Origin of the sequence: Geminicoccus harenae (assembly GCF_019800005.1) — a bacterium.
GTDB lineage: Bacteria > Pseudomonadota > Alphaproteobacteria > Geminicoccales > Geminicoccaceae > Geminicoccus > Geminicoccus harenae.
This window is the reverse complement of record NZ_JABGCL010000007.1, coordinates 108421-218978: the sequence shown is the minus strand read 5'-3', so window position 1 is coordinate 218978 and position 110558 is coordinate 108421. Positions and strand designations below refer to the sequence as shown.

Here is a 110558-nt window from a genome sequence, read left to right as displayed (position 1 = left end):
TCGGCTCCGGTCTTGCCGGCCTGAATGCTGCGATCACCCTGGCGCAGGCCGGGGTCCAGGTGACGGTGATCGAGCGGGGGCTGATCGGGGAGGGGGCCAGCACGCGCAACGCAGGCCAGCTCAGCGGCGGCTCCAAGGTCTCCGGTCCGGCCCTGGTGCGCCAGTTCGGCGAGGCGTGCGCCGCCGAGATCACCGCGGACTTCCAGGCCGTCTATCCGTTCATCGTCGAGCGCATCCAAAGCCTCGGCATCGACTGCAGCCTGGAACAGCGCGGCATGTTCATCGGCGCGCATACCAGCGCCGACTACTGGGCGTTTGCCGCCGAGCATGCCGCCCTTCCGCCCGAGCAGCAGGCCCGCAACCGGCTGGTGCCTCCCGACCAGGTACATACCGAGCTCGCCACCTCGATCTATGCCGGCGGCTATGTCTATGGCGATGCCGGCCAGCTCCATCCCGGCCTCTACCATGCCGGGCTGCGCGCCGTGGCGGAAAAGCTGGGGGTGAAGCTGGTCTCGGGCGTCGAGCTTGCCGGCATCGAGCGCAAGGGCGACCGCTTCACCGCGATCCTGACGGACGGCGCGATCGACTGCCGGCGGATCATGGTGATGACCAACGGCTATACCGGGGCGGCCACGCCCTGGTTCCAGCGCCGGCTGATCCCCGTCCGCAGCTACATGATCGCGACCGAGGAACTGCCGAACGTCGCCGAGCTGATCCCGGGCGGCCGGCCGCTCGCCGACACCAAGCGCATCCTCTATTATTACCGCAGCTCGCCCGACCGCAGGCGCATCCTGTTCGGCGGCCGGGCCAGCTTCCGTGATGTCGACGCGCGCACCAGTGCGGTGAAGCTCCACGGATTCCTGACCGACGTGTTCGCCCAGCTCGAGGGCGTGAAGCTGAGCCATGCCTGGTTCGGCAACGTCGCCTTCGCCTTCGACTGGCTGCCCCATTTCGGCCGGCACGAGGGCGTCTATTACGCCTGCGGCTGCAACGGCAGCGGCGTGCCGATGCTGAGCTATCTGGGCGACCGGGCCGCCCGCTCGATGCTCGCCGACGGCAAGGAGATGGGCGGGCTCGGCGCCATACCGTTCAACACCATGCCGGGCTATGGCGGCCGGCCCTGGTTCCTGCCGATCGTCGGCACGGCCTATCGCTGGACCGACCGGATCCGCCGCCGGCTCGACCAGAAGGTGGCCGCATGACCACGCACGACCGGCTGCGCCTGGAGCGCCTGAGCAAGCATTATGGTCGCCACCAGGTGCTGCACGACGTCTCGCTCGACATCGAGCGCGGCAGCTTCCTGACCCTGCTCGGCCCGTCCGGCTCGGGCAAGACCACGCTGCTCAAGGTCCTGGCCGGCTTCGAGCGCTGCTCGGCAGGTCGCCTCCTGCTGGGCGATGCCGACATCACCAGCCTGCCGGCCGAGCGGCGCAATTTCGGCTTGGTCTTCCAGGGCTATGCGCTGTTCCCGCACATGACCGTCGCGAACAACGTGGCCTTCCCGCTCAAGGTCCGCCGCTGGGACAGGAGCCGCATCGAGGCCAGGGTGCGGGAGATGCTGGAGCTGGTGCAGCTCGGCCACCTGGCCCACCGCAAGCCCGCCGAGCTGTCGGGCGGGCAGCAGCAGCGCGTGGCGCTGGCCCGGGCCCTGGCGTTCGAGCCCGACCTCCTGCTGCTGGACGAGCCGATGAGCGCGCTCGACCGCAAGCTGCGCGCCGACCTGCAGATCGAGCTGCGCCGCATCCATCGCCGGCTGGGCACCACCTTCGTCTATGTCACCCACGACCAGGACGAGGCCATGACCATGTCCGACCAGGTGGCCGTGCTCGACCATGGCCGGCTGATGCAGGTGGGCCCGCCCGAAACGCTCTACGAGCGGCCGGAGAACCGGTTCGTGGCCGAGTTCCTGGGGCGCAGCAACTTCCTGCCGGCACGTCTGCTGGCGGCCGAGGGGCCGGGCAGCCGGATCGAGGTGGCGGGCCGGACCTGTCGCCATGCCGGCCCGGTGCCCGAGGCAGGGCACGGCGTGAGCCTGCTGCTGCGGCCCGAGGACATCGAGGTGCGCCCGGCATCGCCGGGTGACGGCTGGAACTGCCTGTCCGGGCGCCTGCAGATCCGCACCTATTTCGGCGATCGCGCCCTTTATCAGGTGGAGGTGCCGGGGGCCGGTACCGTGTCGGCCTATGCGCCGGCCAGGCCGGAGTTCCGGCCGGCCGAGGGCGACGAGGTCCATCTGGTCTGGCGGGCCGAGGACGGGGTGCTGCTGCCTGCGGAGGCCGAGCGCTCCTGAGGGGGCCGCCCCGGCGGACCCTGGAGGATGACCGAGTCAGGGGAGGATGCGGTGTCATGGCGGAGCAGGGTAGCGCGTTCGCGGCCTTTGGCCGGCCGATCCGGCTGGGCCTGGTGGGTGGCAGCCACGGCTTCATCGGCCCGGTCCACCGCACCGCGGCACTGCTGGACCGGCGCTTCGTCCTGACCGCCGGCACGCTGTCCTCCGATCCGGCGCGCGGGCGGGCCGCCGGTATCGCCATCGGTCTCGATCCGGAGCGCTGCTATCCGGATGTCGCGGCCATGCTCGCGGGCGAGGCCGGCCGGGCGGACGGCATCGAGGCGGTCGCGATCATGAGCCCGAACGGCCACCACCACGCCGCCGCCAGTGCAGCGCTGGCGGCCGGGCTGGACGTGATCTGCGATAAGCCGCTGACCACCACGCTGGACGACGCGCTGGCGCTGGTGCGGGCGGCGGAAGCCAGCGGCCGGGTGTTCTGCACCACCTACAACTACAGCGCCTATCCAATGGTCCGCCAGGCGCGGGCCATGGTGCGCAACGGCGTGCTGGGGCCGATCCGCCAGGTCCACACCACCTATGTGCAGGGGCACAACGCCACGCTGGTCGAGGCCGACCCGGCCGGGCGTGGCTGGCGGTTCGACCCGGCGCTGTGCGGCGAATCGCTGATCCTGGGCGACATCGGCACCCATGCCCATCATCTGGCCGCGTTCGTGTCCGGGCTGGAGCTGGAGACGGTGCTGGCCGACCTGCATGCGGTGGTGCCCGGGCGCCAGGCGCAGGACTATGGCGCGGTGCTGCTGCGCTGGAACGGCGGGGTGCCGGGCACGCTGTGGGTGACCAATGCCGCGGCCGGGGCCGAGCACGGCCTGTCCTTTCGGATCTTCGGCGAGCTGGGCGGCCTAGAATGGCACCAGGAGCGGCCGAACGAGCTGCGCCACCGCCGCCTGGACGGCTTCGAGCAGATCCTGACCCGGCGGCTGCACGGCGCGCTGCTGCCCGAGGCCGAGCGGCTGGTCCGGGTCGAGATCGGCCATCCCGAAGGCTATCAGGAGGCGTTCGCCAATCTCTATCGCGACGTGGCCGAGGCCATCGCCGCCCGCCGCACCGGCCGGCCCGCCGATCCGCTGGCGCTGGAGTTCCCGACGGTCCGCGACGGCGCTGCCGGCATGGCGTTCATCGCGGGCGCCCTGGAGAGCCAGCGCACTCGCACCTGGGCGGACTGCCGGCTGAGGGTGTGAGCCGGAGGGGCCTCAGGCCAGCTCGCGCATGACCCGGTAGAGCTCGGCCTTGGCCTCGAAGCCGATGCCGGGAATGTCCGGCAGGCCCACCCGGCCATCCTCCACCTTGATGCTGTCGGCAAAGCCGCCAAAGGGCTGGAACACGTCGGGATAGCTCTCGTTGCCGCCGAGATGGAGGCCGGCTGCGAGGTTGAGCGACATCTGGTGGCCGCCATGCGGCACGACCCGGCGCGGCGACCAGCCGAGCTCCTCCATGACCCCGAGCGTGCGCAGATACTCGACCAGGCCATAGGACAGGGCGCAGTCGAACTGGAGCCAGTCGCGCTCTGGCCGCATCCCGCCATAGCGCAGGAGGTTGCGGGCGTCCTGGTGCGAGAACAGGTTCTCGCCCGTCGCGATCGGCCGGTCGTAGGCCTCGGCCAGGCGTGCCTGGATCTCGTAGTCGAGCGGGTCGCCCGCTTCCTCGAACCAGAACAGGTCGTAGGGCTGCAGCGCCTCGGCATAGGCGAGCGTCGTCTCGAGGTCGAAGCGGCCGTTTGCGTCGACCGCGAGGTTGCGGCCGTCGCCCACGACCTCCAGGACCGCCTCGATCCGCGCGATGTCCTCCTCCAGCGGCACGGCACCGATCTTCATCTTCACGACGCGGTAGCCGCGCTGGAGATAGCCGCGCATCTCCTCCTGGAGCCGGGCGTGGTCCTTGCCGGGGTAGTAGTAGCCGCCGGCGGCATAGACCCAGACGCTCTCGTCATGCACGCCGCCGCGGTAGCGGTCGGCCAGGAGCTTATAGAGCGGCACCCCCGCGATCTTGGCCACCGCGTCCCAGACCGCCATGTCGATCGTGCCGACCGCGACCGAGCGCTCGCCATGTCCGCCGGGCTTCTCGTTCTTCATGAGGGTCGCCCAGATCGCGAACGGATCCAGGTTGTCGTTGGCCTCGTCGACCAGGCCGGCAGGGTCCGCCTCCAGCACACGGCCGATGAAGCGGTCGCGCATCAGGGCGCCCTGGCCGTAGCGGCCGTTCGAGTTGAAGCCGTAGCCAATGACCGGCCGGCCGTCGCGCACCACGTCGGTGACTACGGCCACGACCGAGCAGGTCATCTTCGAGAAGTCGATATAGGCGTTGGCGATGGGCGAGGCGATCGAGACCGTCTTCTCGCGGATGTCGGTGATCCTCATGGTGGGCCTTCCTCAGGCCAGCGCATCGGCAATGGCTTGGCCGCAGGTGCGGGTGTCGGCCTTGCCGCCTAGGTCGCGGGTGCGCAGCGCCGGCTCGGCCAGCACAAGCTCGATCGCGGCGACGATGGAGGCCGCCGCCTCGGAATGGCCCAGATGCTCCAGCATCATCGCCCCCGCCCAGATCTGGCCCACCGGATTGGCCACGCCTTGCCCAGCAATATCCGGGGCCGAGCCGTGCACCGGCTCGAACAAGGAGGGGAAGCGCCGCTCGGGGTTGATGTTGCCGGACGGTGCGATGCCGATCGTCCCGGTGCAGGCGGGGCCCAGGTCCGACAGGATGTCGCCAAACAGGTTGGAGGCCACCACCACATCGAACCAGTCCGGGTGCAGCACGAACTGTGCGGTCAGTATGTCGATATGGTACTTGTCGACCTTCACCTCGGGATAGGACTTGGCCATCTCGGCCACCCGCTCGTCCCAATAGGGCATGGTGATCGAGATGCCGTTCGACTTGGTGGCCGAGGTCAGGTGCCGGCCGCGCTTCATCGCCAGGTCGAAGGCGTAGCGCAGGATGCGGTCGACCCCGTGGCGGGTCATCACCGTCTCCTGCATCACGATCTCGCGCTCGGTGCCGGGGAACATCCGGCCGCCGATCGAGGAATACTCGCCCTCTGTGTTCTCGCGCACGATCATCATGTCGATGTCACCAGGGGCACGACCGGCCAGCGGCGATGGCACGCCCGGCATGGCGCGGGCCGGGCGCAGGCTCACATACTGGTCGTATTCGCGGCGGAACTGGATCAGCGAGCCCCAGAGCGAGACATGGTCGGGCACGGTGGCGGGCCAGCCTACCGCGCCGAAGAAGATCGCGTCCGAGCCATCGAGCCGCTCCTTCCAGTCCTCGGGCATCATCGTGCCGTGCTGGTGGTAGTAGTCGGCCGAGGCGAAATCGTGCTGGGTGAACTCGAAGCCCAGCCCGTGCCGCCGGGCCAGGGCCTCCAGCACGCGCAGGCCCTCGGGCACGACCTCCTTGCCGATCCCGTCGCCGGGGATCACCGCGATCTTCATCCGGTTGCTGCTCATGGGGGCTCTCTTCAATCGTTGCGGCCGCGGATCGCTTCGATCGCGGCTCTGGTGACGTCCTCGGTCCGGGCCGTGCCGCCGAGATCGGGGGTGTGGAGGGCAGGGTCGGCGGTGACCCGCTCGATCGCCTGCATCAGCAGCCCGGCCGCGCCCGGCTCGCCCAGATGGTCGAGCATCATCGCGGCGCTCCAGAACGTGCCCACCGGGTTGGCGATGCCCTTGCCGGTGATGTCGAAGGCCGAGCCGTGGATCGGCTCGAACATCGAGGGTGCGCGGCCGGTGGGGTTGATGTTGGCCGTGGGTGCTATGCCGATCGAGCCGGCCAGGGCCGCCGCCAGGTCCGACAGGATGTCGGCGTGGAGGTTGGTCGCGACGATCGTGTCGAGCGAGCCGGGCTTGAGCGTCATCCGCACGGTCATGGCGTCGACCAGCATCTTGTCCCAGGTCACGTCCGGGAAGTCGGCCGCGACCTCCTGCGCGATCTCGTCCCAAAGCACCAGGCCGTAGCGCTGCGCGTTGGACTTGGTGACCACGGTGAGCAGCTTGCGCGGCCGCGACTGGGCGAGCCGGAAGGCATAGCGCATGATCCGCTCCACGCCCGCCCGGGTGAAGATCGCCACCTCGGTCGCCACTTCCTCCGGCAGGCCGCGATGCGACCGGCCGCCCTGGCCGGCATATTCGCCCTCGGAGTTCTCGCGCACGATCACCCAGTCGAGGTCGCCTTCGCCAACCCCGCGCAGCGGGCTGGTGATGCCGGGCAGGATCCGGGTCGGGCGCACGTTGGCGAACTGGTCGAGCGGCTGGCAGATGGCCAGGCGCAGGCCCCAGAGCGTCAGGTGGTCGGGCAGGTCGGGGGCACCCACGGCACCGAACAGGATCGCGTCGAACCCGCGCAGCCGGTCCACCCCGTCCGCCGGCATCAGCGCGCCGGTGCGCCGGTAGCGCTCGCTGCCCCAGTCGAACCGCTCTACATCGAGGGTGAAGCCGCCGTCGCGCTCCGCCAGCGCGTCCAGCACGCGGAGCCCCGCCTCCACCACCTCGATGCCGATCCCGTCGCCCGGAATGGCGGCGATCCGGTAGGTCTTCATCCTCGATCCTCGTCCCCTGCTACAAGCCGGCGGCCCGCCAGCATCCGGCCGCTTCCGGGATCATGCCGGCAGAACCGGCCACGGCCAATGCACCGTGCCGGACGAGGAGGCAGGGAAGCCGCGCCGGGAAGGCGGCTGGACCCTGGCCCAAGGCCATTGCGTGACTTGGCGCGGGGCTGCATCGACAGTCCGGTGCGGATGATCGCAAGGCCACGGGATCCGGTGCGCGGCTCCGGGCGTTCCTGCGGGTGGCTGCCGGACAGTGACGGGCAGGGTGATCGCCGGATCAGGTCGGGAGGAAGCGAGCGTGTCGAAGGTCGGGAAGGTCGCGCTGTTCACCAACGAGTACCCGCCCAACGTCTATGGCGGTGCCGGCGTGCATGTGGAGTACCTGGCCCGGGCGATGGCGAAGCGCCTGGCCGTGGAGGTGCGCTGCTTCGGCAGCCAGCGCAGCGAGGGCGGCAACCTGGTGGTGCGCGGCTACCCCGCCTGGGCGGAAGCCAAGCTGGGCACGGACCCGCGTTTCGGCAGCGCCATCGACGCCTATGCCCGCTCGCTCGCCATGGCCAAGGACACGCTGGATGCCGACGTGGCGCACTGCCACACCTGGTACACCGACATGGCCGGCCTGATCGCGAGCCGGCTCTGGGACGTGCCCTTCGTGCTGACGGTCCATTCGCTGGAGCCCCTGCGGCCCTGGAAGGTCGAGCAGCTCGGCAATGCCTACCATCTGAGCAGCTGGATGGAGCGCACCGCGATGGAGCATGCGGATGCGATCATCGCGGTCTCCAAGGAGACCCGCGAGGACATTCTCCGCCTGTTCGACGTCCAGCCGGCACGGGTGCATGTCATTCATAACGGCATCGACCCGGACGAGTACCGCCGGACCGAGGCGAAGGACGCGCTGGCCCGCCACGGCGTCGACCCGGACCGGCCCTATCTCCTGTTCGTCGGCCGGATCACCCGGCAGAAGGGGATCATCCACCTCGTCAACGCCATCCCGCAGATCGACCCGGACTTGCAGATCGTGCTGTGCGCCGGTGCCCCGGACACGCCCGAGATCGGCCAGGAGATGGAGGCGCGCGTGGCCGAGGTCAGTGCGAGGCGCCAGGGCGTCGTCTGGGTGCGGGAGATGCTGCCCAGGGCCGACGTGATCCAGTTCTACAACCACGCCGCCATCTTCTGCTGTCCGTCGGTCTACGAGCCGTTCGGCATCATCAACCTGGAGGCCATGGCCTGCGAGACCCCGGTGGTCGCCTCGGCCGTGGGCGGCATTCCGGAGGTGGTCGTGCCGGAGGAAACCGGGCTGCTGGTCGACCCGCGGATCCGCGCCGGCAGCTTCGACCCGGCCGATCCGGCCGAGTTCTCCGCAGGCCTGGCGGCGGCGATCAACCGGCTGGCCCGTGACCCGGAACTGCGGGCGCGCCTTGCCGCGAACGGCCGGCGCCGCGCGGTCGACCAGTTCAGCTGGGACGCCATCGCGGAGCGCACCATCGAGCTGTACCAGACCCTGCGCTAGGCCAGCGGCGCCGGTGCTGCGGCTGCCTGGACGGAACCGTGCCGGCTCAGGACGGCTCCATGACAGGCAAGGGACTTGGTGGCGGAGACGAAGGGTGGCGACCTGCCGGCGCGCCCATGACTACAACCTCGACGTGCATGGCGCCGCGCCGACGGACGGGCCGGCACCGGCCGCGGGACGGCTGGAGGTGGCGGCCGGCGGAGGCATGGCGGCACCGGCAGCCGCGCGCCCCTGGCGGGTACGGCTGCGGGAGCACCGGTTCTGGCGGGGCCTGCGCCGCGAGGGCCCGCCGCCGCTCGAATCCCTGAGCGACGTCCTGGCGCGCATCGACGAGACGGCGGCCCGCCAGGCGAGCGTCTCGGTGGGCGACATTCGCGACGCGCTGGGCGATCGCTCGTTCGGCCCGCTCCTCATGGTGCCGGGCCTGGTCGTGCTCTCGCCCTTGTCCGGCATCCCGACCGTGCCCAGCATGATGGCGGCGGTCGTCCTGCTGATCGGCTGGCAGATGCTGGCCGGCAGGAGCCGGATCTGGCTGCCGCGCCCGATCGAGGCGCGCTGCGTGCCGGGCAGCAGGCTGCGCCGGGTAACGGGCTTCCTGTCGCCCTGGGCCGGCCGGGTCGACCGGCTGGTGCGCCCGCGGCTGCACTGGCTGACCGGCCCGCTCGGGCAGAAGGCGGCGGCGCTGCACTGCATGGTCGTGGCGCTCACCATGCCGGCCATGGAGATCCTCCCGCTCCTGAGCTCCGTGGCCGGGCTGGTGATCGCCGCCGCGGCGCTGGGGATGACGGCACGCGACGGGCTCCTGATGCTCTCGAGCGGCCTGATCACCGCGGCGGTCACGGTGGCGGCCCTGCTCGCCCTGACCTGAGCCAGCGGCCGGCTGGATGCTTGAGCGAAGCTCCAGGCCGGCCAATCATAAGGCCTGAGCTTGCGGGAGGAGGGGATGCAGCCGGCTGGCCAGGCGCTCCGTGCGGTGATCTTCGATGCCTACGGTACCCTGTTCGACGTCCACGCGATCGCCCGGGTCGCCGACGAACTGTTCCCGAACGAGGGCGTGGTGCTGGCGGCGGCGTGGCGGGAGAAGCAACTCGAATATGCGCGCGTGCGCAGCATGTCGGGCCGCTACGCCGATTTCTGGTCGGTGACCGCCGATGCGCTCGACTATGTGCTGGACCGGCTGGGCCTGCCGGCCGGGCAGGACGCGGTGAACCGGCTGCTGGATGCCTATCGGCGGCTGCCGGCCCATCCCGGCGACCGGGAGGCGCTGGTCCGGCTGAAGGAGCTGGGGCTGCCGCTCGCGATCCTGTCCAACGGCGCGCCGCGCATGCTGGAGCCGGCCATCGAAGCGGCCGGCTTCGACGGCCTGTTCGACCAGGTGCTGACCGCGGACCGGGTGCGCCGGTTCAAGACCGCGCCGGAGATCTACCAGCTGGGCCCGGATGCGCTGGGCCTGCCCGCCAGGCGGATCCTGTTCGTGTCCTCCAATGGCTGGGACGTGTGCGCGGCCGCCTGGTTCGGCTACCGGACCTTCTGGATGAACCGTGCCGGCCTGCCGCCCGAGCGGCTGGGCGTGTCGGCCGAGGCGGCCGGCCGGTCGATGGACGAGCTGGTGCGCTTCGTGGCCGCCGAGCGGGCGGCGGAGGAAGGCCGGCCTAGCGCCACTGATCCAGGATGAGCTGGACCGACACCGCCTCGATCTGCACGCCGAAGCGGCGGTGGTAGAGGCTGAGCGAGGCGTCGTGGGTCTCGTCGGAGGAACTGCACAAGGCGTCGTGGCCGACCACCACCCGGTAGCCCCGGTCGATGGCGCCCATGATGGTGGCGAGCACGCAGACATCGGTCTCGCCGCCGCTGATCACCAGCGTGTCGATGCCGCGGCGCTGGAGCCGGGCGTGGAGGTCGGTCTCGTCCCAGGGGCCATAGACATGCTTGTCCACCACCTCGGCCGGCGGGACGAACCGGGCCAGGTCCGGGATCAGCTCGACCATCTCCGGGCCCAGCCGCTCGACCGTCATCGACTCCCAGCGCTCGTAATAGCGCCGCCAGGTGCCGCGCCCCTCGCCGGGGCGTCCGGCCGGGATGAAGCGGGTGAAGACCGTCCGCTCCGGATGGGCCTCGACCAGCCGCACCACGTTGGGCAGGACCCGCTCCATCCAGGGCGTGTGCCAGTCGGTGTCCTCGTGGAAAAGTCGCTGCATGTCGACGCAGACATGCGCGCAGCTCGCGGTGAGCGGGCCGTATTTGAGCTGATCATCGTCCTGCATGGCGTCCTTGCCTGGCCGGTCCGGGAGCCCAACGCTCAGGCGGCAGGCACGTTCCGCTCCAGTTCCTCCAGCCAGGCCTTGGCGTTGCCGTCCGAGGGGGCGCGCCAGTCGCCGCGCGGCGAGAGCGAGCCGCCGGCCGCGACCTTGGGGCCGTTCGGCATGGCCGAGCGCTTGAACTGGCTGAAGCCGAAGAAGCGGCGGATGAACACTTCCAGCCATTTGCGGATGTGCGGGAGGTCATAGGCGCGCCGCCGGTCTTCGGGGAAGCCGGGCGGCCAGGCGCCGCGGTCGGCCTGCTCCCAGGCCATCAGCGCCAGGAACGCGATCTTGGACGGCCTGAAGCCGTAGCGCAGCGTGTAGAACAGGTTGAAGTCCTGCAGCTCGTAGGGGCCGACCTTGGCCTCGGTGCTCTGCGGCTTCTCGCCGGCCTCGACCGGCACCAGCTCCGGCGAGATCTCGGTGGCGAGGATCGATTCCAGTGTGGCCGGCACGTCGCCGCCGAACTGCCCGGACGAGATCACCCAGCGGATCAGGTGCTGGATCAGCGTCTTCGGCACCCCGGCATTGACGTTGTAGTGGGACATCTGGTCGCCCACGCCATAGGTGCACCAGCCCAGGCCCAGCTCGGACAGGTCGCCGGTGCCGATCACCAGGCCGCCATGGTGGTTGGCCAGGCGGAACAGATAGTCGGTGCGCAGGCCCGCCTGCACGTTCTCGAAGGTGACGTCGTAGACCGGCTCGCCCCGGCCGAACGGGTGGCCCAAATCCTTCAGCATCTGCGTGGCGGTCGGGCGGATGTCGAGCTCCTGCCAGGAGACCTCCAAAGCACTCATCAGGCGGATGGCGTTGGTCTTGGTCTCGTCCGAGGTGGCGAAGCCCGGCATGGTGTAGGCCAGGATGTTGGTGCGCGGCAGGCCCAGGTGATCCATCGCCTTGGCGGCCACGATCAGCGCGTGGGTCGAATCCAGCCCGCCCGAGACGCCGATCACCACCTTGTCGATCCTGGTGGCGCGCAGGCGCTGGGTCAGGCCGGCGACCTGGATGTTGTAGCCCTCGTAGCAGTCCTGGGCGAGGCGCGCCGGGTCGGCCGGCACGAACGGGAAGCGCTCGACGACCCGCCGGAGACCGACATCGGCCAGCGGTGCCGCCAGCTCGAACGGCACCACCCGATAGCGGTCGGTCATTGCCTGGAAGCGGCGGCGGTTGTCGTCGAACGTGCCCTGGCGGGCGCGCTCCTGGCGAAGCAGGTCGAGGTCGACATCGGCCGTCACCAGCTGGTCGCCCGGTGGGAAGCGGTCGCTCTCGGCCAGCACCCGGCCGTTCTCGAAGATCGAGGTCTGGCCATCCCAGGCGAGGTCGGTGGTGGATTCGCCGGCCCCCGAGGCCGAGTAGACATAGGCGGCAAGGCAGCGCGCCGACTGCGACTGGGCCAGCAGCTTGCGGGTCTCGGCCTTGGCGATGGTGATGTTGGAGGCGGACAGGTTGGCCAGCACGGTGGCACCGGCCAGGGCCGCGTCGCTGCTGGGCGGGATCGGCACCCAGACGTCCTCGCAGACCTCGACATGGACGATGAGCCCCTCGATGTCGTCGGCGGCGAACAGGAGGTCGGTGCCGAAGGCCGCGGTCTGGCCGCCCACGATGATGGTCTCGCCGTCCATGTCCTGGCCGGACGCGAAGTGGCGGTGCTCGTAGAACTCGCGATAGTTCGGCAGGTGGACCTTGGGCACCACCCCCAGGAGGCGGCCGCGATGGATCGCTATTGCCGCGTTGTAGATGCGGTTGCGGTGGCGGACGGGGGCCCCCACCAGCAGGAGGGGCAGGAGGTGGCGGCTGCCGTCCAGGAGGTCCGCCAGCGCGTCGTCGACCGCATCGAGCAGCGGGTCCTGGAGCAGGAGGTCGTCGATCGCATAGCCGGACAGCGAGAGCTCCGGGAACACCGCCACCGCCACCGCCTGCTCATGGCAGCGCCTGGCCATCGCCAGGATGGTCCGGGCATTGCTCGCGGGATCGGCGATGCTGCAGGTCGTGGTGCAGGCCGCGATCCGGGCAAAGCCGTGGCGGTAGATGGAGCGGAAGGTCATGCGATCCCCGGGCCGGTTGCTGTGGGAAGAATAGGGGAGGCGGCCGGAGGTTTCACCTGGCCAGGGCCGCAGGCTCGGGTTCGTTCGTGTAAAAGGCGCGGTGCCGGTGCCCGTCGGGTTCGCTGCACCGGCCTGCCGTCCGGAACGCTGGCGGCTGCCGCGCGGCCTGCTCTCGGGTTCGTTCGTGCAAATTCCATGTTCGGGTCCGGCAAGGCGGCATCCTGGCGATGAAGCGGATCGGTCAAGGCAGCATAACGTAGAACAGGTGGGCGGTCCCGTCGGGGCTCCGCAGCCTGCTTTTGGCCATCATGGCAAAATGCCGGCAAGATGGCTGCATTCATTGTTTCGACATGAGCACGATCAATTCCGGCAGAATCGCGAAACCTGTCCCGGTTCTCCACTGAGGGCGGCGCACCGAACTTCATGGTGCACCATCATGCTCTTCTGAGCCTGTACCGCTTGCGCCGGTGGGCCGTTTTCCGATTACATGGCATTCGGCCGGTGTGCCGGCTCGAGGCAGGCCCAGGGAAGGGTGAAGAGCGGATGGCACGGGTTCCTGCGGTTCAGGTGGAAGAGCCGGTCCGGCTGGCGCCGGAGCGGGCGGCGGAGATGGTGCCGGAGATGCGGGCGCCGCCGGTCCGGAACATGGTCGATGCGGTGCGACTGGTCGCGGCGGCCTGGCCGCTGATCGTGGAGGAATGCCGCAGCGCGCTCGGCGGCGAGCTACACTACCAAGCCATGGCCTATCACTGCCTGCGCCGGGCGGGCCTGCCCGCCACCCAGCTCGGCATGAACGTCAAGCAGTGGATCGACGCGCCGGTGACGCCGCTGTTCCGGGCGCTGGATTCGCGCAAGGAGGCGGGGTTCCAGGGCGGCTTCGAGCCCATCCCGGACATCGTGATCTTCCGGCCGGCGATCGGCGGCGACTGGCGGCGGCGGAACCGGCAGGCGACGCTCCGGCACATGCTGGTCGCCATCGAGGTGAAGGCGTCCGAGCGGGCCAGTGGGCGGCTGCGGGCCGGCGAGATCATCCGCGACATCCGCAAGCTCACGGCCCATCGTGACGAGCTGCGCCATCGCGGGGGCGACATGCATCCGATGATGATGGTGATCGACACGGCACCGCTGGCGGACGAACGCATGCCGGCGGCCAAGCTGAAGCTGGCGCGTGCCGCCGCGCAGGCCCAGGGCGTGGGCTTCCTCTATGTCTCGCCCGCGGCCACCTGCATGGAGCTGGCGATGGCATTGCCGGAGGAGAAGCCGGTCCAGTTCGCCTTCGACTTCATGATGGGCTGATGCGGTGCCGGGGCCGGTTGCCCGGGTTCAGGTGGCACGTTCGCCCGGAGGCTTTCCGCCGCCTGCACCTCCGGCCTGCACCGCGGCGTCCCAGTAGCGCCGGTTGCCGGGCGCGATCCGGGCCCCGCTGGCCTCCACCCGGGCGATGATCGCCGTGTAGAACCGGCGGGCGGCCTCCGGCCCGCTCAGGATGGCCAGGCTCTGCAGGATCCGGCTGATCCGCAGATGGTTGTGGTCGCTCGGCACGAGCCAGTCGTCGGTCTGCCGGTAGAAGGCCAGCATCCGCTCGGCCGCCCGGGCGAGATTGGCCAAGGCTGCCGGATCCGCCCGGATCGCCTCGATCTCCCCGTCAGTCAGCACCGGGGAATGGGGCTGGGCCATGCTGCGGGTCGGCAGCGGGAACAGCCACTGGATGTAGTCGTGGATATGTTCGAGCTGGCGGTCCGACAAGGCCAGCACGCTGTCCAGGCTGCGACCGGCGCCATCCTGGCCGTGGCCGGACAAATAGGCGTGGATCGGACCGGCGGCCTCAGGCGGCATCGCATTCTTCCCCTGCATCCTGCCGGAGGAAAAGACCGGTCGCCTGTGCAGGGTTCCTTTAGAACCTCACCTCGCATGACACTCGGCAGAGCAATTACTTCGAATACAATTGGCGCTTGTGGTCATAAATGTCAAATGGCTATAATGGTTTCTGCCGGCAACGCAGAAAGTATCCGGTAAAACCGCCATAAGTCAGCCCGCGAGCGTCAGGAGATCTGCCCAGACGGAAAGCTGTCTATGCTCGCCGCCGGCGCTGGCGGCGAGCAAGCCGAATGCTGTTTTCATGAACGATTGCACGATCCACGAGTCTTCCGACGGCACCTTTTACTCGAGGCAGCGTTGATCGTCTGTGGTGCTGGATGAAGTTCCGACAGGCGATTGTGCCCGCGGCGCGGGCAGGTTCCGGGCCACGCACATGAACGGGAACTGCTTACTGGCGAACGTCGCGCCGAGCAGCAGCTGCCGCGGTGCCACTGAAGAAAGCACGCCATGACCGATGCCGACGGCGCTCTGATCGATGACGTTCAACCCGTTATTCCTCGCGCATTCACCGTAGGTATCGCGAGCGGCATGCGGTCATGGCCGCCGCTGGCAGCCCTCGCGCTGAACTATGACTCGGCTCCGGCGCAGGCGGCCTGGCGCCGATGGCCGGTGTTCCGGAGCCCGCTCGGGCGGACCTTGCTGATCGCGATGGGGGCAACCGAGTTCGTCACCGACAAGCTGCCCGGTACGCAGCCCCGGATCGCGCTGACCGTGCAGCCTTCCCGGATCGACAGCGGCCTGGTGGGCCGGCTCGCCTTCGCCGGCATTGCGGGCGCGGCGATCGGCAGCGAACACGGCGGAAGGAACTCGATCGTGGCGGGGGCTGCCCTCGCGGTCGCCGGGGCCATTCTCACCAACTATGCCGGCTACTTCGCGCGTACCGCGGGCGTCGAGGCGACTGGTGTGCCCAACATGGCCGTCTCGCTCGCCGAGGATGCCGCCACGGTCGCGCTACTCGCCGCTGCAGTGCCGGTCGAGACGATGGCGGACCGCGGCTGAACCAACGTCCGCCACGCAGCAAAGCCCATCCGCGACCTCCTGGCGCCTGCCATCGGCGCCCAACTGCGCCGGATTGCCCTCGGCACCATTGGTGAAGTCAGGCCGGTCAGGCCACCAGCGGCACCACGATCGCGTCCAGCGCCGCCTGGGCATCGCCCGGGGCCATGCGGAGCTGGAGGCCGCGCTGGCCGCCGTTGAGGAAGACGTGTTCCTCGTCCATGGCACTGGCCTCGATCGCGACCGGCACGCGCTTCTTCTGGCCGAACGGGCTGATGCCGCCGACATGGTAGCCGGTCAGGCGCTCGGCATCGGCCGGGCGCATCATCTGGGCGGACTTGCCGGTGAACGCGGCGGCGAGCTTCTTCATGTTCACCTCGCGGTCGGAGGGCACGATCACGCAGACCGGCCGGCCGTCGACCTCGGCCATCAGCGTCTTCAGGACTCGATGCGGGGGAGCGCCGATCGCTTCGGCGGCCTGCAGGCCGACCCGGTCGGCGTCCGGGTCGTAGTCGTAGGTCACGGTGTCGAAGGCGACCTTGGCCCGCTGGAGGAACTGGGTCGCACGGGTGCTCTTGGACATGCCGGGTGATCTGGGCGGGGCTTGGCTGCGTATACTCATCCAGGCGGCGGCTGGTCCGCTGGCCAGGGCCGCCACGCTTGCTCGCGGGCGGCTCGGACGGGAACATAGCGGCAACCTCGATGGCTGCCGGCGAAGGTCGAGCGGATGGACGTCCAAAGCAAGCTGGAAATCCTGGCCGATGCCGCGAAATACGACGCGTCCTGCGCGTCGAGCGGCACGGAGAAGCGGCATTCGGCCGGCGGCAAGGGCATCGGCTCCACCGAGGGTATGGGCATCTGCCATTCCTATGCGCCGGACGGGCGCTGCATCTCGCTGCTCAAGATCCTGCTCACCAATGCCTGCATGTTCGACTGCCGCTACTGCATCAACCGGTCGTCCTCGAACGTGCGCCGGGCACGCTTCACCGTGCGCGAGGTCGTGGACCTGACCCTCGACTTCTACCGGCGCAACTATATCGAGGGCCTGTTCCTGTCCTCGGGCATCATCCGCAGCCCCGACTACACGATGGAGCAGCTGGTCCTGGTGGCGCGCACCCTGCGGGTCGGGCACGGGTTTCGCGGCTATATCCATCTCAAGACCATTCCGGATGCGGCGCCCGAGCTGGTGGCGGAGGCCGGGCTTCATGCCGACCGGCTCTCGATCAATATCGAGCTGCCGACCGAGACGGGCCTGAAGACGCTGGCACCCGAGAAGGACGTGCGCGCGATCCGGCGCACCATGGGCGATCTCAGGGTGCGGCTGGAGGAAGCCACGGAGGAGAAGCGGCGCAGTGTGCGGGCGCCGCGCTTCGCGCCGGCCGGGCAGAGCACCCAGATGATCGTCGGCGCGGATGGGGCCTCCGACCGGACTATCCTGGATACGTCGGCCAACCTGTACGGCTCGTACCGGCTCAAGCGCGTCTATTATTCCGCCTTCAGCCCGATCCCCGAGGCCAGCGCCAGCCTGCCGCTGGCAGCACCGCCGCTGCTCCGCGAGCACCGGCTCTACCAGGCCGACTGGCTCCTGCGCTTCTACGGCTTCACCGTCGACGAGATCGCACCAGCCTCGGGCATGCTGCCGCTCGACATCGACCCGAAGCTCGCCTGGGCGCTCCAGCACCGGGACCGCTTCCCGCTCGATTTGAACCGGGCCAGCCGCGAGGAACTGCTGCGCGTGCCGGGGCTGGGCACCAGGTCGGTCGAGCGGATCCTCTCCGCCCGCCGCTACCGGCAGGTGCGCAGCGACGATCTCGCTCGGCTCCGGGTGCCGGTCGGCAAGGTGCTGCCCTTCGTGGTGCTGCCGGACCACCGGCCGGCCACCCGGCTGCTGGACGGCGAGCGGCTGGTGGAGCGGCTGCGGCCGCCGGCCCGGCAGCTCGAGCTGGGCCTGTGACCTATCTGGCGGAGCTGGCCTCGCCGGTCGACCTGGAGGGCTGGCGGCGCTGGGCCAGGGCGTTTGCGCTGGCGGGCACGCCGGGCGAGGCGATCGAGTGGCGGGTGGCCGGGGAGGAGGCAGGGCTGTTCCAGCCCGAGCCGGCGCCGCTGCCGGGTGCGGAAGCGGGCTTCTCCGTGCCGCGCCGCTTCCTGCAATTGGCCGAAACGGCGATCTGCCACCGGGACCCGGAGCGGTTCGCCCTGCTCTATGCGCTGCTCCAGGCGGTGCTGCGCCAGCGCGACATACTGGCGGTGGCGATCGACCCGCTGGTGGCGCGAGTGGGCGGGATGGCCAAGGCCGTGCGGCGCGACATCCACAAGATGCACGCCTTCGTCCGCTTCCGGGCCATCGAGGACGAGGGCGGGGGGCAGCAGTTCATCGCCTGGTTCGAGCCGGAGCATCATATCGTCGAGGCGGCGGCGCCCTTCTTCCAGCGGCGCTTCGCTGCAATGCGCTGGTCGATCCTGACCCCGGAGCGCTCGGTGCACTGGGACGGGGTGGAGCTCCGTTTCGCTGATGGCGTGCCGCGCTCGGCGGCACCGTCCGAGGATGCGCTGGAGGAGCTCTGGCGCAGCTATTACGCGGCGATCTTCAACCCGGCCCGGCTGAAGGTGCAGGCGATGCGCTCGGAGATGCCGGAGAAATACTGGAAGAACCTGCCCGAGGCCCGGCTTATCCGGCCGCTGGTGGAAAATGCGGAACGGCGCGCCCGCGAGATGGTTGCTGCGATGCCAGCGCTGCCCAATCCGCAGCCGCAGCGACCCGCCATGCCATCCTTGGGAGCGAGCGCCATGGCCGAAGCTCAGGCCGTCACCCGACTGGAGGAACTGCGCACGCAAGCCGCCGGCTGCCGCAACTGCCCGCTCTGGGCGCCGGCCACCCAGACCGTGTTCGGCGAGGGGCCGGAGCACGCCAGCGTGGTGTTCGTCGGCGAGCAGCCGGGCGACAGCGAGGACCTGAAGGGCCGGCCGTTCGTGGGCCCCGCCGGTCAGCTGTTCGACCGGGCACTCGGCGAGGCCGGGCTGGACCGGCAGAAGGTCTATGTCACCAATGCGGTGAAGCACTTCAAGTTCGAGCCGCGCGGCAAGCGGCGCATCCACCAGAAGCCCAATACCGGCGAGATCCGCGCCTGCCGGCCCTGGCTGACCGGCGAGCTCGCCACGATCCGGCCGAAGCTGGTGGTGGCGCTGGGGGCGACCGCGGTGCAGAGCCTGATCGGCAAGGCGACCTCCCTGCGCTCGGTGCGCGGCCAGGTGCTGAAGACCGACAATGACGCCGAGATGATGGCGACCGTCCATCCCTCCTATCTGCTGCGCGTGCCGGACGAGGCGCTCCGGGCCAGCGAGTATGCGAAGTTCGTGGAGGACCTGCGCCTGGTGGGCGAGCACGACCCGAGCGTGCGGATGGGCTGAGGCTCAGCCGGTGGCTTGCGCCGGCTGGAGCCGGTCGACCAGGGCCAGGGCGTCGACCGGGGCCGCCTGCTGCATGGTGTTGTCGAAGTAGAGATAAACGTCGCGGGGCATTGGTGCCGGATCGCCCCCGGGCGCGATGAAGCCGCCGTCAGTCATGGGCAGGCCCTGGCTCCAGGCCTGGAGGCGAGCTGCCCAGCGGTCCAGCGAGGCCCCGTCGTAGCTGCTGCGGTAGAGCAGCTTGCCGCCATGGAGCCGGCAATAGGCGAAGTCGGTGGTGAGGTCGAACAAGGCTGGCCAGCGAGGAGCGTCGGCGGCGACCAGGGCCACGCGGTGGCGGCGGAGCAGGGCGACGAAATCGGGCGTGCAGAAGCTCTCGTGGCGGATCTCGACGGCGTGGCGGATGCGGCCGATCCCGTCCGCCGCGAGCCAGGTGTGTTCCCCGACATGGGCGTCGTGGCGCTCCGCCAATGCCAGGGCAGCCGCCCCGTCCTGGGGCAGGAGCGCCAGGAAGGCAGCGAATAGTTCCGGCTCGAAGCGGAAGCCCGGCGGGAACTGCCAGAGGATCGGGCCCAGCCGGTCGCCCAGGCGCAGGACGCCCGAGGCCAGGAAGTTGGCGATCGGCGTCTCGGGCTCCACCAGTCCGCTGTCATGGGTGATGAAGCGCGGTGCCTTGACCGCGAACACGAAGCCGTCCGGCGTGGCCTCGGCCCAGCGGGCGAAGGTCGCCGGCCTCTGCAGGCCGTAGAACGTGCCGTTGATCTCGATCGTGCGGAAGACCCGGGCGGCATGGGCCAGCTCGGCGCGCTGCGGCAGGCCCTTGGGATAGAAGCCGCCGCGCCAGGGCGGATAGGTCCAGCCCGAGATGCCGATGCGGATGTCGCCTGCCGGTACCAATCGCCGCCTCCTCTGTGTCGAGGCTAAGAACCCGCCGGGGGGCGGCAGGTTCTCCGGTGCCGGGCGGTCGAAAGGGGAACTCGGTGGCGGCAGGGCGGTTCTTGAGGCAGCCAGGACTGGAGGCATCGATGCCACAGGGCGACAAGTCCAAGTACACCGACAAGCAGAAGCGCAAGGCCGAGCATATCGCGGAAGGCTACGAGGCGCGCGGCGTGTCGGAGGACGAGGCCGAGCGGCGTGCCTGGGCCACCGTCAACAAGGACGATGGCGGCGGCAAGAAGAGCGGCGGCTCCGGCAGGAGTGCCCATACCGGCCATCCGGCTGCCCACAAGGGCGGGGAGAAGGGCGGCAAGGCGTCGGCGTCCCGTTCGGCGGCGGAGCGTTCCGCATCCGCGAAGAAGGCGGCTGCGACCCGCAAGCGCAACGCGGAACAGCACGCGCATCACTGACACACGATATGGGCCAGGGATCCGGCAGGATCCGGGCCGGGAGGAAAAACCATGGGTCTGTTCACGAGCGATATCAAGACGATGGATGATCTGTTCGTCCATCAGCTCCAGGACATCTATTACGCGGAGCAGCAGATCACCAAGGCCTTGCCGAAGATGATCAGCAAGGCGACCAACCCGCAGCTCAAGTCCGGTTTCGAGCAGCATCTGCGCGAGACCGAGAACCAGATTCAGCGACTTGAGCAGGTCTTCAAGATGCACGGCGTCCAGGCCAAGGGCGTCACCTGCCCGGCCATCGACGGGATCATCAAGGAGGCCAACGAGGTGGCCGGCGAGGTCGCCGACAAGGAGGTGCTGGACGCAGCGTTGGTGGCCTCCGCCCAGGCCGTCGAGCACTATGAGATCACCCGCTACGGCACGCTGATCGCCTGGGCCAAGCAGCTCGGCCGCAACGACTGCGCCAGCGTGCTCCAGCAGAACCTGGACGAGGAAAAGGCGACCGACGCGAAGCTGACCCAGATGGCGGAAGCGAAGATCAACCGCGCCGCCGCCTGACCAGCACCTCGATCCTTCGCGTGGATGGCCCCGCCGGCGAGCCTGGCGGGGCCATCTGTCGTTCTAGCGCAGGTCCAGCTCGGCCAGACGGAAGGCGATGCGCCGCTGCAGGGGCGGGAGGCGGGTCACGGTCTGCAGCGCCAGGTTGCGCAGGAGCCGGGCCGGCGTCGAGCGCGCGGTGGCGATCCGGGTGAGCCGGTCGGTCATCGCCACCAGGCGCTGGGCGTTGTGCCGGCGTGCTGTCGCCCAGGCGTCCAGCCCTTCCGTGTCGCCCTGGCGCAAGGTGGCGATCAGCGGACCGGCCAGGCTCACTGCGTCCTGGATGCCGGTGTTCATCCCCTGGCCGCCCGCCGGGCTGTGGACATGGGCGGCGTCACCGCACAGGAGCACGCGGTCCTTGCGGAAGCTGGCAGCGACCCGGTGGTGGATGCGAAAGCGCGAGCTCCAGATCAGGTCGTGCGCCACCGCCCGCTGTTGCTGCGGCCCGCGCCGGTCCAGCAGTGCCTGCGCGGTGGCGAGGTCGGGCTCGGCCGGGGCATCGGCCATGGTCGCGACGATCCGGTAGCGCCCGCCCGGGAACGGCACCACCACCATCAGCCCGTCCGGCGACAGCATCAGGCTCGCCTCGTCCGGGCCGAGCGGCCAGTCCATGTGCAGGTCGGCCAGGACGAAGCTCTCCTCGTAGGTGCCGCCGGCAAACGCGATGCCGGCCGCCTCGCGCACGAAGCTGTGGCCGCCATCGCAGCCGACCACGTAGCGGGCGGCCACCTGCTGCGTGCCCAGATCGGTCTCCAGGTCGGCCAGGACATGGTCCGGCCCCGGCTCCAGCCGGACTAGCTTGCAGGGCCGCGCCACCGTGCCGCCGAGCGCGGTCAGGCGGTGGTGCAGGATCTGCTCGGTCCGGTCCTGCGGGCACATCAAGACAAAGCGATAGGGGCTGGGCAGCCGGTCGAAGGGAATGGTGGCGAGCAGCCGGTCATGCTCGCGCATGCGAAAGACCTTGACCGCATGGCCGGCGCGCAGCAGCTCGGCCGTGGCGCCCAGGGGCTCCAGCACTTCCAGCGTGCGCGCATGGATCACCGCGGCACGCGACAGATTGCTGCCCTCCGCCTGCCGGTCGACCAGCAGGACGCGGCCGGCCCCCTGGCGCTCCAGCTCGGCGGCGAGGCTGAGCCCGGCCGGCCCGGCGCCCACCACCAGCACCTCGCAGTCACGCGGCAGCACCATCGCCAGCCATCCCTCCAGCCCTGACCAGGACCGGTGGTGGCGCAGAGCGGATTGCGGCGCAAGCGGCGGAGTGCGCCGACCGCCGGCAAGCATCAGGATGCGTCATGCAGCGGGCGTGTCGCCTCGAGGCTCACGTTGCCGCCAGGAGATCGCTACATGACGATGACGCAGATCGACATAACCGACATCCGGCCGACCAGAATGGACCAGGGCGAGTTCCAGACCGACGAGGCGCGCTGGGCGGCGGTGCAGGCGCGCGACCAGGCGGCGGACGGTGCCTTCTGGTTCGCGGTGCGCACCACCGGCGTGTACTGCCGGCCGTCCTGCAAGGCGCGGCCGGCCAGGCGCGAGAATGTCAGCTTCCACGACAGCCCGGCCGCGGCGGAGCAGGCAGGGTTTCGGCCCTGCAAGCGCTGCCGGCCGGAGCTGGAGCCGCAGGACCGGCACCAGGCCCAGGCGGTCGCCAGGGCCTGCCGGCTGATCGAGACGGCCGAGGAGCTGCCGGACCTGGCCCATCTGGCCGACGCCGTGGGTCTCAGCCGGTTCCATTTCCACCGGCTGTTCAAGGAGCGGACTGGGCTCACCCCCAGGGCCTATGCCGCGGCCTGGCGGGCGCGGCGGGTGCGGGCGGAGCTCGGCCGCAGCGAGACGGTCACCGCCGCCATCTACGATGCCGGGTTCAACTCCAACGGGCGCTTCTATGCGGAGGCCGGCAAGGTGCTGGGGATGCGGCCGACCGAGCTGCGCCAGGGCGGGCAGGGGCGGCGGATCCAGTTCGCCGTGACCCGGTGCAGCCTGGGCCAGCTGCTGGTGGCGGCCAGCGAGACGGGGATCTGCGCGATCCTGCTGGGCGACGATCCGGCCGAACTGGAAAGCGACTTGGCCCTGCGCTTCCCCAAGGCGGAGCTGGCGGCCGGCGACGCGCGGTTCGGGGACTGGGTGGCGGCGGTGGTGTGCTTCGTCGAGGCGCCGAAACTGGGGCTGGACCTGCCGCTCGACGTCCAGGGCACCGCCTTCCAGGAGCGGGTCTGGCGGGCACTGCGGGAGATCCCGCCCGGCGCCACGGCGAGCTATGCCGAGATCGCCGAGCGGATCGGCGCACCCAAGGCAGTGCGCGCGGTGGCCCTGGCCTGTGCCGCCAACCGGCTGGCGGTGGCGGTGCCCTGCCACCGGGTGGTGCGCAGCGACGGCGATCTCTCCGGCTATCGCTGGGGGGTGGCGCGCAAGCGGCGGCTGCTCGAGCGGGAGGCGAAGGGTTGAGCATGGTGCCCGATGCCGCGGCGGTCCTGGCGGAGCTGGATGCGCGCGGGGCCGCCATCCTGCCGGGGCTGCTCGACGCCGCGACCTGCCAGGAGTTGGCGGATGGCTATGACGATGCTGCCGCCTTTCGCAGCCGGATCGTGATGAGCCGCCACGGGTTCGGCCAGGGCGAGTACCAGTATTTTGCCTATCCCCTGCCGCCGGTGGTCCAGGAACTGCGCAGCCGGCTTTATCCGGTGCTGGCCACGGTCGCCAATCGCTGGGCGGAGCTCATGGGGCGGCCGGAGCGCTATCCTGCGGAGCTGCCGGCCTTCCTCGCCCGGTGCCATGCGGCGGGCCAGACCCGGCCGACCCCGCTGCTGCTCCGTTATGGGCCGGGCGACTACAACTGCCTGCACCAGGACGTGTACGGCCCGCATGTTTTCCCGCTGCAGGTCGTCTGCCTCCTGTCCGAGCCCGGGCGGGACTTTGCCGGCGGCGAGTTCGTGCTCACCGAGGCGCGCCCACGCATGCAGTCGCGGGTGCTGGTGGCGCCGCTGGCCCAAGGCGACGCGGTGGTCTTCCCGGTGCGCGACCGCCCGGTCCGGGGCACGCGCAGCCTGTATCGCGCCACCATGCGCCACGGGGTCAGCCCGCTGCGCAGCGGGCGGCGGCACACGCTGGGGATCATCTTCCACGACGCGGCGTGAACCCATGTCACATCCGCCGGGGCCGGCTCGTCTCTGGAGCGTCAACGATTCCAGAAGAGGTCGACATGGAAGCCAGACTGAACCCCTACCAGGTCGCGCCGAAGACGATGCAGCCGATGATGGAGATGGCCGAGCGGCTGGCGGCGGACGGGCTGGAGCACAGTTTGCATGAGCTGGTGAAGATCCGCGCCTCGCAGATCAACGGTTGTGCCTTCTGCCTGCACATGCATGCCAGCGACGCGCGGGAGCATGGCGAGCGGGAGGAGCGGATCTACCTCCTGAGCGCTTGGCGTGAATCGCGCATGTTCACGCCGCGCGAGCGGGCGGCGCTGGCGTGGACGGAGGCGCTGACCCTGATCACGCAGGGCCATGCGCCGGACGAGGTCTATGCCGAGGTGGCGCGGGAGTTCTCGCCGGAGGAGATCGTCAAGCTGACGCTGGCGATCACCACGATCAACGCCTGGAACCGGGTGGCGATCGGCTTCCGCACGGTCCACCCGCACGACCGCGCCGGCGAGCGCTGAGCCGCGGCGGAAGACACGCTCCTTGGGCGAGTGCGGGGTTCACCCGCACTGGCCCATTTGGCTGCGGGCTTCGCCCGCACTGGCGAAGCCCCGGCCCAGCCGATATGGCTTCGGGCCGGGGCCGTTGGCCGAAGAGGAGCGATACCATGTCTGATCTGTCCCTGGCCGCGCCGGCAGGCGTCGATCCGGCCATGCTCGACCGGCTGGGCGAGGTGGCGGTCAAGGTCGGGTTGCGGCTGGCCGAGGGCCAGGATCTGGTGATGACCGCACCGATTGCCGCCCTGCCGCTGGTGCGGCGGATCACCGAGCATGCCTACAAGGCCGGGGCCGGGCTGGTGACCACCTTCTTCGCCGACGAGGAAACGGCGCTGGCACGCTACCGCTACGGCGCCGATGCCAGCTTCGACCGGGCGAGCGGCTGGCTCTACGAGGGCATGGCCAAGGCGTTCGCCGGCAATGCCGCCCGGCTCGCGATCGCCGGCGACAACCCGATGCTGCTGGCCGACCAGGACCCGGCCAAGGTGGCGCGCGCCAACCGGGCGAACTCCACGGCCTACAAGCCGGCACTGGAGCGGATCGTCGGCTTCGACATCAACTGGACGATCGTGTCCTACCCGAACCCGTCCTGGGCGAAGGTGGTGTTCCCGGGCGAGCCGGAGGAGGTCGCGGTGCGCAAGCTCGCGGAGGCGATCTTCGCCGCGTCGCGGGTCGACCAGGCGGACCCGGTGGCGGCCTGGCGCGAGCATAATGCCCGGCTCCATGCACGCCGCGACTGGCTGAACGAGCACCACTTCGCAGCATTGCATTTCTCCGGCCCCGGCACCGACCTCACGGTGGGCCTGGGCGATGGCCATTTCTGGCAGGGTGGTGCCTCCACCGCCAAGAACGGCATCGAATGCAACCCGAACATCCCGAGCGAGGAGGTGTTCACCACGCCGCACGCGGCGAAGGTGGATGGGGTCGTGCGCAGCACCAAGCCGCTCTCGCACCAGGGCACGCTGATCCAGGACATCGAGGTCCGCTTCGAGGGCGGACGGGCGGTGTCGGTGCGCGCGGCCAAGGGCGAGGAGGTGCTGACCAAGGTGATGGACACGGACGAGGGGGCGCGGCGGCTGGGCGAGGTCGCCCTGGTGCCGAACTCGTCGCCGATCTCGCAGAGCGGGCTCTTGTTCTACAACACCCTGTTCGACGAGAACGCCGCCTCGCACATTGCGCTGGGCCAATGCTACGCCAAGTGCTTCATCGACGGCGGCAAGCTCACGCCCGAGGAAGTGGCGGCGCGCGGCGGCAACCAGAGCCTGATCCATATCGACTGGATGATCGGGTCTGGCGAGATCGACATCGACGGCATCCGGGCCGATGGCGGGCGGGTGCCGGTGATGCGCCGGGGCGAGTGGGCCTGAAGAGGCACGGCTTCATCTGGGCAGCGAAAGGCAGGGCATGGACATCTTCGTCACCGGTGCTTCGGGCTATATCGGCGGCTCGGTCGCCGAGCGGCTGAAGGCGGCGGGCCATCGCATCATCGGCCTGGTCCGCAGCGAGGCCAAGGCCGAGCAGTTGCGCGCGCGCGGCATCGAGCCAGTGATCGGTACGCTGGACGACGTCCGGCTCCTGACAGAGCAGGCCAAGCGCGCGGATGCGGTGGTGAATGCCGCCAATTCCGACCATCGCACCGCCGTCGAGATGCTGATCCGGGCACTCGCCGGGTCGAACAAGCCGTTCCTGCACACCAGCGGCTCCAGCATCGCCGCCAACGATGCGCGGGGCGAGCCGGACGAGCGGATCTACCGGACGCTGGAGGAGGTCACGCCGGAACCGGAGAAGGCGGCGCGGGTGCGGGTCGACCAGCGGGTGCGCGAGGCGGCCGCCGTCGGCGTGCGCTCCGTGGTCCTGTGCAACACGCTGATCTACGGTCATGGGCTGGGCCTCCAGCGCGACAGCGTGCAGATCCCGGCGCTGGTGCGCCAGGCGGAGCGGAGCGGGATCGCGCGCCATGTCGGCCGCGGCCTGAACCGCTGGGCCAATGTCCATGTCGAGGACATGGCCGACCTCTACCTCCTTGCACTGGAGCGGGCGAAGCCCGGCTCGTTCTATTTCGTCGAGAACGGCGAGGAGTCATTCAAGGAACTGGTCCAGGCGATCGCCGATGCGCTGGGGCTGGGCGAGGCGCAGAGCTGGCCGGCCGACGAGGCGATCGCCGAGTGGGGGTTCGAGAAGGCGATGTTCGCGCTCGCCTCCAACAGCCGGGTGCGCGCGGACCTGGCGCGGGCCGAGCTCGGTTGGCAGCCACGACACGGCTCGGTGGTCGACTGGGTGCGCCAGGAGCTGCGGCAAGGCTGACAGCGCGGATCTTCCCGGGGGCGGTTGCGACGGTCGTGCCATGCTAGTATGGCAGAGTAGTACGCGACGAAGATCGCCAATCTGGGAGGTTCGGTCATGGGTGGTTCGACCCGACGCTCGGTAATGCGCGCAGGCCTGGGACTGATGGCGGGTGCCGCCTTTTCCCGGGATGCATTCGCCCAGATCCAGGCCGCGGACGTGCCGGTGCCGGACTGGCCGGTGGAGGAGGGTGCCTCCCTGCGCGTGCTGCGGCCGGCCAAGTTCGTGCCGGGCGACGAGACCCAGTGGCTGGAGAACAGCAGGAAGTTCTCCGAGCAGTTCGGCGTCGAGGTCCGGGTCGACAGCGAGAGCTGGGAGGACCTGCGGCCCAAGACCGCGGTCGCGGCCAATGTCGGCACCGGGCCCGACATTGCGCTGGCTTGGCAGGAGGACCCGCAGCTCTTCGCCGACAAGCTCGTCCCGCTGAACGATCTCGCCGACTATCTCGGCAAGAAATATGGCGGCTGGTTCCCGGTCTGCTCCTTCTACGGCAAGCGCGGCGAGGACTGGATCGCGATCCCGGTCGGCGGCAACGGCGCTGCCATGGTCTATCGCAAGTCCTGGGTGAAGGAGGCCGGGTTCGACGAGTTCCCGAAGGACTTCCCGGGCTTCCTCAAGCTCTGCCAGGAATTGCAGAAGATCGGCCATCCGGCCGGCTTCGCCTTCGGCGCCGTGGGTGACGGCGGTTGGACCGACACGATGCTGTGGGGCTACGACAGCTCGCTGGTCGACGAGAACGACCAGGTGGTGATCGACAATCCCAAGACCATCGAATCGCTGAACTACGTCAACGAGCTGGCCAAGACCTTCATCCCGGGCACGATCTCCTGGCTCGACCCGTCGAACAACAAGGCGTTCCTGGCCGGCGAGATCGGGCTCACCTCGAACGGCATCTCGGTCTATTACGCCGCCAAGAACGCGGACGATCCGGCGATGCGGGCGATCGCCGACGATATCGGCCATGCCGACTATCCGGTGGGCCCGGTGGGCAAGCCCACCCAGGGGGCGCTGGTCATCAACGGCGTGATCTTCAAGTACAGCAAGTATCCGAACGCGGCCAAGCAGTACCTGCGCTTCATGATGGAGCAGGAGCAGTACCTGCCCTGGCAGGAGGCGAGCGTCGGCTACTGGACCCATCCGCTGATGGCCTACGACGCCGCGCCGATCTGGAACGCCGACCCGCTCTATACGCCGTTCCGCGACATCATGCGCAACGCGCTGCCGCAGAGCTACAAGGGCAGCCCGGGCGAGGCGGCCTCGGCGGCGCGGGCGGACGGGATCGTCTTGCAGATGTACTCGACCGTGGTGGCCGGCCAGGCCACGCCCGAGGAGGCGGCGGCCGAGGCGCAGCGCCGGGCCGAGCGGATCTACCGCCGGGTCTGACGCCCGGCTTTTCCTGAGCAAGTGGAACGGAAGCGCAGATGAGCGACGGGCAGGCAGGCAGGGTCGAGATCGCGGCGGTGGGCGCACAGCGGCCGGAAGTCATGGAGGCGCTGGAGCGGCACTTCACCGTGCATCGGGTCTACGAGGCTGCCGACCCGCTCGCCATGCTGCGCGAGGTGGGGCCGCGGGTCCGGGGCGTGGCCAGCCACGGCATGGCCGGCCTGTCCCGGGCGCAGATCGAGCTGATGCCCAATCTCGAGATCTGCGCCATCAACGGCGTGGGTCTCGAGACCACCGACCTGCCGGCCTGCCGGGAGCGCAACATCACGGTCTGTACCGCACCGGTGCTGTTCGACGACGTGGCCGACCTCGCCGTGGCGCTGGCGCTGGCGGCCTGCCGCAAGGTCGCCCTGGGCGACCGGTTCATCCGGCAGGGCTCCTGGCAAGGCAGCACGCGGCTCTCGCTCGGCCGCAAGCTCACCGGGATGCGCGTGGGCATACTGGGCCTCGGCCGGATCGGCCGCGAGGTCGCCCATCGGCTGGCCGCGTTCAAGACCCGGATCGGCTACTATGACCCGGTTCGGCAGGACGTGCCCTACCAGTATTACGACAGTGCCGTGGCGCTCGCGGGAGATTCCGACCTGCTGGTGCTGTGCGCGGCCGGCGGGCCCAAGGGCAGCCCGCCGCTGGTGCCGAAAGAGGTGATCGAGGCGCTGGGGCCGCGCGGCATCTTCGTCAACATCGCGCGCGGCTGGCTGGTGGACGAGCCGGCCCTGGTCGACGCGCTGGTGAATGGCCGGCTGGGTGCGGCCGGGCTGGACGTGTTCCACGACGAGCCGAGCGTGCCCGAAGCCCTGCTGCGCCTGGACAACGTGGTGCTGACCCCGCACGTGGCCAGCAGCACCGAGGAGACCATGGGGGCGATGGGCGAGTGTGTGGTCGGCAACCTGGTCGACTGGTTCGCCGGCAAGGGTGCCCGCACCCCGATCGGCTGAGCGGCCATGCGCCTGCCCCGGACCCAGCCGCTGGATGCCCGGACGATGCGGATCGTCCGGCCGCGCTCGCTGGCGACCCTGGTGACCGACCAGATCCGCGACCTGATCGTGATGGGCCAGCTGGGTCCTGGCGAGCAGCTCTCGGAAAGCATGCTGGCCGAGAAGCTCGGTACCAGCCGCACGCCGGTGCGCGAGGCCTTCGTCAAGCTGGAGGCGGAGGGGCTGGTCGAGGTCCGGCCGCAGCGCGGCACGTTCGTGACGGTGTTCGACCAGAAGGACGTGCAGCAGACCTGCGAGCTGCGTGCCATCCTGGAGCTGGGTGCCTTGCAGATCGGCTCGGCCAAGGACCGGACCGGCCTGTGCCGGGCACTGCGGGACAATGTCGACGAGGCGGGCGCGGCGCTGGGCGGGCCGGCCGACGACTATCATCCGTTCGACACGGCATTCCACGAGCTGATCATCGGCTCGGGCGGCAACGACCAGCTGATCGAGGCCTATGCCCGGATCTCCGGCCGGGTCCGGCGGCTGCGCTTTCATTTCATCCGCACGGCCGAGCAGATCCAGGGCTCGCAGCGCGATCACCTGGCGGTGGTCGAGCATCTGGAGGCCGGCCGGGACGCCGAGGCGCTGGCGGAGCTGCGCCACCACGTCCACCTGGCGCATCGCGGCTTTCTGGAGGCGCTGGGCCGCCAGGGGCTGGACGCCGGGTGATGATCAGGAAGAGGCAGGCATGAAGATCACGCGGCTCAAGGTCCGCAAGGTCACCGGCACGATGCAGGTGGACGGCACCTTCTGGGAGGAGCGGCTGGTCCGGCCGATCGACGTGTACGAGGAGCACCGCGCCTCGCCCTGGAACGAGGGCGGCGAGCAGGTGGCGCCTGACAAGTTCCGCATGACCCAGCATTTCCTGGAGGTGCATGCCGATGACGGCACGGTCGGCACGGCCGGGCCGATCTGGCCGGACGCTGCCTGGCTGGCGATCACCCAGCTCCAGCCGATGATCGTCGGCCGCGACCCGCTGGCGATCGAGCTGCTGTTCGACCAGATGCACCGGCGCCTGGTCCATGGCCGCCAGGGTGCGGCGATGATCGCGGTCTCGGCGGTCGAGTGCGCGCTCTGGGACCTGAAGGGCAAGGCGTTCGGCCAGCCGGTCTGGCGGATCCTGGGCGGACCGACCCGGGAGGAGGTGCCGGCCTACTGCTCGATGCTGGGCTATGCCGTGCGCGACCTGGGCCTCGTCCGCGAACGCGCCATCGAGTTCAAGGAAAAGGGCTTCCGCGCCCAGAAATGGTTCTTCCGCCATGGCCCCATGAGCGGCCACGAGGGCATGAAGGCCAATGTCGCCCTGGTCCGCACGCTGCGCGAAACGCTGGGCGAGGACTACGACATCATGCTCGACTGCTGGCAGAGCATGAACTTCGACTATGCCGTCGACCTCTGCTCCCGGATCGAGGAGTACCGGCCGCGCTGGATCGAGGAATGCTTCATGCCGGACCGGATCGACAGCCATGTGAAGCTGAAGGCCAAGACGAAGATCCCGCTCTCCGGTGCGGAGCACGAGTACACGCGCTGGGGCTTCAAGCGGTTCATCGAGAAGGACGCGCTCGATATCATCCAGCCGGACATCTACTGGTGCGGCGGCCTGTCCGAGACGCTGAAGATCGCGGCCTATGCCACCGTCCACGACCTGATCACCATCCCGCACGGGCACTCGACCCCGATCGGCATCCACTTCTCGGTGACCCAGTCGCCGATCCACACGCCCTACCAGGAGTACCTGTGGAAGTGGAACCTGGTGAACATGTTCTTTCTGAAGGATCCGCTCTGGCCGGTGGACGGAATGATCCGCTTGCCCCATGCCTCGGGCGTCAACATGGAGCTCGACCCGGACAAGATCGAGCATGAGGAGGAGTTGCGTGGCTGAATCGTCTGGACTGGAGCCCGGTGCCGGCACGGCACCCGAGGGCATGCTGTCCCGCGCGCTGGCGCTGAAGGAGAAGTTGCGGAACGGCGGCACCGTCATCGGCGCCTGGCTGACCATCGCCGATCCCAGCGTCACCGAGATCATGGGCAAGGTCGGCTTCGACTATCTGATGGTCGACAGCGAGCACTCGCCGTTCGACCTGCAGGTCCTGCAGACCATGCTGATGGCGCTGAACGGCAGCCCGACCGTGCCGATGATCCGGGTCGCCTGGAACGACCATGTCCGGATCAAGCAGCTGCTCGACATGGGCTGGGAGGGCATCCTGGCGCCGATGGTGAAGACGGTGGAGGACTGCCGGGACCTGGTGGCGGCCTGCAAGTACCCACCGGAAGGCCGGCGCGGCTTCGGGCCCAAGCGCGCGTCCAACTATTACCGCGACATTGACGCCTATGTGGCCAAGGCCAACGAGGCGATCTTCGTGATGCCGCAGATCGAGCATATCGAGACGGTCGACGTGCTCGACGAGTTCTTAGGTGTGCCGGGGATCGATGCGGTGGCGATCGGGCCGAACGACCTGTCCGGTACCGCCGGCCTCCTGCGCCAGCTTAGCCATCCGATGGTCAAGACCGCGCACGACACGATCGTCTCCAAGACCAAGGCCAAGGGCCTGCCGGTCTGCCTGGGCGTCAACACGCCCGCATCGCAGAACAAGGAGTGGGTCGAGAAGGGGGTCCGCTTCCTGATGGTGACCTCGGACATCGAGCTCCTCGCGGGCGGCGGGTCCGCGGCCTTGCGGGCCACCCGCGAGGCGATCGGCGGCTAGCCCGTCCGGGCCGGGCGGGCAGCCGGTGCTGCCCGCCGCAGCCTTCCGGCCGTGGCGGCCCAGCCGGCACGGATCAGGCCGGCCAGGCCCGTGGGGTAGGCCAGCATCACGACGATGATCAAAAGGGCGGTGATGATCGGCCGCCAGGCGCCGAAATCCGCCATCAGCTCGGCGAAGACCGTCAGCACGAACGAGGCGATGATGGCACCGTAGATCGTGCTGGTGCCGCCCAGGAGCACCATCGACAGGATGATGGTGGCCAGGCTCATGCCGAACACGTCGATCGAGGCGTTGCGCTGGTAGGCGGCATAGAAGGCGCCGGCCATGCCGGTGAAGAAGGCGCTGGCGGCCAGCGTGATCATGCGCTGGCGGACCAGGGAGATGCCGCGGGCGATCGCGTATTCCTCGTTGTCGCGCAGCGCCACGATCCCGGCCCCGATCCGCGAGCGCACGATGACGCGCAGGAACAGGGTGCTGGCGGCGAGCAGGCCGAGTGCCAGGAAGAAATAGGCGAACTTGCCGTCCCGGACCATGTTGTGGTCGAACCAGTAGAGGCCGGGGATGCGCACCATGCCCTGGGTGCCGCCGGTATAGTCGGACTGGCTCAGGATCACCTGCATGACCAATTGGGCGAAGCCGAAGGTCACCAGGATGATGTAGATGCCCTTCAGCCGCAGAATCGGGATGGTCACCAGGATCGCGGCGGCCGTGGCGACGATGCCGCTGGCCACCAGCGCCAGCCAGGGGTCGAGCCCGGCGAGCTTGGTGAGCAGGCCATAGGCATAGACGCCGATGCCGAACAGGGCGAGATGGCCGAAGTTGAACACCCCGCCATAGCCCAGGCTCAAATCCCAGTTGGACGCGACCACGGCATAGATGAACACCATGATCAGCACGTGGCGGCTGTAGGTGTCGGTGAACAGGAAGGGGAGCAGCGCCAGGACGACGAGGCCCAGCACCATGCCCACGGCCTCCTCCTTCCAGGAGGCGCGGCCGGGCGTGCCGATCGGGCGGGTCATGCGAGGCTCCGGCTGCTGCGGACGAACATGCCTTCGGGGCGGACCATCAGGGTCAGGATCAGGACGGCGAACAGGAGGGCCGGGGTCCAGTAGAGGCCGAAATAATAGTTGGACGCCGCCTCGAAGAAGCCGATCAGGTAGGCGGCGAAGATCGGACCGGAAATGCTGGAGATCCCGCCGAACACCACCACGATCAGCGCCTTGAGCAGCGGGTCGGCACCCATGACCGGCGACATGAAGCGGTAGCCGCCCAGGAAGATCCCGGCCAGCGCCGCGAGTGCCGCCGCGATCGCGAAGGCCAAGCCGTAGAGGGCGGTGACGTTCAGGCCCACCAGCAGGCTGGCATCCTCGTTCTGCGCCACGGCGCGCAGGGCCAGGCCCAGCCGGGTGCGGTTCAGGAACAGCCACAACGCTGCCAGGATGATCGGCGTGATCACGATGATCGCGATCTGGTGCAAGGAGACGCCGACCCCGCCGATGGTGGTGTTGCCCTCCAGGAGCGGCGGGATCTGCTTCGAGCGCGGCCCCCACAGCTCCAAGACGCCGTTCTCGATCAGGGAGGCCGCCGCCAGCGTGGTGATCACCACCACCAATACGATGTTGGGCCGGCCGATCAGTGGGCGGACCACGCTCGCCTGGAGCAGCCAGCCGATGGCCGCCATCGCGACCACGGCCAGCGGCAGGACGACCGGCAGCGGCAGGCCGATGTCCAGGAACTGCCAGGCGAGATAGGCGCCCAGCATCATGAACACGCCATGGCTGAAGTTGAACACGCCGATTGTGGTCCAGACCAGCGCCAGCCCGACCGCCATCATGGCGTAGAGCGAGCCCTGGAACAGGCCGCCGAACAGGATCTCGGCAGAAGCGCCCATGTCCGTTCCCAAAGACTGTTATGCACTGCCAGCCTCGTGAAGCCTCCCGAGGCTGAACGTCATCTAGTGACCTGTCGCTCTTTCTTAGTCATGGCCGGCCGGCAGCCATGCCTGCGCCGGCCCCTCTCTCATGTCATCCCCCGGCTTGACCGGGGGATGACCGGAGGGGGGCGTCCACGCCGGCAGCGGATGCATGGCAAGCCTCGGGGCATGAACCCGGCAGATGCGGGTCGAGCCCGGCCATGACTAGGAAAGGAGACCGCGAGCTATCAGAGATGCCTGATCCCGACAGGAGATAGTTGCCGACCTGCTGGTTCATGGCAGCCTCTAGTGCCCGAAATACATCGACATGATCTCCGCATGGTCCATGGTCTGGCCCGGCCGGATCTCGGTCGCGACCTCGCCGTGGTTGACCAGGTACAGATGCTGGCTGAGTTCCAGCAGGAACTCGACGTCCTGCTCGACCACGATCAGCGGCACGCCGCCCTTGGAGATCGCGAGGACCGCCGCGCACAGCTCGTCCTTGATCTTGGGGGCGAGGCCCAGGGTCGGCTCGTCCAGGATCAGGAGGCGCGGGTGGCTCATCAGGGCAGTGCCGATCGACACCATCTGCCGCTCGCCGCCAGAGAGCGTGCGCACCCGCTGGCGCCAGCGCTCGCGGAGCTTGGGGAAGATCACGAGGACCTTCTCGCGGTTCGCCTCCTCGTGCGGGCGGGCATGGGGCGAGAAGGCGCCAAGCGCCAGGCAGTCCGCGATGGTGAGGTCGGGGAACAGCCGGTTGCCCTGCGGCACGTGGATCAGGCCGCGGGCCACGATCGCCCGGGGGCTGAGGCCGGTGATCGGCTGGCCGTCGAAGCGGATCGTGCCGCTTTTCGGGCGCAGCAGGCCGGAGATCGCGCGGAGCAGGGTGGTCTTGCCGTGGCCGTTCGGGCCGAACAGGCCGACATTGCCGAACTGGCCGGCGCTCATGCTGAGCTGGTGGAGGACGGTCGCCCGGCCATAGCCCGCGGTGACGCCCTCCACGGACAGGAGCTCGCTCATGCAGCGGGCCTCCGGGTGCCGAGATAGGCTTCCACCACGCGCGAGTCGGCGATCACCTCCGCAGGACGGCCGCGCGCCAGCACCTGGCCGTTGTTCAGCACCATCAGGTGCTGGGACAGGCTCATCAGGAAGGTCAGCACGTGCTCGATCAGGACGATGGTGATGCCGCGCGCCGCGATCCGCCGGATCAGGCCGATCGACGCCTCGATCTCGGGCTTGGTCAGGCTGGAGGCGGGCTCGTCCAGAAGGAGGATGCGCGGCTGCATTGCGACCGCGGTGGCGAGCATCAGGCACTTGCGCTCGAACACCGAGAGTTCGCCCGCGAGGCGGCCGAAGCTGGGAGCACCCAGGCCAACGAACTCCAGCGCCTCGGCGGCGCGTTCCTCGGCCAGGGCGGTGGCCCGGACGCTGCCGCCATAGGTGGCGCCGATCAGCGCGTTCTCGAACACGGTGAGCCCGTCGAAGCTGGTCTCGCGCTGGAAGGTGCGCGCCAGGCCCAGCTTCGCGATCGCGTTGCCGGAGCGGCCCTGGATCTCCACCCCGTCCAGCCGCACCCGGCCCCGGTCGGGGCCGAATGGGATGCCGGTGACGATGTTGAACAGCGTGCTCTTGCCCGAGCCGTTCGGACCGGCGATCCCGAAGATCTCGCCGGCCTCCACCTCGAACGACACGCCGTCCACTGCTTTCAGCGAACCGAAGGCCTTGGCGACCTCCTGGACTTCCAGAAGCGCCATGCCCTCACTGCATCCAGGGCTGGAGCTTGAACTCGTGCGGCGCGTAGTTGGCGGGCGCGATCAGGTGGCGCTCGCCGTCCCAGATCTGGAAGAAGGTGAGCGGGATATACTCGTCGCCCTGCATCGCCAGGTGGGTGGCGGGATCGAACTTCAGCCGGCCAGCGACGGTCTGCTTGTCGGTCGCGGCGATGGCTTCCATGATCCCGGCATGGTCGTTCGGGTCGCCGACCTCCCTGAGCGCGTCGAAGTACAGGTTGACGATCTCGTAGAGCGCCACGCCATAGAAGCCGCTCTCGACGCCATAAGCGTCCTGGAACTTCTTGCTCACCTCCTCGGCACGCGGGTTCTTGGGCGTCACCAGCGGCCCGCCCAGCAGGTTGTAGATCACCCCGTTCGACTTCTCACCGGTGAGCTGCACGAACTCCGGCACGCTCGGCGCATACTGGAGGAAGACCAGGCTCTTCGTCGGCTGCTCCAGGAACTGGGTGAGGAACGAGGCCGAGTTGCCGGGCAGGTAGTCGGTGTTGATCACCACGTCCGGCACGTCCTGGCGGATCTTGGTCAGGATCGAGCGCCAGTCGGTGACCTCGCCGAACGGCACCAGCTCGTCCACCGAAATGGTCCAGCCGCGCTCGGCAAAGGTCGCCTTCATCCCTTCCGAGATGGTCTTGGAATAGGGGTTGTCGGAGGAGACGATCGCGACCTTCTTGGTCGGGAGCTGGATCTTGCCGTCGGCTTCGAGCTTCTCGACGAAGCTGGTGACGTCGGTGTTGTAGGCGTCATAGGAGGGCGACCAGGACCAGCAGCAGGCATAGTTCTCGGGATTTTCCGCGATGATGTCGCGGGTCTGCGCCGAGTTGGCGGAGAGCACGTAGGGCATCTCCGCCTCGGCCATGTTGTCGATCTCGAAATTGGTGAGGCTGGCATAGCCGGTCAGCATGAAATGCACGTCCGGGTCGCCCAGCAGCCGCTCCACGGCACTGGTGACGTTGCCGGCCGACTGGTCCTTCACGTCGCCCACCACCAGCTCGAACGTGTGGCCATCGATGCCGCCCGCCGCATTCATCTCGTCGATCGCGAGCTGGGCGCCACGCTGGAATTCCTGGCCATCCGCGCTGGCCGGGCCGGTGAGCGGGGCCAGCAGCCCGATCTTGACCGTGTCGGCCAAGGCTTGGCCGGCGAGGCCGCCGCCCAGGGCGAGAACCGCCGCGGTCATCGTCAGGATGCGCGACATGGAGCGGAACGGGGTGGCTTGGCGCGACATGCCTCGGTTTCCTCGGTTGGGGAGCGCTGAAGGGCGATGCGGTCCCAGGCTGGTGGGTGGGGACGATGAGCCGGGCTCAGGTCCGGATGCAAGCAAGCGAGGGGCCATCCTAGCCTGCCGGTGATGGGCAATGGCTGGCGGTCCGGCGCCTGCTGCCCAAAAGGGCACCAGAAAAGTCGATCTGTCGACAAGCTAGGCAGGTTGCGCAAACCTTGAAAAGATCATTTCATCGTTCCGGATCGGTCCGCCCCGGCGACCGGGGGCCGCCGTCAGGAGACAGCATGTCCGTCAGGGAGAGCTCGGTCAGCACCAGCCATGGCGAGCTGGCGGTACGGGAAAGTGCCGGGAGCGGCACGCCCGTCCTGATGATCCACGGCAATTCCAGCTCAAGCGCGGTGTTCCGCAACCAGCTGCTGGGGCCGGTCGGCCAGCGCTGGCGGCTGATCGCCCCCGACCTGCCGGGCCATGGCCAGTCCGGCGATGCGCGGGATCCGGAGCGGACCTACGCCATGGAGGGCTATGCCGAGGCCATGGCCGAGCTGCTGCAGCTCATGGGCATCGGGCGGGTCGTCGTGTTCGGCTGGTCGCTGGGCGGCCATATCGGGCTGGAGATGATCGCACGGGTCCCGGGCATGGTGGGCCTGATGATCACCGGCACGCCGCCGGTGGCCCCTGGCGAGGTGGCAGAAGGTTTCCGGCCGAGCCCGCACATGCATCTGGCCGGGCAGGAGCAATTCGGCCCGGAGGAGGTCGAGAACTACGCGCGCAGCACCTGCGGCCTGCCGTTCGAGCCGTTCCTGCGCGATGCCGTGGCCCGCACCGACGGGCGCGCCAGGCGGCTGATGTTCGAGAAGTTCGCGGCCGGCACCGGCGAGAACCAGCGCGAGATCGTGGCCCGCGCGAGGCTGCCGATCGCGGTGGTCAACGGGATCGACGAGCCGTTCGTGAACCTTCGCTTCATCCGGAACGTAGAGTTTGGCAATCTCTGGCGAGGCGAGGCCATCGAGATCGCAGGGTCCGGCCATGCGCCGTTCTGGGACCGGCCGGAGGAGTTCGACCGGATCTTCACCGAGCTCCTCGCCGAGATGGACAGGGTGCCCTGATCGGGGCCGCTGCCCTCGCCTTGGCTCGATTCTTGATGGGTGGGAGCCGTCACGCGTGGACGGGCTTCATGAATGACGATGGGAGAGGGTGGATGAGCAGGTTCTCACAAATGTTGCTGGCGGGCGCTGCGCTCGCCTGCCTCGCGGCGGTGCCGGCCAGGGCCGAGATCGTGATCGGGGCGCCGCTCAACCTGACGGGCATCCAGGCGCCCATGGACGAGCCGGGCTTTCGCGGCGCTCAGGTCGCGATCAAGGAGCTGAACGACGCGGGCGGCCTGCTGGGCGAGCCGGTCAAGCTCGTCACCATCGACGGCAAGTCCGACCCGGTGACGGTCGGCAATGCGGCCGTGGAGCTGATCGACGACGGCGCCCAGCTCATGCTGGCGCCCTGTGATTTCGACTTCGGCAGCCCGGCCAGCCGCGAGGCGCAGGCCGCCGATCTGGTCGGCCTCTCCACCTGCGCGTCCGACCCGCTCTACAGCTCCTGGTCCTTGGGCGACAAGCAGTTCACCCTGTCCATGTGGAACACCACCATGGGCGCCACGGCGGCAGACTTCGCGCTCGAGAAGGGCTGGAAGAAGGCCTACGTCGTCACCGACCAGTTCATCGCCTACACCAAGTCGCTGCCCAAGTATTTCATCGAGCAGTTCAAGGCAGGCGGCGGCGAGATCCTGCTGGAGGACACCTACAACAACGGTGACAACGACTTCTCGGCGCAGCTCGCGCGCCTCCAGGCGCTGCCAGAGAAGCCGGACGTCATCTTCCTGTCCTCCTACGGCACCGACATCGGCACCATCATCCGCGCCCTGCGCGAGGTCGGCTATGACGCGCCGGTGCTGGGCGGCGATGCCTATGACGACCCGGCGCTGCACCAGGGGCTCGGCGAGAAGTTCGGCAACGACGTGTATTTCGTGACCCATACCTGGGCGGGGCCGGACGCCGGGCCGGAGATGCAGCACTTCCTGAAGCTCTACCAGGAAATGTACGGCCAGGAGCCGGACACCTCGTTCGTGGCCACCGGCTATGACGCGGTGATGCTGCTGGCAGAGGCGGTGAAGGCCGCGGGCTCGACCGACGGTGCCGCGGTCGCCCAGGCGCTGGAGGAGGGCGAGTTCAAGCTGCTCACCGGCGAGCTCGACTACGCCACGGCCGACGAGGGCCACATGCCGAACAAGGCCGCGGCCGTCATCGCGCTGAACGGTGGCAAGACCTCGTTCGTCGGCTGGCGCCGCCCGGACAGCGTGCCGGCACCCTGACCGACCGCCACCGAGAGGGGGCGGGCACGGCAGCCTGTCCGCCCCCTGCCGCTTCCTCCTTGCAGGTTCATCCGCAGGTTCATCCAATGTCCGATGGGCGCCTTTGCGCGCGCGATGTTCGTGTCGAATTTTCCGGGCTGCGTGCGCTGGACGGCGTCACCCTGGAGCTCGCCCGCGGCGAGATCGTGGGGCTGATCGGGCCGAACGGCTCGGGCAAGACCACGCTGGTCAACGCCATCACCCGCCAGGTCCCCCTGGCCGGGGGCGAGGTGAGCGTGGACGGCGCGTCGCTTTCGGGTCTCAGGCCCCATGAGGTGGCGCGGCGCGGCATCGCCCGCTCCTTCCAGATCGTCCGGCTGTTCGACCACCTGACCGTGGCGGAGAATGTCGAGGCGGCCGCTCTGGCGCAGGGGCTCGGCCGGCGCGCGGCACAGGGCCGGGTGGCCGCCCTCCTGGCGGAGTTCGGCCTGGCCCGGCAGGCCGAGACGCTGGCGGCAGCGCTCAGCTATGGCGACAAGCGCCGGGTCGAGATCGCCCGGGCACTCGCGGCCGAACCGTCCTTCCTGATCCTGGACGAGCCGGCGGCCGGCATGAACGAGGGTGAATCCGAGGTGCTCCTGTCGCTTCTGTCCCGGCTGCCCGCGGAGCGGAAGCTGGGCCTGCTCATCATCGACCACGACATGCCGCTGATCATGCGCCTGTGCCACCGTCTCCACGTGCTGGCCTCGGGCCGGACCATTGCCGAGGGCGATGTCAAGAGCGTGCGGCGCAATCCGGCGGTGATCGAGGCTTATCTGGGCTCCTCGGCAGAGGCCCGGCATGCTTGAGGTCACCGACCTGACGGTCAGCTATGGTGCCATCAACGCGGTGCGCGGCGTGTCCTTGCGGCTCGCCGAGGGCGAGCTGGTCACGCTGCTGGGGGCGAACGGTGCCGGCAAGTCCTCGACCCTCCTGGCGATCGCGGGGGCGCTGAAGTCGTCCGGCACGGTGCGCGTCGGCGGCACGGACGTGTCCGGCTGGTCGCCGGAGCGCATGGTGCGCCAGGGTGTCGCGATGGTGCCGGAAACCCGCGACGTGTTCCCGGACCTGACGGTCGCGGAGAACCTGCTGCTCGGCGCCTATGCCCGGCGGCGCGATCGCGACGGCGTGGCGGCGGACCGGCAGCGCATGTTCGCCCTGTTCCCGCGCCTCCAGGAGCGGCAGGAGCAGGCGGCCGGCACGCTGTCCGGCGGCGAGCAGCAGATGCTGGTGATCGCCCGGGCATTGATGTCCCGGCCGCGCCTCCTCCTGCTGGACGAGCCCTCGCTGGGCCTGGCGCCGACGGTCGTCGACCAGATCTTCGCGATGATCGCCGAGCTGAAGCGGCAAAGGCTCACCATCCTGCTGGTCGAGCAGAACGCGTCCAAGGCGCTGGCGGTGGCCGATCGGGCCTATGTGCTGCGCCTGGGCAAGGTCGCGGCCGAGGGGAGGGCGGCCGACATCGCCGCGGCCTCCGACCTCGAGCATCTCTATCTCGGCGGCTGACCCATGCAGACCCTGCTCCAGTTCACCATCGACGTGCTCAGCCTAGGGGGCGCCTATGCGCTCATGGCGCTGGGCCTGGTGATCGTCTACGGCATCCTCAAGCTCGTGAACTTCGCCTATGGCGAGCTGATCATGGTGGCGGGCTACGGCCTGTTCCTGATGAACGGCTCAGGATTGCCCTGGCTGGTCATGGCGGCCGTGGCGGTCCTCCTTGCGGTCGTGACCGGTGTGCTCACCGAATATGCCGCGTTCCGCCCGGTCCGGGCCAAGTCGGTGACCGCGGTGCTGATCACCTCGTTCGCCTTCTCGACCATCCTGCAGAACGCAGCACTCCTGTTCATCTCGCCCCGGCCCCGCAACGTGCCACTGCCCGACCTGTTCTCGCAGACCGTGGCGTTCGGCGGCATCCTGATCCCGGCGCGCAACCTGATCACCATCGTGGCCTCGATCGGCCTGCTCCTGCTGTTCGCCTTCCTGATGAAGCGCACGGTGCTGGGGATCGCGATGCGGGCGGCGGCCACCCAGTTCCGCATGGCGCGGATGCTGGGCGTGCCGGCCAACCTGATCATCTCGACGGCATTCGCGATCAGCGGCTTCTTCGCAGGCGTGGTGTCGCTGCTCTGGATCGGCCGGATCGGCTCGGTCACCCCGGGCGTCGGCCTGGAGCCGCTCCTGGTGGCGTTCATCGCGACCGTGATCGGGGGGATGCGCAGCCTGCAGGGGGCGGTGCTGGGCGGCTTCCTCCTGGCCTTCATCAACACGGCGCTGAACTACCTCCTGACCCAGGACCTCCTGCAGTTCCGCGACGCCTTCACCTTCACCCTCGTCATCCTCATCCTGCTCTGGCGACCCGAGGGCCTGATCCGCGGTCCCGCCACCGGCCAGCGGACCTGAAGCTCGTGAAACCCGGCAACATCCTGACCCTCGTCATCCTGCTGGGCCTGGTCGCCCTGCTCGTGCTGGTCCCGCAGCTCGTGGGCTCGCGGGTGGTCGAGCGGATCGCCACGGCGCTCGCCGTCAGCCTGGTGCTGGTGGTGGGTCTGCAGACCTTCACCGGCAATTCCGGGATCCTGTCGTTCGCCCATATCGGCTTCATGGGGATCGGCGCCTATGCCTCGGCGGTGCTGACCATCCCGGTGCAGATGCGCGGCATGGCGCTGCCCGACCTGTACGGGGTGCTGGCCGGGATCCAGGTGACGCCCACGGTCGGCATCGTCCTGGGCGGAGCGGTTGCCGCACTGGTCGCCGCGGCCGTGGCCTATCCGCTGATGCGCCTGTCCGACGCGCCGGCGGTGATCACCTCCTTTGCGCTGCTCGTGGTGATCTACACCGTCCTCCAGCACTGGAGTGCCGTCACCAACGGTCCGCGCACCCTGTTCGGCCTGCCCAAGGCCACCACCCTGCCGCTCACCGCGGCGATCGCCGCCGTCGTGATCGTCGTGGCGCTGGCGTTCAAGGAATCGCGCACCGGCCTGCTCCTGCGCGCGTCACGCGACGACGAGCGGGCGGCCGCAGCACTGGGGGCCGGCATCCCGGCGCTGCGCTGGCGGGCCTTCATCCTGAGCGCGCTGATCGCCGGGATCGGCGGGGCGCTCTGGGGCCACTTCGTCACCTCCTTCTCGCCCAAGGCCTTCTACCTGAAGGAAACCTTCGTGATCCTGGGCATGCTGGTGATCGGCGGCATGAACACGGTGACTGGTGCGGTGATCGGCACCTTCCTCATCGCCCTGCTGTTCGAGGGCCTGCGCGCGCTGGAGACCGCGCTCAACGCGTCGGGCGCCTTTGCCGACCAGGTCGTGGGCGTCACGGAGATCGTGCTGGCGCTCGCGATGATGGCCGTGATGTTCCTGCGGCCCGGCGGCCTGTTCGCCGCCACCGAGATCGGGCCACTGATCCTGCGCCGCTTCACCCGGAGAGCCCCGCCATGAGCTGGAAGACCCGCCACCGTTCCTTCTACTACGCCAACGCGCCCGAGCCGGACGACATCGTCCTGGACCCGAAGGAAACGGCGCTGCTCGTGATCGACGTGCAGAAGACCTATCTCAAGCCGAAGCCCGACCCGGCCGAGAACGAGGCCTGGCAGCCCTTCTTCCGGCGCATGGACGAGGTGGTGATCCCGAACATCCGCCGGCTGATCCAGGACAGCCGCCAGCGTGGGGTCGAGGTGATCTACGCCCGGATCGCCTGCCTGAAGAATGACGGCCGTGACCGCTCGCTCAGCCAGAAGCGGCCGGGCTTCAACTACCTGCTCCTGCCGCGCAACGAGGAGGAGGGGCAGATCGTCGACGAACTGGCGCCGCAGGGCGACGAGATCGTGGTGGAGAAGACCACCGACAGCGCGCTCACCGGCACCAACCTGCGCATCCTGCTCGCCAACATGGGCATCAGGAATGTGGTGGCCACCGGGATCTTCACCGACCAGTGCGTGTCCTCGACGGTGCGCAGCCTGTCCGACGAGAGCTTCAACGTGGTGGTGGTCGAGGACGCTTGTGCCGCGGCCACCGACGAACTGCAGAACCGCGAGCTGGAGATCATCAACATGATCTACTGCCACGTGGTGAACAGCGAGGAGCTGCAAAGCTTCTATCAGGCCTGAGCCATGCGCCCCTGCGGCGCTTGACAAGCCAACTACCATACAAGAGGCTTCCCTGCAGCTGCCGGCGAGAGCAGCGCATAAGCAGGGAAGCCTTCAGATGACCCAGCCGATCCTCAGTCGGCGGACGACGCTGCGCTCGCTCGGTGCCGTTGCCGCCGCATCGGTCCTGACCCCGCGCCGGGCACGTGCCCAGGCACCCGTCCAGATGATCAGCCACCGCTACCCGGCGCTGGAGCTGTTCGCCGAGAAGATGCGGGGGGCGGTCGAGGGGGTCGAGGTCAACACCCAGCTCATGCCGTTCGACAAGGCCAATGAGCTCGCGACCATCGCGCTGTCGTCCAAGGCCGACACGCTGGACATCGTCTATGCCAGCGACAGCACGGTGCAGAAATACGCCAAGAACGGCTGGCTCATGCCGCTCGACGACCTGTTCGAGAAGTACAAGGAGGAATTCAACCTCGGCGACTTCCCGGAAAGCGGGCTGGCACCCTACCGCTACGAGGGCAAGCTCTACGTCCTGCCGCACACCGTCAACGTGATGATGCTGTTCTACCGCAAGGACCTGCTCGACGCGGAAGGCAAGCAGCCGCCCAAGACGATCGCCGAGTACCAGGAGATCGCCGAATACTTCAACTCGCCGATGCGCGCCGGCTCGGTGAACTGCCTGAAGCCCGTGGATGCCGGGCTGAACGAGGCGCACTGGTTCATCAATGCGCTGGGTGATGGCTGGTTCGACGACCAGTGGAAGCCGGTCTTCAACAACGAGAAGGGCGTGGCGGCGATCGAGACGCTCAAGGAGATCACCGGCTACGCCCAGCGTGGTTTCGCCACGGCGGCGAATGACGAGTGCTCGCTGGCCTACCAGCAGGACATCGGCGTGATGGGCCTGCAATGGGCGACCCGGGCCGCGTCCATGGACGATCCGGCCAAGTCCAGGGTGGTCGGCATGATCGACTGGGCGGCGGCACCGGGCGGCCATGCCAGGCTGTCCGGCGACGGCTATGCGATCTCCGCCTTCACCAAGCAGGACCCGGACCTCCTGTTCCGGATCATCGCCACCTCGTCCAGCGACGCCACCCAGCGGGAAGCGGCGTCCCTGATGGTGCCGTCCCGGGAATCGGTGCTGCGCGACCCCGAGTTCGCCAAGAAGTTCCGGCACTATCCGGGCATCCTGGCGGCTCTGGAGACCGCCCAGCCATTCCCGCCGCTGCCGGAGTTCTACGAAGCGGGCGAGTTCATCACCCGCCGTGTCCTGCAGGCGGTGGCCGGCGAGATGGACGTGAAGGCAGCCCTGGATGCGGCCGCCGGCGAGACGGAACAGCTTCTGAAGAGCCGCGGCTACTACAACTGAGCGCGGTCCAGGACCGATCAGGCCTTCAACGAACCGATCAGGGAAGCACGATGCCGGGATTCGATCTGGACCGTCGGCGGGCGCTGGGGGTGCTCGGTGCGGCGGCGGCCACCACGGCGCTGGTGGGCGGCACCGCCCGTGCCCAGGCACCCGTCCAGATGATCAGCCACCGCTTTCCGGCACTCGAGTTCTATGCCGAGAAGATGCGCGGTGCGGTCGAGGGGGTGGAGGTCAACACCCAGCTCATGCCGTTCGACAAGGCCAATGAGCTGGCGACGATCGGCCTGTCGTCCAAGGCCGACACGCTCGACATCGTCTATGCCAACGACACCACCGTCCACAAATACGCCAAGAACGGCTGGCTGATGCCGCTGGACGATTTGTGGGCGAAGTTCAGCGACGAGTTCGACCTGGCCGACTTCCCGGAACGGGCGCTGGCGCCCTACCGCTACGAGGGCAAGCTCTACTGCGTGCCCCACAACGTCAACGTGATGCTGTTCTTCTACCGGCGTGACCTGTTCGAGGAAGCGGGCAAGCAGCCGCCTGCCACCATGGCCGAGTACGTGGAACTGGCCAAGGAGTTCCATACGCCGATGCGGGCCGGCACGATCAAGTGCCTGAAGCCGATCGATGCGACGATGAACGAGGCGCACTGGTACTTCAACACGATCGGCGACGGCTGGTTCGACCAGGACTGGCGGCCGGTCTTCAACAGCGAGAACGGCGTCAAGGCGATCGAGGCGCTCAAAGAGGTGACCGGCTACGCGCAGCGTGGCTATGCGACCGCCGCCAACGACGAATGCACCCTGGCCCTGCAGCAGGACCTGGCGGCGATGGGCCTGCAATGGGCCAGCCGCACCGCGGCCATGGACGACCCGACCAAGTCGCGCGTGGTCGACCTGATCGACTGGGCGGCAGCACCGGGCGGCCATACCCGGACCGCCACGGACGGCTATGCGATCAGCGCCTTCACCCGGCAGGACCCGGAGCTGCTGTTCCGGATCCTCGCGACCTCGTCGAGTGCGGCGAACATGCGCGAAGGGGCGGCCATGCTGGTGCCGCCGCGCGATTCGGTCCTGCGCGACCCGGAACTCGCCAAGCAGTTCCGCCAGTATCCGGGCATCCTGGCAGCCCTGGAAACCGCCGTGCCGACCCCGCCATTGCCGGAGTTCTACGAGGCCGGTGAGTTCATCACCCGGCGCATCCTGCAGGCGGTGGCCGGCGAGATGGAGGTCAAGGCGGCGCTCGACGCGGCGGCAGCGGAAACCACGCAACTGCTGGAGAGCCGGGGCTACTACCGCTGATCGCACCCTGGAACGTCCTCGATCCGGAAGACTCGATCCGACATGCAGACTCAACGGGGCCTCTGGCTCTTCCTCGTGCCGAGCGGGCTCGTGATCTCGCTGGTGCTGCTCTACCCGCTCGGCTACGCGATCTATCTGAGCTTCTTCAACTACTATCTGGGCGGACAGCCGCCGACCTTCATCGGCTTCGGCAACTATGTGGCGCTGTTCGGCGACGAGCGGTTCTGGGGGTCGATCGGCAAGACCGTCCTGATCGTGGCCGGTGCGGTCAGCCTCGAGTTCGTGCTGGGCCTGGCGGTGGCCTTCGGCCTCTACAAGCTCACCTTCGGCGTGAAGCCCCTCAACCTCCTGATGTTCCTGCCGCACATCGTGACCCCGGTGGTGGCGGCCCTGTTCCTGCGCTGGATCTTCACCGGTCGCTGGGGCCTGCTCGACGCGATCATCATGAGCTTCAACATCTTCCCGCCGGACTGGCTGGGCACGCCCGGCTGGGCGCGGTTCACCGTGATCGTCGCTGACGCCTGGCAGTTCACGCCGTTCATGATCCTGGTGCTCTATGCCGGCCTGAACACGGTCGACAACAGCCAGATCGAATCGGCGCAGATGGACGGGGCCGGCAACTGGACGATCCTGACCCGGATCATGCTGCCGGCGATCAAGCCGCTGATCCTGTTCGTGCTGGCGATCCGGATCATGGATGCGTTCCGGTTCTTCGACCAGATCTACGTGCTGACCGCCGGCGGGCCCGGCACCGCCACTGAGACGCTCACCATGTACACCTACGCGCTGGCGTTCCGCCTGCTCGAGATCGGCAAGGCCTCGGCGCTGGGCGTGCTGACCCTGCTGCTCTCGGCACTGACGATCGGGCTGGTGATCGCCGTGCTCTACCGGCGCGACAAGGGGGCTTTCTGATGCGGCCGTCGCGCACCACCCAGATGGTGCTGTTCCTGGCGCTGTGCGCCTTCACGGTCGTGAACCTGACCCCGATCATCTGGGCGTTCATGACCTCGATCAAGCAGCCGGTCGACGCCTTCTCGGTGCCACCCAAGCTGATCTTCACGCCCACCTTCGAGTTCCACTACCAGGTCTGGGTCGAGAAGGAGTTCTGGCGCTTTCTCATCAACAGTGCGGTGATCGCGATCTCGACCGTGTGCATCTCCGTGCCCATCGGGACGATGGCGGCGTTCGCGCTGTCCAGGATGCGGGGAGGCGGCTCGCGCGGGATCCTGTTCGGCCTGCTGGCGATGCGGATGTTCCCGCACATCCTGCTGGCCATCCCGTTCTTCGTGCTGGCCCAGTGGCTCAGCCTGATCGACACCTACCCGATGATGATCATGGCGCTGGTCGCGATCAACCAGCCCTTCACGATCTGGATGATGCGCAGCTTCTTCATGGACGTACCGCTGGAGCTGGACGAGGCGGCCAGGATCGACGGCTGCAACCTGTGGCAGGTCTTCTACCAGGTGGCCCTGCCGGTGGTGCGCCCGGGCCTGTGGATCACGTCCCTGTTCAGCCTGCTGCTGGCCTATAACGAGTTCCTGTTCGCGCTGGTGCTGACCGGGCCGAACACCAAGACCCTGCCCGTGGCGATCGCCGAGTACGGGGCGGAGGACCTGAACTACTGGTCGTTGTCCGCCGCGGCGGCGATCGGGATCATGCTGCCGATCGTGCTGTTCATGATGGCGCTGCAGCGCCACCTGGTGCGCGGCCTGGCATTCGGCGCGGTGAAGGGCTGAGATCATGGAGAAATCGATGCGGGCCAGCGGGGCCATTGACTGCGACGTCCATCCCAACGTGCCGAGCATGCAGGCACTGGTGCCCTATCTCGACCCCTACTGGCAGGAGATGGTGGACGTCCGCGGCATCGAGACGTTCGAGAACCGCAGCTTCCCCCTGATGGCGCCGATCAACGCCCGGCCGGAATGGCGGGACGGGAAGGGCAGGGCGGCGGAGAGCGTCGAGCGCATCCAGCGGGAACTGTTCGACCGCTGGGACCCGGCGATCGCGATCTGCAACTGCCTCTACGGCGTGCAGATGATCAACGACGAGCACATGGCGGCCGCCTTCGCCACCGCGGTCAACCGCTGGATCGCGGCGGAGTGGCTGGACAAGGAGCCCCGGCTGCGCGCCTCGATCGTGGTGCCGGTGCAGAACCCGGAGCTGGCGGTCGACGAGATCGAGCGCTGGGCAGGGGACAAGCGCTTCGTCTCGGTGCTGGTGCTGGTGATGGGCGAGCTGCCGCTGGGCAAGAGCTTCCACTGGCCGATCTACCGGGCTGCGGAGAAGCACGGCCTGCCGATCTGCATCCACTTGGGCAGCTCCTATCGGCATCCGGTCACCGCATCCGGCTGGCCCACCTACCATGTCGAGGACTATGTCGTTCAGACCCAGGCCTTCCAGGCGCAGACCGCCAGCCTGATCAGCCACGGCGTCTTCCAGAAATTCCCCAAGCTGAAGGTGGTGCTGGCCGAATCCGGGGTGACCTGGCTGCCGACCTTCCTGTGGCGCTTCTCCAAGGGCTGGCGTGGCTTGCGCATCGAGGTGCCGTGGGTGGACCGCTCGCCGCTCGAGATCGTCCGCGACCATTTCCGGCTGACCCTGCAACCGTTCGATGCGCCGCAGAATCCGGTTGAAGTAGCGCGCGCGCTCGATCATCTGGGCTCGGAAGATTTACTCCTGTACTCGTCGGACTATCCTCATTGGCAGTTCGACGGCGACGACCTGATGCCTGCTGGCTTTTCGGAGGAGCTGCAGCGCAAGATCATGGTCGACAATCCGCTCGCTACCTATCCTCGTCTGGGAGGCACGATATGACCCTCGAGGTTCTTGATCGGTCGCAGACGGAGACCGCGGCACAAGCGGCCCCCGTGCGCGCCAAGCCGCAGCGGCTGAGCATCATCGATTGCGACTTCCACCCGACGGTGAAGACGATCGACGAGCTGAAGCCCTATCTCAGCAAGCGCTGGTGGGAGCGGATCCAGACCTACGGGCTCCGGCCGCGTCATGCCTTCGTCAACGGCGATCCCTATCCCAAGGCCGCGCCGCGGGCGGCACGGCGCGACGCCTGGGGGCCGGACGGCAGCCAGCCGGGCAGCGACCTGGCCTTTACCCAGCAGCACTATCTGGACGCCTACAACGTCGAGTACGCCATGATGGCGCCGCTCTACCCGAGCGGCCAGGCCGACCAGGACCCGGACTTCACCACCGCGATGGTGAGTGCCGTCAACGACTGGCAGCTCGATGCCTGGGCGCACCAGGACAGGCGGCTGAAGGCCTCGATCCTGGTCTCCTACGAGGACCCCCAGTCCTCGGTGGCCGAGATCGAGAAGCGGGCCGGCGACAAGAGCTTCTCCCAGGTCCTGCTCCTGACCCGCACCAACGAGCCGCTCGGCCGCAAGCGCTACTGGCCGATCTACGAGGCGGCGGAGCGGCACGGGCTGCCGGTGGCGATGCACGTGTTCGGCTATAGCGGCTTCCCGGTGAGCGGCACCGGCTGGCCGTCCTATTATCTCGAGGAAACGACCGGCCACTCGGCGGCCTGCCAGTCGGTGGTCGCGAGCCTCGTGCTGGAAGGCGTGTTCGAGCGCTTCCCGGACGTGAAGTTCATCAACATCGAGGGCGGCTTCGGCTGGCTGGCGGCCCTGTCCTGGCGGCTCGACAAGCACTGGTCGCGGCTGCGCGCCGAGGTCCCGCACCTCAAGCGCCCGCCGTCGGAATATCTGAAGGAACAGCTCTACATCACCACCCAGCCGATGGACGAGCCGGAGACTCCGCGCCAGCTCATCGACCTGATGGAGCAGGTGGGCATGGACCGGCTCCTGTTCGCCACCGACTATCCGCACTGGGACTTCGATGACCCGGCGCGGGCCTTGCCGCGCGGGCTGACGCCGGAGCAGACACGTGCGATCTGCTCGGAGAACGCGCGCCAGCTGTTCCGCCTCTGACGCATGGCCAAGCATGTCGTCGCGACCGCCGCCGAGATTCCCGACGGCGGTCGCAAGCTGGTCGAGATCAACGGCCGGCCGATCGCGATCTTCCATGTGAAGGGCGAGTTCTTCGCCCTTTACGACAAGTGCCCGCACGAGGGCGGCAGCCTGTGCACCGGCAAGCTGACCAGCCTGGTCGGCTCGGACGGGCCGGGCCGCTACAGCCTGAGCCGGCAGGGCGAGATCGTCCGCTGCCCCTGGCATGGTTGGGAGTTCGACCTGCGCACCGGCAAGTCCTACTGCGACCCGGTGAAGATGCGGGTGCGCAACTATGCGGTCTCGGTCGAGTCGGGGGCGCGGGTGGTGGAAGGGCCCTACCGGGCCGAGACCTTCCCGGTCTCGGTGGAGGGCGAGTACGTGGTGGTGGAGGTCTGAGCCACAGGCTTCAGCGCGGCTTCGACTCCACGTGGCCGCCGAAGCCGAGCCGCATGGCGGAGAGCAGCTTCTCGCCGAACGTGTGCTCCTCCCGCGAGCGGAAGCGGGCGAACAGGGCGGCGGACAGCACGTTGACCGGGACCGCCTCCTCGATGGCGGCGTTGATCATCCAGCGGCCCTCGCCGGAATCCGCGACCTCGCCGGTGAAGCCGTCGAGATCCGGTTCCTTCGCCAGGGCCGCGGCGCTCAGGTCGAGCAGCCAGGAGGTGATCACGCTGCCGCGGCGCCAGACCTCGGCGATGTCCGCCAGGTTCAGTTCGTAGCGCTCCTCCTCGGGCAGCTCGGTGCTGCTCTTGCCGCGCAGCACGTCGAAGCCCTCGGCATAGGCCTGCATCAGGCCGTACTCGATGCCGTTATGGACCATCTTCACGAAATGGCCGGAGCCGACCGGGCCGGTATGCAGGTAGCCCTGCTCGGCGTGCGGGTCGAGCGCGTCGCGGCCGGGCGTGAGGGGGATATCGCCCCGGCCGGGGGCCAGCGCCTGGAAGATCGGGTCCAGATGATCGACGGCGCCCTTGTCACCGCCGATCATCATGCAGTAGCCGCGCTCCAGGCCCAGACCCCGCCGGAAGTGCCGACGTCGACATAGCGGATGCCCTTGGGTGCGAGCGCCTCTGCCCGGCGGATGTCGTCCTTGTAGAAGCTGTTGCCGCCGTCGATCACGATGTCGCCGGGTGCCAGCAACTCGCCCAGGCGGGTGACCATGCGCTCGGTGATCGGGCCGGCCGGCAGCATCGTCCAGACGGCACGCGGCGGCCGGAGCTGGGCCACCAGCTCCTCCACGGAGTTGCTGCCGACGGCCCCCTCGGCGACCAGCGCGTCGACCGTGACCGGCGCCATGTCGAACACGACCGCCTCATGGCCATGGCGCAGCAGCCGCCGCACGATGTTGCCGCCCATCCGGCCAAGGCCGACCATTCCGAGCTGCATGCCGCTCCCCCCGTGCCAAGCCCCTCCGCCCGTTCCGTTGCCGCCGGCCCTCAGCCGCCGTTCGCCACGCGGGCAATCTGCTCTTTCGCGGCCTCGGCCACCTTGTCCGCGGTGAAGCCGAAATGGCTGAGCAATGCCTTCAGCGGCGCGGATGCGCCGAACTCCTGCATGCCGATCTTGGCACCCTTGCGCCCGGCATAGCGGTCCCAGCCGATCACGGAGGCCTGCTCGACGCTCACCCGCGCCTCGATCGAGGCCGGCAGCACCTCGTCCTGGTAGGCCCCGTCCTGTTCCTCGAACAGTTCCCAGCTCGGCATGGAGACCACCCGGCTGCGAACGCCCTCGGCCCGCAGCTTCTCGTGTGCCTCGATGCAGATCTGCACCTCGCTGCCGGTGCCGATCAGGATCACTTCCGGCTTGCCGTCCTCGGGCTCGGCCATGATGTAGGCGCCGCGGGCGGTACCTTCCGCGGAGCGGTAGCGCTCGCGGTCGAAGGTCGGCAGCGCCTGGCGGGACAGGACCAGGCAGGCCGGCTGGTGCCGGAGCTGCGCGATCACCCGCCAGGCCTCGGCGACCTCGTTGGCATCGGCCGGGCGCAGCGTGATCAGGCCCGGGATCGAGCGCAGGCTGAGCAGCTGCTCGATCGGCTGGTGGGTCGGGCCGTCCTCGCCGACCCCGATCGAATCATGGGTGAAGATCCAGACGACCGGCAGCTCCATCAGGGCGGAGAGCCGGATCGCCGGCTTCATGTAGTCGCTGAAGATCAGGAAGGTGGAGCCGTAGGCGCGCAGCTTGGACAGGGCCAGGCCGTTGCAGGCCGAGCCCATCGCATGCTCGCGGATGCCGAAATGGAGGTTGCGGCCGCCGGGCTCGTCCGCCTGGAGCGAGCCCGCACCCTCGAACTTGAGCAGGGTCTTAGTCGACGGCGCCAGGTCGGCGGCCCCGCCCACCAGCCAGGGCAGGTTCTTCGCCAGGGCGTTCAGGACCTGGCTGGACGAATCGCGGCTGGCGATGCCCTTGGCGTCCGCAGGGAAGCTCGGGATGTCCCTGTCCCAGCCTTCCGGCAGCTCGCGGCGCTGCATCTGCTCGACCTGGCGGGCCTCCTCGGGGAACTGCTGGGCGTAGCGCGCGAACAGCTCCTTCCACTCCGCGTTGGCCTTGCCGCCGCGCGCGCCGATACCGTTCGCGAAATGGTCGTAGACGCCGTCAGGCACCAGGAACTGGGCATCCTCCGGCCAGCCATAGGCCTGCTTGGCACCCTTGATCTCGTCCGCACCCAGCGGCTCGCCGTGGGCGGAGGCCGTGCCGGCCTTCTTCGGCGCGCCATAGCCGATCACGCTCTTCACGATGATCATGGTGGGCTTGTCGGTGCGGCTCCTGAAGCCGGCCAGGGCCCGGGCGAGGGCGGCGCGATCGTTCGCGTCCTCGACATGCTCGACATGCCAGCCATGGCCGGCAAAGCGGGTGCCCACGTCCTCAGAGAAGGCGAGGCTGGTGCCGCCCTCGATGGTGATGTGGTTGCTGTCGTAGATCCAGCAGAGGTTGGCCAGCCGGAGATGGCCGGCCAGCGAGGCCGCCTCGGCGCACACGCCTTCCATCAGGTCGCCGTCGCCGGCCAGTGCATAGACCTTGTAGTCGAACAGCGTGAAGCCCGGCCGGTTGTACTGCGTGGCCAGCCAGCGCTCGGCCATGGCCATGCCGACGCTGGTGGCGACCCCCTGGCCCAGCGGGCCGGTGGTGGTCTCGACGCCGGAGGTCAGGTGGTATTCGGGGTGGCCCGGGCACTTGCTGTCGAGCTGGCGGAAGTTCTGGATGTCCTCCAGCGACACCGACACGCTGTCGGTCTGGTTGTAGTCGCTGTCGACCGCTCGGGTCCTGGTCAGGTGCAGCAGGCCGTAGAGCAGCATCGAGGCGTGTCCGACCGACAGGACGAACCGGTCGCGGTTCGGCCAGATGGGATCGGCGGGATCGAAGCGCAGATGGTTCTGCCAGAGCTCGTAGCCGACCGGGGCCAGCGCCATGGGTGTGCCCGGATGGCCGGAATTCGCCTTCTGCACCGCATCCATCGCCAGCGTGCGGATGGTGTCGATGCAGAGCCGGTCGAGGTCGCCAGGCTGCACGCTCATCTCGATCCCACTTCCTGAAGGGAAAACCCGTAGGGGTGCTGTTCTAGCCACGGCAATGCATTACCATCAACGTAGTGCGGGCAGGGAGGTTGCCTGCCGGCGGGGTCCGGGTCCGGCGATGGGCGGAGAACTGGCGGAGGTGGACGGCCAGAAGCGGGCGGCCGCGGCAGCGGCGGCGGCACTGGTCGAGGACGGGATGACGGTGGGGCTGGGCACCGGCTCGACCGCCGCCTACGTGATCGCCGCCCTGATCCGGCGGGTGGCCGAGGAAAGCCTGCGGATCGAGGCGGTGCCGACCTCCATCCGCAGCGCCGAGCAGGCGAGCGCGGGCGGGATCAGCCTGACCGATCTCGGCCACCAGCCGCGGCTGGATCTCACCATCGATGGCGCAGACCAGGTGGTTCCCGGCAGCCTCGACCTGATCAAGGGCCTGGGCGGTGCGTTGCTGCGCGAGAAGATCGTGGCGGCGGCCAGCGCCCGGCTGGTGATCGTGGTGGATGGGCGCAAGCTGTCGGACCGGCTGACTTTGCCCGTGCCGGTGGAGGTGGTCGAGTTCGGCTGGCAGGCTACGGCCCGCAAGATCGCGGAACTCGGCGGCCAGCCGGTGCTGCGCGGCGGGGAGGCAGCGCCGTTCCGCACCGATGGCGGCAACCTCATCCTGGACTGCACCTTTGGAACCATCGCCGACCCGCCGGGCTTGGACCGGATGCTGAAGCTGCTGGTGGGCGTGGTCGAGACGGGGCTGTTCATCGACCGGGCCGAACGGGTGCTGGCGGCAGAGCCGGGCGGCGTGCGCACGCTGCTGCCGTCGGCGAGAACAAGGGAGGATCAGGGAGCCCGATGAAGAACCTCGTGGTGGTGGTGATGGGCGTCACCAGCTCCGGCAAGACCACGGTCGCCGAGGCGATCGCCGAAAAGTATGGCTGGCCGTTCCAGGAAGGCGACGCGCTGCATCCGGAGGCGAACGTCGCGAAGATGTCCAAGGGCATCCCGCTCACCGACGAGGACCGCTGGCCCTGGCTGGACAAGGTGGCTGCCTGGATCGACGCGCGGCTGGCAGCGGGCGAATCCGGCGTGATCACCTGCTCGATGCTCAAGCGCATCTACCGGGACAAGGTGATCGGCGACCGGGAGCGCGTGCGGATCCTGTTCCTGAACGGCGAGAAGTCGGTGATCGCGGAGCGCATGGCCAAGCGCAAGGGCCACTACATGCCGACCAGCCTGCTCGACAGCCAGATCGAGACGCTGGAGCCGCCAGGATCGGACGAGCGGCCCCTGCTGGTCGATATCGGCCTCGACATCGAGCACATGGTCGACCAGGCGCTGCGCCTGGTCGATGCAGCCCGGCGCGAGGGCTGACCGGGCGGCGATGTGCGCGGTGCGCGATATCTCGGGTGCCTCGCTGCCACTGTCGATCGTCATTGGACTGTCATGAAGGGCGAGACGAGGAACTCGGATCCGCTCCGCGGGCGTCCGCTTGGCCAGTCGAGGTCGAGGAAGCGGTGGAACGTGGAGTGTAGCTTCCGACAGGGTCGACTGGCCGGAGACTTCGGGCCTGCCTGATGCGGGGGGATGCCGGGGGCGGAACGGGCGGCGCAACGTTGTCCCATTGCCACGGATGAGCGGGAACCCGTCCTGCGGCGACCGCCGGCCTGGAAGATGGGCCGGAGAATGACTATCTTTCGGGTTGAATTACCTTAGAAGGGACGGGGACCGGTGCGGATTCAGTACGGCGCGGTGCCGGTCGCCGTTCACGAGGGCGAGCCCATGATCATGCTGGTGACCTCGCGCGGGGCCGGCCGGTGGATCATTCCCAAGGGGCGGCCCGAGAAGGGCGTGGCGCCGCACAAGCTGGCGGCGCGCGAAGCGTTCGAGGAGGCGGGGCTGCTCGGGCGGATCGACCGCCAGCCGCTCGGCCGCTATCGCGACGTCAAGCGCCGCGCCGACGGCAACGCAGTCGCGTATGAGATCGAGGTCTTCCGCCTGGATGTCGAGAGCGAGCTGCCCGACTGGCCGGAAAAGGGCCAGCGCGAGCGCCGCTGGTATTCGCTCGACGAGGCGGTGGCCAGGGCGGAGCCGGACGGGCTCGTGAGCATCCTGGCCGAGCTTCGGACATGGCTGGAGCGCGAGGCCGCACTATCTACCAGCCGGGCGCCTTCCGCGGCAGCGTGACCGCGGCAGCACGAGGCGCCCCCTGAAGGGGTGCCGCGCCCCGCTGGAGGTGGCAGGGCTTGTCGGGCAACGCACGTCAGCGTCTGGTGATCGTCGTGGTGGCGGCGGCGCTGTTCATGGAGAATCTGGACAGCACCGTCCTGGTGACCGCACTGCCCACGATCGCGGCGGACTTCGGCACCGATCCGGTCCATCTGAAGCTGGCGCTCACCACCTATCTGGTCAGCCTCGCCGTATGCGTGCCGGCCAGCGGCTGGATCGCCGACCGGTTCGGTGCACGGCGGGTATTCACGCTGGCGATCGTGCTGTTCTGCACCGCCTCCCTCCTGTGCAGCCTGGCCGGCAGCGTGCCGGAACTGGTGGCCGGCCGCGCCCTGCAGGGAATGGGCGGTGCCCTGATGGTGCCGGTGGGCCGCCTCGTCATCCTGCGCCTGGTGCCCAAGCACGAGCTGGTGGGGGCGATGGCGTGGTTCACCATGCCGGCCCTGATCGGCCCGTTGATGGGCCCGCCGGTGGGCGGCTTCATCGTCACGGTCGCCGACTGGCGCTGGATCTTCTGGATCAACCTGCCGGTGGGTGCTGTGGCGCTGGTGGCGGCCTGGTTCCTGATGCCCAGGATCGCCGCCCGGGACGTGCCGCCCTTCGACCTGCGGGGCTTCGGCCTGCTGGCGGTCTGCTTGGCCTCGGTGGTGGCGGCCGAGGCGTTCTTCGGCACCGGCGACCGGCCGCTGCTCCTGGCGGGCCTCCTGGCGCTGACCGGCCTCGTCACCGGCTGGCTCTATGTCCGCCATGCGCTGCGCAGTACACGGCCGCTGCTCGACCTCCGGCTCCTGCGGATCGACACGTTCCGTGCCGGGATGCTGGGCGGGTTCCTGTTCCGGGCCGGGGCCGGCGCCACGCCGTTCCTGCTGCCCCTGCTCCTGCAGCTTGCGCTGGGCCTGGACCCGCTCACCAGCGGGCTCACCACCTTCGCCACGGCGTTCGGTGCCTTCCTGATGAAGCCGCTGGCCCGGCCGGTCCTGGACCGGTTCGGCTTCCGCCAGGTGCTGATCGTGAATGTCGGGATCAGCGCCGCCCTGCTGGTGGCGCCGATCCTGTTCGGCCACGGCACGCCCTGGCTGGTGATGATCGGCGTACTGGTCCTGGCCGGGCTCACCCGCTCCTTGCAGTTCACCTCGCTCAACACGCTGGCGATGGCCGACCTGCCCGATGAGGTGCAGAGCCAGGGGACCAGCACCGCCAGCGTGGTTCAGCAGGTCTCCGTCTCCCTGGGCGTGACGATCGCGGCCGTGTCGCTGGACCTGGCCCGCTGGCTGCATGGTGCGGGGGAACTGGGCGTCGCCGAGTTCCGGTTCGCCTTCCTGTGCGCCGGCTTGGTCGCCCTGACCGCCCTGCCGGTGTTCCTGGCACTGCCCGCCGATGCCGGGGCGGCACTGGTGCGCGGCGGCATCCGCGGCCCCGGCTCGCGCCCGAAATAGCGCGCCCGGAGCGGGCCCCGCTGTGAAATCCACAAGCAGAGGGCAACAATCCATCTTGTGGGGGGACGCGATGTCGTTACCGTTCGCCGGCCAGAGCGACAGCGGACAGGGAACGGAACCGGATGACGATGCCACGCGACCCCCTCGCCGGGGCCAGCGAACTCTGCCGGATGGGCGCTGCCGAACTGGCCGCCGGCTATGCCAGGGGGGTCTTCTCCCCGGTGGAGGTGGCAAGAGCGGTGCTCGAGCGCGCCGAGGCGGTCCAGCCCGAGCTCAACGCGTTCACCCGGATCGACCATGAGGGTGCCCTGGCCCAGGCCAGGGAATCGGAGCGGCGCTGGCGGGACAAGGCGCCCTTGTCCGAGGTGGACGGCGTGCCGGCGACCATCAAGGACATCGTCTGGATGAAGGACCAGGCGGTGCGCTACGGCACGATATCGGTGCCGGCGGTCGAGGCCAGCGAGGATGCGCCGTCGGTGGCGCGGATGCGCGCGGCCGGCCTGGTCTTCCTGGGGCTCACCACCACGCCGGAATTCGGCTGGAAGGCGCTGACCGACAGCCCTGGCTTCGGCGTCACCCGCAACCCGCACCGCCCGGACGTGACGCCGGGCGGCTCCAGCGGCGGGGCGGCGGTGGCGGCGGCCGTGGGTGCCGGCGTGTTCCACCTGGGCACCGATGGCGGCGGCTCCATCCGGATCCCCTCGACCTTCACCGGCATCGTCGGGCTGAAGCCGAGCTTCGGCCGGGTCGCGGCCTATCCGGCCAGCCCGTTCGGCACGGTCGCCCATATCGGGCCGATGACCCGCACCGTGGCGGATGCGAAGGCGATGCTGGCGGTCATGGCCGGGCCCGACCCGCGCGACTGGTACCAGCAACCGGGCGCCTTCCCGAGCCTGACCGCGGCGGCCGAGAAGATCGCGGGCCTGAAGGTCGGTTACTGGAGCAAGCCGCCGTCCGGCAGCGTCCACCCGGAGGTAGCGGCGCGCATCGACCAGGTGGTGCAGGCGCTGGCGGCAGCCGGTGCGGTGGTCGAGCCGTTCGACCTGCCGGGCGAGGACCTCCATGCGGTGTTCCAGACCTTGTGGTTCTCCGGTGCCGCGGCCAGGCGTGAGATGGTGCCGGCGGCAGGCCGGGCGAAGCACGACCCGGGCTTCCAGGCGATCGCGGAGGCGGGGCTGAAGATCCCGGCCGCCGAGTTCATCCGCGCCAGCAGCATGCGTGCGGCGTTCGGTGCCGCCATGGACGCGGCCCTGGCGCGCTACGACGTGCTGGTCTCGCCCGGGGCGGCCATTCCGGCCTTCACGGCCGGGCTGGAGGTGCCAGAAGGCTCCGGCCTCGGCCGTTGGACCGAGTGGGCCGGCTTCAGCTACCCGATCAACCTGACCCAGCAGCCAGCGGCGGTGATCCCGGCGGGCAAGACCGGGGACGGGCTGCCGATCGGGCTGCAGATCGTGGGTGCCCGCGGCCAGGACGGGCGCGTGCTGGCCGTGGCCGAGGCTTTCGAGACGGCAGGAATCGCGAGGGGCTGATCCGCATAGAGAATTGTTGGGGGGAACGTCATGACGAACCGGCGTGCGTTGTTGAAGGGCTCGGCGGCACTGGGCGGTGCCGCGATGATGCTGGCCTCGGTCAACCGGGAGGCGCGCGCCGAGGGCGATCCCATCCCGATCGGCTCGGCCCTGCCGCTGTCGGGCTACGCCGCCGCCGACGGCATCGAGTTCAAGAACGGGCTGGAACTCGCCGCGGAGGAGATCAACGCGGCGGGCGGCATCCTGGGCCGGCCGATCGAGCTGCATATCGAGGACACCAAGGACATGGGGGCGGACGTCGTCACCCAGGCCATGCAGCGGCTGATCGACCGGCACGAGGTGCCGGCGATCATCAACGGCTACAACACCGGCACCAACATGGTGGAGATGGACGTCGCCGCCGACAACGACATCATCTTCAACCATTACAACACGCTGATCTCGCACAACGAGAAGTTCAAGAGCGACCCGGAGCGCTACTACAGCTGCTTCCAGGGCGACCCGCCGGAATACTACTATGGCCCCGGCTGCCTCCTGTTCCTGAGGAACCTGATCGAGACGGGGCAGTGGCAGGCGCCGAACAACAAGATCGCGATCGTGCCATCCGCCAACGAGTATTCGGTGGTAATCGCCAATGCGGTGAAGGCGCAGGCGGAGCAGTACGGCTTCACGGTCAGCCTGTTCGAGACCGTGCCGTTCCCGACCAACCAGTGGGGCCCGACGCTCGCCAAGCTGCGTCAGGACCCGCCGGCCGCGATCATCGTCACCCATTTCCTGCCGCAGGACCTGGCCCAGTTCATGGTCCAGTTCCAGACCCAGCCGATCGACGCGCTGGTCTACATGCAGTACGGCCCCTCGTTGCCGGCCTTTCGGGAGATCGGCAAGGAGGCCATCAACGGCGTGATCTACTCGACCCTGGTGGGCTGCCTGCCGGACGAGTTCTCCGCAGTGTATCGCCAGAAGTACCGCGAGAAGTTCGGGCCGAACTCGGCCTACATCACCGGCTCGCAGACCTATGACGGGCTGTGGCACTACGCGCTGTCCGCCGCGATCGCGGGCGGGCCTGGCGAGCCTTTCGACCGGGAGCAGATCGAGAAGGTCGCAGCGGCCATGCGCCGGCTGATCTATCGCGGCATGAACGGCATCTATCGCTGCGACCCCGAGGGCCAGTCCGGCTACTGCTACCCGACCCAGATCTCCGATCCGTCGCTCGGCATGCCGCACCAGTTCCTGCAGCACCAGGACCACAACACCGACCCGAAGCTGATCGCGCCGGCGCTCTACGCCACCAACCAGTTCGTGCTGCCGCCCTGGATCAAGGCCTGATCCGGGCTGCCCGCCGGTGACCGGCCCGGACTCCGCCCTGCTCGTCTGCGAGGGGGTGAGCAAGCATTACGGCTCGCTGAAGGCCGTGGACAGGCTGTCGCTCACGGTCCGGCCGGGCGAGGTGCTGGGCATCGGCGGGCCGAACGGGGCCGGCAAGACCACCCTGTTCGACGTGATCACCGGGATCGCCCCTGCCACGCATGGCCGGGTGCTGGTGCAGGGCGTGGACGTCACCCGCGCCCTGCCGGACCGGATCTGCCAGATGGGGCTGGTGCGGACCTTCCAGCTCAATGCCGCCTTCGACTCCTTGAGCGTGCGCGACAACATCCAGCTCGCCGCCTATTTCGGCAAGGCGCGGCGCGGGCTGCCGGGCTTCCGGTTCGGCAAGGGGGCGCTCCGGCGTAGCGAGGCGGCCATCGAGCTGCTGGGACTGGAGGCGGTGGCGTCGCGGCCGGCGGGCGAGCTGCCGGTGCTGGAGCGCAAGCTCCTGATGATCGCCAGTGCGGTCGCGACCGAGCCCAGGGTGGTGCTGCTGGACGAGCCGGTGGGCGGGCTAAACCCGCACGAGATCGACCGGGTGGTGGACGTCGTGCACAGGCTGCGCGGGCAGGGCCTCACCGTCGTGCTGATCGAGCACGTGATGCGCTTCCTCCTGCAGCTTTCCAGCCGGGTGATGATCATGCACCAGGGCCGCTCGATCTATGAGGGCCCGCCGGAGGGCGTGCCGGAGGATCCGACCGTGGTCGAGACCTATCTGGGCGCGGCGACCACGAAACGGCTGCGGCGCTTCTTCCAGGGCGAGGCCGCCCATGGCTGAGGCGGCACTCGCCATCGACGCTCTGGTCACCGGCTATGACCGCCGCGACGTGCTCACCGGCATCTCGCTGGACCTGCCCGACGGCGCGCTGGTGACCGTGGTCGGGCCGAACGGCCACGGCAAGACCACGCTCCTGCGTGCCATTTCCGGCCTCCTGCCGACCCGCAGGGGCAGCATCCGCCTGTTCGGCCGCAAGCTCGCGGGCCTGGCGCCGCACCAGGTGGCGGCGGCCGGCATCGTCCATGTCCCGCAGGGCGACCTCCTGTTCCCGCAGATGAGCGTCCACGAGAACCTGCTGATGGGGGCGTACCTGGAGAACGACCAGGCGGTGATCCGGCGGCGGCTGGAGGAGGTGGAAGCGCTCCTGCCGAAGCTCGCCGAGCGGCGCGACCAGCTGGCCTCCTCGCTCTCGGGCGGCGAGCGGCGCATGGTCGGGATCGGCCGGGGCCTGATGATGGGCGGGCGGGTCATGCTGATCGACGAGCCGTCCTTGGGCCTGGCACCCATCATCATCGAGCAGGTCTACGAGGTGATCGCAAGGCTCAAGGCGTCGGGCCGCACCATCCTCCTGGTCGAGGAGAACCCGGCGCGCGTCGCGGACCTGGCGGATGCCATCCACCTGCTCGACAATGGCCGGATCGTCTGGTCCGGGCCGCCGCACGACCTGCTCGAGCGCGACGAGCTGCTCGAGACCTATCTTGGAGGCTGACGGTGGAGATCCTGGGCCCGGTCCTCGTCGCCGGCATCACGACCGGCGCGCTCTACGCCCTGGCCACGATCGGCCTGTCGCTCGTCTGGGGCGCGCTCGGCATGCTGAACATGGCCCATGGCGCGCTGCTCACCATCGGCGGCTATGCTGCCTTCACGCTGGCGACGCTCATGGGCGCGCCCTGGCCGGTGGCGGTGCTGGCGCCGGTCGTGGTCGGTGCGCTGATCGGGGCGGTAATCTACCTGCTGGTCGCCCAGCCGCTGCTGGCACGGGCACCCAGGAGCTTCGAGACCAACGTGATCATCGCCACGTTCGGCGTGGCGATGGCCCTGGAGAATGCGGTCCTGCTGATCTTCGGCGGGCAGCCGTTCGGCCAGTCGATCGCCCTGACGGGGCATCTCCAGGCCGGCGGCATCTTCATACCGTGGCAGAATGTCCTCATCGTCGCCGTGGTGCTGGTTCTGATGGCCGGCACCGCCTTCTTCCTTGCGCGAACCCGGGCAGGTCGTGCTATCCGGGCCACGGCCCAGCATCGTGAGGCCGCCCAGTTGCTGGGTGTGCCGGTCGGCCGGGTCTATCTGCAGGTGCTGGCGTTGTCGGGGGGCATCGCCGGCACCTGTGGCCTCCTGGTGAGCTCGATCACCCAGCTCTCGCCGACGCTGGGCGCCGATCCGATGCTCAAGGCCTTCATCATGTGCGTGGTGGCCGGGCTGGGGAACCTGCCCGGTGCGATCGGTGCGGCCTTCGTGCTGGCGTTGATCGAGGCATTTGCGAGCTACGCGCTGGGGGCGCGCTGGGGCTTCCCGCTGCTGCTGGCGATCGTGATCCTGGTGCTGATCTGGCGGCCGGACGGCCTGTTCGGCCGTGCCGCGGTGCGGCGGCTGTGATGCCGGCCCGCGGGGGGAGGGAACGGGGATGAGCCGTGCCGACCGGGGCCATCTGGTCTTCGGCCTGATCGTGCTGGCAGCGCTCGCCGCCCTGCCGTTCGTGGCCGACAGCCGCTACGTGCTGGGCCAGGTGATCCTGGCTCTGTTCTACGCGATCGTCGCATCCCAGTGGAACCTGCTGTTCGGCTTTGCCGGGGTGTTCTCGCTGGGGCAGATGGCCCTGTTCGCCTTCGGCGGCTACGCCACGGCAATGCTGGGCTTCTATCTGGACTGGTCGATGTGGGTCGCCATGCCGGTGGCGGCGGTGGGCACGGTGCTGTTCAGCCTGGTCATCGGCCTCGCCTGCCTGCGCCTGGCCGGCGCCTATGTGGCGCTGCTGACGCTGGCGGTCGCCCAGGTCATGTACCTCCTGATCGTGACCGACACGGACTGCTTCGTCATGCAGGGTGCAACCTGCCGGCAGTTCACCGGGGGTGCGGTGGGCTTCGCCCGGTTCGGCGACCTCGGCACGCGCGCGATCTTCAAGGGCGACTACGTGGTCGCGAACTATGCGATCGTCGCCGCTTTGTTCCTCCTCACCATGGGCTTCACCTGGGCAGTGATCCGCTCGCCGCTGGGCCTGGCCTTCCAGGCGCTGCGCGACAACCCGGGCTGTGCGGTGGCGCGCGGGATCAACCGGTTCTCCACCCAGCTCCTGGTGTTCGGCGCCTCCGCCTTCTTCACCGGGCTGGCGGGCGGCCTCTATGCCGCGCATTTCCAGGCGATCGGGCCGGGCGTGCTGTCGCTGTCCACCCTCATGTTCATCATCGCCATCGCGGTGGTGGGCGGGATCGGCAAGCTCTGGGGGCCGCTGGTGGGAGCGGTGATCCTGGTGCTGGCCGACGAGGCGCTGCGCGAGGTGGGCGGCGACTATCGCACGCTGGGCCTGGGGCTGATCATCGCGGCCGCGATGGTGCTGATGCCCAAGGGGGTGATCGGGCTGGTCGAGAGCATGGTGGCGCGGCTGCGCCCGGCGTCAGGCCGGGCCGCGGAATTCGTCAAATCAGGGACGTAGCATGTTCGATACGATTGTGGTGGGCGCCGGTACCGGCGGCTGCGTGATGGCCGGCCGGCTGAGCGAGGATCCCGGCCGCAAGGTGCTGCTGCTGGAAGCGGGCCGGGCGGCACCGCTCCCTTCCAAGATGCCGGCCATGTGGATCACCATGGTCAACACCGAGGTGGACTGGGGCTACCACACCGCACCGCAGCCGGGCTGCCGGATGCGCCGGATCTTCTGGCCGCGCGGCAAGATGATCGGCGGCTCGGGTGCCCTGAACGCGATGATCTATATCCGCGGCCTGCCGTCCGACTATGACGGCTGGGCCGCCATGGGGGCGGAAGGCTGGGCCTGGCGGGACGTCCTGCCCGTGTTCAAGGCGTCCGAGCGCAATGAACGCTTCGAGGCCGGCGAGTGGCATGGCAACGGCGGGCCGCTCAACATCACCGATGTCCCCTATGTGGACGCCACCGAGCGGCTCTGGCTCCAGGCCTGCCAGAATGCCGGCATCTCGTTCAACGAGGACTTCAACGGCGCCTCGCAGGAAGGCTGCGGCCTGTTCCAGCTCTTCCTCAAGAACGGCGAGCGGTTCGGCACGGCCAAGGCCTATCTGGAGCCGGCGCTGGAGCGCCCGAACCTGACGGTCGAATCGGGCGTGCTGACCACCCGGCTGATCGTCGAGAACGGCCGGGCGGTCGGGGTCGAGTATCTGAAGAACGGCCGGCCGCAGACCGCCTATGCCTCGTCGGAGGTGGTGCTGGCCTCGGGCTCGATCGGCTCGGCCCAGCTCCTGCTGCTGTCCGGGATCGGCCCGGCCGACGAACTGCGCCCGCACGGCATCGAGGTGGTCCACGACCTGCCGGGCGTGGGCAAGGACCTCCAGGACCATATCAACGTGCCGGTGACCTTCCACACCAAGGAGCCGGTCGGGATCGGCGGGATGACCGGCGCGGAGATCCGCGCCGCGATCGACGAGTGGTCGACCAGGCGGACCGGGGCGATCACCAGCAACTGGGCGGCGGCCGGCGGCCATGTGCGCAGCCGGCCGGACGTGGCCGAGCCGGACCTGCAGCTCTATGGCGTGATTGCCGCCAACCGCGACCATGCCCGCTATCTGTCGTCGCGGCCGGGCGTCACCCTGCACACCACGCTGCAGCGGCCGAACAGCCGGGGCGAGCTGACCCTGCGCTCGGCCGATCCGATCGAGCATCCCTGCCTGGATCCGCGCTACTTCGCCTCCGACCCGACCGGCCAGGACCTGGCGACGCTGGTGGAGGGGGTGAAGATCAGCCGGCGGATCGCGGCGTCGCAGCCGCTGGCCGAGGTGATCGACGCCGAGATCACGCCGTCGGCCGAGGCGCAGACGGATGCCGAGATCGCCGACTATGTCCGCGCCCACTGCACCACCCTCTACCACCCCGCCTGCACCTGCCGGATGGGCACCGATCCCATGGCGGTGACCGACCCGCAGCTGAAGGTGCGCGGGATCGACGGGCTCAGGGTCGCGGACGCCTCGGTGTTTCCGAAGATGATCTCCGGCAACACCAACGCCGCGACGATCATGGTGGCCGAGCGCTGCGCCTCGTTCATCCGGAAAGGGTGAGGCAGGGGCCGGCTTGCGCGACCGCATGCATGACCTGGACGTGGGCCTGCTGCTGGCGCTGGACGCGCTGCTGAAGGACCGGAACGTCACCCATGCGGCCGCCCGGCTGGGCATCACCCAGCCGGCTTTGTCGGCCCGGCTGACCCGGCTGCGGCAGCTGTTCGGCGATCCGCTGCTGATCCCGGCAGCGTCCGGGCGGGGGATGGTGCCCACACCGCACGCGGCGGCGCTGCAGCCGGAGCTCGGCAAGATCCTCGACCACCTGCGCGAGTTCGCCAACCTGGCGCAGGTGTTCGACCCTGCGACGAGTACCAGGACCTTCCGGATCGCCGCCACCGACAATCCGGCGGCGATCCTGGCGCCCGACCTGGTCCCGGTGCTCAAGGCGGCGGCACCCCAGGTACGCCTTGCGATCGTGCTGCCGGACCGGTCGCGGCTCACCGCCGACCTGGAGGAGGGGAGGGTCGACCTGTTCGTCGGCACGGCCGAGGACGCGGCGGGCAGCCTGATCGGCCGGACCCTGTTCGACGAGGAGTTCGTGACGGCGCAGCGGCGCGGTCATCCCAGGGGCAACCGGCCCCTGACCCTGGATGAGTACTGCGCGCTGGATCACCTGCTGATCTCGACCAGCGGCGGCAGCTTTACCGGCATGATCGACCAGGCCCTGGCCGCACTCGGCCGGCAGCGCCGGGTCTCGGTCTCGGTGCAGAACTACGCCCTGGCCCCGGTGGTGCTCATGAACAGCGACTGCATCTGCACCCTGCCGCGCCGCTTCCTCCAGCGCTTCACCACCGCCCTCGACCTGCTGGAGCCGCCCCTGGCGCTCGACCGGTTCCAGATGAGCGCCTTCTGGCACCCGCGCATGGCCGGCGACCCGGCCCATGCCTGGCTGCGCGAGCAGGTGTTCGCGGCGGCCCGGACGCAGCGGCCCTGACCGGCGGACCTGGGGCTATTCCCCGGCGCGGTTGCGGTATTCCAGGGAATGCCAGCTGAAGGAGTTTTCGCTCTCGGCGCGGATATAGCCGACGCCGGGGAAGGGCAGATGCGGGGCCGCGATCAGCTGGCGGCCTCCGGCGAAGTCCGTGAAGGCGGCGCTGCGCACCGCCCTGGCCGCGTCGGGGTCCAGGTCGTAGACGATGGTGATGGCGGGGTCGGGGAACTGCACCGCCGCCACATGGATGATGTCGCCGATGAAGACGATCGACTGGCCCTGGCTCGTCACCGTGTAGAACGCGCTGCCGGGCGTGTGGCCGGGATGGAGCGTCCCGACGATGCCGGGCAGGATCGTCTCCTTGTCCTCGAAGGTCCGGACCTTGCCGGCCTCCGCATAGACGCCGATCGTTTTTGCCGCCTCGTCGAAATAGCGCGGCGCGTAGCCGGTTTCTTCCGCATTGCCGGGCTCGAGGAAGAAGGCGGGGTCGGGTGCGCCGACATGGACGGTGGCGTTCGGGAAGGCCGGCCGGCCGTCCAGGACCAGGCCGCCCGAATGGTCGGTATGGATGTGGGTGATCAGGATGTCGGTGATGTCGCCCGGTGCGATGCCGACGCTGGCCAGGCTGTCCGGCAGCTTGCCGCCATGGCCCGGGCCGAACAGCTGGCCGGAGCCGGTGTCGACCAGGATGCGCCGGGCGCCGTCCTCGATGAGGAAGGCGTTGATCGACGCCTCGACCGGGTTCGACTGGAAGGCGCGCGCCAGCAGATTGTCGACCTCGGCAGGCGAGGTGCCGGTCATGAGCTGGTGCAGGTCCTGCGGGACGGTGCCGTCGGACAGGGCGACGATCCGGAGATCGCCCAGCGGGAAGGCGTAGGAGTCCGGGACCTGGACATGGCCGGCCGCTGCCGCCGGGTGCGTGATCGCCGTACTGGCCGGCAGGCCCTGGCCGAGTGCAAGGATCACGGCGGTGCCGGAAAGGAAGGAGCGGAGCCTCATGAGGGGTCTGTCTCGATGGGGGTGTCGTTCGCCCGGAGGTAGCGACGACGTGGCCCCGGCTGAAAATCGCGCGGCTCGATCGGACCTATCGACGACGTTGATGGCTTCCGTGGCGCTGGCGCGATCCTCGGGTTCGTTCGTGCAAAACTGCCGGATGGCTGCACTGGCGGATCGGACGGACGCCATCCTGTCATCCCCGCCTGCGCGAGGGATGACGTGGTGAAGCGGAAGTTGGTGCCGCTTTCAGGATTCCTGTCGTGCCACCGGTGCCTATGGTGGCTGCTACAGCATTGTTGTTGCTGGCGTTTTTGCCGTTCTCGGGTTCGTTTGTGCAAAAACGTGCTTCAGGGTCGGCGACGGTCGGCATGAGGGCATCCTGCGGCTGGAGCGGCGCAGGATAGCATGAAGTAGGTACATAGTCCTACGAAGGGGAGGGCCTAGAAGCTCCTGCGCTCCAGCTGCCGCTCCATGTTGGACATGGTGGTGAGGCCGCGCAGGCGGAACAGGTCGATGAGCTGGCCGATGCCGAGCAGGCCGAAGGTGAACAGCCAGAGCAGGCCGGTCCAGATGAAGCCCAGGTAGAAGCGGTGGATGCCGCAAAAGCCGAAGATGCACAGCAGCCAGAGCCAGAACGAGGTGCTCACCGACTTCATGCGTGTCACAGCTCCGAAAGCGAGGGGCGATCTCTACAAGACCGCCGGTGGGGAATGGCTCCGGGGATCATGTGGGCAGTCCGGGCGCTCCGTCCAACCTGATCAGGCGGGGATGCGGCCGACCGGCGAAAATGCCCGGCGCAGCACGTCCCTGAGAGGGGTGGGCAGGCGGGTGTGCAGCACGACCCGGCTGGCGGGCAGGGCCGGCAGGCCGGGCAGTACCGTGCAGCTTGCGGGCACGTGGGTGCGGCCGACCACGGTGGCGCCGAGCCCGGCTTCGACCGCGGATTGCAGGGCCGAGACCGAGCCGCCCTGGAACACGATGCGCCAGGGCAGGCCGTGCTGGTCCAGGGCCCGGGTCATTGCCGCCTTCACGCCGCAGGCCCCGCGCAGGGCGACGAGATCCAGGGGGCGCTCGCCCAGTGCGGTCAGGGGCTCGCTCGCGATCCAGGCCAGCGCTTCGCGGTAGAGCGGCAGGCTTTCCCGGCGCAGGGCATCCTGGCGCACGATGGCGGCATCGACGGCACCTTCATCATAGGCGGCCAGCATGTCGGCCGAGGTGCCGGCCACCACGTCCGGCACCAGGCCCGGCAGGGCGGCACGCAGCGCCTGCAGGGCTGCCGGCAGGCGGCCGGCGACCGCATGGTCACTCACGGCCAGGCGCAGCACCGCCGGCTGTGCCGGCACGTCATCCATGGCGGCGAGCGCCTCGTCATGGGTCGCCATGATGCGCCTGGCATGGGGGAGGAACTGCCGGCCGGCCTCGGTGAGGGCCACGGCCCGGGGCGTGCGTACCAGCAGGCGCCGGCCGAACCGGTCCTCCAGCTTGGCCACGCGCAGGCTGATCGCCGACTGGGTCGCGGCCAGGGATTCCGCCGCGCGCGTGAAGCTGCGCAGGTCCGCCACGGCGAGGAAGGAACGGAGCTGGTCCAGGTCCAGGTTGCGCATGCTTGCCCCGGCGACGGCTGACCATGATGAAGCGTCATCATAGAGAGTAGCGGCATTTGCTTCTGCAATGAAGCAGGGTCGGCCATCCTCCCCTTGCCATTCATGGAGGAGAACCACGATGCCGATCATCAGCGTGCAGCTCGCCACCGCCCGGCCGATCGACGATCTGGAGCGCGTGGTCGCGGCCCGGGTGGCGGGCCTGTCCAGCTCGATCCTGCGCAAGAAGCCGGAGCTGACCGCCGTGATCGTCCAGCGGATCGATCCGGCCGCCTGGTTCGCGGGCGGAAGGTCATTGGCCGAGCAGGGCAGGTCCAGCTTCTGGCTGGAGATCAGGGTGGTGGACGGCACCAACACCAAGGACGAGAAGGCCGCCTTCATGGCGGCGGTGTTCGCGCTGTTCGAGGAGGTGCTGGGCAACCTCCACCACGAGAGCTACGTGCATGTGCACGAGGTGGCAGCCGACGCCTATGGCTTTGGCGGGCGGACCCAGGAGCGGCGCTATATCGAGGCAGCACCTGCACCGGCAGCACGCGCCGCCTGACGGTCGCAGGCGATTGACCCCCTTCTGTCCAGCGGCCAAGCAGGCGGGACGACAAAAGAGGGGGGCGCTCGTGGCGCGCGACGGCAAGTTCGGATTCGGCCTGATCGGGGCCAGCACCATCTCGCGCGAGCGGATGGTGGGGGCGATGAACGCCAGCGGGGTGGCGCTGCCGGTGGTGGTGTCCAGCCGCGACCTGGCGCGCGGCCGGGCGTTCGCGCGGAGATGGGCATCCCCAAGGCCTATGACCGGCTGGACGAGATGCTGGCCGACCCGGAGGTGGACGGCGTCTATGTCGCCAGCACCAACGAGCGGCACCACCAGGAGGTGCTGGCCTGTGCTGCGGCGGGCAAACATGTGCTGTGCGACAAGCCGCTGGCGATGAGCCTGGCGGAGGCCGAGGACATGGTGCGCGCCTGCCAGGCGGCGGGCGTGGTGTTCGCGACCAACCACCACATGCGCTGCGGCGCGCACCACATCGCGATGCGCGAGATCGTCCGCTCCGGGCGGCTGGGTGACCTCGTGGTGATCCGGGTGGTGCATGGCGCGCTGCTGCCGGCCCATCTGCAGACCTGGCGGATCAACGACCCGACCGCAGGTGCTGGGGCGATCATGGACCTGGCGGTCCATGACGCGGACATCGTGCGCTTCCTCACCGGCGACGAGATCGTCGAGGTCAGCGCCATGAGCAAGAACAGCGGCATGGGCACCGACCGGATCGAGGACACCGCGCTTGCGATCTTCCGCACGGCCGGTGGGCTGCTCGGCCACATCCACAACGTGTTCAACACGCCGTTCAACCGCGGCTCGATCGAGATCCACGGGACCAGAGGCTCGCTCTATGCCCGGGACAATATGGGCCAGTCGCCGGAGGGCACCGTGCATCTGCGCGACGCGGACGGGCTGCGCGAGATCGAGCTGCGGCACGAGGATCTCTATGTGCGCATGGTGAGGAGCGTGGTGGCGGCGGCACGCGGCGAGGGGGAGCCCGCCTGCACCGGCCAGGACGGGCTGCGCTCGCTGGCCGTGGCGCTGGCGATGCTGGAGAGCGCCGCGTCCGGACGCGCGGTGCCGGTGCCGGCGTCCTAGGTTTCTTCCCGGTCGGGTGGATCTATCTGATCGGAGATGGCTCCAGCCGGTGAGGGGAGAGCGGATGCTGCTGGACTGGCGCGGCCAGGAGGTGACCGCATCGAGTGCCGCGACCGTGGCCGGGATCGACGGGTTCATCCAGAGCTTCCTGGCCTATGAGAACGGGGCGGCGGTGGTCCAGGAGGCGGCGAAGGCCGATCCGGACTGCGCGCTCGCCAACGCCTATGCGGCGATGCTTGCCATGTTCATGGAGCGGGCCGATGCGCCGCTGAAGGCCCGGCCTTTTCTGGACCGGGCCAGGGCGTCGGCCGGCCTTGCCTCCGAGCGCGAGCGGATGGTGGTGGACGCGGTGGGTGCCTGGGTGGAGGGCGACCTGCCGCGCTCGATCCGGGTGAGCGAGGAGCTGCTGGACCGCTATCCCCGCGAGTTGGCGATCGCCAAGGCCTGCCAGTACCACCATTTCAACCGGGGCGACGCGCCCGGCATGCTCCGGGTCGCGCACAAGATCGCTCATGCCAATGCGGAGCTGCCCTGGACCCATGGGCTGGCTGCGTTTGCCTACGAGCAGAGCCATCTGCTGGACGAGGCTGAGCGCAGTGCCAGGCGGGCGATCGAGATCCGGCGCAAGGAGCCGTGGGCGCACCATGCGCTGGCCCATGTGTTCCTGACCCGCGGCCAGACCAGAGAGGCGCATGCGTTCCTGGAGGACGTCAAGGAGACCTGGACCAACCTCAACTCCTTCATGTTCACCCATGCCTGGTGGCACTTCGCCCTGGTGCTGATCGACCGGGGCGACACCGACCGGATCCTGTCCTTCTACGACCAGAACATCTGGGGGGTGTGGAAGAGCTATTCCCAGGACCAGGTCGGCGCGGTCTCGCTGCTGGCCAGGCTGGAGCTGGTGGGCGTCGACGTCGGCGATCGCTGGGTGGAGCTCGGCGACTATCTGGCGCGCCGGGTCGACGACCATGTCAGCCCGTTCCTCAGCATGCAGTATCTCTACGGCCTGGGCCGGGCCGGCCGGCCGGAGGCGGACGCGATGCTGGATTCCATCCGCCGCCATGCCCGGACCTGCCAGGATTGGGCGCGGCCGGTCTGGCAGGAAGTGGCGCTGCCCGCCTGCGAGGGGCTGCTTGCCCATGCCCGGGGCGATGGCGAGACGGCGGTGCGGCGGCTGGGCCTGGCCATGCCGCGGCTTGGGGAGATCGGCGGCAGCCATGCCCAGCGCGGCCTGTTCGAGCAGGTGATGCTGGACGCGCTGATCCGCACCGACCGGCTGGTGGCGGCCCAGCAGCTGCTGGAGCAGGTGCGCGGCAGCACGCCGGACCGCCAGCCGCTCTATCCCAAGCTCGAGCATGTCTATCGGCGGCTGGGCTTGCCCGAGCAGGCCGCACGCGTGGCCGCCGCCGCCAAGGCGCGCGGCATCAAGGGCTATGGCTGAGCCGCGACGATCCGGTCGTCTAGACCATTCGGGCTTCAATTGTGGCGGGCGTTCCGGCTAAATTGCCCCATGGGACAGTTGCCGCAATCATCGCAGGGCCGTTGAGCAAGGCGTCGAAGAAAGGGCAGGCGGGGCATCCGCCTGCCGGGCCCGCCGATCCGGCGGCGCTGCGTCCGGCCGAGCAGGCTGCGGGCAAGCAGCCGGCTGCCGAGCAGCCGGTGGCGAAGAAGCCATCGGTGAAGGCGACGGCGAAGAAGGCCGCGGCGAAGGAGCCGGCGCCGAAGAAGCCGGCACCGAAGAAGAAGGCGGAGCCGGCGCCGCGGCTCCAGTACGGCGTGCTGGCGCTGCGATTGCGCGGCAGCTCGGCCGACGTGCTGCTGATCACCTCGCGCGGCACCCGGCGCTGGATCATTCCCAAGGGCAATCCGGAGAAAGGCAGGACGGGTGCCGAGGTGGGGGCGATCGAAGCGTTCGAGGAGGCCGGGCTGATCGGCGAGGTCTGGACCAGGCCGCTGGGCACCTATCTCTCGCCCAAGCACCTGCCGTCCGGCCGGATCGTCCCCTGCAAGATCGAGGTCTACCGGATGGATGTCGAGGAGGTGCTGGACGACTGGCCGGAGAAGGGCCAGCGCGACCGGCGCTGGTATTCCTTGGACGAGGCCGCCATGTTGGTAGGCGAGGGCGGGCTGGTGGCGCTGATGCTGGAGGTGAATGCCGAGCTGATCGGCCGCTGACCGTCACCCGCCTGTCACGGGATCCGCTTATCTGGCCGGACGATCCGCCCGGTCCGGCAGGTGCCGGCCTCCTTCGGAAGACTGCCTGATGAAACGTCCGCTCGCCGCGCTCGCCTTGGCCGCCGGCCTGGCTGCCGCCCCTGTCCTGGCCGCATCCGCCCTGGCCGCCGAGGGCAGCCTCGTCCTCTACACCAGCCAGCCGCAGACCGATGCGCAGGGCACGATCGACGCGTTCCGGGCGGAGTACCCGGACATCGAGGTCAGCTTCGTGCGCGACGGCACGCCCAAGATCATGGCCAAGCTGCGCGCCGAGCTCGAGGCGGGCGCCCCCCAGGCCGACGTGCTGCTGATCGCCGATTCGGTGACGATGGAGGGGCTGAAACGCGACGACGTGCTGCTGGCCCATGAGGGGGCCGACGTCTCGGCCTATCCGGAGGGGCTGCACGACCCGGCGAAGTTCTGGTTCGCGACCAAGCTGATCACCACCGGGATCGTCTACAACGACGCGGCCCCGTTCGTGCCGGCCTCCTGGGCGGACCTCGTCCGGCCCGAGGCCAAGGGCCTGGTCGCGATGCCGAGCCCGCTCTCCTCGGGTGCGGCCCTGATCCATACGGTGACGCTGACGGGCAACCTCGCCGATGGCTGGGGCTATTACGAGCAGCTCCAGGCGAACGGTGCGCTGGCCGAGGGGGCCAATGGCGGGGTGCTGAAGGCGGTGGCGGGCGGCGAGAAGCTGTTCGGCATGATCGTCGACTTCATGCCGATCCGCGAACAGGCCAAGGGTGCGCCGGTCTCGTTCGTGTTCCCGGAGGAGGGCGTGTCGGCGGTGACCGAGCCGGTGGCGATCCTCAAGACCACGCAGAACCCGGATGCCGCCCGGGCGTTCGTCGACTTCCTCATCTCCCGCTCCGGCCAGGAGCTGGCGGCAGCCCAGGGCTATATCCCGGCCGACCCGGCCGTGGCACTGCCCGAGGGCTATCCGGCCCGCGACACGATCAAGGTCCTGCCCTTCGACCCGGCGGTGGCGCTGGCGGAGGAGGCGGACAACCGCGCCCGCTTCGAGGCCATCTTCCAGCCGTGATCGCGACCCTGCCCGGCCGGCCGGTATCGGGTCGGCCCGAAGGACGGCCGGGCTTCTGGCTGCTGCTCGCCATCGTGCTGGTGCTGGCGGCCCTGCCGGTCGGGCGGCTCCTGCTCCAGGCGCTGGCCGGCGACGCGCTGGCACCACTCCTGGCGCCGGCCAGCCTGCGTGCGGCCTGGCACAGCATCGAGAGCGGCGTGCTGTCCGGCCTGCTGGCGCTGGTGCTGGGCGGGGCCATGGCGCTGCTGCTGGGGGTCACCGACCTGCCGCAGCGCCGCCCGATCGGCATCCTGTTCGTCCTGTCCATGCTGATGGCCCCGCAGGTGACGGCCCTCGCGTTTACCGTCATGGCGGGGCCGGCCTCACCGCTCCTGAATGCATTGGGCATGGCGCCGGCCGCCGGCACGCCCAACCCGCTGATCGGCCGGGGCGGGGTGATCCTGGTGCTGGGCCTGCACCACGCGCCGCTGGTCACCATCCTCCTCCTGGCGGGGCTCAAGACCGTGCCGCACGAGCTGGTCGAGGCGGCGGCCATGGACGGGGCCGGCCAGCGCACGATCCTGGCCCGGATCGTCCTGCCTTTGCTCGTGCCGCAGCTCGTGGCGGCCGCCCTGCTGGCCTTCGTCGCGGCATTCGGCAATTTCGGCATCCCGGCCCTGCTCGGCATGCCGGCCGGCTATCTGACCCTGCCGACCCTGATCTACCGCGAGCTGGTCGGCAACGGGCTAGGGGTGATCGACCGGGCGGCCCTGCTGGCCGTGGCGATGCTGGTGCTGGTGCTGCTGCCGGCAGGCGGGGCCGCGGTGGTGCTGGCGCGCTCCGGCACCAGGCGGAGCGCCGAGCGCGCACTCGGCCGCTTCTGGCGGCTGGGCCGCTGGCGGCGGCCGGGCTTAGCGCTGGCCTGGGCGATGGTGGCGCTGGCCCTGTTCCTGCCACTGGGGGCGCTGCTGGCCTCGGCCCTGGCACCCACCTACGGCGCCAGGCTCACGCCCTCCTCGGCAACGCTCACCCATTTCGCCGAGGTGCTCTGGCGCCAGGATGTGACGGTGCGGGCGTTCCGCAATTCCTTCCTGTTCGCCGGCGGTGCCGCCCTGCTCCTGGCGCTGGTCGCCGTACCGGTGGGCCATGCGCTGGACCGGGCACCGGTACGGGCACGCCAGCTGCTCCTGCCGCTGATCGAGCTGCCCTACGCCTTGCCGGGCATCGTGCTGGCGATCGCCTGCATCCTCCTGTTCGTCCGGCCGCTGCCGCTCCTGGGCTTCACCATCTACGCCACGCCCTGGATCATCCTGTTCGCCTACATGGCGCGCTTCCTCCCGGTCGTGCTGAAGCCGCCGCTGGCGGCGCTCGCCCAGCTCGAGCGCGCCCAGGAGGAGGCGGCGGCCCTGGATGGTGCGGGGCCGCTCGCCCGGCTGGTCCATGTGGTGCTGCCGGCGATCTGGCCCGCGGTCACGGCCGGCGGGCTCCTGGCCTTCCTCCTGGCGTTCAACGAGCTGACCGTGTCGGCCCTCCTGTGGACGGCGGGCACCGAGACATTGGGCGTGGTCCTGTTCTCGCTGGAGGAGGCGGGCCTGGTCAGCGAGGCCAGTGCCGTGGCGCTCTCGGCCACCGCCGTGGTGGCGCTGCTGGTCGTGGCGATCGACCGACTGGGCGACCGGCTGCCGGCCGGGACGCTGCCCTGGCGGTTCTGAAAGTCGCCGTTTTCGCGCGCTCACGATCTCCTCACGCAGCCGTGTCCGGATGTGTTCGTGATGCGGCAATGGCGGGCGATGCGCGTCCACTGACAGGCGGCGATGGTCCGGCCGTACCGCACGCGCAAGGTGACCCGGCGTGCGGTGCTCGTCGCTGGCCGACAGGATCCCCGGGTGCGTTTCCGGCATGAGAAACCGGCAGCATGATCCTGTTCTTTCGGTGGATTGTGCGCTGGCAGGCCCGTGCGACCGGGCCGCGGCGCTTGCCACTGCAAGCTGACCAGCCCAGCCCTTCCCAGCTAGGAATGCTCATGGCGCTCATCTTCGGTACACCTGGCGACGACAAGGATCCGCCCATTCCCGGCACGGCCGAGGCGGACGAGATCCATGCCATGAACGGCAACGACCGGATCTTCGGCGGGGCGGGCGACGACCGCCTGTTCGGCGAGGCGGGCGACGACCTCATGCTGAACGGCGAGGACGGCGACGACCTGATCTTCGGCGGCGTCGGCAATGACGAGGGCATGTACGGTGCCGCCGGCAACGACACGATCGAAGGCCAGGCCGGCAACGACGACCTGTTCGGCAATAATGGCGACGACATCCTGCGCGGTGGCGACGGGCTGGACCGGCTGTTCGGCGGCGAGCGCGACGACGTCATCCTGGGCGGTGCCGGCAACGACCGGGCCTATGGCGGCAACGGCAGCGACATCATCTCGGGCGGCACCGGCGACGACCTCGCCTGGGGCGACCGCGACGCGCCCAATGTCGATCCCACCGTCGGGGCGGCCGACCGGATCTTCACCGGAGACGGCAACGACCAGATCTTCGGCGAGTTCGGCGACGACAGCATCGACGGCGGTGCGGGCGACGACACGATCTATGGCGGCAGCCTGAGCATCGTCGCCAATACCGGCGACGATCTCGGCACGGGCGGAGCCGGCAACGACACCATCCATGCCGGCGACGGCAACGACCGGTTCTTCGGTGCCGCGGGCGACGACCTGCTGAACGGCGATGCCGGGGACGACGGCCTGTTCGGCGGGCTCGGCAATGACACGGTCGACGGCGGGGAGGGCAACGACACGCTGGATGGCAAGGACGGCATCGACACGCTCACCGGCGGGGCCGGCGACGACCGGCTGACCGGTGGTGCGGGCGACGATGTCCTGGATGGCGGCGAGGGTGCCGACGAGCTGCTGGGCCAGGCGGGCAACGACCAGCTCACCGGCGGCGCCGGGGCCGACCGCTTCACCATCCTGCTGGCGGCGGGCGACCAGGATACGATCACCGACTTCACGGCCGGCAGCGACCAGATCCTGCTGCGCGGGACCGGTAACACGGTCGAGAACGCGATCGCGAGTGCGACCGTGGTGGATGGCAGCACCGTGCTGAACCTCGGCCAGGGCCACAGCCTGACGCTCACCGGTGTGACCGGCGTCGACGCGAGCTGGTTCGGCTGAACCGGGTTCCGGCTCGACCGGGAGCCCCGGCCGCGCAGGCGGTCGGGGCTTTCTTGTTTTTGTCCCCCCGGGTCAGGCAGCGCCCTGCCGGTGGCGCCGGGCCTTGGTGCGGTTGCCGCAGGTGGCCATGTCGCACCAGCGCCGCGAATTGTTCCTGGTGGTGTCGAGGAACAGCCAGCCGCAATCGGCCGCCGGGCACTGCTTGAGGCGGGTGAGGTCGCCGTGGCGGAGCAGGTCCAGGGCGGACCAGGCGATTGGGCCGAGAATGGCGGCGGTGGCCGGTGTTGGGGCAAAGTGCAGGCTGCACCGGCCGTCCTCGTCGGGTGCGAGCTGGGCTTCTGCCAGCGCTGCGGCGGCGGCCTGCCGGAGCGTAGCGAGATCCGGGGCGGCCGGGGCGCGGTGCCCCGCGATGGCGCTCCCGACGCGGTGGATGGCTTCCCGCAGGTCCAGTGCCGCTGCCAGCAGGGCCTGTGCCGCCTTCTGGTCGGCATCCATGGTGCCGTCGAGTGCCTTGGCCAGTTCCGGCGGCAGGACCGAGGCGTGGACCGACCAGTCCAGGAGGTGGCGGGGCGCCTGGAGGTGCTCGATCGGCTCCGGCAGGTCGCGGCCGCCGGCCGTGTTGGCGAAATCCAGGGCCAGCACGCCACCCACCAGTGCCAGGCTGCCTGCACGCGATCGGTTCAACTCGGTCTCCATCTGCGGTCACGATGGAACGTAACCGGCTAAACGCTATTGATAGGTTATCAGGTGCGGGGACATCGGGTTCCCCCTGACCTCATCATCGCCCGCTTGGAGGCGGGTGTCCGAAGAGCAACGACGCGGCCGGCCCGCGTGGAACCTCGAGGAGACGCAGCTTGCACTTCCAGCAAGAACGGGACGGGCAGCATCGGAGCGACGCCGCCGACCGGGCGGTGCGGCACCGGTTCGTCACGGTCGACGGCATCCGGACCTTCTACCGGGAAGCGGGTCCGGCGGACGGGCCGGTGGTCCTGCTGCCGCATGGCTATCCATGCTCGTCCTTCCAGTACCGTCAGCTCATGCCGGCCCTCGCCGACCGCTGGCGGCTGGTCGCCCCGGACTTTCCGGGCTTCGGCCACAGCGCCACGCCGGACCCGGCGGAGTTTGCCTACACGTTCGACGGCTATGCCGGCTTCCTGGACCGGTTCGCCCAGACGCTGGGGCTGGGGCGCGCAGCCCTCTACCTGCACGACTATGGCTCGCAGATCGGGCTCCGGCTGGCGATCCGGCGGCCCGGGCTGATCGCGGCGCTGATCATCCAGAACGGCGACATCTACGAAGACCAGCTCGGACCCAAATATGACGGGCTGAAGGCCTATTTCACGGCACCTTCGGGCGAAGGGCGGCGCAAGCTGGCAGAGGCGGTGGGTGAGGCGGGCTTCCGGGAGGAGTTCCTGAACGATGTCCGGCCGGACGTCGCCGCCCGCATCAGCCCGGACCTCTGGCAGCTCGCCTGGGCGCAGCTCGACCATCCGGTGCGCCGCGAGGTGATGGTCGGGCTGATGGAGGGCCTGCGGGAGAACCTCCAATGGTTTCCGCGCTACCAGGCCTATCTGCGCGAGCACCGCCCGCCGGCCCTGATCGTCTGGGGGCCGCAGGACGGCTACATGCCGGAAGGGGCGGCGCGGGCCTATCTGCGCGACCTGCCGGAGGCCGAGCTGCATCTCCTGGATGGCGGCCACTGGCTGCTGGAGACCAATCTGGACGAGGTCGCGGCACTGGCACGCCGCTTCCTGGAACGCCACCATGCGGGAGACCGGACATGAGCGACGCAAGTGGCCCCGCCATTGCACGGATCTGGCGGGGGAGGGTGCCGGCCACGCGGGCCGACGAGTACGAGGCCTATCTGTTCGAGCACGGCATCAAGCCGCTGATCGAGAAGGCGATGGGCGTGCAGTCGCTGCGCGAGGACCGGCCGGGCGAGACCGAGTTCGTCACCATCTCCTATTGGGAAAGCGTGGAGGCGATGGCGCGCTTTGCCGGGAGCGATCCCAGGCGGATCCATCACCTGGAGCGCGACCCCGAGTTCCTGATCGAGCTGCCGAAGGACGTGCAGATCCTCCAGATCCGCTTTGCGCATGGCCGGACGGGCGGGGCCTTGGCGTAAGGCCCGGCAGGGAACATGGATGGAGCGTGCGCGTTCTCCGCAGGTGAGCGGCAGCCAGCGGAGAATCGCCATGCAGCACCTGACGCCGGAAATGAAGTCGTGCATCGAGGCGTGCCTGTCCTGCTACCAGACCTGCCTGTCGACGGCGATGGGCCACTGCCTGGAGGTGGGCGGCAAGCATACCGAGCCGAAGCACTTCAAGCTGATGATGGCCTGCGCGGAGATTTGCCGGGCGTCGGCGCACTTCATGCTGATCGGCACGGAGCACCACAAGCATACCTGCCGCGAATGCGCCGAGATCTGCACGGAGTGCGCGGAGGATTGCGCCAGGATCGGCGAGATGGATGAGTGCGTCGAAGCCTGCAGGCGCTGTGCCGAGAGCTGCCGGAAGATGGCGGCCTGAGCGCGCCTCCCAGAACCCGGAACGGAGGTGGCGCCGCGCGTGTCTCAATAGCGCATCCGTGGCGGCCAAGAGGGGTGAGAAGACCGGCCCCAACCCCAGCGGACCGGGGGCGGCGCGGCTCGAAGCGCACATCATCACCGACGGGCGGCGTCCACGACGGCCGTGTCCCGGGAACGGGCCGACGCCGTTCCGCCTATTCGGCAACGGTGGGACGACTCCGGCAACGGCCCTTCACGCGGAAGGCTTATGATGTGCCACGCTGCCGGATGGTGGAGCGTCTGCTGAAGCTACGTGCCGCGATGGTGCTGCCGGGCGTGCCCGAGAACCTCGTGGATCGCCTCGGCGATCCTGTCCGGGTGATCCTCGATGGTGAAATGATACGCACCTGGGATGACCCGTAGCCCTGCGCCGAGCCTTCGGGCCAACTCCTGCGCCGAGGGCAGACCCAAGGGATCCCGCTCGCCCCAGACTACCAGGCTCGGGCAGCCGAGCGGCCGGAGCGCCGCCCCGATCCGCTGCGTGTCACGGTTGTCGAAGAAGCCGAGCTGATGTGCAAAGGCTCGCAGACCATCCTTGCGCGCATAGGGCCGCCAGAACAGATCCGATGATACTGCCCCCACCTGAGGATCAGCGTGACCCAGATTGGCGAGAGCGGCCTGGAACAGGGCTCGCGCAGCGAAGCCGGGCAGATGCGGGACCAGTCCCCGCATCGCCCTGGCCACACGCACGCCCGCTACCGGCCAGTTGTCGAAGGCAACACTGTCGCTCAGTACCACCCCGGCGAACCGCCCGGGATCGCTTACCGCGAGCTGCTGGATGACGCCGCCTCCGTAGTCATGGCCCACGAAGACGGCCTGACCGATTCCCAGATGGTCGAGCCAGGCCCGCAGATGCGCCGCCTGTGCCGGGATCGATAGATCCCGCCCGAACCCTTCCCGGAAGGACTCGCCGAAGCCTACGAGCTCCCAGGCCAGGCAGCGAGTGTCCGGCCCGGCAATGCGCGGCACGACATAGCGCCAGGCGCGAGGGTTGGTGGGCAGGCCATGCACCAGGACGACCGGACGACCCTCCGCCGGCCCATGCTCCTCCCACCGCATGCGGATGCCGCCGACGACGGCGGTTCTGTCCTGCTCGGGCGCTGCATCGTTTCGCTCGGTCGCGAGTGCCGCGCGCGGGCGGCAGGCGTAGATGGCTACGGCCAGTGCCGCCGCGCCGACCAGAAGCCAGCGAACTCGCCGGGTATGGGTAGCTCGCAAGCCGTCCTCCATCAGGAACGGAGCTGAAGTCCGAACCCTAGGGAGATCCATACGTTCCAGCGGGCCACGACATTCTGCCGGGCGTTCTGAGGTTCACTCGACGTCGAGGATCAACGGCGCGTGGTCGGAGGCGGTCTTTGCCGCCCGAGGGGTCGGATCGATGCGGCAGGCGGTCGCCCGGTCCATCGCCCGGGGCGACAGGAGGAAGTGGTCGATCCGGAGGCCGTGGCCGAGCTCGAAGGAGCGGGCCTGGTAGTGCCACCAGGAATAGTCCTCGCCGGCCGGGTTCAGCCAGCGATAGGCATCGTAGAAGCCCCGGTTGACCATCCGGCGCCAGGCGGCGCGCTCGTCGGGATGGTAGCAGATCGAGCCGTCCCAGGAGGCGGGGTCGTGGACGTCGCAGGCTTCCGGCGCCACGTTCCAGTCGCCGCCGACGATCACGGGCGTGCCGTCCTCGGCAAGCGCGGTCATGCGGGCGCCGATCCGGTCGAAATAGCGCAGCTTGTAGGCGAACGCATCCGAGCCCACCGAGGTGCCGTTCGGCAGATAGAGCGAAGCTACCCGGAACGGGCCGACCGTGGCCTCGATCCAGCGAGCCATGGTGTCGCCCTCCTCGCCGGGCAGGCCGCGCACCACGTCCTGCGGCTCCTGCTTGGCCAGGATCGCCACGCCGTTGAGCGGGGCCGAGCCCCACAGCGCCAGATGGTAGCCGCGCTCCTCGAAGGACGCGCGGGGGAACTTGTCGTCGGTGACCTTGGTCTCCTGCAGGAGCAGGACGTCCGGCGCCTCGGTGTCGATCCAGCCCAAGAGGGCGTCCAGGCGCGCGCGCACGCCGTTCACGTTCCAGGCGACCAGCTTCATCGGGAACTCACAGCAGGGAACGAGCCGCCAGGGCTCACATCGCGAAGCTGGTGCCGCAGCCGCAGGACGACTTGGCGTTCGGGTTCTTCACCTGGAAATAGGAGCCGTTCAGGTCCTCGACGAAGTCCAGCTCCGAGCCGATCAGGTAGAGCAGCGACATGCCGTCGATGACCACCTTGGCACCCTGCTTCTCGATGGCGATGTCGTCCGGCTCGTTTTCCGTGCCGAGCTCGAATTCGTACTTGAAGCCGGAGCAGCCGCCGCCGGAGACCCCGACGCGCAGATGGCCGTCATCCATGCCCTCGCGCTCCAGGATGGCGCGGATGCGGCGGGCGGCGCTGTCGGAGACCTGGAACGGGTCGGGCCGCGGGTTCGCTTGCGACATGGGTTGCCCTTGATGATCGATCCGCCGCCTCATCGGCCGGCCGGATCACGAGGTCGGTGCCGATGAAGCCTGCACATCCCAAAGTAGGCAGCGGCCGTGTATTGTCAAACCAGGCCAGCGCCCGGGAGGCTGTCATTTCCGCACCTCTGCCCGTCGAATTTTCCCCGCGTGCCCCGTTCGCCGCGGATCCCGCCACGAGCCGCGGCCGGCTGGTGCCAGAGCCGGACAGCGCGCCGCGCTCGCCCTGGCAGCGCGACCGCGACCGGATCGTGCATGCCACCGCGTTCCGCCGCCTGGAGGCCAAGACCCAGGTCTTCGCCGCCCTGGACGGCGACCATTTCCGCACCCGGCTCACCCACACGCTGGAAGTAAGCCAGATCGGCCGCACGATCGCCCGCGCCCTCCAGGTCGACGAGGATTTGACCGAGGCGATCGCGCTGGCCCACGATCTCGGCCACAGCCCGTTCGGCCATGCCGGCGAGGAGGCGCTGGACGCCTGCCTGCAGGGGTTCGGCGGGTTCGACCACAACCTCCAGACCTTCCGGATCCTGACCCGGTTGGAGCGGCGCTATGGCGGGTTCGACGGGCTGAACCTGACGGCGGAAACGCTGGAGGGCGTGGTCAAGCACAACGGCCCGCTCAAGGGGAACGTGCCGGCGCCGATCGCGGAGTGGCACCGCAGGCAGGACCTGCGCCTGCACCTGCAACCGTCGGTAGAGGCGCAGATCGCGGCCCTTGCCGACGACATCGCCTATTGCAGCCATGACGTCGACGACGGGCTGCGCGCCGGCTTCTTTCGCCCGGACGAGCTGCGCACCGTGCCGCTGGCAGCGCCGGTGGTGGACGAGGTGACCGCCCTGTGGCCGGGCCTGGAGCGGGGCCAGCTGGCCGGCGAGATCCAGCGCCGCCTGATCGACCGGATGGTCCGCGACCTGCTGGCCGAGACCAGGGAGCGTCTGGCCGCGCTGCACCCGGGCTCGCCCGACGCCGTGGCCCTGGCGGATCGGCCCTGCGTCGCCTTCTCGCCTGCCATGCACGAGGCGGTGGTGCAGCTCAGGACCTTCTTGCGCGACCGGGTCTGGCAACACTACACGGTCAACCGGATGACGCGGCGCGCCAAGCAGATCCTGCGAGCACTGTTCGAGACCTTCTTCGAAGCACCCGAATGCCTCCCGGAGGAATGGCGCAGCCGGGCCGGGGCGGCCGGCTCGCAGGCATGTGCCGAGGCGGTGCGTGACTACGTCGCCGGAATGACCGACCGATTCGCGCTCGACGAGCACGACCGTCTTTTCAGGATTGCCCGTACCCGACCATGAACCCGTTCGCCCTCATCGAAACCGAGATCCGCTCTGCCCTGGACCAGCTCGTGGCGGACGGCCGCCTGCCGGCCGGCCTGGACCTGACCAGGGTCGCCGTGGAGCTGCCCAAGGATCCGGCGCATGGCGACGTGGCCTGCTCGATCGCCCTGATGCTGGCGAAGCCCGCGCGGATGAAGCCGCTCGACATCGCCCAGGCCCTGGCGGAGCGGCTGGAAGGGCGCGCGGATTTCCGGGACGTGGCGGTGGCACCGCCGGGCTTCGTCAACATGCGGATGCGCCCGGCCTTCTGGCAGGCGGTGATCCCGGCGATCCGCGCGGCCGGCACCGAGTTCGGCCGGATCGACCTGGGGCAGGGGCAAAAGGTCAACGTCGAGTACTGCTCGGCCAACCCGACCGGGCCGCTCCATGTGGGCCATGCCCGCGGCACGGTGTTCGGCGACGCCCTGGCCTCGATCCTCGAGCGGGTCGGCTATGGGGTCACCCGCGAGTACTACGTCAACGACGCGGGCGCCCAGGTGGAGACGCTCGCCCGTTCCCTGCACCTGCGCTACCGCGAGGCGCTGGGCGAGGACATCGGCGAGATGCCGGAGGGCTTCTATCCCGGCCTCTATCTGGTCCGGACCGCCGAGGCGCTGGCGGCCCGCGACGGCGACCGCTGGCTGGGCAAGCCCGAGGAGGAGTGGCTGGACCCGCTCAAGCGGTTCGCGGTCGAGGCGCAGCTCCAGGTGATCAAGGACGACCTGGCGGCACTGGGCGTCCACCACGACCTGTTCCTGTCCGAGCGCTCGCTGATCGAGGACGGCACCATGGATGCCGCGCTCCAGCGGCTGGAGGAGCTGGGCCTGCTCTATGTGGGCGAGCTGCCGCCGCCCAAGGGCAAGCCAGCCGAGGACTGGGAGCCGCGGCCGCAGCTCCTGTTCCGCGCCACCGCGTTCGGCGACGACGTGGACCGGCCGCTCAAGCGCTCCAACGGGGCCTGGACCTATTTCGCGGCGGACCTGGGCTGCCATTTCAGCAAGCTGCAGCGCGGCCATCAGTGGCTGATCGACGTGCTGGGTGCCGACCATGGCGGCTACGTCAAGCGGCTGAAGGCGGCGGTGAAGGCGCTCTCGCAGGACCAGGTCCAGCTCGAGGTGCGGCTCTGCCAGCTCGTCAGCCTGATGGACGAGGGCAAGCCGCTCAAGATGAGCAAGCGGGCCGGCCGGATCGTGACCATGCGCGACGTGGTCGACGAGGTCGGCAAGGACGTGATGCGGTTCATGCTGCTCACGCGAAAGAACGACGCGCCGCTCGACTTCGATCTTTCCAAGGTGGTCGAGCAGTCGCGCGACAACCCGGTGTTCTATGTCCAGTACGCCCATGCCCGGGTGCGCTCGGTGTTCCGCCAGGCGGAGCAGCGGGGGCTGGGCGAGCTGACCCAGGACCTGGACCGGGCTGACCTGGCGCTGCTGACCCATCCGGCCGAGCTCGACCTGCTCAAGCGGGCGGCCCTGCTGCCGCGGGTGCTGGAGGGTGCGGCCGTGCATGCCGAGCCACACCGGATCGCCTTCTGGTTGATGGAACTCGCCGCGGAGCTCCATGGGCTCTGGACGAAGGGCTCGGAGGACGAGAGTCTGCGTTTTCTCGTCGAGGCGGAGCCGGAGCGCTCGCGGGCGCGGCTGGCGATGCTGGAGGCGGCGCGCACCGCCATCGCGGCCGGTCTGGACATATTGGGGGTGACGCCGGTCGACGAGCTGCGCTGAAACCCTCGTTCGGCGCCGACCCGTCAGCGCAAATCTTCTTGAGAGAGCATGGCTGCAATGTCCGACGAATCGTTCGACGCCGCGCAGAAGGCCCTGAGGAACCGGGCGGTGGTCGACCTGGAGGAGCCCCTGCCGGACGAGCAGCCGACCCGCTGGTGGCTCCGGATCCTGGTGCTGGTGGTGTTCTTCGCGTTCGGCGCGATCGTGTGGCTGTCCTGGCAGGACAATGCCGGGGACGGCACGCCGGTGCTGGTGGCGGCCCCCGACGAGCCGGTCAAGCAGCGGCCCGACGATCCCGGCGGCATGGACCTGCGCAACGACAACACGGCGATCGCCGAGGCGCTCGACCCGGACGGGAACCGGGCGGACAGCCAGCCGCAGGTCGGCCCGGAAGTGGCCAGCCAGCCGCCGGCCCGGCCGGTGGAGGAGGAGCTGCCGCCCTCGGCCGGGGTGAGCGACCCGGCGATGGAAGCACCCCCCCAGACGGCAGGGGCACCGCCGCTGGTCTCGATCGGCGACATCATCCCGCCCGAGGAGGACGCGACGGCGCCCGAGCCGGCCGCGGGCGAGCCGGCGCCGCCCTCCGTGGTGGCGGTGGCACCCGAGCCCTCGGCCACGGCACCGCTGGTCACCGCACCGCTGCCGTCGGCCCCCGCACCGGAGCCGTTGGCGGCACCGCGTGCAGCACCGCCGGCCGCCCCTGCGCCGAGCGCAGCGCCCGCGCCGACCGTCGATGCCGGGCCGATGCCGGTGGTCCCGCCGGCCGAACCGCCGGCAGTGGTCGACACCACGCCCGTGCCGCCGCCGGCACCGGCAGCGCCCGCCACACCGCCGCCCGCCCCGCCGACCGTGGTGGCGACGGCACCCCCGGCACCGGAGCCGGCCCAGCCGGCCCAGCCGGCCGCGCGCAGCGGGGTGCGCATCCAGGTCGCCTCCCTGCGCAGCGAGGCGGACGCCAACGTCGCCTGGGACCGGGCGGCGCAGAAGCATCCCGACGTGTTCACGGGCAAGCGCCGGGTGATCACCCAGGCGGAGGTGAGGGGCGCCACCTATTACCGTGCCCAGCTCGAAGGCTTCGCCAGCCGGGCGGAGGCGCAGGCCGCCTGCGAGGCACTGAAAAGTGCCGGCAGCGACTGCCTGGTGGTCCGCTGATGCTGGCCGCGGTGATCGGCATCGAGGGCACCGCGCTGACACCGGCGGAGCGGCGCCTGCTGGCACAGACGCCGCCGGCGGGGGTGATCCTGTTCGCGCGCAACGTCGCCGACCGGGCGCAGCTCCGCGCCCTCACCGACGATATCCGGGCGGCGGCCGCACCGGCGGTGCCGATGATCCTGGTCGACCAGGAGGGCGGGCGGGTCATGCGGCTGTGCCCGCCGGTCTGGCGCAGCCTGCCGGCCATGGCGGCGCTGGGTGCCCTGTTCGCCCGGCAGCCCGACCAGGCGGTGCAGGCCGCGCTGGCCGTGGGCCACCTGATCGGCTGCGATCTGGCGGAAGCCGGCATCGACGTGGCCTGTGCGCCGGTGCTGGACGTGGCGGCGCCCGGGCTCACCGAGGCGATCGGCAGCCGCGCCTTTTCCAGTGATCCGTTCGTGGTGGCCGAGCTCGGCCGGGCGCTGGCCGACGGGCTGCTGGACACCGGCGTGCTGCCGGTGATCAAGCATCTGCCGGGCCATGGCCGTGCCCAGGTCGACAGCCATGTCGGGCTGCCGGTGGTGACGGCCGGCCCCGATGAGCTGGCGGCGCGTGACTTCGTGCCGTTCCGCACGCTCGCCGACCTGCCGATCGGCATGACCGCCCATATCGTGTTCCCGGCCCTGGACCCGGACCGGCCGGCCACCCTGTCCCGGCCGATCATCGAGGGGGTGATCCGCGGCCAGATCGGCTTCGGCGGGCTGCTGCTCTCCGACGATCTCGGCATGGGTGCGCTGAGCGGCGACCTGGTCGGCCGGGCGACCGCCTGCCTGGCGGCCGGCTGTGACCTGGCGCTGGCGTGCAGCGGGCGGATCGAGGATGCGCAGGCCCTGGCCGCCGCCCTGCCGGAGCTGGAGGGCCTGGCGGCGCTGCGCCATGCCCGTGCCCTGGCCTTCCGCGGCACCGGGCAGGGACCGGTCGACCTGGCTGCCGCCGAGCATCATCTGCGCGCGACGCAGCTCGTCGCCTGAAGGAACCGACTTGGCCGATCTGGGGGCGCAGGCCCATATCCTATCGATCTATCTGATCCCGCTCGTGCTCGCGATCACCATGCACGAGGCGGCCCATGCGCTGGTCGCCGACAAGCTGGGCGACCCGACCGCACGCCAGCTGGGCCGGGTCAGCCTGAACCCGATCGTCCATGTCGACCCGGTCGGCACGCTGGTGCTGCCGGGCATCCTGCTGCTTTCGGGCAGCCCGTTCCTGTTCGGCTGGGCCAAGCCCGTGCCGGTCCGGTTCGGCTACCTGCACCATCCACGCCGCGACATGGCGCTGGTGGCGCTGGCCGGGCCCGGGATCAACATCGTGCTGGCGATCGCCGCGGCGATCGCCCGCCATGGCGCGGTGAACATCGACGGGGCGCTGGGCGAGTGGATCACCGGCAACCTGGACGCATTCGTCAACGTCAACGTCGTGCTGGCCGTGTTCAACATGTTCCCGCTCCTGCCGATGGACGGCGGGCGGGTGCTCAACGCCATCCTGCCGCCCGCACTCGCCTGGCAGCACGCCAAGACCGAGCGCTATGGCCTCTTGATCCTGCTGGCCATCCTGTTCCTGGGCCCGCTGCTCGGCTCGATCTGGGGCACGCAGATCAACCTGATCGACCCGATCCTGCGCCCGCCGGTCGAGTTCGTGTTCCGCTGGGTCTATATCCTGACCGGCTGGGGCGATCCGCTGGGATGAGCGAGGTGGCGGGCAGCGCAGGCCAGCCGGAGGAGGACGGGTTCACCGTCGCCCTGGACGGTTTCCAGGGCCCGCTCGACCTCCTGCTCGACCTGGCCAGGCGGCAGAAGGTCGACCTGCGCACCCTCGACCTGGTGGCACTGGTCGACCAGTTCGTGGCCTATCTCCAGGGGGCCAAGCGCCGGGAGCTGACGGTCGCCGCCGACTATCTGGTGATGGCGGCCTGGCTGCTCTGGCTGAAGTCACGCCTGCTCCTGCCGAAAGCCGAGCCCGATGGCGAGATCGAGGAGGCGGCCTCGGACCTGGAGGCACGGCTGCGCCGCCTCGATGCGGCCAAGGCGCTGGCCCGGGCACTGGAGGAGCGGCCGCGGCTCGGCCGGGAACGGCTGGTGCGCGGGGTGGCGGAGAGCTTCGCGCTGGAAACGCGCTACCTGCCGACCGCCTCGCTCACCGACCTGGTCGCCGCCTATGCCGGCCTCAAGCGCAAGCGCAAGGCGGTGATCCTGCGCTTCCCGCCACCGCCCACCTGGTCGATCGACCAGGCGATGGCGCGGTTCGAGGCCATGGTGAGCGGCACGACCTGGCGCGAGCTGGAAAGCCTGTTGCCGCCCGACCTCGCCGAGGGGTTCGGCCGGCGCACCGCGCTGGCGTCCGGCTTGGTCGCCAGCCTGGAACTGGCCCGGCAGGGGCGGATCGAGCTGGTGCAGCAGCAACCATTCGGCCCGATCATGGTGAGGGGAGCGCGATGAGCCGCGAGCTGGGCCTGCGGATCGTGGAGGCGGTGCTGTTCAGCCGGGCGGAGCCGGTGCCGGAGGCGGTGCTCCAGGCCCATCTGCCGGGCGACCTGCATGTGGCCGACCTCCTGCCCGAACTGGTGCTGGCCTATAGCGGCCGGGGCATCAGGCTGGAGCGGATCGGCCAGGACTGGGCGCTGCGCACCGACCCGGAGATCGCGCCCTATCTGGCCAGGGTCGAAGAGAAGCGGCGCAAGCCGTCGCGCGCGGTGATGGAGACGCTGGCGGTGATCGCCTGGAAGCAGCCGGTGACCAGGGGCGAAATCGAGCAGGTCCGGGGCGTGGCGCTGGCCCAGGGTACGCTCGAGCAGCTCCTGGATGCCGGCTGGGTGGCACCGGCCGGCCGGCGCGAGGTGCCGGGCCGACCGATGACCTGGGCGACCACGCCGGCCTTCCTGGATGCGTTCGGCCTGACCAGCCTGGACGACCTGCCCCGGCCCGACGACCTGGACGCGCCGGACCTCGTGGTCATGGCGCAGCGCACCGGCGAGGAGCCGGCCGAGCCCGCGGCAGAGGGGCAGGGGGATGCGCCCGACGGTGATTCCGGGGCTGCCGTTTCATCGTGATCAGGCTATCCTCCGGAGGCCGCTGGACCGTGCCTCCGGGTTCGTCTATCGGTGCGTTCATCGAGGGGTAACCGGACCGCCGGTTGCCCGAAGACGGCAGGCGTGACCTCATCGTGTTCGATCTTGCCTGGACGGAGATGGCCATCATCCTGGTGGTGGCCCTGGTCGTGGTCGGTCCCAAGGACCTGCCGCGTCTCGCGCGCACGCTCGGGCAATGGGTGGCCAAGGGGCGGGCGATGGCCCGCGAGTTCCAGCGCCATGTCGACGACATGGCGCGCGAGGCCGACCTGCAGGACCTGAAGGACAGCGTCGGCAAGATCAGCCCGGCCGGCATTCGCGAGCAGATCACCAAGTCGGTGGATCCGGACGGCACGCTCGGCAAGGCGCTGGACACCAGCGACATCAACCGCGCGATGGACCCGAAGCCGCCCGCCACGACGGCGAAGACCGAATCACCCGCGCCCGGCGCCCTGCTCGGGCCGGTGGCCAGCACCTCGGCCGGGGGTGATGCCGGCACGGCACCGGCCGCGCCGGCCAAGCCTGCCGAGCCGGCTCCTGCGGCGGCGACCGGATCCGTCAGGCCGGCACCCGCCGTACCCGCACCGGCCGCTTCCGCCCCTGCCGAACCCGCTTCTGCCGGGTCCGCTCCTGCCGAGAAAGCCTGATGGCGTTCATCAAGGACATCGACGACCGCGAGATGCCGCTGCTGGAGCACCTGCTCGAGCTGCGCAACCGGCTGATGTGGTCGATGGGCGCGTTGTTCGTCGGTTTCCTGGTCTGCTACGCCTTCTCCGAGCAGATCTACCAGTTCCTGGTCCATCCGCTGCAGATCGCCTACGGCAACCAGACCGGCCGGCGGATGATCTATACCGGCCTCACCGAAGCCTTCTTCACCTACCTGAAGGTGGCGATGTGGGGCGGGGCGATGCTGGCCTTCCCGGTGATCGCCACCCAGCTCTGGATGTTCATCGCACCGGGCCTGTACCGGCAGGAGAAGCAGGCCTTCCTGCCATTCCTCCTGGCCACGCCGGTGCTGTTCTTTCTGGGTGCGGCGCTCTGCTATTATTTCGTGTTCCCGCTGGCGTTCCACTTCTTCCTGAGCTTCGAGACCGGCGGCGGCGACGGCGCGCTGCCGATCGAGCTGGAAGCGCGGGTCGGAGAATATCTCGACCTCGTGATGAAGATGGTGTTCGCCTTCGGCCTGGCCTTCCAGTTGCCGGTGCTGCTCACCCTCCTGGGCCGGGTCGGGATCATCGGCTCGGCCGGGCTGGTGCGGAACCGGCGCTATGCGATCGTCGGCGTGTTCGTGCTGGCGGCGATCGTCACCCCGCCGGACGTGATCAGCCAGATCAGCCTCGCCGTGCCGCTGCTCATTCTCTACGAGATCTCGGTCATCGCGGTGAAGATGGTCGAGAAGAAGCGGCTGGCTGCCGAGGCCGCGGAAGCCGCCGAGGCCGAGGACGACTCCACGACCAGCTAGGCGTGCCTGGCGGGACACGGGCCGCCGGGTGCGGCCGGTTCCCGCCGATCCGGGCTTCCCTGCCGGGCGGCGGATGCATAAGAGACCCCCGGTGCATCTGACCTAGGGCAAAAGAGCCTTGTTCGACCTGAAGTGGCTGCGGGAAAACTCGGCGGCGTTCGATGCCAGCCTGCAAAGGCGCGGTGCCGCACCGGCGGCAGCCGACGTGCTGGCGCTGGATGCCGAGCGACGCCGGATCGAGACTGAGCTGCAGGAATCGCAGTCCGCGCGCAACCGCCTGTCCCGCGAGTTCGGGCAGGCCAGGGCCAAGGGCCAGCCGGTCGACGGGCTCCAGGCCGAGCTCGGCCAGCTCAAGGACGCGGTGAAGGCCGGCGAGGAACGACTCGCGGCGGTGGCGGCCGAGCTGGAGGCGAAGCTCGCCACCTATCCGAACGTTCTCCAGCCCGACGTGCCCGAAGGTGCCGACGAGACGGCGAATGTCGAGCTGCGCCGGGTGGGCCAGCCCCGGCAGTTCAACTTCCAGCCGCTCGCCCACGACGAGCTGGGGGCAAGGCTCGGCATGGACTTTGCCACCGCGGCCAAGCTGTCGGGGGCGCGCTTCGTGCTGCTGCGCGGGCAGATGGCGCGGCTGGAGCGGGCACTCGCCGCCTTCATGCTCGACCTGCAGACCGGCGAACACGGCTACACCGAAATGGCGCCGCCGCTCATGGTGGGCGAGAAGGCGCTGTTCGGCACCACCCAGCTGCCGAAGTTCGCGGACGACCTGTTCTTCACCACGACCGGGCTGGGGCTGATCCCGACCGCCGAGGTGCCGCTGACCAACACGGTGGGCGGCGAGATCCTGGACGCGGCCGACCTGCCGCTGCGCATGACCGCGCACACGCCCTGCTTCCGCTCCGAGGCCGGCTCGGCCGGGCGCGATACCAAGGGCATGATCCGGCAGCACCAGTTCAACAAGGTCGAGCTCGTCTCGATCACCACGCCCGAGCAGTCGGCCCTCGAGCACGAGCGGATGACCGCCTGCGCCGAGGAGGTGCTCAAGCGCCTGGGCCTGCCCTACCGGGTGATGCTGCTGTGCGCCGGCGACACGGGCTTCGGCGCCAGCAAGACCTACGACATCGAGGTCTGGCTGCCGGGGCAGGGGACCTATCGTGAGATCAGCTCCTGCTCGAACTGCCAGGACTTCCAGGCCCGGCGGATGAACGCCCGCTACCGGCCAGCACCCGGCGAGAAGCCGCGCTTCGTCCACACGCTGAACGGCAGCGGGCTGGCGGTCGGTCGCACGCTCGTCGCCATCCTGGAGAATGGTCAGGAGGCCGACGGCTCGGTTACCCTGCCGCCGGCGCTGCACAGCTATTTCGGCCAGGACCGCCTCCTGCCCGTCGCTTGAAGGATCTTGCCCCTTGCGCATCATGGTCACCAACGATGACGGCTACCAGGCTGCCGGCATCCGCACGCTCACGAAGATCGCCCAGGCGATCTCCGACGACGTCTGGGTCGTGGCGCCGGAAAGCAACCAGTCGGGGGTGGGCCACGGGCTGACGATCCGCCGGCCGCTGCGGGCGCGGCGCCTGGGCGAGAAGCAGTTCGCCGTGGACGGCACGCCCACCGACTGCGTCATGCTGGGCCTGCAGAAGCTGATCGAGGGCAAGAAGGTCGACCTGGTCCTGTCCGGGATCAACCACGGCAGCAACCTCGCCGACGACGTCACCTATTCCGGCACGGTCGCGGCCGCCATGGAGGCGACGCTGTGCCGGACCAAGGCGATCGCCTTCTCCTCGCTGATGGAGTTCGGCAAGGGGCCACGCTGGGCCACGGCCGAGCATTTCGCGCCGGACCTGATCCGCAAGCTGCTGGCCGCCGGCTGGCCGCGCGAGGTGCTGATCAACGTCAACTTCCCCGACCGCGAGGTGGAGGCGATCCAGGGGGTCCGGGTGACCGTCCAGGGTACCCGCAAGATCGGCGACGCGATCATCGAGCGCGAGGACCCGCGCGGCGAGGCCTATTATTGGATCGGCGACACCCATGCCGAGCAGGACCCGGGCGAGGGCAGCGACCTGGAGGCCACCAACCACGGCTTCATCTCGGTGACCCCCATCCACCTGGACATGACCCACATGCCGAGCATGGCCGCACTTCGGCAGGTGGTGGAAAGCTGAACCTTACCGCACTGCCGAAAGCCGCTGCTTGAACCGTGGCTTTCGCGTGACGTATCCAAGTCCAATGGTACGTGCTTCCTCCCCGCTCCTGGTGGCCCTGGCGCTCCTGCTCGCCGGCTGCAGCGACCTGCGCCCGATCGAGCCGGTACCGGGGCAGACCTGGGCGCTCGCGAAGAAACAGGCCTATGTGGGGCCGCCCAGGCTGCACAAGGTGATGCGCGGCGACACCGCCTCGAAGGTCGCCGAGCGCTACGGGGTGACGCTGCAGGAGCTGGCTTCGGCCAACGGCCTGCGCAAGCCCTATGTCATCCAGCTCGGCAGCAACCTCACCATCCCGCAGCGCGGTGCCCGCCCGGCGCCCGTGGCGGAGCCGGCCAGGGCGAAGCGCCCGGCGATCCGGCAGTCGCCGACCCCGACCTCGCCGATGGCGCCCAAGGAGGCACCCAGCGAGATCCAGGTGGCGACCCTGGTCCCGCCCGCTGCCACGCCCCCAGCACCGGTTCCCGTGCCGGCCGCCGCGGCCGAGCCCGAGCAGGTGGCGGCCCTGCCGGTCACCGCACCCGGTGCCATGGCGCGGGCCGCGGCGATGAAGCCGCGGGCCCTCAGCGGCGACGGCTTCCTATGGCCGGCCAGCGGCACGGTGATCAGCCAGTTCGGCAAGAAGGCGGACGGCAGCCAGAACGACGGCATCAACCTGGCGGCCCCGCTGGGCAGCCCGGTGCTGGCCGCGGAGAACGGCGTAGTGTCCTATGCCAGCGACGAGATCGCCGGCTGGGGGCGGATGATCCTGATCCGGCACGCGGATGGCTACACCACCGGCTATGCCCATCTGGACAGCATCCTGACCGCGGTCGGCGACCAGGTGGCGCGCGGCCAGGTCATCGGCCGGGTCGGCCAGACCGGCTATGTCGACACGCCGCAGCTCCATTTCGAGCTGCGCTCGGGCAAGCGTGCGCTCGACCCGAGCCGCCACCTGGTCAAGGGCGAAGAGGTGGAGGTCGCGAGCCGCTGAGCGGCTCGCTCCTTGCCGGCCCGGTCAGGGCCACAGGCGGTAGCCGGTGCGGAAGATCGCCCAGACCACCAGGAGGCAGGCCAGGAGGAACAGGCAGGTCATGCCGAAGCTGATGGCGACCGCGACATCGGCGCTGCCGTAGAAGCTCCAGCGAAACCCGCTCACCAGGTAGACCACCGGGTTGAACAGGGTGACCTGCTGCCAGAACGGCGGCAGCATGGTGATCGAGTAGAAGCTCCCGCCCAGGAAGGCCAAGGGCGTCACGATCATGGTGGGCACGATCTGCAGCCGCTCGAAGCCCTGCGCCCAGATGCCGATGATGAAGCCGAACAGGCTGAAGGTGACCGAGGTCAGTACCAGGAAGCCTGCCATCCAGAACGGGTGCAGGATGGTGAAGTCGACGAACAGCCGGGCGGTGAGCAGCATGATCGAGCCCAGGATCACCGACTTGGTGGCGGCAGCACCTACGTAGCCAATCACGATCTCGACGAAGGAGACGGGGGCGGAGAGGACCTCGTAGATCGTGCCGGAATAGCGCGGCATGTAGATGCCGAACGAGGCGTTGGAGATGCTCTCGGTGAGCACGGCCAGCATGATCAGGCCCGGCACCAGGAAGGCACCGTAGCTGACCCCGTCGATCTGCTCCATCCGGGCGCCGATCGCCGCACCGAACACGATGAAGTAGAGCGAGGTGGAGATCACCGGGGCGGCGATGCTCTGCAGGAGCGTGCGGCCGGTACGCGCCATCTCGAACCGGTAGATGGCCCAGATCGCATGACGGTTCATCGGCGCGCTCCCACCAGGCCCACGAAGATCTCCTCCAGCGAGCTCTGCCTGGTCTGCAGGTCCCTGACGTCGATGCCGCTGGCCAGGAGGCGGCGCAGCAGGCCGGGGATGGTGCCCGGATCGTCCTTGCCGTCGAAGCGGTAGACGATCCGGCTGCCATCCGCCGCCAGGTCCAGCCGGTACTCGGCGAGCTCGGGCGGCAGGGCCGCCACCGGCCGCTGGAGGAACAGAGTGAGCTGGCGCTGGCCCAGGCGCTGCATCAGCACCGCCTTGTCCTCGACCAGCACGAGCTCGCCCCGGTCGATCACCCCGATCCGGTCGGCCATCTCCTCGGCTTCCTCGATATAGTGGGTGGTGAGGATGACCGTGACGCCCTGCTCGCGCAGCCCGCGGACCAGCGCCCACATCTCGCGGCGCAGCTCCACGTCCACGCCCGCGGTCGGCTCGTCCAGGAACAGGATCTCCGGCTCGTGGGCCAGCGCCTTGGCGATCAGCACCCGGCGCTTCATTCCGCCCGACAGCGTCGCGATCTTGCTGTCGCGCTTGTCCCACAAGGACAAAGCGCGCAGGACCCGCTCCAGATGGGCGTCGTCCGGCGCCTTGCCGAACAGGCCGCGGCTGAACCGGACCGTGGCCCAGACGCTCTCGAACACGTCGGTGGTGAGCTCCTGCGGCACCAGGCCGATCTTCTCCCGGGCCCGGCGGTAGTCCTTCCGGATGTCGTGGCCATCGGCCAGGACCCGGCCCGACGTCGGCTTGACCAGGCCGCAGACGATGCCGATCAGCGTGGTCTTGCCGGCGCCGTTGGGCCCCAGCAGCGCGAAGATCTCGCCACGGCGGATCGAGAGGTCGAGGGCTTGCAGCGCCTGGAAGCCGGACGCGTAGGTCTTGCCGACCCCTTCTATCTGGATGATCGCATCCGCCGGGTTCATCCCAGCACCTCCCGATATGGTCGCTCCTGCCGGGCCCGGCGCAGGGCGCGTCCCCACCAGTCGAGCTGGCACAGGAGCGCTTGCAGCGCCGCCTCGGCCGGCTCCGGGTCCTGCAGGGTGCCGGGCGGCGTGAAGCGCTCCCAGGCATGGGCGAAGCTGACGGCGTTGCGCAAGGTCACCGCATGCAGCTTGGCGAACACCTGGCGGAGCTGTTCCACCGCCCGGATCCCGCCGCTGATCCCGCCATAGGAGACGAAGCCGACCGGCTTGGCATGCCAGGGCTCTTGCACCGAATCGATCAGGAACTTCAAGGCCGCGGGATAGCCGTGGTTGTACTCGGGCGTCACCACCAGGAAGGCGTCGGCCAGAGCCAGGCGCTGGCGCAATGCCACGAGGCCGGGATGGCGGTGCCCGTCGTGGCGGCAGGGCAGGTCGTGCTCCAGCGGGTCGATCCGGTCGATCGTGAGGCCCGGCTGGCTTGCCGCGACGCCGGCCGTCCAGGCGGCGACCTCGTCGCAGAGCCGGCCAGCCCGGGTGCTGCCCAGGATCAGGGCGGTGCGGAGAGGGTCCATGTCGGAAGCTCCCATGCTGTTGCGCTTCGGGGAGCCGTCTTCCTAGAACCTCGAGTAAAGTTGAGGTCAAGAGGGGGAAATGCGTCGATGCAGCGGGAGCTGAGCGTGGGGGAGGTCGCGGAACGGAGCGGCGTGGCGGTCTCGACCCTGCATTTCTACGAGGCGCGGGGACTGATCCGCAGCCGGCGGACCGCCGGCAACCAGCGGCGCTACCCGCGCGAGATCCTGCGCCGGATCGCGGTGATCCGGGTGGCGCAGCGGGCCGGCATCCCGCTCGCGACGATCGCGGCGGCGCTCGCCACCTTGCCGGAGGGGCGCACGCCGGATGCAAGCGACTGGCAGGCACTGTCCCAGGCCTGGCGTGCCGACCTGGATGCGCGGATCACGCGGCTGACCCGGCTGCGCGACCAGCTCGACGGCTGCATCGGCTGCGGCTGCCTGTCGATGCAGGCCTGCCCGCTGCGCAACCCCAGGGACGAGCTGGGCGCCGAGGGGCCGGGCCCGCGGCTGCTCGACCCGGGCTAGCGGATCGGCCACGTGCAGAGGTCCCGAAGCGCCGCGGCATCCCCGGCTATGGCGCTGTCCTGCCCGACCGGCTCGCTTCGGTCCGGGTCCACGGACGATCATGCCTGCCCCAAGGCAGCACGGGCGCATGATCATGATGATTCCCACCGACCGCTTCGACGATGCGCTGGGCTACGCCAGCAGGCTGCACCGGGCGCAGCTCCGCAAGGGGACACGGATCCCCTACGTGGCCCATCTCCTGGCGGTGGCGGCGATGGTGATCGAGCATGGCGGCGACGAGGACCAGGCGATCGCGGCACTGCTGCACGACGCGGCGGAGGACCAGGGCGGGGCTGCGACGCTGCGCGCGATCGAGGGCCGGTTCGGTGCCGGGGTGGCGGCGATCGTCGCCGACTGCACCGATTCCTGGGTGGAGCCGAAGCCGCCCTGGCGGACGCGCAAGGCGGCCTATCTGGAGGGCCTGCACCACAAGCCGGCCCGCTCGCTGCTGGTCTCGCTTGCCGACAAGACCCACAACGCCCGGGCGATCCTGGCGGATCGCTGGCAGGTCGGCGAGGCGATCTGGGACCGCTTCACCGGCGGACGGGACGGGACGCTGTGGTACTATGACGGCCTGGCCCGGGCCTTCCAGGCGACTTTGCCCGGGCCGCTCGCGGACGAGCTGGCCGCCACGGTCCGGGCGATGGCGGACTGATCAGACGCCTTCGAGCGAGACGCCCTCGCGGCCGGCCAGGTCCTGGACGAACTGCATGGCGACGCGACCGGACCGGGCGCCGCGGGTGGTGGCCCACTCGATCGCCTGGCGGCGCAGCTCGTCCGGCTCGATCCGGATGCCGAGGCGGCGGACATAGCCCTCGACCATGGCGAGGTAGACGTCCTGGGAGCAGGGGTGGAAGCCCAGCCACAGGCCGAACCGGTCGGACAGGGAGACCTTCTCCTCCACCGCCTCGCTCGGGATCAGGGCGTTCTGCCGCTCGTTCTCGATCATCTGCCGGGACATCAGGTGCCGGCGATTGGAGGTCGCGTAGAACAGGACGTTGTCCGGCCGGCCCTCCAGCCCGCCTTCCAGCACGGCTTTGAGCGACTTGTAGCTGGTCTCGCCCTGGTCGAAGGACAGGTCGTCGCAGAAGATCAGCGCACGGCGGCCGCTGTCGCGCAGCACCGCCAGCAGCCTCGGCAGGCTCTCGATCTCCTCCCGATGGATCTCGACCAGCAGCAGGCTGCCGGGCCGGTCCTGGTTGATCTTGGCGTGGATCGCCTTGACCAGCGAGCTCTTGCCCATGCCGCGCGCACCCCAGAGCAGGGCGTTGTTGGCGGGCAGGCCGTTGGCGAAGCGGGTGGTGTTGTCGATCAGAATGTCGCGGACCCGGTCGATACCCTGGAGCAGCTCCAGTTCGACCCGGGCGACCTTGCGCACCGGCCGGAGCGAGCCGCCTTCCCAGACGAAGGCGTCGGCGGCCGACAGGTCGGGAAGGGCGGGCGGCGGGGGAGCCAGACGTTCGAGGGCGGCCGCGATGCGGGCGAGCACGTTGGGATCGGCGTCCATCATCATTCACGCATGGGGAAAGGCAGGGCCCGGCATAGCGGGCCTGCGCGTGAATTGCCAACGGCCCGGTCGTTGCCAACGCCCACCGTTGAACCTATGGTCCGCCGCGATTGTCCGACCGAAGCTTCGAGGCGTGGATGTTCGTGAAAGATGCTCTGGCGCAGGCCGCCGGGGCCCCGGCTGCCGGTGGCGCATTCGACATTGTGTCGCTGCTGCCGCTGGTTCTGATCTTCGTGGTCTTCTACTTCCTGCTGATCAGGCCGCAGCAGAAGAAGATGCGCGAACACCGTGAGGTCATCGCGTCGCTCAAGCGCGGCGACAAGGTGATCACCGGCGGCGGCATCGTCGGCACGATCGTCCGCACCGAGGAGGGCAAGCCCATGGTGACGGTCGAGATTGCGCCCAACGTGCGGATCGACGTGGTCCGCTCGACCATCTCCGACAAGTATGTCGACACGCCCCCGCCGCCGGCCAACCAGGACAAGGGTGCGCCCGCAGCCAGCGGCGGCATGTTCGGCAGGCTGCTCGGCAAGAAGTGAGACGAACCTTCGGTGCTCAACCAGTCGCCCTGGAAGGTCACGCTGGTCCTGCTGGTCTGCCTGGCGGGCTTGATCTTTTCCTTCCCGAACCTGTTCAGCCGTGACACCGTCGACGGCTGGCCGGGCTTCATGCCCAAGAACCAGATCAATCTCGGCCTGGACCTGCAGGGTGGTGCCTACCTCCTCCTGGAGGTCGATTCCCAGGCGGTCGTCCGCGAGCGCCTGGAGGAGCTGACCAACGAGGTCCGGGTGGCACTACGCGGTGCCGGGATCGGCTACCAGGGCCTCGGCACCACCGGCAACGCCGTCACCCTGACGCTGACCGACCCCAGCCAGCGCGATGCCGCGATGGCGGCCCTGACACCGTTGAACGTCGCGACCACCAGCGGGTCGGGCATGTCGATGTTCGCGCCGGGCACGCTCGGCGGTATGGAGCTCGACATAAGGGAGCCCGCCGAGGGCCGGATCACGCTGGCGCTGAGCGAGGCGGGGCTCTCATCGCGGATCTCCGCGGCGGTCACCCAGTCGCTGGAGATCGTGCGCCGCCGGATCGACGAGCTAGGCACCCGCGAGGCCTCGGTGCAGCGCCAGGGCGAGAACCGCATCGTCGTCCAGGTCCCGGGCGAGAGCAGCCCGGAATCGATCAAGCGCCTGCTGGGCCAGACCGCCAAGCTCACCTTCCACTTCGTCGACCTGGACACGCCGGTCAGCGAGGCGCGCGCCGGCCGGCTGCCGCCGGGCTCAATGCTGCTCGACAGCAACGAGCCGGGCGTCGACGGCCAGCCCATGCAGTACGTGGTCAAGCGCCAGGTGGTGGTCGGCGGCGAGAGCCTGGTCGACGCCCAGCCGACCCTGCAGACCAACGAGCCGGTGGTGAGCTTCCGCTTCGATAGTGCGGGCGGCCGCAAGTTCGGCCAGGCGACCCAGCAGAATGTCGGCCAGCTCCTCGCCATCGTGCTGGACAACAAGGTGATCTCGGCACCCCGGGTGAACGAGCCGATCCTGGGCGGTTCCGGCATCATCAGCGGCAGCTTCTCCTTCCAGTCGGCCACCGAGCTGGCGGTCCTGCTGCGGGCGGGTGCCCTGCCGGCCCCGCTCGAGGTGATCGAGGAGCGTTCGGTCGGGCCGGAGCTGGGGGCGGATTCGATCCGCTCGGGCATCCTCGCCACCATCGTGGCCGGCATTGCCGTGTTCGCCTTCATGATGGTCTATTACGGCCCGGTGTTCGGCCTGATCGCCAACCTGGCGCTGGTGGTGAACCTGGTCCTGGTGTTCGCCACCATGAGCTTCCTCGGCGCCACCCTGACCCTGCCGGGCATTGCCGGCATCGTGCTGGTGATCGGCCAGGCCGTGGACAGCAACGTGCTGATCTACGAGCGCATCCACGAGGAGGTGAAGAACGGCCGCTCGCCGATCTCGGCGCTGGACGTCGGCTTCACCGAGGCGATGCGGACCATCGTGGACAGCAACGTCACCTCGTTCATCGCCGGCATCGCGCTGTTCATCTTCGGCACCGGGCCGGTGAAGGGCTTTGCCGTCACCCACTGCATCGGCATCATCACCACCATGTTCACGGCGGTCACCTTCACTCGGATGGTGGTGGCCTACTGGTACATCTGGCGCCGGCCGAAGGTGCTTCCGATATGATGGGTGCCATGATCGCCCAGCGCTCCACCGAGGACGGCTTCTGATGGCCCACCGCCTGCGCCTGGTCCCGGACGACCTCAACGTCCCGTTCTTCCGCTATCGCTGGCCGTTCTTCATCTGGTCGGCGGTGGTGCTGGTGGTGACTGTGATCTTGATCGCGGTCAACGGCATGAACTTCGGCATCGACTTCAAGGGCGGGACCGTCCTCGAGGTGGAGATGCCGGAGCGTGCCGATCTGGCCGCCATGCGTTCCACCGTGGACGGGCTGAGCCTGGGCGCCAGCGAACTGCAGACCGCCGGCAGCGACCGTGAGGTGCTGATCCGCCTGGAGGCCAGCGAGGATCAGGACGAGCAGCGCGCCCGGATCGAGCAGGTCAAGGAGGCGCTGAACGCCGAGTTCGGCGAGGGCATCGTCTACAAGCGCCAGGAATTCGTGGGGCCCAAGGTCAGCGGCGAGCTGCTGATGAACGGTGTCTGGGCCGTGCTGATCTCGGTGGCGGGCGTGCTGGTCTATCTCTGGTTCCGCTTCGAGTGGCAGTATGGCGTGGGTGCCTTGGCAGCACTGGTCCACGACGTCTCGGCAGGGCTCGCGGTCTATGCCTTTACCGGCATGGAGTTCAACCTGACCTCGATCGCGGCACTGCTGATGATCGTGGGCTACTCCCTGAACGACACGGTGGTGATCTACGACCGGGTCCGGGAGAACCTGCGGCGCTACAAGGCCATGCCGATCGAGCAACTGCTGGACCGCTCGATCAACGAGACCATGGCCCGCACGCTGGCTACCGCGGTGACCACGCTGCTGGCGCTCCTGGCGCTGTTCGTGCTGGGCGGCCCGGTCATCCGCGACTTCACCGTCATCATGATCGTGGGCGTGATCGTCGGCATCTATTCGACGATCTATATCGCCGCTCCGGTGCTCTACTACCTGAACCTGCGCGCCAGCAGCGCCACGCCCGCCAAGGCTGCGCCGGCCACTGCCAAGGGCTGAGGGAGAGGATCGCTTGGAAGTCACGCCCCTAGTCCCGGAAGGCCGGCAGGTCATCCAGTCCTACCAGGCGGACGGCTTCACGATCGGCGGCGAGCGGCATGCCGGCTCTGTGCTGGTCTGGCCGACCGTCACCCAGGCTTGGCCGGTGGGCAGCTTCGACGAGGTGACCGAGGCCGCCCTGGCGCCGCTGCTGGAAGCGGCGGCCCTGCCCGACGTGCTGGTGCTGGGCACGGGCGCCACCTTCCGGATGATCGACCCGCGCCTGCGCCAGCGCCTGCGTCAGCGGGGGATCGTCGTGGAGTGCATGACGACGGCCGCCGCCTGCCGGACCTTCAACGTCCTGCTGGTGGAAGACCGCAAGGTGGCAGCGGCGCTCATCGCCGTCGGCGACTGAGCCTCCCATGGGCCTGGACCTCCAGCGGGTGCGCGCCGACACGCCGGCCGCGGCACGGCGGGCCTTCCTGCACAATGCCGGCTCGGCCCTGATGCCGGTCCCGGTGGTCCGGGCGGTGCGGGAGCATCTGGAGCTGGAGGCGGAGATCGGTGGCTATGCCGCGGCCGACGCGCAGGCCGGGGCGCTGGATCAGGTCTACGGGCAGGTGGCGACCCTGCTGGGTGCGTCGCCTGCGGAGATCGCCCTTACCGAGAATGCCACCGTCGCCTGGCAGATGGGCTTCTACGCTCTGGCCCACGACTTTCGTCCAGGCGACCGCATCCTGACCGCCCAGGCCGAGTATGCGGCCAACTACGTGGCGTTCCTGCAGGTCGCCAGGCGCACCGGTGCCTTGATCGAGGTGGTGCCGAGCGATGGGGCGGGCGAGCTCGACGTCGTGGCGCTGGAGCGGATGATCGATGACCGGGTCAGGCTGATCGCGGTCACCTGGGTGCCCACCAATGGCGGGCTGACCAACCCGGCGGAAGCCATCGGCAGGGTCGCACGGGCCCATGGCATCCCCTATCTGATGGATGCCTGTCAGGCGGTGGGCCAGATGCCGGTCGATGTCGCAGCACTGGGCTGCGACCTGCTCTCGGCCACCGGCCGCAAGTTCCTGCGCGGGCCGCGCGGCACCGGCTTCCTTTATGTCCGGAAGGCACTCCTGGACCGGCTCGAGCCGCCGATGATCGACCATTTCGCAGCGCCCTGGGTCGGGCGGGACGAATACCGCCTGCGCGACGACGCGCGCCGCTTCGAGACCTGGGAGAACAACTACGCAGCCCGGCTGGGGCTGGGTGCGGCGGTGAGCTATGCGCTGGAGATCGGGCTGGACCCGATCATGGCGCGCTGCCGGCTGCTGGCCGGACGGCTGCGGGAAGGCTTGGGCGAGGTGAGGGGGGTGACGCTGCGCGATCTCGGCCGCTCGCCGGGCGCCATCGTCAGCTTCACCCTGGACGGTGTCCCGGCCGAGCAGGTGGTCGCCCGTGCGGCAGAAGCCGGGATCGTGATCGGCGTGTCGGGGCCGGCCAGCACGCTGCTGGATGCCGAGGCGCGCGGCCTGCCGCCGCTCGTGCGGGCCTCGCCGCACTACTACAACACCGAGGACGAGGTCGACCGCCTGGTCGAGCTGTGCCGGAGCCTGCCGGCGGCGTGACCGCCGGCAGGTGAGATCAGGTCAGGCGGAAGCCTTGGCCAGCTCGGCCTCGACCGCTTCCCAGTCCACCAGGTGGTTCAGGAAGGCCGCGAGGTAGTCGGGGCGGCGGTTACGATAGTCGAGGTAGTAGGCGTGCTCCCACACGTCCACGCCCAGGATCGGGGTGGCGCCGTCCACCAGCGGGTTGGAGCCGTTCGGGGTCTTGGAGACCTTGAGCTTGTCGCCATCCAGGGACAGCCAGGCCCAGCCGGAGCCGAACTGGGTGACGCCCGCCTGCTTGAACTGCTCGGCGAAGGTCTCGTACCCGCCGAAATCATGCTCGATGCGCTTGAGCAACTCGCCGCCCGGCTTGCCGCCGCCGCCCTTCTTCATCGTCCGCCAGAACAGGTTGTGGTTCCAGTGCTGGCCGGCGTTGTTGAAGATACCCGCCTTGGTCGGGTCCTTGGAGGAGATCACCACGATCTCTTCCAGCGACTTGTTCTCCAGATCGGTACCGGCGATCAGGTTGTTCAGGTTGGTGACGTAGGTCTGGTGATGCTTGCCGTGGTGGAGCTGCAGCGTCTCCTCGCCCATGTAGGGGGCGAGCGCATCATGCGCGTAGGGCAGCTCGGGTAGGGTGAAGGCCATCGGAATTTCCCTCGACGTGGAGGCGTGGCAAGCCACGCTCGTCTCGCCTCCGCTACATAGGGGCGAGTCGACAGTGTGGAAAGATGTCGCGACCCTTGCGGGTTCCGTGGGCACGCGCCAGTTGAGGGCCGGCCCGCCGGACAACCGGCAAGGAGATCCCGGTTGAACCTCGGCCTCGACGCCAGCCTCACCCATGACCTGCATCGCGACGACCCCGACCGGTTCTGGTGCCTGGTACCGACCGCGCCCGGCCAGCGTCAGGCGGCGGCGGCCCTGCTGGCGCTGAACCAGGAGCTCGGCCGGATCCCCGGGCAGGTGACCCAGCCGATGGCCGGCTTCATCCGGCTGGAATGGTGGCGCGAGGCGATCGCGGAGGCGCGGGCGGGCCAGCCGCGCCGGCATCCGGTGGCCGAAGCCCTGCCGCTGATCCAGGCGGCGGGACTGGACGACGCGGCCCTGGTCGCCATGGTCGATGCCCGCGAGCGCGAGCTGGACGAGCGGCCGGTGGCCGATCTCGGCGAGCTGCTGGCGCATGTCCGGGCCACGGCCGGGCTGCTGCAGGAGAACCTGGCGGTGATCGCGGGCGGCGATCGGGAGCGTGCCCGGCGGATCGGCACGGGCTACGGCCTGGTGGGCATCCTGCGCGCCACCGGCCATCTGGCGAGGCACGGCCAGATCATGCTGCCGGACGACCTCCTGCGGCAGCACGGGGTCGGCCGCGATGCGCTGCTGGCGGGCAAGCCGGGGCCGGGCCTGGCCGAGGTCGCGGCGGTGGTGGCGCTGGCGGCGCGGGACGAGCTGCGCAGCCTCCGGCCAGTCCGGGGCGAGCCGGCGACGCCTTTGCTCCTGATCACCCGCCACCAGCTCCGGATGCTGGACCGGCTGGACCACGACCCGTTCGCCGCCGCCGCGATCGGCCGCCCGCCGCTCCTGGCCCTGCGCCTGCTCGTGCTGCAGGGGCTGAGGGTCTGAGCGACCCGTTCACTCCTCGCGGCGCACGTCCTGGCCGAACAGCGGCACGGTCGAGATGCCGAGCTTGGCCGAGGCGTCTTTGACCTGCCGGGAATAGACCACGTAGACCATGGTCTGGTTCTTCTGGTCCCAGATCCGCCGCACCGCGACCGACTTGAAGATCAGGCTGCGGCGCTCGCTGAAGATGTCCTCGCCCTCCTCGTCGGTCTCGATGTCGCCGATCACGATCGGGCCGGTCTGGCGGCAGGCGATCGAGGAGTTGGACGGGTCCTCGAACCAGTTGCCCTTGGTCATCCGGTCGATGAGGCCGCGCGAGAAGCTGGCGACGTGGCAGGTCACGCCCTGCACGCCCGGGTCGGGGAAGGCCTGGACCACGACGCCGTTGCCGGTCCAGTCGTTGCTGAACTCGCCGACCTCTTCCTGGGCCAAAGCCGGGGCGGCCATGAGCGGCAGGGCGATCAGCAGCGGCAGGAACAGGCGCATGGCGGCTCCGGTTGGCGAACGGCGGGGGCGGTCTCTATACCGGAAGCACAAGCCGAGCCGCGAGGGGGTGGTTCCATGTCTGCGAGTTGGCCTGGCGCCGAGGAATGGCTGGCGCGGCTGGTGGGCTTTCCCACCGTGGCGGGCGGCCCGAACCTCGACCTGGTGACCCATGTCCAGGACGCGCTGGACGGGCTGGGGGTGCCGGCGTCGCTTGGCTACGATCCGACCGGCACCAAGGCCGACCTCCTGTTCACGCTGGGGCGCCAGGACGGGCCGGGCGTCCTCCTTTCGGCTCATTCCGACGTGGTGCCGGTGACGGGCCAGGCCTGGGCCAGCGACCCGTTCACCCTGGTGCAGCAGGACGGCAGGCTGATCGGCCGGGGGGCCTGCGACATGAAGGGCTTCATCGCCTGCGTGCTGGCCAAGGTCCCGGCCATGCAGGCGGCCGCCTTGCACTGGCCGATCCACATGGCGGTCTCCTATGACGAGGAACTGGGCTGCAAGGGTGCCCCCGCCCTGGTCGAGCGGCTGCGCGCCGAGCTGCACGACCTGCCGGCCGGCTGCATCGTCGGCGAGCCCACCGGCATGCGCCTGGTCGACGCGCACAAGGGCAAGGGCGGCTGGCGCTGCACCGTCACCGGGCGGGCCGGGCACTCGGCGCTGACCCACCAGGGGGTCAACGCGGTGATCGCGGCGGCCGAGCTGATCCAGCACATCCAGGGCCTGCACCGGCGCTGCCGGGAGGCCGGGCCGTTCGCGGAAGGCTTCGACCCGCCGCACACCACCGCCTCGGTCGGCCGGATCGAGGGGGGCGGCCAGCTCAACATCATCCCCGAGCGCTGCGAGTTCGCCTTCGAGTTCCGCACCCTGCCGGGGCAGCGTCCTGCCGACTGGCTGGCGCGGGTCCAGGATTATGCCGAGCGGCAGATGCTGCCAGGGATGCGGGCGATTGCACCGGAGGCGTCGGTAAGCTTTGCCGAGCTGATCGGCTATCCGGGCCTGGCGCCGGCGCAAGACGGGCCATTCCGGCGGCTGGTGGCGGAGCTGGCCGAGCCGGGGGCTGCCGGCAAGGTCGCCTATGGCACGGATGGCGGGGTGATCGCCCGGGCCGGCATCCCGACCCTGGTGTGCGGGCCAGGGGACATGAGCGTCGCGCACAAGCCGAACGAGCATATCACCCAGGCACAGCTCGTCCGCTGCCAGGACTTCCTGGACGGGCTGATCGCCGCCAGCGTCCGGGGAGTGCCGCTCCAGCCGGACTGAGGCGGTCAGGCGAGGCTGAGGCTGGCGCTCTTGCCGGCAGGACCCTGGCCCTGGGGCAGCTCCACCTCCAGCTCCAGCACGGACACGCCCTGCTGTCGCTGCATGTGGACCTTCACCTGGTCCTTGTCGACCGCGATGTATTTACGGATCACCTCCAGGATCTCCTGCTTCATCATCGGCAGGAAATCCGGCGCATTGGTGGTGACCCGCTCGTGGGCGAGCAGGATCTTCAGCCTGTCCTTGGCTTCCACAGCCGTATTCTTCGGCTGCCGGCCGAAGAACCGGTCGAGCAGATTCATGCCGACCTCCTGAACAGACGTTCGAAGAAGCTCTTCTTCTCGGGCAGGAGGAACCGCAGGTCGACTTCCTCGCCCAGCAGCCTCGATACCGCATCCTTGTAGGCGTCGGAAGCCTTGGACTTCTCGTCCAAGATGACGGGCATGCCGACATTGCTGGCCGAGAGCACCGAGGAGCACTGGGGTATGACGCCAAGCACCGGGATGGCCAGGATCTCGACGATGTCGTCGAGCTTGAGCATCTCGCCCTTGGTGACCCGCTCGGCGTCGTAGCGGGTGACCAGGAGATGCTGCTTGACCGCGTCCAGGCCCAGTTCGGCGCGGCGGCTCTTCGAGTTCAGGATGCCCAGGATCCGGTCGCTGTCGCGGACCGAGCTGACCTCCGGGTTGGTCACGATGATCGCCTCGTCGGCGAAGTAGAGCGACATCATCGCCCCACGCTCGATGCCGGCCGGGCTGTCGCAGATGATGTAGTCGAACTCGCCCTTCAGCTCGTCCAGGACCTTCTGGACGCCCTCCTGCTTGAGGGCCTCCTTGTCCTTGGTCTGCGAGGTCGGCAGGATGCTGAGATTCTCGACCCGCTTGTCCTTGATCAGCGCCTGGTTCAGCCGGACGCCGTCATTGATGACGTTGATGAAGTCGAACACGACGCGGCGCTCGCAACCCATGATCAGGTCGAGATTGCGCAGGCCCACGTCGAAGTCGATCACGACCGTCTTGTGCCCGCGCATAGCGAGACCGGTCGCGATCGCGGCGGCCGAGGTAGTCTTGCCTACCCCGCCCTTGCCGGAGGTGACGACGATGACCTTGGACAAGGGGCCCTCCCGGAGGCACTATCGCACGATATGGATCAGCTATGGCTGGCGCTGGGTCACGACAGGGCGGTCACGACCAGCTTCTCGCCGTCGCACGCCACCTTGGCGCGCTTTTTCAGAACCCGTTCGTCGAACTGCTCGCTGACCAGGTGAATGCCGGCAATCGACAGGAGCTCGGCATCGAGCTGGTCGCAGAAAATCATGGCACTCTCGTCGCCATCGATGCCGGCGAACGCCCGGCCGCGCAGCGAGCCGTAGACATGGATATGGCCGCCCGCGATCAGCTCCGCCCCGTGGCCGACCTGGCCCACCACCACGATGTCGCCGTCGGGCGCATAGATCTGTTGGCCGCCGCGCACCGGCTCGGTGATCAGCAGTGCCGGCGAGGTCGCCTTCACGGCCGGGCCGGGCTGGGCGGCCGGGGCTTCCTTGGCCCGGGCCGGCTCGGCATGGCGCCCCTCAGGCAGGATCGCCAGGCCCGCCGCGATCGCGGCCTCGTTCCACGCGGGCGAGCCGTTCTGCAGGCCCACCGGGATGATCCGGTGCTCGCGCAGCCTCGTCACCAGCTCCGCGAAGTCGATCGGCGCCAGGCTCGCCACGGGTGCGGCATCGATCACGATCGGTGCGTTGCGGAAGAAATCCGGGCTGTGCGCGATCTTGTCCAGGAACTTGGCGAAGAATTCCGGGTCGTGCGGCTCGACGAGCCGCAGGGACAGGAGCGTCTGCAGGCTGCCGCGGATCTGGAACGGCTGGGAGCGCGACGACATGAGGCTATCGGTTCGACTATCGCATGACGGGAGGGGTTTTTACGGGCCGGGCGAGCATCCCAGCCGCGCATGAGCCGCACCGTAGACGCTTTTCGACGCCGCACAAGCGCCCGCGCGTTCCTCACCTTGCGGTTGTGTTCCATGTGTCGATCGCGGCCAGCGCGCGGGTCGCCAGCGCCGCCTTGCGGCCGTCCTTGCGCACCTTGCCCTCCAAAGGCGGGAACAGGCCGAAATTGACGTTCATCGGCTGATAGGTCTCGGCCATGCCGCCGCCCGTCACGTGCGCCAGCAAGGCACCATGCGCGGATTCCGGCGGCGGGGGCAGCGGCGACACGCCGCGGGCCTCGGCACCAGCGAAATAGCCGGCGAGCCAGCCGATCGCGGCACTCTCCACATAGCCCTCGCAACCGGTGATCTGCCCGGCCAGGCGGACATGGGGCAGGGATTTGAGCCGGAGCTGCGGGTCCAGGAGCTTGGGCCCGTTGACGAAAGTGTTGCGATGGAGGCCGCCCAGCCGGGCGAACTCCGCCTTCTCCAGGCCGGGGATCATCCGGAGCACCCGGGCCTGCTCGCCATGGCGCAGCTTGGTCTGGAAGCCCACCATGTTGAACAACGTGCCCAGCGCATTGTCCTGGCGGAGCTGGACCACGGCGTAGGGGCGCTTGCCGGTGCGCGGGTCGGTCAGGCCCACCGGCTTCATCGGCCCGAACGCCAGGGTGCGGCGGCCGCGCTCGGCCATCACCTCGATCGGCAGGCAGCCCTCGAAATAGGGCGTGGCCTTCTCCCAGTCGCGGAACTCGACCTTCTCGGCAGCCAGCAGCGCGTCGATGAACGCCTCGTACTGCGCCTCGTCGAGGGGGCAGTTGATGTAGTCGGCGTTGCCGCCGCCCGGACCCGGCTTGTCGTAGCGCGACTGGAACCAGGCGACGTCGAAATCGATCGAATCGCGGTGGACGATGGGGGCGATCGCATCGAAGAAGGCGAGCTGGTCCTCGCCGGTATGGCGGCGGATGTCCTCGGCCAGTGCCGTGGCGGTGAGCGGGCCGGTCGCCACGATCGTCAGCCCGGCCTCGGGCAGGGCAGGGACCAGGCCGCGCCGGACCTCGATCAGCGGCTCCGCCTCGATCCTGGCTGTCACCGCTGCCGAGAACGCGTCGCGGTCGACCGCGAGGGCGCCGCCGGCCGGCAGCTTGTGCCGGTCGCCCTCGGCCATGATGAGAGAGCCCAGCCGGCGCATCTCCTCGTGGAGCAGGCCCACCGCATTGCCCATGGGGTCGTCGGAACGGAACGAGTTGGAGCAGACCAGCTCGGCGAACTGGCCGCTCTGGTGCGCCGCCGTGGTCTCGACCGGCCGCATCTCGTGCAGCACCACCGGCACGCCCTGCCGGGCAAGCTGCCATGCCGCCTCCGAGCCCGCGAGCCCTCCACCGATCACCTGCACTGGCTGCAACGCATTGCCCCCGGAATCTGCCGTGGCAGCGTTTAGCGCCTGGCGCGGATCGGGGCAAACATGCGTTGCGGCCTCACCCGGAAGGCGTCGCCCCGGCCGCCGGCCAGTGGTCCGCCACCCGCTCCGCCTCCTCCATGTTGGGCCAGGGCGGCATGGTGACAATGACGATGTCCAGGGGCTGATCGCCGGTGCAACGGAACTGGAAATGCGCGCCCAGCGGGATGGTGACCGCGGTGCCGGCGCACAGATGGTCGACCCGCTCCTCGCCGGCCATGGAGCGCCAGATCTCGCCCACGCCGCCGACCACGTACCAGAGCTCCTCGACGGTGCGATGGCGCACGGCCAGGGTGGTGCCGCCGACCGGGACGCGGCAATGGACCATGCTGCCCCCCTTGAGCTGGGGCAGGAAGCGGATCTCCGAGCCGTCCGGGGCCAGCGTATCCGGCTCGGCGGCGATCATCGCCGCGGGTTGGAGTGCGGTGCTCAAGTGCCTTGCCCCAAGCTTGCCCGTTCCATGGCGATCTCCTCCGTCAGCCAGTCACGAAAGGCGGCGAGCGGCCGCGCCTGGCCGCGCCGCTGCGGCCAGACCAGCCAGTAGGCGGCCGGCAGCGGCACCACCGGGCCGAACGGCATGGTCAGGTGGCCCTGGCGGATCTCGTCGGCGACCAGCCAGGGGTCGATCACCATCACGCCCAGCCGGCCGATCGCCGCCTGGACCACCTGGGCGCGGGTCTCGAACACCGGCCCGGAGCTGGTGTCCACGCCGCCCACCCCGGCGGCCGCCAGCCAGACGTCCCAGTCGCCGCGCCGGGCCCGTGCGTGGAGCAGCCTAGCACTCGCCAGGTCCGCCGGCGTCTCCAGGCCGGTCCGCGCCACCAGCTCGGGGCTGGCCACCGGCACCAGCCCGTCGTCGTAGAGCTTCTGCATCTGCAGGTTCGGCCAGTCGCCCTGGCCGTAGCGGATGGCGCAGTCGAACGCCTCGCGGTCGAAGTC

Annotated in this window: 115 protein-coding genes and 1 pseudogene (2 of these 116 only partly in view); 79 read left to right on the top strand and 37 right to left on the bottom strand. The window is 69.3% G+C overall.

Annotation, left to right across the window (positions count from 1 at the left end; genetic code table 11):
• The 3 genes in view from HLA95_RS08905 to HLA95_RS08895 are tightly spaced (at most 56 nt apart) and all read left to right on the top strand, a layout consistent with a single transcriptional unit that may run on beyond the window.
• Positions 1 to 1202 carry the 3' portion of an NAD(P)/FAD-dependent oxidoreductase gene (locus tag HLA95_RS08905; RefSeq protein ID WP_191057553.1) on the top strand. 109 nt of this gene lie to the left of the window's left edge, so only the last 1202 of its 1311 coding nucleotides appear in the window; the start codon falls outside the window, past its left edge; it ends in the stop codon at positions 1200 to 1202.
• The gene (locus tag HLA95_RS08900) at positions 1199 to 2290 is read left to right on the top strand and encodes an ABC transporter ATP-binding protein (protein WP_191057552.1); all 1092 of its coding nucleotides are present in this window, start codon (positions 1199 to 1201) and stop codon (positions 2288 to 2290) included. Before HLA95_RS08905 ends, HLA95_RS08900 begins: the two co-directional genes overlap by 4 nt.
• Positions 2291 to 2346: 56 nt before the next feature.
• The gene (locus HLA95_RS08895; protein ID WP_191060321.1) at positions 2347 to 3528 is read left to right on the top strand and encodes a Gfo/Idh/MocA family protein; all 1182 of its coding nucleotides are present in this window, start codon (positions 2347 to 2349) and stop codon (positions 3526 to 3528) included.
• A gap of 12 nt (positions 3529 to 3540) precedes the next feature.
• Here HLA95_RS08895 and HLA95_RS08890 read toward each other — a convergent pair whose 3' ends face one another.
• The 3 genes from HLA95_RS08890 to HLA95_RS08880 are packed head-to-tail and all read right to left on the bottom strand — an operon-like array spanning position 3541 to position 6875.
• The gene (locus tag HLA95_RS08890) at positions 3541 to 4704 is read right to left on the bottom strand and encodes a mandelate racemase/muconate lactonizing enzyme family protein (RefSeq protein ID WP_191060320.1); all 1164 of its coding nucleotides are present in this window, start codon (positions 4702 to 4704) and stop codon (positions 3541 to 3543) included.
• A 12-nt stretch (positions 4705 to 4716) separates the two neighbouring features.
• Complete coding sequence (locus tag HLA95_RS08885) at positions 4717 to 5787, bottom strand: tartrate dehydrogenase (protein WP_191060319.1); 1071 nt, start codon at positions 5785 to 5787, stop codon at positions 4717 to 4719.
• An 11-nt stretch (positions 5788 to 5798) separates the two neighbouring features.
• On the bottom strand, positions 5799 to 6875 hold the full coding sequence (locus HLA95_RS08880; RefSeq protein ID WP_191060318.1) for a tartrate dehydrogenase: 1077 nt from the start codon (positions 6873 to 6875) through the stop codon (positions 5799 to 5801).
• A gap of 307 nt (positions 6876 to 7182) precedes the next feature.
• On the opposite strand from HLA95_RS08880, the gene glgA reads away from it, so the two are divergent.
• The 3 genes from glgA (at position 7183) to HLA95_RS08865 (ending at position 10069) form a co-directional block, all read left to right on the top strand.
• Positions 7183 to 8394: a glycogen synthase gene (glgA, locus tag HLA95_RS08875; RefSeq protein ID WP_191060317.1), complete on the top strand. Its 1212-nt coding sequence runs from the start codon at positions 7183 to 7185 to the stop codon at positions 8392 to 8394.
• Positions 8395 to 8488: 94 nt separating this feature from the next.
• Positions 8489 to 9262, top strand: coding sequence for an exopolysaccharide biosynthesis protein (locus tag HLA95_RS08870; RefSeq protein ID WP_222183014.1), 774 nt, complete (start codon positions 8489 to 8491; stop codon positions 9260 to 9262).
• A 75-nt stretch (positions 9263 to 9337) separates the two neighbouring features.
• Positions 9338 to 10069 carry a haloacid dehalogenase type II gene (locus HLA95_RS08865; protein ID WP_191059489.1) on the top strand — a complete coding sequence of 244 codons (732 nt, stop codon included), beginning with the start codon at positions 9338 to 9340 and terminating at the stop codon, positions 10067 to 10069.
• Here HLA95_RS08865 and HLA95_RS08860 read toward each other — a convergent pair.
• Together HLA95_RS08860 and HLA95_RS08855 are read right to left on the bottom strand one after the other, a co-directional pair.
• Positions 10047 to 10658 (bottom strand): cysteine hydrolase family protein, encoded by a 612-nt coding sequence (locus tag HLA95_RS08860; protein WP_191059488.1) that lies wholly within the window; start codon positions 10656 to 10658, stop codon positions 10047 to 10049. The genes HLA95_RS08865 and HLA95_RS08860 overlap by 23 nt on opposite strands.
• Positions 10659 to 10693: 35 nt before the next feature.
• Positions 10694 to 12739: an NAD(+) synthase gene (locus HLA95_RS08855; RefSeq protein ID WP_191059487.1), complete on the bottom strand. Its 2046-nt coding sequence runs from the start codon at positions 12737 to 12739 to the stop codon at positions 10694 to 10696.
• 543 nt (positions 12740 to 13282) lie between these two features.
• On the opposite strand from HLA95_RS08855, the gene HLA95_RS08850 reads away from it, so the two are divergent.
• Positions 13283 to 14035, top strand: coding sequence for a hypothetical protein (locus HLA95_RS08850; RefSeq protein WP_191059486.1), 753 nt, complete (start codon positions 13283 to 13285; stop codon positions 14033 to 14035).
• 27 nt (positions 14036 to 14062) lie between these two features.
• Here the strand turns inward: HLA95_RS08850 and HLA95_RS08845 are convergent, their stop codons facing one another.
• Entirely contained in the window at positions 14063 to 14575 is a 513-nt protein-coding gene (locus HLA95_RS08845) for an opioid growth factor receptor-related protein (protein WP_191059485.1), read from the bottom strand.
• A 324-nt stretch (positions 14576 to 14899) separates the two neighbouring features.
• Entirely contained in the window at positions 14900 to 15103 is a 204-nt protein-coding gene (locus HLA95_RS08840; protein WP_222183012.1) for a hypothetical protein, read from the bottom strand.
• Between HLA95_RS08840 and HLA95_RS08835 the strand changes: the two genes are divergently transcribed.
• A complete protein-coding gene (locus HLA95_RS08835) occupies positions 15065 to 15616 on the top strand; it encodes a DUF4126 family protein (RefSeq protein ID WP_191059484.1) in 552 nt (183 codons plus the stop codon). The two genes, HLA95_RS08840 and HLA95_RS08835, sit on opposite strands and share 39 nt — an antisense overlap.
• 106 nt (positions 15617 to 15722) lie before the next feature.
• On the opposite strand, the gene ybaK is transcribed toward HLA95_RS08835, so the two are convergent.
• Positions 15723 to 16196 carry a Cys-tRNA(Pro) deacylase gene (ybaK, locus tag HLA95_RS08830; protein WP_191059483.1) on the bottom strand — a complete coding sequence of 158 codons (474 nt, stop codon included), beginning with the start codon at positions 16194 to 16196 and terminating at the stop codon, positions 15723 to 15725.
• 144 nt (positions 16197 to 16340) lie between these two features.
• Here ybaK and HLA95_RS08825 point away from each other — a divergent pair, with 144 nt between their 5' ends.
• Both HLA95_RS08825 and HLA95_RS08820 read left to right on the top strand, forming a co-directional pair.
• Positions 16341 to 17567 (top strand): putative DNA modification/repair radical SAM protein, encoded by a 1227-nt coding sequence (locus HLA95_RS08825; RefSeq protein ID WP_222183008.1) that lies wholly within the window; start codon positions 16341 to 16343, stop codon positions 17565 to 17567.
• Entirely contained in the window at positions 17564 to 19021 is a 1458-nt protein-coding gene (locus HLA95_RS08820; RefSeq protein ID WP_322100116.1) for a UdgX family uracil-DNA binding protein, read from the top strand. The genes HLA95_RS08825 and HLA95_RS08820 overlap by 4 nt, the downstream gene beginning before the upstream one ends.
• Before the next feature lie 3 nt (positions 19022 to 19024).
• Here the strand turns inward: HLA95_RS08820 and HLA95_RS08815 are convergent, their stop codons facing one another.
• Positions 19025 to 19915 (bottom strand): DUF72 domain-containing protein, encoded by an 891-nt coding sequence (locus tag HLA95_RS08815; protein WP_222183006.1) that lies wholly within the window; start codon positions 19913 to 19915, stop codon positions 19025 to 19027.
• A 128-nt stretch (positions 19916 to 20043) separates the two neighbouring features.
• Here HLA95_RS08815 and HLA95_RS08810 point away from each other — a divergent pair, with 128 nt between their 5' ends.
• Complete coding sequence (locus tag HLA95_RS08810; RefSeq protein WP_191060312.1) at positions 20044 to 20364, top strand: plasmid stabilization protein; 321 nt, start codon at positions 20044 to 20046, stop codon at positions 20362 to 20364.
• A 51-nt stretch (positions 20365 to 20415) separates the two neighbouring features.
• Positions 20416 to 20919: a YciE/YciF ferroxidase family protein gene (locus HLA95_RS08805; RefSeq protein WP_191060313.1), complete on the top strand. Its 504-nt coding sequence runs from the start codon at positions 20416 to 20418 to the stop codon at positions 20917 to 20919.
• Positions 20920 to 20982: 63 nt separating this feature from the next.
• On the opposite strand, the gene HLA95_RS08800 is transcribed toward HLA95_RS08805, so the two are convergent.
• The gene (locus HLA95_RS08800) at positions 20983 to 22146 is read right to left on the bottom strand and encodes an FAD-dependent monooxygenase (protein WP_222183003.1); all 1164 of its coding nucleotides are present in this window, start codon (positions 22144 to 22146) and stop codon (positions 20983 to 20985) included.
• 162 nt (positions 22147 to 22308) lie between these two features.
• Between HLA95_RS08800 and ada the strand changes: the two genes are divergently transcribed.
• The 10 genes from ada to HLA95_RS08750 all read left to right on the top strand — a co-directional run bounded on the left by ada (position 22309) and on the right by HLA95_RS08750 (position 32123).
• On the top strand, positions 22309 to 23406 hold the full coding sequence (gene ada / locus HLA95_RS08795) for a bifunctional DNA-binding transcriptional regulator/O6-methylguanine-DNA methyltransferase Ada (RefSeq protein WP_222183038.1): 1098 nt from the start codon (positions 22309 to 22311) through the stop codon (positions 23404 to 23406).
• Positions 23407 to 23408: 2 nt separating this feature from the next.
• Positions 23409 to 24095, top strand: a complete 687-nt coding sequence (locus HLA95_RS08790; RefSeq protein ID WP_222183036.1) for a 2OG-Fe(II) oxygenase — start codon at positions 23409 to 23411, stop codon at positions 24093 to 24095.
• Between the two features lie 65 nt (positions 24096 to 24160).
• Positions 24161 to 24619, top strand: coding sequence for a carboxymuconolactone decarboxylase family protein (locus tag HLA95_RS08785; RefSeq protein WP_191059677.1), 459 nt, complete (start codon positions 24161 to 24163; stop codon positions 24617 to 24619).
• 146 nt (positions 24620 to 24765) lie between these two features.
• On the top strand, positions 24766 to 26022 hold the full coding sequence (locus HLA95_RS08780; protein ID WP_191059676.1) for an aminopeptidase: 1257 nt from the start codon (positions 24766 to 24768) through the stop codon (positions 26020 to 26022).
• A 37-nt stretch (positions 26023 to 26059) separates the two neighbouring features.
• Positions 26060 to 26959, top strand: a complete 900-nt coding sequence (locus HLA95_RS08775; RefSeq protein ID WP_191059675.1) for an NAD-dependent epimerase/dehydratase family protein — start codon at positions 26060 to 26062, stop codon at positions 26957 to 26959.
• Positions 26960 to 27055: 96 nt separating this feature from the next.
• Entirely contained in the window at positions 27056 to 28381 is a 1326-nt protein-coding gene (locus HLA95_RS08770) for an ABC transporter substrate-binding protein (protein WP_191059674.1), read from the top strand.
• Positions 28382 to 28419: 38 nt separating this feature from the next.
• Positions 28420 to 29376 carry a 2-hydroxyacid dehydrogenase gene (locus HLA95_RS08765; RefSeq protein WP_222183001.1) on the top strand — a complete coding sequence of 319 codons (957 nt, stop codon included), beginning with the start codon at positions 28420 to 28422 and terminating at the stop codon, positions 29374 to 29376.
• Positions 29377 to 29382: 6 nt separating this feature from the next.
• Positions 29383 to 30087 (top strand): GntR family transcriptional regulator, encoded by a 705-nt coding sequence (locus HLA95_RS08760; RefSeq protein ID WP_191059672.1) that lies wholly within the window; start codon positions 29383 to 29385, stop codon positions 30085 to 30087.
• Between the two features lie 19 nt (positions 30088 to 30106).
• Positions 30107 to 31300, top strand: coding sequence for an enolase C-terminal domain-like protein (locus tag HLA95_RS08755; protein WP_191059670.1), 1194 nt, complete (start codon positions 30107 to 30109; stop codon positions 31298 to 31300).
• Positions 31293 to 32123, top strand: a complete 831-nt coding sequence (locus tag HLA95_RS08750; protein ID WP_222182999.1) for an HpcH/HpaI aldolase family protein — start codon at positions 31293 to 31295, stop codon at positions 32121 to 32123. The genes HLA95_RS08755 and HLA95_RS08750 overlap by 8 nt, the downstream gene beginning before the upstream one ends.
• On the opposite strand, the gene HLA95_RS08745 is transcribed toward HLA95_RS08750, so the two are convergent.
• From HLA95_RS08745 to HLA95_RS08725, 5 genes are all read right to left on the bottom strand, one after another.
• Positions 32120 to 33142 carry a branched-chain amino acid ABC transporter permease gene (locus tag HLA95_RS08745; RefSeq protein ID WP_191059857.1) on the bottom strand — a complete coding sequence of 341 codons (1023 nt, stop codon included), beginning with the start codon at positions 33140 to 33142 and terminating at the stop codon, positions 32120 to 32122. The two genes, HLA95_RS08750 and HLA95_RS08745, sit on opposite strands and share 4 nt — an antisense overlap.
• Positions 33139 to 34014 (bottom strand): branched-chain amino acid ABC transporter permease, encoded by an 876-nt coding sequence (locus HLA95_RS08740; RefSeq protein ID WP_191059858.1) that lies wholly within the window; start codon positions 34012 to 34014, stop codon positions 33139 to 33141. The genes HLA95_RS08745 and HLA95_RS08740 overlap by 4 nt, the downstream gene beginning before the upstream one ends.
• Before the next feature lie 327 nt (positions 34015 to 34341).
• Entirely contained in the window at positions 34342 to 35055 is a 714-nt protein-coding gene (locus HLA95_RS08735; protein WP_191059859.1) for an ABC transporter ATP-binding protein, read from the bottom strand.
• Positions 35052 to 35789, bottom strand: a complete 738-nt coding sequence (locus HLA95_RS08730; protein ID WP_191059860.1) for an ABC transporter ATP-binding protein — start codon at positions 35787 to 35789, stop codon at positions 35052 to 35054. Before HLA95_RS08730 ends, HLA95_RS08735 begins: the two co-directional genes overlap by 4 nt.
• A 4-nt stretch (positions 35790 to 35793) precedes the next feature.
• Positions 35794 to 37053: an ABC transporter substrate-binding protein gene (locus HLA95_RS08725; protein WP_222182996.1), complete on the bottom strand. Its 1260-nt coding sequence runs from the start codon at positions 37051 to 37053 to the stop codon at positions 35794 to 35796.
• Positions 37054 to 37334: 281 nt separating this feature from the next.
• Here HLA95_RS08725 and HLA95_RS08720 point away from each other — a divergent pair, with 281 nt between their 5' ends.
• The 14 genes from HLA95_RS08720 (at position 37335) to HLA95_RS08655 (ending at position 50548) form a co-directional block, all read left to right on the top strand.
• Positions 37335 to 38156 carry an alpha/beta fold hydrolase gene (locus tag HLA95_RS08720; RefSeq protein ID WP_191059861.1) on the top strand — a complete coding sequence of 274 codons (822 nt, stop codon included), beginning with the start codon at positions 37335 to 37337 and terminating at the stop codon, positions 38154 to 38156.
• A 92-nt stretch (positions 38157 to 38248) separates the two neighbouring features.
• Positions 38249 to 39412: an ABC transporter substrate-binding protein gene (locus HLA95_RS08715; RefSeq protein WP_191059862.1), complete on the top strand. Its 1164-nt coding sequence runs from the start codon at positions 38249 to 38251 to the stop codon at positions 39410 to 39412.
• 86 nt (positions 39413 to 39498) lie between these two features.
• A complete protein-coding gene (locus HLA95_RS08710) occupies positions 39499 to 40239 on the top strand; it encodes an ABC transporter ATP-binding protein (protein ID WP_222182994.1) in 741 nt (246 codons plus the stop codon).
• Positions 40232 to 40936 carry an ABC transporter ATP-binding protein gene (locus HLA95_RS08705; RefSeq protein ID WP_191058796.1) on the top strand — a complete coding sequence of 235 codons (705 nt, stop codon included), beginning with the start codon at positions 40232 to 40234 and terminating at the stop codon, positions 40934 to 40936. Before HLA95_RS08710 ends, HLA95_RS08705 begins: the two co-directional genes overlap by 8 nt.
• A 3-nt stretch (positions 40937 to 40939) precedes the next feature.
• Entirely contained in the window at positions 40940 to 41830 is an 891-nt protein-coding gene (locus HLA95_RS08700; RefSeq protein WP_191058797.1) for a branched-chain amino acid ABC transporter permease, read from the top strand.
• A 5-nt stretch (positions 41831 to 41835) separates the two neighbouring features.
• A complete protein-coding gene (locus HLA95_RS08695; RefSeq protein WP_191058798.1) occupies positions 41836 to 42864 on the top strand; it encodes a branched-chain amino acid ABC transporter permease in 1029 nt (342 codons plus the stop codon).
• Positions 42861 to 43532, top strand: coding sequence for a cysteine hydrolase family protein (locus tag HLA95_RS08690; RefSeq protein WP_191058799.1), 672 nt, complete (start codon positions 42861 to 42863; stop codon positions 43530 to 43532). The genes HLA95_RS08695 and HLA95_RS08690 overlap by 4 nt, the downstream gene beginning before the upstream one ends.
• 97 nt (positions 43533 to 43629) lie before the next feature.
• Positions 43630 to 44883 (top strand): extracellular solute-binding protein, encoded by a 1254-nt coding sequence (locus HLA95_RS08685; RefSeq protein WP_191058800.1) that lies wholly within the window; start codon positions 43630 to 43632, stop codon positions 44881 to 44883.
• Between the two features lie 50 nt (positions 44884 to 44933).
• A complete protein-coding gene (locus HLA95_RS08680; protein WP_191058801.1) occupies positions 44934 to 46187 on the top strand; it encodes an ABC transporter substrate-binding protein in 1254 nt (417 codons plus the stop codon).
• 42 nt (positions 46188 to 46229) lie between these two features.
• A complete protein-coding gene (locus HLA95_RS08675; RefSeq protein WP_191058802.1) occupies positions 46230 to 47099 on the top strand; it encodes a carbohydrate ABC transporter permease in 870 nt (289 codons plus the stop codon).
• Complete coding sequence (locus tag HLA95_RS08670; RefSeq protein WP_191058803.1) at positions 47099 to 47923, top strand: carbohydrate ABC transporter permease; 825 nt, start codon at positions 47099 to 47101, stop codon at positions 47921 to 47923. The genes HLA95_RS08675 and HLA95_RS08670 overlap by 1 nt, the downstream gene beginning before the upstream one ends.
• Positions 47924 to 47939: 16 nt before the next feature.
• A complete protein-coding gene (locus HLA95_RS08665; protein ID WP_191058804.1) occupies positions 47940 to 49001 on the top strand; it encodes an amidohydrolase family protein in 1062 nt (353 codons plus the stop codon).
• Positions 48998 to 50131, top strand: coding sequence for an amidohydrolase family protein (locus HLA95_RS08660; RefSeq protein ID WP_191058805.1), 1134 nt, complete (start codon positions 48998 to 49000; stop codon positions 50129 to 50131). Before HLA95_RS08665 ends, HLA95_RS08660 begins: the two co-directional genes overlap by 4 nt.
• Before the next feature lie 3 nt (positions 50132 to 50134).
• Positions 50135 to 50548 carry a Rieske (2Fe-2S) protein gene (locus HLA95_RS08655; RefSeq protein WP_191058806.1) on the top strand — a complete coding sequence of 138 codons (414 nt, stop codon included), beginning with the start codon at positions 50135 to 50137 and terminating at the stop codon, positions 50546 to 50548.
• A 10-nt stretch (positions 50549 to 50558) separates the two neighbouring features.
• Here the strand turns inward: HLA95_RS08655 and gnd are convergent.
• Together gnd and tkt are read right to left on the bottom strand one after the other, a co-directional pair.
• Positions 50559 to 51538, bottom strand: a pseudogene (gnd, locus tag HLA95_RS08650) (phosphogluconate dehydrogenase (NAD(+)-dependent, decarboxylating)).
• Between the two features lie 50 nt (positions 51539 to 51588).
• Positions 51589 to 53664 carry a transketolase gene (gene tkt / locus HLA95_RS08645; protein ID WP_191060142.1) on the bottom strand — a complete coding sequence of 692 codons (2076 nt, stop codon included), beginning with the start codon at positions 53662 to 53664 and terminating at the stop codon, positions 51589 to 51591.
• Between the two features lie 118 nt (positions 53665 to 53782).
• On the opposite strand from tkt, the gene rpiA reads away from it, so the two are divergent.
• The 12 genes from rpiA (at position 53783) to HLA95_RS08585 (ending at position 66155) form a co-directional block, all read left to right on the top strand.
• The gene (gene rpiA / locus HLA95_RS08640) at positions 53783 to 54508 is read left to right on the top strand and encodes a ribose-5-phosphate isomerase RpiA (protein WP_191060143.1); all 726 of its coding nucleotides are present in this window, start codon (positions 53783 to 53785) and stop codon (positions 54506 to 54508) included.
• Positions 54505 to 55023, top strand: a complete 519-nt coding sequence (locus HLA95_RS08635; RefSeq protein ID WP_191060144.1) for a gluconokinase — start codon at positions 54505 to 54507, stop codon at positions 55021 to 55023. The genes rpiA and HLA95_RS08635 overlap by 4 nt, the downstream gene beginning before the upstream one ends.
• Positions 55024 to 55380: 357 nt before the next feature.
• Positions 55381 to 55836 carry an NUDIX hydrolase gene (locus HLA95_RS08630; protein ID WP_191060145.1) on the top strand — a complete coding sequence of 152 codons (456 nt, stop codon included), beginning with the start codon at positions 55381 to 55383 and terminating at the stop codon, positions 55834 to 55836.
• A gap of 59 nt (positions 55837 to 55895) precedes the next feature.
• On the top strand, positions 55896 to 57314 hold the full coding sequence (locus HLA95_RS08625) for a DHA2 family efflux MFS transporter permease subunit (protein WP_223861553.1): 1419 nt from the start codon (positions 55896 to 55898) through the stop codon (positions 57312 to 57314).
• Between the two features lie 122 nt (positions 57315 to 57436).
• Complete coding sequence (locus tag HLA95_RS08620; protein ID WP_255591649.1) at positions 57437 to 58843, top strand: amidase; 1407 nt, start codon at positions 57437 to 57439, stop codon at positions 58841 to 58843.
• A gap of 30 nt (positions 58844 to 58873) precedes the next feature.
• Positions 58874 to 60169, top strand: coding sequence for an ABC transporter substrate-binding protein (locus tag HLA95_RS08615; protein WP_191058996.1), 1296 nt, complete (start codon positions 58874 to 58876; stop codon positions 60167 to 60169).
• Positions 60170 to 60185: 16 nt separating this feature from the next.
• On the top strand, positions 60186 to 60986 hold the full coding sequence (locus HLA95_RS08610; protein ID WP_191058995.1) for an ABC transporter ATP-binding protein: 801 nt from the start codon (positions 60186 to 60188) through the stop codon (positions 60984 to 60986).
• Entirely contained in the window at positions 60979 to 61695 is a 717-nt protein-coding gene (locus tag HLA95_RS08605) for an ABC transporter ATP-binding protein (protein WP_191058994.1), read from the top strand. The genes HLA95_RS08610 and HLA95_RS08605 overlap by 8 nt, the downstream gene beginning before the upstream one ends.
• A 2-nt stretch (positions 61696 to 61697) precedes the next feature.
• Positions 61698 to 62582 carry a branched-chain amino acid ABC transporter permease gene (locus tag HLA95_RS08600; protein ID WP_191058993.1) on the top strand — a complete coding sequence of 295 codons (885 nt, stop codon included), beginning with the start codon at positions 61698 to 61700 and terminating at the stop codon, positions 62580 to 62582.
• A gap of 28 nt (positions 62583 to 62610) precedes the next feature.
• On the top strand, positions 62611 to 63636 hold the full coding sequence (locus tag HLA95_RS08595) for a branched-chain amino acid ABC transporter permease (RefSeq protein WP_191058992.1): 1026 nt from the start codon (positions 62611 to 62613) through the stop codon (positions 63634 to 63636).
• A 1-nt stretch (position 63637) separates the two neighbouring features.
• Positions 63638 to 65221 (top strand): GMC family oxidoreductase, encoded by a 1584-nt coding sequence (locus HLA95_RS08590; RefSeq protein ID WP_191058991.1) that lies wholly within the window; start codon positions 63638 to 63640, stop codon positions 65219 to 65221.
• Between the two features lie 25 nt (positions 65222 to 65246).
• Positions 65247 to 66155, top strand: coding sequence for a LysR family transcriptional regulator (locus HLA95_RS08585; protein ID WP_191058997.1), 909 nt, complete (start codon positions 65247 to 65249; stop codon positions 66153 to 66155).
• Positions 66156 to 66170: 15 nt separating this feature from the next.
• Here the strand turns inward: HLA95_RS08585 and HLA95_RS08580 are convergent, their stop codons facing one another.
• From HLA95_RS08580 to HLA95_RS08565, 4 genes are all read right to left on the bottom strand, one after another.
• Positions 66171 to 67151: an MBL fold metallo-hydrolase gene (locus HLA95_RS08580; protein ID WP_191058990.1), complete on the bottom strand. Its 981-nt coding sequence runs from the start codon at positions 67149 to 67151 to the stop codon at positions 66171 to 66173.
• Between the two features lie 190 nt (positions 67152 to 67341).
• Complete coding sequence (locus tag HLA95_RS08575) at positions 67342 to 67518, bottom strand: hypothetical protein (RefSeq protein ID WP_222182992.1); 177 nt, start codon at positions 67516 to 67518, stop codon at positions 67342 to 67344.
• A gap of 70 nt (positions 67519 to 67588) precedes the next feature.
• Positions 67589 to 67804, bottom strand: a complete 216-nt coding sequence (locus tag HLA95_RS08570; RefSeq protein ID WP_191058989.1) for an NINE protein — start codon at positions 67802 to 67804, stop codon at positions 67589 to 67591.
• Between the two features lie 102 nt (positions 67805 to 67906).
• A complete protein-coding gene (locus HLA95_RS08565; RefSeq protein ID WP_222182991.1) occupies positions 67907 to 68752 on the bottom strand; it encodes a LysR family transcriptional regulator in 846 nt (281 codons plus the stop codon).
• A gap of 118 nt (positions 68753 to 68870) precedes the next feature.
• On the opposite strand from HLA95_RS08565, the gene HLA95_RS08560 reads away from it, so the two are divergent.
• The 7 genes from HLA95_RS08560 (at position 68871) to HLA95_RS08530 (ending at position 76789) form a co-directional block, all read left to right on the top strand.
• Positions 68871 to 69293, top strand: coding sequence for a tautomerase family protein (locus HLA95_RS08560; RefSeq protein ID WP_191062131.1), 423 nt, complete (start codon positions 68871 to 68873; stop codon positions 69291 to 69293).
• Positions 69294 to 69515: 222 nt separating this feature from the next.
• A complete protein-coding gene (locus HLA95_RS08555; protein WP_222182990.1) occupies positions 69516 to 70379 on the top strand; it encodes a Gfo/Idh/MocA family protein in 864 nt (287 codons plus the stop codon).
• A gap of 64 nt (positions 70380 to 70443) precedes the next feature.
• Positions 70444 to 71820, top strand: coding sequence for a tetratricopeptide repeat protein (locus HLA95_RS08550; protein ID WP_191062126.1), 1377 nt, complete (start codon positions 70444 to 70446; stop codon positions 71818 to 71820).
• 101 nt (positions 71821 to 71921) lie between these two features.
• A complete protein-coding gene (locus tag HLA95_RS08545; protein ID WP_222182989.1) occupies positions 71922 to 72554 on the top strand; it encodes an NUDIX hydrolase in 633 nt (210 codons plus the stop codon).
• An 88-nt stretch (positions 72555 to 72642) separates the two neighbouring features.
• Positions 72643 to 73635, top strand: a complete 993-nt coding sequence (locus HLA95_RS08540) for an ABC transporter substrate-binding protein (protein ID WP_191062218.1) — start codon at positions 72643 to 72645, stop codon at positions 73633 to 73635.
• A complete protein-coding gene (locus HLA95_RS08535) occupies positions 73632 to 75326 on the top strand; it encodes an ABC transporter permease (protein ID WP_222182988.1) in 1695 nt (564 codons plus the stop codon). Before HLA95_RS08540 ends, HLA95_RS08535 begins: the two co-directional genes overlap by 4 nt.
• A gap of 311 nt (positions 75327 to 75637) precedes the next feature.
• Positions 75638 to 76789 carry a calcium-binding protein gene (locus HLA95_RS08530; protein ID WP_191059006.1) on the top strand — a complete coding sequence of 384 codons (1152 nt, stop codon included), beginning with the start codon at positions 75638 to 75640 and terminating at the stop codon, positions 76787 to 76789.
• 72 nt (positions 76790 to 76861) lie between these two features.
• Here the strand turns inward: HLA95_RS08530 and HLA95_RS08525 are convergent, their stop codons facing one another.
• Positions 76862 to 77473, bottom strand: coding sequence for a CGNR zinc finger domain-containing protein (locus HLA95_RS08525; RefSeq protein WP_191059005.1), 612 nt, complete (start codon positions 77471 to 77473; stop codon positions 76862 to 76864).
• A gap of 170 nt (positions 77474 to 77643) precedes the next feature.
• Between HLA95_RS08525 and HLA95_RS08520 the strand changes: the two genes are divergently transcribed.
• The 3 genes from HLA95_RS08520 to HLA95_RS08510 all read left to right on the top strand — a co-directional run bounded on the left by HLA95_RS08520 (position 77644) and on the right by HLA95_RS08510 (position 79317).
• Positions 77644 to 78573: an alpha/beta fold hydrolase gene (locus HLA95_RS08520; protein ID WP_222182987.1), complete on the top strand. Its 930-nt coding sequence runs from the start codon at positions 77644 to 77646 to the stop codon at positions 78571 to 78573.
• The gene (locus tag HLA95_RS08515; protein ID WP_191059004.1) at positions 78570 to 78914 is read left to right on the top strand and encodes an antibiotic biosynthesis monooxygenase family protein; all 345 of its coding nucleotides are present in this window, start codon (positions 78570 to 78572) and stop codon (positions 78912 to 78914) included. Before HLA95_RS08520 ends, HLA95_RS08515 begins: the two co-directional genes overlap by 4 nt.
• 70 nt (positions 78915 to 78984) lie before the next feature.
• Positions 78985 to 79317, top strand: a complete 333-nt coding sequence (locus HLA95_RS08510; protein ID WP_191059003.1) for a four-helix bundle copper-binding protein — start codon at positions 78985 to 78987, stop codon at positions 79315 to 79317.
• A 287-nt stretch (positions 79318 to 79604) separates the two neighbouring features.
• Here the strand turns inward: HLA95_RS08510 and HLA95_RS08505 are convergent, their stop codons facing one another.
• From HLA95_RS08505 to erpA, 3 genes are all read right to left on the bottom strand, one after another.
• Complete coding sequence (locus HLA95_RS08505) at positions 79605 to 80573, bottom strand: alpha/beta fold hydrolase (protein WP_222182986.1); 969 nt, start codon at positions 80571 to 80573, stop codon at positions 79605 to 79607.
• Between the two features lie 93 nt (positions 80574 to 80666).
• On the bottom strand, positions 80667 to 81434 hold the full coding sequence (gene xth / locus HLA95_RS08500; protein WP_191059001.1) for an exodeoxyribonuclease III: 768 nt from the start codon (positions 81432 to 81434) through the stop codon (positions 80667 to 80669).
• A gap of 34 nt (positions 81435 to 81468) precedes the next feature.
• On the bottom strand, positions 81469 to 81819 hold the full coding sequence (erpA, locus tag HLA95_RS08495) for an iron-sulfur cluster insertion protein ErpA (protein WP_191059000.1): 351 nt from the start codon (positions 81817 to 81819) through the stop codon (positions 81469 to 81471).
• Between the two features lie 101 nt (positions 81820 to 81920).
• On the opposite strand from erpA, the gene HLA95_RS08490 reads away from it, so the two are divergent.
• From HLA95_RS08490 to HLA95_RS08435, 12 genes are all read left to right on the top strand, one after another.
• The gene (locus tag HLA95_RS08490) at positions 81921 to 83135 is read left to right on the top strand and encodes a deoxyguanosinetriphosphate triphosphohydrolase (RefSeq protein WP_306422257.1); all 1215 of its coding nucleotides are present in this window, start codon (positions 81921 to 81923) and stop codon (positions 83133 to 83135) included.
• On the top strand, positions 83132 to 84880 hold the full coding sequence (gene argS / locus HLA95_RS08485; protein WP_191058998.1) for an arginine--tRNA ligase: 1749 nt from the start codon (positions 83132 to 83134) through the stop codon (positions 84878 to 84880). The genes HLA95_RS08490 and argS overlap by 4 nt, the downstream gene beginning before the upstream one ends.
• A 57-nt stretch (positions 84881 to 84937) precedes the next feature.
• On the top strand, positions 84938 to 86032 hold the full coding sequence (locus HLA95_RS08480; protein WP_222182985.1) for an SPOR domain-containing protein: 1095 nt from the start codon (positions 84938 to 84940) through the stop codon (positions 86030 to 86032).
• A complete protein-coding gene (gene nagZ / locus HLA95_RS08475) occupies positions 86032 to 87042 on the top strand; it encodes a beta-N-acetylhexosaminidase (RefSeq protein WP_222182984.1) in 1011 nt (336 codons plus the stop codon). Before HLA95_RS08480 ends, nagZ begins: the two co-directional genes overlap by 1 nt.
• Positions 87043 to 87052: 10 nt before the next feature.
• On the top strand, positions 87053 to 87754 hold the full coding sequence (locus HLA95_RS08470; RefSeq protein WP_222182983.1) for a site-2 protease family protein: 702 nt from the start codon (positions 87053 to 87055) through the stop codon (positions 87752 to 87754).
• Positions 87751 to 88503, top strand: a complete 753-nt coding sequence (locus tag HLA95_RS08465) for a segregation and condensation protein A (RefSeq protein ID WP_191062053.1) — start codon at positions 87751 to 87753, stop codon at positions 88501 to 88503. Before HLA95_RS08470 ends, HLA95_RS08465 begins: the two co-directional genes overlap by 4 nt.
• The gene (gene scpB / locus HLA95_RS08460) at positions 88500 to 89114 is read left to right on the top strand and encodes an SMC-Scp complex subunit ScpB (RefSeq protein ID WP_222182982.1); all 615 of its coding nucleotides are present in this window, start codon (positions 88500 to 88502) and stop codon (positions 89112 to 89114) included. The genes HLA95_RS08465 and scpB overlap by 4 nt, the downstream gene beginning before the upstream one ends.
• Positions 89115 to 89197: 83 nt before the next feature.
• Entirely contained in the window at positions 89198 to 89779 is a 582-nt protein-coding gene (gene tatB / locus HLA95_RS08455) for a Sec-independent protein translocase protein TatB (protein ID WP_222182981.1), read from the top strand.
• Positions 89779 to 90594: a twin-arginine translocase subunit TatC gene (gene tatC, locus HLA95_RS08450; protein ID WP_191061387.1), complete on the top strand. Its 816-nt coding sequence runs from the start codon at positions 89779 to 89781 to the stop codon at positions 90592 to 90594. The genes tatB and tatC overlap by 1 nt, the downstream gene beginning before the upstream one ends.
• A 118-nt stretch (positions 90595 to 90712) precedes the next feature.
• The gene (gene serS, locus HLA95_RS08445; RefSeq protein ID WP_191061388.1) at positions 90713 to 91984 is read left to right on the top strand and encodes a serine--tRNA ligase; all 1272 of its coding nucleotides are present in this window, start codon (positions 90713 to 90715) and stop codon (positions 91982 to 91984) included.
• 22 nt (positions 91985 to 92006) lie between these two features.
• Positions 92007 to 92753, top strand: coding sequence for a 5'/3'-nucleotidase SurE (gene surE, locus HLA95_RS08440; RefSeq protein ID WP_223861678.1), 747 nt, complete (start codon positions 92007 to 92009; stop codon positions 92751 to 92753).
• A 64-nt stretch (positions 92754 to 92817) separates the two neighbouring features.
• The gene (locus tag HLA95_RS08435) at positions 92818 to 93765 is read left to right on the top strand and encodes a LysM peptidoglycan-binding domain-containing M23 family metallopeptidase (protein WP_222182980.1); all 948 of its coding nucleotides are present in this window, start codon (positions 92818 to 92820) and stop codon (positions 93763 to 93765) included.
• A gap of 24 nt (positions 93766 to 93789) precedes the next feature.
• Here HLA95_RS08435 and HLA95_RS08430 read toward each other — a convergent pair whose 3' ends face one another.
• The 3 genes from HLA95_RS08430 to HLA95_RS08420 are packed head-to-tail and all read right to left on the bottom strand — an operon-like array spanning position 93790 to position 96055.
• Positions 93790 to 94551 carry an ABC transporter permease gene (locus tag HLA95_RS08430; protein WP_191061634.1) on the bottom strand — a complete coding sequence of 254 codons (762 nt, stop codon included), beginning with the start codon at positions 94549 to 94551 and terminating at the stop codon, positions 93790 to 93792.
• Positions 94548 to 95483: an ABC transporter ATP-binding protein gene (locus HLA95_RS08425; RefSeq protein ID WP_191061635.1), complete on the bottom strand. Its 936-nt coding sequence runs from the start codon at positions 95481 to 95483 to the stop codon at positions 94548 to 94550. Before HLA95_RS08425 ends, HLA95_RS08430 begins: the two co-directional genes overlap by 4 nt.
• Entirely contained in the window at positions 95480 to 96055 is a 576-nt protein-coding gene (locus HLA95_RS08420; RefSeq protein ID WP_191061636.1) for an NADPH-dependent FMN reductase, read from the bottom strand. Before HLA95_RS08420 ends, HLA95_RS08425 begins: the two co-directional genes overlap by 4 nt.
• 87 nt (positions 96056 to 96142) lie before the next feature.
• Between HLA95_RS08420 and soxR the strand changes: the two genes are divergently transcribed.
• Positions 96143 to 96580 carry a redox-sensitive transcriptional activator SoxR gene (gene soxR / locus HLA95_RS08415; protein WP_222182979.1) on the top strand — a complete coding sequence of 146 codons (438 nt, stop codon included), beginning with the start codon at positions 96143 to 96145 and terminating at the stop codon, positions 96578 to 96580.
• A gap of 136 nt (positions 96581 to 96716) precedes the next feature.
• The gene (locus HLA95_RS08410; RefSeq protein WP_408588381.1) at positions 96717 to 97274 is read left to right on the top strand and encodes an HD domain-containing protein; all 558 of its coding nucleotides are present in this window, start codon (positions 96717 to 96719) and stop codon (positions 97272 to 97274) included.
• Here the strand turns inward: HLA95_RS08410 and HLA95_RS08405 are convergent, their stop codons facing one another.
• Entirely contained in the window at positions 97275 to 98132 is an 858-nt protein-coding gene (locus tag HLA95_RS08405; protein WP_370467478.1) for an ATP-binding protein, read from the bottom strand.
• Between the two features lie 131 nt (positions 98133 to 98263).
• On the opposite strand from HLA95_RS08405, the gene yajC reads away from it, so the two are divergent.
• From yajC to HLA95_RS08380, 5 genes are read left to right on the top strand one after another with little or no spacing between them, the layout of a single operon-like run.
• Entirely contained in the window at positions 98264 to 98665 is a 402-nt protein-coding gene (gene yajC / locus HLA95_RS08400; protein WP_191059878.1) for a preprotein translocase subunit YajC, read from the top strand.
• A 12-nt stretch (positions 98666 to 98677) separates the two neighbouring features.
• Positions 98678 to 100312 (top strand): protein translocase subunit SecD, encoded by a 1635-nt coding sequence (secD, locus tag HLA95_RS08395; RefSeq protein ID WP_191059877.1) that lies wholly within the window; start codon positions 98678 to 98680, stop codon positions 100310 to 100312.
• 43 nt (positions 100313 to 100355) lie between these two features.
• Entirely contained in the window at positions 100356 to 101303 is a 948-nt protein-coding gene (secF, locus tag HLA95_RS08390) for a protein translocase subunit SecF (protein ID WP_191059876.1), read from the top strand.
• 13 nt (positions 101304 to 101316) lie between these two features.
• Positions 101317 to 101697, top strand: coding sequence for an Mth938-like domain-containing protein (locus HLA95_RS08385; RefSeq protein ID WP_191059875.1), 381 nt, complete (start codon positions 101317 to 101319; stop codon positions 101695 to 101697).
• A gap of 7 nt (positions 101698 to 101704) precedes the next feature.
• On the top strand, positions 101705 to 102892 hold the full coding sequence (locus tag HLA95_RS08380; RefSeq protein WP_191059874.1) for an aminotransferase class V-fold PLP-dependent enzyme: 1188 nt from the start codon (positions 101705 to 101707) through the stop codon (positions 102890 to 102892).
• Positions 102893 to 102913: 21 nt separating this feature from the next.
• Here the strand turns inward: HLA95_RS08380 and HLA95_RS08375 are convergent, their stop codons facing one another.
• The gene (locus tag HLA95_RS08375) at positions 102914 to 103519 is read right to left on the bottom strand and encodes a superoxide dismutase (RefSeq protein WP_159713455.1); all 606 of its coding nucleotides are present in this window, start codon (positions 103517 to 103519) and stop codon (positions 102914 to 102916) included.
• Between the two features lie 162 nt (positions 103520 to 103681).
• Here HLA95_RS08375 and HLA95_RS08370 point away from each other — a divergent pair, with 162 nt between their 5' ends.
• On the top strand, positions 103682 to 104491 hold the full coding sequence (locus HLA95_RS08370) for a phytoene/squalene synthase family protein (RefSeq protein ID WP_222182977.1): 810 nt from the start codon (positions 103682 to 103684) through the stop codon (positions 104489 to 104491).
• Between the two features lie 9 nt (positions 104492 to 104500).
• On the opposite strand, the gene HLA95_RS08365 is transcribed toward HLA95_RS08370, so the two are convergent.
• Entirely contained in the window at positions 104501 to 104974 is a 474-nt protein-coding gene (locus tag HLA95_RS08365; RefSeq protein ID WP_191062462.1) for a CreA family protein, read from the bottom strand.
• 75 nt (positions 104975 to 105049) lie between these two features.
• Between HLA95_RS08365 and argE the strand changes: the two genes are divergently transcribed.
• Positions 105050 to 106237: an acetylornithine deacetylase gene (gene argE, locus HLA95_RS08360; protein ID WP_222182976.1), complete on the top strand. Its 1188-nt coding sequence runs from the start codon at positions 105050 to 105052 to the stop codon at positions 106235 to 106237.
• Positions 106238 to 106242: 5 nt separating this feature from the next.
• Here the strand turns inward: argE and minE are convergent, their stop codons facing one another.
• The 6 genes from minE to HLA95_RS08330 form a co-directional block, all read right to left on the bottom strand.
• Positions 106243 to 106536 carry a cell division topological specificity factor MinE gene (gene minE / locus HLA95_RS08355; protein ID WP_191061965.1) on the bottom strand — a complete coding sequence of 98 codons (294 nt, stop codon included), beginning with the start codon at positions 106534 to 106536 and terminating at the stop codon, positions 106243 to 106245.
• Positions 106533 to 107348 carry a septum site-determining protein MinD gene (gene minD / locus HLA95_RS08350; RefSeq protein ID WP_191061964.1) on the bottom strand — a complete coding sequence of 272 codons (816 nt, stop codon included), beginning with the start codon at positions 107346 to 107348 and terminating at the stop codon, positions 106533 to 106535. The genes minE and minD overlap by 4 nt, the downstream gene beginning before the upstream one ends.
• A 56-nt stretch (positions 107349 to 107404) precedes the next feature.
• Positions 107405 to 108115 (bottom strand): septum site-determining protein MinC, encoded by a 711-nt coding sequence (minC, locus tag HLA95_RS08345; RefSeq protein ID WP_222182975.1) that lies wholly within the window; start codon positions 108113 to 108115, stop codon positions 107405 to 107407.
• 121 nt (positions 108116 to 108236) lie between these two features.
• Entirely contained in the window at positions 108237 to 109565 is a 1329-nt protein-coding gene (trmFO, locus tag HLA95_RS08340; RefSeq protein WP_191061839.1) for a methylenetetrahydrofolate--tRNA-(uracil(54)-C(5))-methyltransferase (FADH(2)-oxidizing) TrmFO, read from the bottom strand.
• A 73-nt stretch (positions 109566 to 109638) separates the two neighbouring features.
• Positions 109639 to 110052 carry a cupin domain-containing protein gene (locus HLA95_RS08335; RefSeq protein ID WP_222182974.1) on the bottom strand — a complete coding sequence of 138 codons (414 nt, stop codon included), beginning with the start codon at positions 110050 to 110052 and terminating at the stop codon, positions 109639 to 109641.
• Positions 110049 to 110558: the 3' portion of a LysR substrate-binding domain-containing protein gene (locus HLA95_RS08330; protein WP_222182973.1), read on the bottom strand. The gene runs 384 nt beyond the window's last position; 510 of the gene's 894 nt are visible here — the last part of the coding sequence; its start codon lies beyond the right edge, outside the window; its stop codon occupies positions 110049 to 110051. The genes HLA95_RS08335 and HLA95_RS08330 overlap by 4 nt, the downstream gene beginning before the upstream one ends.

Bases quoted from the DNA above. Each gene is read 5' to 3' on its own strand.
- HLA95_RS08900 (WP_191057552.1), top strand. From the start codon at position 1,199: ATGACCACGCACGACCGGCTGCGCCTGGAGCGCCTGAGCAAGCATTAT.
- HLA95_RS08895 (WP_191060321.1), top strand. From the start codon at position 2,347: ATGGCGGAGCAGGGTAGCGCGTTCGCGGCCTTTGGCCGGCCGATCCGG.
- HLA95_RS08890 (WP_191060320.1), bottom strand. From the start codon at position 4,704: ATGAGGATCACCGACATCCGCGAGAAGACGGTCTCGATCGCCTCGCCC.
- HLA95_RS08885 (WP_191060319.1), bottom strand. From the start codon at position 5,787: ATGAGCAGCAACCGGATGAAGATCGCGGTGATCCCCGGCGACGGGATC.
- HLA95_RS08880 (WP_191060318.1), bottom strand. From the start codon at position 6,875: ATGAAGACCTACCGGATCGCCGCCATTCCGGGCGACGGGATCGGCATC.
- HLA95_RS08865 (WP_191059489.1), top strand. From the start codon at position 9,338: ATGCAGCCGGCTGGCCAGGCGCTCCGTGCGGTGATCTTCGATGCCTAC.
- HLA95_RS08860 (WP_191059488.1), bottom strand. From the start codon at position 10,658: ATGCAGGACGATGATCAGCTCAAATACGGCCCGCTCACCGCGAGCTGC.
- HLA95_RS08855 (WP_191059487.1), bottom strand. From the start codon at position 12,739: ATGACCTTCCGCTCCATCTACCGCCACGGCTTTGCCCGGATCGCGGCC.
- HLA95_RS08850 (WP_191059486.1), top strand. From the start codon at position 13,283: ATGGCACGGGTTCCTGCGGTTCAGGTGGAAGAGCCGGTCCGGCTGGCG.
- HLA95_RS08845 (WP_191059485.1), bottom strand. From the start codon at position 14,575: ATGCCGCCTGAGGCCGCCGGTCCGATCCACGCCTATTTGTCCGGCCAC.
- HLA95_RS08835 (WP_191059484.1), top strand. From the start codon at position 15,065: ATGACCGATGCCGACGGCGCTCTGATCGATGACGTTCAACCCGTTATT.
- ybaK (WP_191059483.1), bottom strand. From the start codon at position 16,196: ATGTCCAAGAGCACCCGTGCGACCCAGTTCCTCCAGCGGGCCAAGGTC.
- HLA95_RS08825 (WP_222183008.1), top strand. From the start codon at position 16,341: ATGGACGTCCAAAGCAAGCTGGAAATCCTGGCCGATGCCGCGAAATAC.
- HLA95_RS08810 (WP_191060312.1), top strand. From the start codon at position 20,044: ATGCCACAGGGCGACAAGTCCAAGTACACCGACAAGCAGAAGCGCAAG.
- HLA95_RS08805 (WP_191060313.1), top strand. From the start codon at position 20,416: ATGGGTCTGTTCACGAGCGATATCAAGACGATGGATGATCTGTTCGTC.
- HLA95_RS08800 (WP_222183003.1), bottom strand. From the start codon at position 22,146: ATGGTGCTGCCGCGTGACTGCGAGGTGCTGGTGGTGGGCGCCGGGCCG.
- ada (WP_222183038.1), top strand. From the start codon at position 22,309: ATGACGCAGATCGACATAACCGACATCCGGCCGACCAGAATGGACCAG.
- HLA95_RS08790 (WP_222183036.1), top strand. From the start codon at position 23,409: ATGGTGCCCGATGCCGCGGCGGTCCTGGCGGAGCTGGATGCGCGCGGG.
- HLA95_RS08785 (WP_191059677.1), top strand. From the start codon at position 24,161: ATGGAAGCCAGACTGAACCCCTACCAGGTCGCGCCGAAGACGATGCAG.
- HLA95_RS08780 (WP_191059676.1), top strand. From the start codon at position 24,766: ATGTCTGATCTGTCCCTGGCCGCGCCGGCAGGCGTCGATCCGGCCATG.
- HLA95_RS08775 (WP_191059675.1), top strand. From the start codon at position 26,060: ATGGACATCTTCGTCACCGGTGCTTCGGGCTATATCGGCGGCTCGGTC.
- HLA95_RS08770 (WP_191059674.1), top strand. From the start codon at position 27,056: ATGGGTGGTTCGACCCGACGCTCGGTAATGCGCGCAGGCCTGGGACTG.
- HLA95_RS08765 (WP_222183001.1), top strand. From the start codon at position 28,420: ATGAGCGACGGGCAGGCAGGCAGGGTCGAGATCGCGGCGGTGGGCGCA.
- HLA95_RS08760 (WP_191059672.1), top strand. From the start codon at position 29,383: ATGCGCCTGCCCCGGACCCAGCCGCTGGATGCCCGGACGATGCGGATC.
- HLA95_RS08755 (WP_191059670.1), top strand. From the start codon at position 30,107: ATGAAGATCACGCGGCTCAAGGTCCGCAAGGTCACCGGCACGATGCAG.
- HLA95_RS08745 (WP_191059857.1), bottom strand. From the start codon at position 33,142: ATGACCCGCCCGATCGGCACGCCCGGCCGCGCCTCCTGGAAGGAGGAG.
- HLA95_RS08740 (WP_191059858.1), bottom strand. From the start codon at position 34,014: ATGGGCGCTTCTGCCGAGATCCTGTTCGGCGGCCTGTTCCAGGGCTCG.
- HLA95_RS08735 (WP_191059859.1), bottom strand. From the start codon at position 35,055: ATGAGCGAGCTCCTGTCCGTGGAGGGCGTCACCGCGGGCTATGGCCGG.
- HLA95_RS08730 (WP_191059860.1), bottom strand. From the start codon at position 35,789: ATGGCGCTTCTGGAAGTCCAGGAGGTCGCCAAGGCCTTCGGTTCGCTG.
- HLA95_RS08725 (WP_222182996.1), bottom strand. From the start codon at position 37,053: ATGTCGCGCCAAGCCACCCCGTTCCGCTCCATGTCGCGCATCCTGACG.
- HLA95_RS08720 (WP_191059861.1), top strand. From the start codon at position 37,335: ATGTCCGTCAGGGAGAGCTCGGTCAGCACCAGCCATGGCGAGCTGGCG.
- HLA95_RS08715 (WP_191059862.1), top strand. From the start codon at position 38,249: ATGAGCAGGTTCTCACAAATGTTGCTGGCGGGCGCTGCGCTCGCCTGC.
- HLA95_RS08710 (WP_222182994.1), top strand. From the start codon at position 39,499: ATGTCCGATGGGCGCCTTTGCGCGCGCGATGTTCGTGTCGAATTTTCC.
- HLA95_RS08705 (WP_191058796.1), top strand. From the start codon at position 40,232: ATGCTTGAGGTCACCGACCTGACGGTCAGCTATGGTGCCATCAACGCG.
- HLA95_RS08700 (WP_191058797.1), top strand. From the start codon at position 40,940: ATGCAGACCCTGCTCCAGTTCACCATCGACGTGCTCAGCCTAGGGGGC.
- HLA95_RS08690 (WP_191058799.1), top strand. From the start codon at position 42,861: ATGAGCTGGAAGACCCGCCACCGTTCCTTCTACTACGCCAACGCGCCC.
- HLA95_RS08685 (WP_191058800.1), top strand. From the start codon at position 43,630: ATGACCCAGCCGATCCTCAGTCGGCGGACGACGCTGCGCTCGCTCGGT.
- HLA95_RS08680 (WP_191058801.1), top strand. From the start codon at position 44,934: ATGCCGGGATTCGATCTGGACCGTCGGCGGGCGCTGGGGGTGCTCGGT.
- HLA95_RS08675 (WP_191058802.1), top strand. From the start codon at position 46,230: ATGCAGACTCAACGGGGCCTCTGGCTCTTCCTCGTGCCGAGCGGGCTC.
- HLA95_RS08670 (WP_191058803.1), top strand. From the start codon at position 47,099: ATGCGGCCGTCGCGCACCACCCAGATGGTGCTGTTCCTGGCGCTGTGC.
- HLA95_RS08665 (WP_191058804.1), top strand. From the start codon at position 47,940: ATGCGGGCCAGCGGGGCCATTGACTGCGACGTCCATCCCAACGTGCCG.
- HLA95_RS08660 (WP_191058805.1), top strand. From the start codon at position 48,998: ATGACCCTCGAGGTTCTTGATCGGTCGCAGACGGAGACCGCGGCACAA.
- HLA95_RS08655 (WP_191058806.1), top strand. From the start codon at position 50,135: ATGGCCAAGCATGTCGTCGCGACCGCCGCCGAGATTCCCGACGGCGGT.
- tkt (WP_191060142.1), bottom strand. From the start codon at position 53,664: ATGAGCGTGCAGCCTGGCGACCTCGACCGGCTCTGCATCGACACCATC.
- rpiA (WP_191060143.1), top strand. From the start codon at position 53,783: ATGGGCGGAGAACTGGCGGAGGTGGACGGCCAGAAGCGGGCGGCCGCG.
- HLA95_RS08635 (WP_191060144.1), top strand. From the start codon at position 54,505: ATGAAGAACCTCGTGGTGGTGGTGATGGGCGTCACCAGCTCCGGCAAG.
- HLA95_RS08620 (WP_255591649.1), top strand. From the start codon at position 57,437: ATGACGATGCCACGCGACCCCCTCGCCGGGGCCAGCGAACTCTGCCGG.
- HLA95_RS08615 (WP_191058996.1), top strand. From the start codon at position 58,874: ATGACGAACCGGCGTGCGTTGTTGAAGGGCTCGGCGGCACTGGGCGGT.
- HLA95_RS08605 (WP_191058994.1), top strand. From the start codon at position 60,979: ATGGCTGAGGCGGCACTCGCCATCGACGCTCTGGTCACCGGCTATGAC.
- HLA95_RS08595 (WP_191058992.1), top strand. From the start codon at position 62,611: ATGAGCCGTGCCGACCGGGGCCATCTGGTCTTCGGCCTGATCGTGCTG.
- HLA95_RS08590 (WP_191058991.1), top strand. From the start codon at position 63,638: ATGTTCGATACGATTGTGGTGGGCGCCGGTACCGGCGGCTGCGTGATG.
- HLA95_RS08585 (WP_191058997.1), top strand. From the start codon at position 65,247: ATGCATGACCTGGACGTGGGCCTGCTGCTGGCGCTGGACGCGCTGCTG.
- HLA95_RS08580 (WP_191058990.1), bottom strand. From the start codon at position 67,151: ATGAGGCTCCGCTCCTTCCTTTCCGGCACCGCCGTGATCCTTGCACTC.
- HLA95_RS08575 (WP_222182992.1), bottom strand. From the start codon at position 67,518: ATGCCGACCGTCGCCGACCCTGAAGCACGTTTTTGCACAAACGAACCC.
- HLA95_RS08570 (WP_191058989.1), bottom strand. From the start codon at position 67,804: ATGAAGTCGGTGAGCACCTCGTTCTGGCTCTGGCTGCTGTGCATCTTC.
- HLA95_RS08565 (WP_222182991.1), bottom strand. From the start codon at position 68,752: ATGCGCAACCTGGACCTGGACCAGCTCCGTTCCTTCCTCGCCGTGGCG.
- HLA95_RS08560 (WP_191062131.1), top strand. From the start codon at position 68,871: ATGCCGATCATCAGCGTGCAGCTCGCCACCGCCCGGCCGATCGACGAT.
- HLA95_RS08555 (WP_222182990.1), top strand. From the start codon at position 69,516: ATGGGCATCCCCAAGGCCTATGACCGGCTGGACGAGATGCTGGCCGAC.
- HLA95_RS08550 (WP_191062126.1), top strand. From the start codon at position 70,444: ATGCTGCTGGACTGGCGCGGCCAGGAGGTGACCGCATCGAGTGCCGCG.
- HLA95_RS08540 (WP_191062218.1), top strand. From the start codon at position 72,643: ATGAAACGTCCGCTCGCCGCGCTCGCCTTGGCCGCCGGCCTGGCTGCC.
- HLA95_RS08530 (WP_191059006.1), top strand. From the start codon at position 75,638: ATGGCGCTCATCTTCGGTACACCTGGCGACGACAAGGATCCGCCCATT.
- HLA95_RS08515 (WP_191059004.1), top strand. From the start codon at position 78,570: ATGAGCGACGCAAGTGGCCCCGCCATTGCACGGATCTGGCGGGGGAGG.
- HLA95_RS08510 (WP_191059003.1), top strand. From the start codon at position 78,985: ATGCAGCACCTGACGCCGGAAATGAAGTCGTGCATCGAGGCGTGCCTG.
- xth (WP_191059001.1), bottom strand. From the start codon at position 81,434: ATGAAGCTGGTCGCCTGGAACGTGAACGGCGTGCGCGCGCGCCTGGAC.
- erpA (WP_191059000.1), bottom strand. From the start codon at position 81,819: ATGTCGCAAGCGAACCCGCGGCCCGACCCGTTCCAGGTCTCCGACAGC.
- argS (WP_191058998.1), top strand. From the start codon at position 83,132: ATGAACCCGTTCGCCCTCATCGAAACCGAGATCCGCTCTGCCCTGGAC.
- HLA95_RS08480 (WP_222182985.1), top strand. From the start codon at position 84,938: ATGTCCGACGAATCGTTCGACGCCGCGCAGAAGGCCCTGAGGAACCGG.
- nagZ (WP_222182984.1), top strand. From the start codon at position 86,032: ATGCTGGCCGCGGTGATCGGCATCGAGGGCACCGCGCTGACACCGGCG.
- HLA95_RS08465 (WP_191062053.1), top strand. From the start codon at position 87,751: ATGAGCGAGGTGGCGGGCAGCGCAGGCCAGCCGGAGGAGGACGGGTTC.
- scpB (WP_222182982.1), top strand. From the start codon at position 88,500: ATGAGCCGCGAGCTGGGCCTGCGGATCGTGGAGGCGGTGCTGTTCAGC.
- tatC (WP_191061387.1), top strand. From the start codon at position 89,779: ATGGCGTTCATCAAGGACATCGACGACCGCGAGATGCCGCTGCTGGAG.
- surE (WP_223861678.1), top strand. From the start codon at position 92,007: ATGGTCACCAACGATGACGGCTACCAGGCTGCCGGCATCCGCACGCTC.
- HLA95_RS08435 (WP_222182980.1), top strand. From the start codon at position 92,818: ATGGTACGTGCTTCCTCCCCGCTCCTGGTGGCCCTGGCGCTCCTGCTC.
- HLA95_RS08430 (WP_191061634.1), bottom strand. From the start codon at position 94,551: ATGAACCGTCATGCGATCTGGGCCATCTACCGGTTCGAGATGGCGCGT.
- HLA95_RS08425 (WP_191061635.1), bottom strand. From the start codon at position 95,483: ATGAACCCGGCGGATGCGATCATCCAGATAGAAGGGGTCGGCAAGACC.
- HLA95_RS08420 (WP_191061636.1), bottom strand. From the start codon at position 96,055: ATGGACCCTCTCCGCACCGCCCTGATCCTGGGCAGCACCCGGGCTGGC.
- soxR (WP_222182979.1), top strand. From the start codon at position 96,143: ATGCAGCGGGAGCTGAGCGTGGGGGAGGTCGCGGAACGGAGCGGCGTG.
- HLA95_RS08410 (WP_408588381.1), top strand. From the start codon at position 96,717: ATGATTCCCACCGACCGCTTCGACGATGCGCTGGGCTACGCCAGCAGG.
- HLA95_RS08405 (WP_370467478.1), bottom strand. From the start codon at position 98,132: ATGATGATGGACGCCGATCCCAACGTGCTCGCCCGCATCGCGGCCGCC.
- yajC (WP_191059878.1), top strand. From the start codon at position 98,264: ATGTTCGTGAAAGATGCTCTGGCGCAGGCCGCCGGGGCCCCGGCTGCC.
- secF (WP_191059876.1), top strand. From the start codon at position 100,356: ATGGCCCACCGCCTGCGCCTGGTCCCGGACGACCTCAACGTCCCGTTC.
- HLA95_RS08380 (WP_191059874.1), top strand. From the start codon at position 101,705: ATGGGCCTGGACCTCCAGCGGGTGCGCGCCGACACGCCGGCCGCGGCA.
- HLA95_RS08375 (WP_159713455.1), bottom strand. From the start codon at position 103,519: ATGGCCTTCACCCTACCCGAGCTGCCCTACGCGCATGATGCGCTCGCC.
- HLA95_RS08365 (WP_191062462.1), bottom strand. From the start codon at position 104,974: ATGCGCCTGTTCCTGCCGCTGCTGATCGCCCTGCCGCTCATGGCCGCC.
- argE (WP_222182976.1), top strand. From the start codon at position 105,050: ATGTCTGCGAGTTGGCCTGGCGCCGAGGAATGGCTGGCGCGGCTGGTG.
- minE (WP_191061965.1), bottom strand. From the start codon at position 106,536: ATGAATCTGCTCGACCGGTTCTTCGGCCGGCAGCCGAAGAATACGGCT.
- minC (WP_222182975.1), bottom strand. From the start codon at position 108,115: ATGTCGTCGCGCTCCCAGCCGTTCCAGATCCGCGGCAGCCTGCAGACG.